We start from the raw sequence: 115,343 nt of genomic DNA, 5'->3' as shown, positions 1-115,343 counted from the left end.
TAAATTCAACTATTCTTTTATTTTGAATTTCCTTCTTTCTATATAAAAAAGCTAAATTGCCCAAAATAACTATTAAATCCTTCCCATCATTATCCCCTTTTATATAATTTTCTATATAATAAAGAGTATGCTTCTCTATTATGTCACAAGCAACCAAATTATTATATTCATTAGTAATTTGATTTAATTTTTTTATCACTTTCAAATTAGAATCTCCTTTCAAATAAACAGAACTCTAATTCTAATATAATCCTTCACCCCATGATTAGAGTCTATTATCTTCGGTTATAACCACCCTTACCCCAATACTAGGATGGCTATACCTAAGACAAAGTCTTATTAGTTATTATTTGAAATAAGATCCTTATTTATACATTTTATTTGTTTATATATGTTAATTTGCCCCCTATTTATACAATATCTACATCTTAACTAGAATCAACCCCCATTGAAACTAGCAAATATTCTTACTATCCTAAAATGCTGGTATTACAGTCCCATTATATTTCTCTTTAATATATTTTTTTATTTCTTCAGAATTAATAGCTTTATTTAATGCTTTTATATATTCTTTATCCTTATTTTCTTTCTTTACGGCTATAATATTAGCATATGGTGAATCCTTATCTTCAATTGCTAGAGAATCCTTGGTAGGATTTAATCCTGCTGAAATAGCATAATTAGTATTTATAACTGCAACATCTACATCCTGTAATACTCTTGGAAGTTGAGCTGCATCTAATTCTTTAATTTCTATATTCTTAGGATTCTCCTTAATATCTAATTTAGATATTAATTGCCCATCTTTAAATTTCATTATTCCTTCTCTTTCTAGTAGTTTAAGAGCTCTAGCCTCATTAGTTGGATCATTTGGCACAGCAATCACAGACCCATTTTTTAATTCCTTTAAATCTTTTATCTTTTTAGAATATATTGCCATAGGTTCTATATGCACTTTTACTGTATAAACTAAATCCGTTTTATTCTCCTTGTTAAACTGTTCTAAATAAGGTATGTGCTGAAAATAATTTGCATCTATTTCCCCGTCTTGTAAGACTTTATTGAGTGTAGTATATTCTGTGAACTCTTTTATTTCTAACGTATATCCTTCCTTTTCTAAAATAGGTTTAACTTTTTGTAATATCTCCGCATGAGGTGTTGGATTTGCCCCTATAACAATCTTCTTTTTTTCTTTAACTTCAGCTCCTTTTTTAGCTCCACAACCCGTTAAAGCTACTAAACTACAAATTAAAGTAGATGTTAAAACAATTGATAATATTTTCTTTTTCATATATATTTGCCCCCTTAAGTTTACATAATATTTATTTAAATTTACAATTATACCTTTTTAAGCCCCACTTTTGTATTAAACTATTTATTAAATCTATTGTATACAATCATTCCTATGCTTTGAAGAAGTTGTACTAATACTATTAAAACTATAACTGTATATATCATAATCTTTGTATCAAATCTATAATATCCATAATTAAGAGCTACCTGTCCAAGTCCGCCCCCACCAATTGCTCCTGCCATAGCTGAAAGCCCTACAACACTTATTATTGTAAGCGTTAAACCAGATATTATAGATGGAAGTGATTCTGGAAGCATTACTTTAAAAATAATCTGCCTAGTACTTGCTCCAAAAGATTTCGCAGCTTCAATTAGTCCTTTGTCGACTTCCTTTAATGATCCCTCTATTATCCTTGTAACAAAGGGTGCCGAACCTATTGTTAGTGGAACAATAGCTGCCGTAGTTCCAATTGTTTTTCCCACTATTAACTTAGTAAAAGGGAAAATAACAATCATGAGTATGATAAAAGGGAAAGATCTTAATATATTAACAACGACATCGAATATTTTATATATAGTTTTATTTGGATTTAATCCGTTTTCCTCTGTTATAACCATAATAATTGCAGGTATAAATCCAAGCAAAGTAGCTATAAAAGTAGCTATAAAAACCATATATAAAGTTTCCCCTAAAGCCTTAATAAGAATTTCATAAATCTCCATCTATAACACCTCCCAATTTACGCCCTTTTTATTTAAATAAGAACTCACATGCCCCTTTTGATCTTCTGATATGTTAATCACTAAACTTCCTAAAACATCTTCTCCAAATCTCTCTAGTTTGCCCCAAACAATAGAGAAATCAATATTAAGATCTCTAGCCATGCTAGTTATTATTGTTCCTTCACTAAATTCTTTTGGGAATAGTATTCTTATATTTATACCTTCATCTGGAAGAATCTCCTCTTCTCCTAGTAATTTTTTCATATTACTACTCTGATTTAAAAAAAGTTCTTCTACACTACCAATATCAGTAACTTTTCCACTATCCATTAAAGCTGCCTTTGCACAAGCTTCCTTTATAACCTCCATTTGATGCGTTACTATTATAATAGTTATTCCTAATTCTTTATTTATCTTTTTTAGAAGTTCTAATATAGATTTTGTAGTACTAGGGTCTAATGCTGAAGTAGCTTCATCACATAAAAGTATATCAGGTTCTAAAGTAAGAGCCCTTGCTATCGCTACTCTTTGCTTTTGTCCACCACTTAATTCTTTTGGCATACTCTTTTCCTTATCTTCAAGCCCTACAAGTTTTAGAAGTTTTTTAACTTTTTCATTTATTTCACTTTTGTCATAATTCCATGTCTCCATAGGTAACGCTACATTATGCCAAACATCTTTTCTAGTCAATAAGCTAAAGTTCTGAAATATCATACCTATATCTTTTCTAAATTCTCTTAATTCTCTTCCTTTTAATTTATTAACTTCTTTAGAATTGACCTTAACACTTCCTTCATCATAACTTTCTAAGCCATTTATACATCTTAAAAGAGTTGATTTTCCAGCCCCACTATGTCCTATAATTCCAAATATCTCTCCTTTTTCAATTTCTAAACTAACATTATCTAAAACTTTTTTATCTGAAAAATATTTATTTACATTTTTAATTTGTATCAATCTAGTCCCCCCCTCCAGACATGCTTTTAGATTTAGAAAGAAGGTATTAAAACACCTTTGTATTTATCTTCTATAAATTTCTTAAATTCCTTAGAAGTCAATACTTCTGATAGTGCTTTTACATAAGGTTTATCTTTATCTTCTTTTCTAACTGCTAAAATATTTGAATATGGTGAATCCTCTGCTTCTTTGTAAATAGAATCTTTTGCTGGATTCAATTTTGCTGCCAATGCGAAATTTGTATTTATTACCCCTATATCTAATTGATCTAATGTTCTAGGTATTTGCGCCGCATCTAACTCTTTTATGTTAAGTTTTTTGGGATTTTCAGTTATATCTACAATTGTTATAAAATCTCCATCTTTTACTTTTATAAGACCTGCACTAGCAAGCAATTTTAAAGCTCTTGCTTCATTAGTTGGATCGTTAGGAATTCCTATTTCTGAATTTTCTTTCAATTCCTTTATATCCTTAATTTTTTTTGAGTATATTCCTATAGGCGCTATAAACACCTTTGATGCATAAGTCAAATCTGCATGTTTATCATTGTTAAATTTGTTTAAAAACGGTATATGCTGATAAAAATTAACATCTAACTCCTTATCTACAAGAGCAGTATTTGGAGTCATATAATCTGTAAATTCTTTTACTTCTAACTCATATCCTTTTTCCTTAACCAAAGGTTTTATTTCTTCAACAATTTCCTTAAAAGGATTAGGAGTAATTCCTATTTTAATAACTTTTTTATCTTCTTGCTTTTCTCCGCTTACTTTACTACTACATCCTATTAAGCCAAAAATACAAATAATACTTATAAAACAGAAAACTGCCCTTTTCACTCTTCGTTTCCCCCTTTTTATTTAATTTTCATTTAAAATTCTTAAAGTATAGCCCTAATTGATAATTTATATCTCATTCCTCCTTTTGTCATTCCTATTAGGGTAAAAAAATAAAGACCTAAGGATAACCTTAGGTCTTAAAAGTCCCGTTTACCCTTATCTTCCAGCATAAAGCTGCAGGATTTAGCACCATTTTATAAACAATAAAGTTTATAACGGTTGCCGGGTTTCATCGGGCCAGTCCCTCCACCACTCTTGATAAGCTGTATTCATTTTTAACTATGCATATCATTATAGACTTGTATTTTTCAAATGTCAAGATAATTTTTCTAATTTTAGTTTTATTTCTCTGATTGATATATGATAATGGCTTAATATAACACATGTGATTATGTCCCAAATATAAATTTCAGTCTTATTTTTAAGTTTTTTGTGAATTATAAAAAATAAAAACTGCTAAACCACAACTTAGTTTAAAAACCACCGGCACCGCCTCCGCCGCCAGCACCACTTGCTCCTCCTCCGCTAAATCCTCCTCCACTTCCAGTTGAAGGTACAGCTGAATTAAATGCAGAATCTATACTTTTATTAAAGCTATTATTTTTAGAATCTGAATTTAAGAAATACCAATATAAATAACTATTACTATAAACTGAAGATGACATTATATAAGGTTTAAATTTATCTATTTCCTTTTGAGATAGCCCTAGAGACATTCCATAAATTAAACATTCATCAATATAATTTTCTGAAAATTCCTTCTGTATATTATATTCTTTAACTTTTTTAATCTCTTCTTTGAATTTTGCCCATTTTTTATATTGAACATAGCCATAATCACTCTTCCTGTACATTAAAGCTATACTCCATATTATAAATACTATTCCTATAATCAAAACAGCTATTCCATAATTACTTCCTAATGCAATAAACAAAATTCCCAGTAGTACTTGAAAAAAGCTAAATAAGATCAATAGAATTCCTGTTTGCTTTGCTTTATTATCATAATATTTATTTTCTTTAACATATTTTCTAACAAGTTCTTCCCACTTTTTATAATCACCAGTAAATTTCCCTGTGTTTTTTTTACTATATTCACGTATCATATTCAATGTTACAAAAAAACCATTTCCAATCTTATTTATAAGCCAGTCAATAAAGAACTTTTCATGTTCCAATAAGTTATCCCCTATATATCCACTATTTATTATCTTGTAGTTTTTATCCTTTTTTTGTTTTTTAACTTTGCTTTCTTTTTGGGTTATCAATTCCTCATTTTCTTCCACTTCTTCAAGATTTAAATAACCTTTTCTACTCAAATCTAATATAGTGGCAATTATATCTTTGCTTCCTAAATAATGTGAATATATAACACTTGCAACAGCTGGAGTACAATCTTCTGGTATCATTCCATAAATATTTTCAATATTACCGTTTTGTTTTCTTCTAAATTTTATACAAAGAATAAAAGTGATTAACAAGCTTATTCCTATAAAAGCAAAAGATCCATAATTTGCAGCACTCATTCTTTTTTTAGAATTCTCTATTTTTTTCTTAACACTACTTGCATAACTTAACTCCTCATCCATAATCCTAGAATAAGCATTTTCCTTAACTATATTTGTCGATCTATTTATATATTCCACTGGAAAGAGTATCCTTGGCGCAACAAATTTTTTAGAATTTACGTTATCTACTTGTAAATTTATAGATCCTTTTTCTGAAAAGTTTATTTGACCATTTAAAGGACCATGTGCAAAAATCTTTACTTTATCCTTTAAAGCTGGTTTTGGAAGACTTATATTTATATTCAATTTGTCTATTGGTGTTTTATTCTCTTCTCCTATAAACTTATAAAACAATTCTCCAGTATCTTTGTATTTAGTACTTTCATTTAATATTTTATATTTTAAAGTAAAAGTTTTAACTTGATTCCTTGATGGCGAAAATATTTTTATAGAGGCATAGTCTTTACTAGGATATTTAATTTCATAAACTCCATTATCCCCATTACTTCCTTTTTCTACTTGCTTAAACTCAATTTCTTTTCCATTAACTTTTTCATAGATTTTCATATCTGAAACCTTAGATGTATTCTTTATTTTTATATCTCTAAATACTCCATTAAATTTATCTGAAAATCTAAAACTTATATCTTCATTTATAACTAAATCTCCGTTTTCTAAAACATTAGATTTTATATCCCAACTATCAATTTTTAATTCCTCTTTAGCATAAACATTGCATACCAATACTAAACTTAAAACACACATTGAGATTAAAAACTTTATTATTTTTCTCATTTAAATCCCCCTAAAGCCATTGATTTTCCTTAATATATTACCACAATTATACCATTGTCATTTCCATTAATCATATTAATTTTACCTTAAAATAATAACTTTGTTTAGTTATTAGATAAAAATAAAGAAACAAATGGAAAAATCAAATCTTCCACTCGTTTCTTTAGCATTTAACTTAAATTAAATATTTTATCGTATTTATGCAAAAGCATGATAAATAGCATTTATTGCTTTTTCAAAATCCTTAGCTTCTACACCTATTATTATATTCATCTCGCTAGATCCTTGGTCTATCATTCTTACATTTACGTTATTCTTTGCAAGAGAAGTAAATATCTTTTGTGATGTACCTACAGTTCTAGCCATACCTCTACCTACTGTTGCTATAAGAGCCATATTAGGAATTATCTGTATAGCATCTGGATTACATTGTCTTTTTATCTCTTCTATTACTTTATCTAATTTACCTTCGATTTGAGAATCTTCAACGACTATAGATATAGTATCTATTCCTGAAGGCATATTTTCAAATGAAACTCCATAAGTCTCTAATACTGAAAGAACTTTTCTTCCAAATCCTATTTCTGCATTCATAAAAGCTTTTTCTATAGCTATTACAGTAAAATCTTTTCTTCCTGCTATCCCAGTAATATTTCCTAAATCCTTATCTCCATTATCTTTTACAATAATTGTTCCTCTATCTCGAGGAGCATTTGTATTCTTTATATTGATTGGAATACCTCCCTCTCTTGCAGGGAAAATTGCTTCTTCATGAAGAACTGTAGCTCCCATATAAGCAAGTTCTCTTAGCTCTTTATAAGAAATTTTTTCAATTGGTTTTGGATTATCAACTATTCTAGGATCTGCCATTAAAAATCCTGAAACATCTGTCCAATTTTCATAAAGACTAGCTTCCATATCACGAGCTATAAGTGATCCTGTAATATCAGAGCCTCCTCTTGAAAAAGTTTTTATCTCTCCATTAGGCATAGCTCCATAAAATCCAGGGATAACAGCCTTTTTAACATTTTTCAATTTATCTTTTATTGCTTTTTTAGTACCCTCTGAATCAAGATACCCATATCTGCTAAATAATATAGCCTCTGAAGCATCAATAAACTCTACTCCTAAAAAATCTGCTAGGATTAATCCATTTAAGTATTCTCCTCTACTAGCAGTATAGTCTGCTGTTGCCCCCTCGGCAATTTTTCTTTTTACTTCCCTTAAATACACCCCTATATCTAAGGTTACATTTAACTCACTTGCTATTTGTTTATATCTTTCTTCAATGATTTTAAATACTTCATCGAAAGAAATTCCTTGCTGAACATGAGCATGACATAAATAAAATAAATCTGTAATTTTATAATCTTTATCATGCCTTTTTCCAGGTGCTGATGGTACAATATACCTTCTTCTTTCATCACCTAAAACTATCTTTTTTACCTTTTGAAACTGGTTAGCATCAGCAAGCGAACTGCCACCAAATTTGGCTACAATAATGTCATTCATTTTTCTTCTCCCCCCATATATATGTTGCCCTATAAATAGATTTCTTGGCTTCAGATGGAATTTTAAACCCTAGTTGAAGCTTAGAAAACATTATCCAGAATCATGCCATTCTTTGTTCCCACTTTAGAGTATTAGGATGGTTAGACATCGGATAAATTTATATATTTATAAATATTATCACACCTACAAAATATTTCAAGACCCAAAAATGGAATTTTGCTTAGCAAAATTCCATTCTTACTTTTTTATTTATCCAATTTCTACTCATATTAATACTAATTAATTTTTAATATAAATAGCTTTTAATGCTGAAACTAGTACATTCGTACACTTTTCAATATCATCATCACTAGACTTATTATTTCCAACTTCAATAAGTAGAGAATGATTTGATAAATCTTGATTAAAATATAAGTTTCCTGTTTTAAATTCAAATATTTCAACCTTTATTTTATTAGAACTACTATTTTTAATTTCTTTTAGCAACAAATTTGCTATTTATTCCTTCTTTCACAAGTTTATTAATGTTCTTTGTATAAAATATTTCATGTGCATTTAAAATATTTAAGGGGGTCGCTGGTCCAAAAGGAATTATTAATTTTGCTAATAATATCATCCATTAACTGGATCACACCAGTTACCTAATAGACTTATTTACCTGTTACTATAAATACTCCCAAACTACCATTTAAATGCTCCTTTGCGATAGGTGGTTCATGAACGCATCCTATTCCTATTGATTTCATGTTAGGATTATATATATTTTCTTCTAACTTAATAAGCATATCAAATCTTTCTTTAGATATACATGAGGGAACCTCTTTTACTCTATCATAGTATTATTCTTTTATTACTTTAATTTCTATCCAAAATTTTATCACTTGAGATATCATAATTCTTTTAACCTTAATCTGATATTCCTTTCCATCTATCTTCATAATTCTTTTATCTATAACTTCTACTAACATCTCTCCATCAACATTTTTAACTTCTTTTCCTAGCATACATTTGAATTTATTCTTAATATGTTTTTCTAAAGTAATTTTAACTATGTCATCTTCTGTTTTATCATCTTCATATTTAATTTCTACCTGAATATCATTTACTATTATTTTCTTATTATTTATATTTTGCTGTAATTTTTCTAACCTAGTGTCCTTTTCTTCTATAACTTTTCTTAAACTTTTAATCTCCTTTATATAACTATCTATTCTATAGCTAACTAAAATATTTATAACTATTGTACCTATCATAGCCCCTATTAAAACTCCAAGAATAAAAAACAAAGAGTACTTATGCTTATTTCTCATCTTATCCATATGTCCCCACACTTTTGGATCAATTTAATAACCCTAACACCTAAATTTGCCCCTATTAGCGAAGCTAATATGTATATTATCTGTTTTAAAAGAGAAGTTATTTGCCCTCTAAAAAGCCCTTCTTCTATTAATTGAAATGATGAGAATGTCCCCCCTAATGCTGTTGCTACTGCCCATATTTTTATAGAATTTGCTAAATCTATCATAGTTTTAAGTGGTGGATGATTATTTATTAATGCTCCTATCCCTCCAAAAAAACTTCCTCCCAATATAACTCCAAAAGCAACTAAAAAACTATATATACTACTTGATATAAAATTAGACACTAACTTCACCTCTTTGTATGAATAAGTTTATCAATAATCATACCACCACTTATCTCTCCATTTATGATTGAAGTATTAATTCTGGTAGTGAGTGATCAGATAAAAATTCCTTTATACAAATTATGATATTAGTGTCCTCATTATTCTTAAATTACAAGCAATTGCACAATCTAGAACAAAACCAAAATAGTAACTTATATTTAAAATTTTGGTTTTGATAGGTAATCTATTTTAATATATAATCTTAAAAACTACTTTTAATTGAGAAAATTGCATGTAGCTATACAGTTCGCAAAGTATATAACATATCTAATTAGAATATATATCTGAAAATTCTATTTTAATCCTTTCTACCTTATTAGATGCTAAATAGCTATCTTTATTAGTATCCTCTTCTTTTTCTTTAACTTGTACATTTGGAAGTTCTATTATAAACTCAGTCCCTTTTCCGCATTCACTTAAAAGACTGATTTTGCCTCCATGCATCTCAACAAGAGATTTAACTATAGATAGACCTATACCACTTCCTTCTCTATTTCGTGATAACGACTTATCTACTTGGATAAATCTATCAAAAATTGTGTTTTGTTTTTCTTCAGGTATACCAATGCCATCATCTTTTACAGAGATTACTATTTTGTTTCCTTTGTCATACATGTTTACTTCTATATTTCCTCCCTTTTCTGTAAACTTTAATGCATTAGATAAAAGATTAAGCATTATTCTCTCTATTTTATCTGGATCACAAGCTATTAATTTCTCTTCTACATCAGTATCAAATACTAAGTTTATTCCATTATTCTCTATATATTCTGCTACAGATAAAGTTATAGATTCAACAATATCGACAATATTTCTATTTTTTAAGCTTACTTGAAAATAACCTGCATCTATTTTTGTGATATCAATTAAATTGTTTATCAGTCTAACAAGCCTATAGCAATTTTGCTTCATAGTACTCATATATTTTTCGATTTTATCACTGTTTTGCATAGGCATATTGTTCTTTATCAATAATTCAAGCATTTGTTGTCCTCCAAAAATTACATTAAGTGGAGTCCTTAATTCATGAGATATGTTAGCAAAGAATTCAGTTCTTAATTCTTCATATCTCATAGTTTCATTTAATGATTTTGTTCTTTCTTCGACTTTTCTTTCAAGCTGCTCATTAAATTCTTTTATAGTTTTATACATATATGCATTATCTATAGATATAGCTGCTTGAGAAGACAACATATTTACAGTATTTAACCTTTGTTTAGTAAATACATCTGTTGAAAAATTATTTTCTAAATATATAATTCCTATAAATTTACCTTTATTCATTATTGGAGAACACAAAACTGACTTTATATTATTTTTTAATATATATGAGTCATGCATGAACATATTATGCTTAGATGCATCTTCTAAAACCACGTTTTTCTTAGTTCTTGCAACGTAATTAATTACTAACTTAGGTATATTACTAAAAATATCTATATTAACATGTTTCGAGACCATCGAGTAAATCTTGTTAATATCTCCTTCTATTTCAATAAATAAGTCATTTTCTCTTCTCAAAATCAAACATCCTCTTTGAGCACCTGCATTTTGAATTAATATTTTCATTAATTTTTCCAAAAGTTCTTCAAGTACTATTTCTCCAGAAATAGCTTGAGAGGCTTTTACTATAGATAAAAAATCTATCTTTTCATTATCTATTTCAGTAGTAGTACAAGCGATTCTATCTTCAGCACTATTATTTAAAGAAGCATTATCTTTATTTTTTTCATCTTCTTCCCAAAAAGCATTAGGACATTTTTCTCTCAATTGTTTTAGCTTTTCAATTGCTCCCCATCTCTCATAACACTTATAGGCTTGAATAATATATACTTCAAATAATTTTTCATCCCCCATACTCTTGTAAAGATCACCAAGCTTCTCACAAATAATGCCTATATTTAGGAAAGATTCATTCTTAGCTGCGCTTCTCATAGACTTATAAAAAAACTGTTCCGCATCCGAATAGTTATGATTTATTGAATAAATCTGAGCTTTAATTAATAAATAATAACTTTTATAATCCATTGGAGAGACATCAGACCATTTTTTTATTTTTTGTAAATTCGAATTAATCTTTTTCCAAAATTTTTTCTTCTGACCTTTGTTAACTTCTTTGCATAACTCGATCATAGATAGAGTACTATAAATACATCCTAATCCTTCAATAAAACTTCCTTTGTAAAATTCCAACTCGCCTTCAACATTCTTTAAAAGAGTCTTAGTTTCTTTTACGTTATCATAAAAATAATTTATAAATAACTTATAAGTATAATAACCTCCGGTTCCAGTTAATGAACTTATATACATAGATTGCATATCTTCACTATAATCACCAGATATTAAACTATATCTATTACCTGTTTTACTTGTTAAATTATCTAATAGTTGATTTATTGTAACTATTCCATGACCTATGTGATTAAATTTTATATTTTGACTTAATTTTATATATTGTTCACAATTACTCTTTACACTTTCTAAAGTATCTCCTCTTAAAAATAAAAGTCCAACAAGTGAATTCAGCAAATGAATAACTTGAATCATCTCTCCTGAGTTCAAAAGGTTTTTATAACTTTTCTTCATGCACTCAATGCTAGAATCTATTCCCTCTATCCAAGGAGCAACAAAGATTGCAAATCTAGCTTCTGCCTTATAAAAATCAACACTTTTAACATCTTTATAAACTTCCAAAGCTTTTTTGCCAAACTTATATGCTTTTTCATATTCGTCAAAGTATAAATTAATAAACACAGCATAATCTATATATGCTCTTACATCACTTTCATATGCTCCATATTTTAAAATCAAATTAATTTCTTTTAAAGTAATTAGATAAAATAAATTTTTGTCAAAAATCATAGCTGGACACTTTAAGTGCATAAATATTTCTTTTATCTGTTTTTTTTCTTCATTTATATTATCTTTCTTATTAAATATTCTTTCCTCTTTACCCCTTGAACTTATTCTTATTTTCATAAATTGTAAATTTATATGTTTTTTACTAGGATGTATAGGAATATCTATACCATATAAATTTAAAGCAAAAATTCCATTTTCTATAGCTTGCTTATATTTTCCACAATAAGAATATAAGGTAATCCTCATGTCATATATAGTTGCCTTGTCTTTTTTCGTCTTTGCGTTATCTAAAATAACATTAAAAAGTTTTTCCCCTACTTTAAAGTCTCCATTAAGACATTGATATTTAGCAAATGTCAACCAAACTTTATAAGTTAAATTATAATGAGTTTCCCAACTTTCATCATTTAATAAGTTAGAGCTAATTTTTAAATATTTTAATGCTAAACTATAAGCCCCTGAAGCATATGCTTTTTTACCTGCAACTAGATTAAGTTTTACTAAATCATATATTTTATTTTCATATTTCACTAATTCATGAGCTTGATTAAGCTGATTTACAATATCAAAAATATTAATCTCCATTTGATTATCAGAAAAATTATTAAATAAAACATTTCCTATTTTAAAATGAAAAGTCTTTTTTTCTTCTTTTTTTATCATAGAATAAAATTGTTCATGAATATGATCATGACAAAACATATACTTATTTATAAATTTGTTTATATGACTTATAGTATTATCTTTAGAAAAACTACTAAAATCTTTACTAACTGGAGATATTATCCCCATTCTTATAGCAGCAAGTATATCGATAGTATTTTGATAAATTGGTCTGTCATTACAATAAGATACAATTTTTAAGTCAAATTCTACTCCTATACATGATGCTAATTTTAAAATTTCTATTGTATTCTGTGGAAGATTTTTTATTTTTTTTATAAGTAAATCTAGCGAATTTTCATCTACCTTTATCTTTAAAATTTTGTTTATATCCCATGTCCATTTTCCATTTTCATAATCAAACTCTAGAATATGTTCATTAAGCATATTTTCTAAAAATATTTTTATAAAAAATGGATTTCCACTTGTCTTATAAGTAATTAGTTTTGCTAAAAGCATAGATGAATATTTATCACAATTTAAAGTATCACAAATTAAATTATTTACCTCCCTTGTACCGAGGGGCTTCATACTTATATATGTTATATCATAATGACTATTTTCCAATTCTTTAGAAAGATTAATTATTGGGTAATTCTTGTAAATATCTTCACTTTCTCTGTAAGCACATATTAATAAAATTCTTTTGTTTACTATGTATTTTATAAACATCTTCATAAATTTTAAAGATGCTGAGTCAATCCACTGTAAATCATCTAAAAAGAAAACTATGTTGTAGTCTTTTTTTAATAAAATATTTACTAACCTTAAAAGTATTTCATTAAAACTATTTTCAAACTCTAAATTTCCATATCTCGGAGATTCAGTCTGCTTTCCTATAATATATTCTAGCTCAGGAATGAAATCAACAATTATTTGTCCATTATTACCAATGATATTTAAAATATCATCCTTTATATCTCTTATCTCTTCCTCACCTTTTACTAATATATGCCTAACTAATTTAGTGGCAACTTGTATTATGGGAGAATACGGATTAGAGTTATCATATTGCATACATTTTCCCGAAATAAATATACCACCTTCATCTACTACATTTCTTTTAACTTCTTTCATTAAAGTAGATTTTCCTATACCTGCTCCTCCACATATTAGAACGCAGCTACTATTTCCTGATCTAGTGCCTTCATATACCCTTAATATTTCCTTTAATTCTTTATCTCTACCATATATTTTTTCAGAAAAACTAAACTTATCATCTATATCTTTTTTACCTAATGGAAAGTTATCAACAAATCCTTTTTCTTCCAAGTCAACCATACATTTTAATAAGTCATTTCTAATCCCAAAACAGTTCTTATATCTGTCTTCTGGATCCTTAGATAAAAGTTTCATTACAATGTGGGATATCACATATGGAATTTCTTCATTTATAACATTAGGATAAATAGGTTCCTTTGCAATATGGCTATAAGTTAGCTCTATTTCATTTTTACCCTGCACAGGAAGCCTGCCTGTAAGCATTTCATAAAACGTTACACCTAAAGAATAAAAATCTGTTCTAAAATCTATCTTTTTCCCCATTCTTCCTGTTTGTTCTGGTGACATATAAGGAAGATTTTCAGTTCTATTTATTGATATATCTTTTGTATCTAAAAATTTAACCTCTTTGGTACTTACATCAATAATAATATTATGGGGATTTATATACTTATAGATTATATTATTTTTATGAAATTCGCCTATTATCTGTGTTATATTGATAGCTATTTGAAGAAATGTTTCTATTTCCATGGGTTTTTTAGAAGAAATAAACTCATTGAGGGAATCTCTATCCTTATGTTCAGGTAAATACATAATATCATTCTCCCCTTTTTAACTACTTTAGATTAAATGCTACATTTTTATACATATCCTATATTATACCAATTATTATTTTATATGTAAATGAGATTTAATTTTTGTCTAAATATATCTATTACATAAACATTATAATTATGGCATTAATAAACTTATTCACTTTATGTCGAATTTTTATTTTAACTTTACAAAAGATGGCAGTAACCCATGACGTAGGCATACCCTAAGATAATTCTATTGAATAAAAAGTAACATAAGTAAACAAAATAAATATACGTTGTTTTAAGGAGGTTTTAAAATGTACCCAAAAAATTTTCAGCCTCAACATCAAGACACTCAACCTGGACTTGAGGCTTTAATGAATCCTAAACCTATGTTTAGTAATACTAATTATAAAGGCAGTAATAAATTATTAAATAAAGTTGCTTTAATAACAGGCGGAGACAGTGGTATAGGTAAAGCAGTAGCTATTGCTTTTGCCATTGAAGGAGCAGACGTTGTTATATCTTACTTTAATGAACACTGTGATGCAGAAGAAACTAAATCTATTATTGAAGAAAAAGGTAGAAAGTGTGTCTTAATTCCTGGTGATATAGGCGATGAAGCTTTTTGTAATAAAGTAGTAACTGATACTGTAAACTCAATGGGATCTATAGATATATTAGTTAACAATGCAGGCGTACAATATCCTCAAAATAGCATTATGGATATTACGTCTGAACAACTTAATATTACTTTTAAAACCAATTTTTTTTCAATGTTTTATTTAACCAAAGCAGTAGTACCTCTTATGAAAAATGGAGGCAGTATAATAAATACAACTTCTATTACTGCCTATGAAGGAAATGAAACTTTAATTGACTATTCTTCTACTAAAGGGGCAATTGTATCTTTTACTCGTTCATTGTCTTTAAATTTAATTAACTCCGGAATCAGGGTAAATGGTGTTGCTCCAGGGCCTATTTGGACTCCACTTATTCCTTCTAGTTTTTCAAAAGAAAAAGTATCAGAATTTGGTCATAATACTCCTATGGGTAGAGCTGGTCAACCTTGTGAGTTAGCAGGAGCTTATGTTTTTTTAGCATCTGAAGATTCCTCTTATATTAACGGTCAGATTATACATGTAAATGGGGGACGTATTACTAGTAGTTAAATATATTTTCCTCCAAAAATAAATAGTATATAATCAATTATTCAATGTAATAAAGCATACTTAGTTTAATCCAAGTATGCTTTATTACATTAAAATTTGTTTTTTATTCAAAATGCCCAATAACCTCTTTACTTTCATTGTCTTGACCATATTTATGTTGTATATTATTTATCTTAGCATTATATTTTTTCGTCACATTAGGAACCTCATCTATTACATTTTCAAGTTCACATTCTCTTGCTATTTCTACTTCTTTAGATTCATATATTTTATTTCCTTCTTTTATATAAGGGTGTCTCATAAATTTAATCCTTTCTATAAGTATTAATAACCTATTTTTTTATAATGATTTTCTTTATAATTTTTAGTATTTATTTTATTTCTTGTTTATATACCTTTATAATAATTACAAAAGGCTACTTCTTTTTTATGTATACATAGAAGTAGCCTCTTTTACTATCTAGCCTTGGCTTAATTGTGATTTAACTTGTTGAATTTCTTGTTCAGTTGCTTGTGCTGCTGGTTTATAATAACCTTTTTGAGATGCTATTTTATATAAATCATATTGGAATTTTTCGTCTCCATCTCTTAATGTTTGAATTGTTTGTCTTAATTGTGGATTATCACATTGAGCTATAATAGATCCATATCCAGTAATACTGCTATTAACAGTTGACAATATATCATTTACCATTTCTTTTTCTTGCATAGTTTACCCTTCTTTCATTTTAATTTTATAGAAATCCCATTAATTTTTGTGTTGTATTTTGAGCTGATGTAGCTGCTTGTTGAAAAATCTGTTTAACTTGAGCATCCTGACATTGATTAGCATAATCATTTAATTTAGCAGCAACAGTTTGATGTCCTCCTACAAGGTGTCTTAGATTTTGTAACTCTAATTGATTTAATTGTGTCATGTTTTCTCCTCCTCATTTCTTGAAATCATTCTATAGTATTTTGTATCAAAATATAGTTTTATATTCTTCCAAATTATTGTTCATGCTTTTCATAAATTTCAAAGCACCTATTTTCATCTAGCTTTTTCAATACATCTCTATAGCCCTTTTTAGTAAATTTATTATCATATAATTCCTCATAAGTTGCCCTTTCAATGTCTATATCTAATATCTTATTATAATTTTCTCCATACAATTTTTTTAAAAACAACTCACAATCTTTTCTTATAAATTCATATTTATTTTTATCATAGTAATAATATTCCTTAATATGTTTATTCAAAGATTCTATGATTCCATATAATTGATATATATAACTCATTTCTTTTAAATCAAACCTATTAGTAAGTGAAGCAACTACTTTTGAATAATTAGGATTAATACATATAGGGTACTTATTTAAATAATCCTCATTTGAATACTTTAAGGTTCTTATACTCTGAAATAAAGCATTACATATATCCAATCGTATTATATTTACGTTTTCACATATTTTATTTATCTTATCTTTATATTCATACCTTCTATTATCTTCTACTATTTTATTTTCAGTTTCTATATTTTTTCTTGTTGCATAAGTTGTTGTAATCCAACTACATGAAGCTCCTATTAATGACCCAACTATAACAGAAGCAGCCGAAATTAATGGAGTAGGGAATCTTGTAGATATATTTTCTAAAAAAAACAACTACTTTTAACTCCTTTCTATGCGATTTTATAATACTATATTTTCCTTTCATATTTATTTTATTCTAATAACAAACCTTAATTTATCTCATAACTATCATTAATAACTCCCATTCTATTTTAATAAAGATAATTTTATATGAATTGTTTACTCACCTTAATATGTAAAATATGTTTTTTAATCTTTTACATGAAGTTATAAAGATAACTTACATGATACAATTTCCAATAATGGATTTTTTTTAAGATTTATGATATAATTATGGTTTAACGCTTTGTTATACTATAACTTTAGATGAAAGGAGAAATTCTTATGAGTAAATCAAATGAACTCGGCAATACGAAAATCTCAACATTACTATGGAAATTCTCTATACCTGCTATTGTAGGTATGATGGTTAATGCATTATATAATATAGTGGATAGAATTTTCATTGGACAAGGCGTAGGTCAAACAGCTTTAGCTGGCCTTGCTATAACTCTTCCAATTTCCACTACAATAATGGCTTTTGGAATGCTTGTAGGAATTGGTGCCTCCACTCTTATTTCTATAAAATTAGGAGAAAACAATAAAAAAGCTGCTGAAAATATTCTAGGTACAGCTGTTATACTAGATATATTGATTTCAGGTATTGTATGTGTTATAGGTATTATATTTATAAATCCAATTCTAAAAACCTTTGGTGCTAGTACAGAAAGTCTTCCTTACGCCAAAGAATATATTCTAATTATTCTAGCTGGAGCTATATTCCAAAATATAGGTTTTGGAATTAATAATATAATACGTTCAGAAGGAAATCCTAGAACAGCAATGCGAACAATGATAGTTGGTGGCCTTTTAAACATGGTATTAGATCCTATATTTATCTTTGTTTTTAAAATGGGCATTCAAGGAGCAGCTATAGCTACGGTTATATCTGAAACAGTGAATACAGTCTTAGTAATTTATTATTTTACTAATAAAAACAGTGGAAGTATTTTAAAAATAAAAAAATCCTGTCTAAACTTAAATTTTAAAACTTGCATTGATATATTTTCTATAGGACTCTCTCCTTTTTCAATGCAAATAGCTGCTAGTATAGTAACTGTATTATATAACAAAGGATTATATACTTATGGTGGAGATATAGCTGTTGCAGCTATGGGTATAATATCAAGTATATCTATGATTATTTTTATGCCTATTTTTGGTATAAATCAAGGAGTTCAACCAATATTAGGCTATAATTACGGTGCTAAATCCTATAAAAGAGTAAAAAAAGCTATGCAATTAGCTATAATATCTGGTGTTACTATTGCTTCAATTGGATATGTAGTAGTAGAACTTTTTCCTGAACTTCTTATATCTTTATTTAGTAAAAATGATATGGATCTTATAAAATTAACATCTCGTGGTCTTAGAATCGACTTATTAGTCTTACCTATTGTAGGATATCAGATAGTATCCTCTAATTACTTTCAAGCCATTGGGAAAGCAAAAATATCCATATTTTTAAGTTTTTTAAGACAAGTTATTATTTTAATACCAATAATAATTATTTTACCAAAATTTTTAAAGCTCGATGGACTTTGGCTATCTCAGCCTATTGCAGATATTGCTGCAGCTTTAATAACTGGCTATTTCTTATATAAAGATATAAAAGAATTAAATTACTTAGAAAAGTGCTCTGAATAATATTATATTTCACTAAAAAGCTACATCTATTACATTTTTGTTTTATAGATGTAGCTTTTTTATTTAATGAGGCAAATAATTAAAATTTTCTTAACTATTGAATAAAGTGCTATGAAACTAAAATTAATTTTAGTAAAATAAATATGCATATAATATATAAAAATCTATGTTTTAGAAATTGCTTGAATTGGCATAAAATGATTAAAAAATAGAAAGGATAATTGAAAAGTGAGTAGTTTTTTATTTAACCTTGCATTAAAATTTAAATCTGTGGGAATTTTAGTTAAATTAATAATAACTCTAATCACATTTATTATTTTTCATTTTATTAATAAAAATATATTTAAATTAATAGATAAAATTGATTTAACATCAAAAAAAACAATAAAGTATAAAAAAGTTATTTCTATAACAAGCAAAGTTATTTGTATAATTATTATAATTCCTGTATGGATATATGAATCTAAAGATATTCTCACTTTTCTAGGTTTATTTTCTGCTGGTTTAGCCTTTGCTTTTAAAGACTTAGTATCTAATTTCCTTGGATGGATAATTATAAGTTCTCGTAAACCCTTTGATGTAGGCGACAGAATAAATATTGGAGATAGCACTGGGGATGTTTTAGAAATAGATTGGTTCTATACCACAATTATAGAAGTCACTCAAACTAATAAAACTTATGGTCAAAGTACTGGAAGACTTGTATATATACCAAATATAAAATTAATTTCAACAGACGTAATAAATGAAACAAATACATTCCCATATACATGGAATGAGCTTGATATAGTACTAACTAATAATAGCAATTGGGAAAAAGCCAAAAGTTTAATTATGGATATTGCTCAAAAAAAATTGGGAGACATTGAAATAGAAGCTAAAGATTCTTTAGAAATAGCATCTAAAACCCATCCTATATATTACTCAAATCTTTCTCATACAGTTTACACTTCTATTGATGAAGGAAAAATAATTTTAACTTTAAGATTTATTTGTAGATCTAGAAATTTTAGAAATTTAGAACATGATATTGTAGAAAATATTCTTATTGAATTTAAAAAACATGATGACATTAAACTGTTTTAATAAAAAAAAATTGCGATAACGCAATTTTTTTTATTTATCAAAAAGTCCACCACCATTATTGCTTCTAATAGCTTTTCTTGAAGATCCCATAACTTTACTAGGTCTTCCTCCGCCTTTTTGGCTAGCACTTTTTTTATTCTTTTCCTCTATTATCTTTTTCATCATTTCAATATTCTTTTGTGACATTCTTAAAACTCCCTCTATAAAATTTTTATCACTATTATTAAGTTAATATTTCAACTCCATCTTCTGTAACTAATATAGTATGTTCCCACTGAGCTGTAAGCTTTCTATCCGCTGTTACCGCTGTCCATCCATCATCAAGAAGTTCACACTTATAAGTGCCTTCATTTATCATTGGTTCAATGGTAAAAATCATTCCTGGAACTAATATCATTCCTGTGTTTTTATTTCCACAATGATCTACAAAAGGTTCTTCATGAAATTCATTTCCAACTCCATGTCCACCGTATTCACGAACAACTGAATACCCTTTACCCTCAGCATAAGTTTGAATAGCATAGCCAATATCTCCAACAGTAGCAAAAGGCTTAACTTGTTCGATACCTTTATATAAACATTTGCTTGCAGTTTCTACTAATTTTATAGCTTTTTCAGAAGCATCTCCTATTATAAACATTCTACTAGCGTCACCATAATATCCATTTAAAATACTTGTAACGTCAACATTTACTATATCCCCTGACTTTAAAACTCTAGAATCAGGAATCCCATGGCAAACAACTTCATTTATTGATATGCAAACACTTTTAGGGTATCCCATATAATTTAATGGTGCTGGTACTGCCCCTAACTCCGAAGTATAGTCATGAACCCAAGTATTAATTTCATCAGTTGTAATTCCCTCTTTTATCCTTTCAGATACCATGTCTAAAACTTTTCTTGTTACCTCACAACTTTTTCTAATCCCTTCAATTTGCTCTGGTGTTTTTATTATATCTATTGGAGGAGCTATTAAACCCTTATCTTCTAAATCTGATAGTTTTTTATCTTGATCCATATGGCAATACTTATATTTCTTTCCACTCCCACACCAACACAAATCATTTCTTGATATCTTATTCATTCATTCACCTTCTAAATAATTTTATAGTCTCTAATAAACATTATATCATTTTTCTTGGATTATTGTTTTAATTAAATTTTATATTAAGTTTATCTTTAAAAAAATCACTAATTTTTTATACTAAATTATTTATATAACTGAATCTTTTCACAAATTCATCACAATTATAACACACTTTAATCAAAATTATATCTTATCATAAAAACATAACATAACAAATCATTTATTTTGAATATGTAGGAGGTAAAAATTATGAAAAGAAAAAATATTTTAGCAGGTACAGTTTTATCTATTTTAATTGGTGTAGGAGCAACTGCTTATGCCACTACTACAACTACACCATCACAAAACACTAATTCAGATAATAACAAACCAATTTCTAGTGGCATAGGACTTAGACGTATAACAGGATTAAGAGGATATGATTTTGCAACCTCTGTAATTAAATCTAAGCTTAAAGTTACTGATGAAGATATTAATAAAGCTAGAGAACAAGGTAAGACATTAAGCGATTTTGCAGAAGAAAAAGGACTTACACATGACGATTTAAGATCAGCTATGATAGAAAGCAAAAATAAGGCAATTGATGAGGCCGTTTCTAAAGGAACAATTTCAAAAGAAGAAGGAGAATCATATAAAAAATCAATAAAAGAAAACTCAGAAAACAACATTGGCGGACAAGGTAGACTAAATGCTCCTAGAGGAAATGGTAATGGTCAAGGCCAAGGTAGAGGTAATAGAATGAACTGTGTAACACAAACTACATCCTCTAAATAAGCAATAACTAGCATCACTCCCCGCAATTTATTTTAGAAATAAACTGTAAAAGAGTAAAATAAAAAAACAAAGAGTTTTAATAAAATTATCAAGACCTAAATTATTGAAACTCTTTGTCTTTAATTATTTTAGTGATATTATATTCTACTTTGTAGCTGTGCTTTCAATAATATTTTTAACTTGTTCAGCAGTCATCCCCACAGCATCAATAGTTGGAACAGATGTAACAGCATCCTCAAACCCCATCATATTTCTGCTTAAATCATTTAATACTACAGCATCATATTCATTTAAACAAGCAGGATTACCTTTCATTTTTTCATCGATTTTCTTTACTTCGTATCCAGCATTTTTAAGATAACTCTCAACATTAGTTAAACTATCTTCAATAGCTATTTTTTTCATGTTTATCACCTCAAATAATATTATTTATACATATTTAATCATAATTTATTTTTACCCAAATTTTTTAATTTATTAGTTGTTTAAAATAGAAAAAATGTTGCGTTACCGCAACATTTTTTGTTATACTGTTTTTCTATTTAATACTGCGTTTAATAAAACCCCAACTATCGCAGCAAGACTTAATCCTGTAATTTTAACTGTTGAAGTTACAGGTATTCCAATTGAAACTCCTAAGAATTTTTCTACATAACTTGTTCCAAGTCCTATTATTATTATAGTAACTATTACTAATAAATTTTTTGTATTAAATTCTACTTTTCCTTTACTTAAAGTCTTTACTCCTATAAAAGATATCATACTAAAAAGCATTATGCTTATTCCACCCATAACTGGTGCTGGAATTGTACTTAGTAATCTTCCTACTTTAGCTACAAATCCAAGTAATATGGCAAATACTGCCGCTATTCTTAATATTTGTGGATTATAATTTTTAGTTATTGCAAGTACTCCTGTATTTTCTCCGTAAGTTGTATTTGCAGGTCCTCCTATAAATCCGGCACATAATGTCGCAAGTCCATCACCTAGTAAAGTTCTATTTAAACCTGGATCTTCAATAAAATTCTTTCCAACTACTTCACCATTAGTAGTTATATCTCCTATGTGTTCCATAAATACTGCAAGTACTATTGGAGCAATTATTGCTATAGCCCCTAAATCGAATTTTGGTAATGTAAAGTTTGGCATAGCAAAGATTGGAGCTTGACTAACCACACTTGTATCTACAATTCCTACTTTAAATGCTGCTAAATATCCTACTACTACTGCTATTAAAATTGAAAGTTGTTTTATAAATCCTTTTGCTTTAAAAGTTATAGTTAATGCTGTACATAATGTTATAGCTGCTATTAAAAAGTTGTTAGAAGCCATATCAACAGCTACTGGTATTAAATTTAATCCTATTACTATTATCATTGGTCCAACTACTTGATTTGGAAGATATTTCTTAATGTTTTCAACACCTATTTTCTTTATTAATAAAGACATAGTTACATATATAAAACCTGCTACTATTATTCCACCTTGAGCATAAGCTAAATCTCCATTATAATTTTGTTTAACAGTAAGTATTCCTCCTATAAATGCAAAAGACGAACCTAAAAACACTGGGACTTTTCTTTTCGTTACAAAGTGAAATATCAATGTTCCCATACCTGCTGATAAAAGTGCTACTGATGGATCAAACCCTGTAAGGATTGGAACTAATACTGTCGCTCCAAACATAGCTATTAAATGTTGAAGTGCTAAAATCATTTTTTTAGCATTTTGTAATGCACTTGAGCTTTCTTTTACCTCTACATTTCCCTTTGATAATATGTTTTCTGACATAAAAAAACCTCCTTATTTTTAATCTAAGGAGAAAGCTACTATTCTCCTCTTTTCAGCCTCTCAGGACCGAATTAAAAAGCAACTATTATATTACTTCATAATTTTTCGTAATAAAAAAGCTTCTTGTTCGCTGACAAGAAGCTATAGTTATCTCAAAAATACTCATACTCATAACTCTAACTATGAATCTTGTCAGCCTCTCTGGACTGTATTTAAAGATTATTTCTTACTTTTAATAATTGTACCACTATTTTATTCACCATGCAAGTGATATTTAGTTTTTGTTATACCCATATTAAACTTTTATATCTCTAAAACCTATATCCATAATTTCAAAGTATATTATTAATTTAATATATTATATTAAATCCTTTTGCTTCTAAAATAATTCTAAGCTGATTTTTTAGCTTCTCATCTATATTAGAATTAGATTTAACTATATCATATCCATTAAGTATAATATTTTTACACACCATCTTATTAGGAATACTTATTTTTCTAATAAATTCTATATATCTTTCTGCCTTATCATTAGTTAAATTTTTTTCCAAATCCACAGTATTTGTGACTATCCTATCTATAGTTTTCTTTTCTTCTTCCTCTAATCTTATTCTTTTTATTCTATCTCTTACAACCAAAACAGGTATAGATAATAAGCTTACAACTGCAATAACTCCTTTTACAGTATCACTTTTACTATATCTCTCTCCCATTTTCTTTCCCCCATATAACATTAATTATATTCAATTATATGCACTATCAACTAATTGAATCCCACATCTTTAATTTTACTTCTGTTATAATAATATTTTTCAATCCTTACTTTTATTCCTCTTAATCTCTTGTTATAATACGCATTGACCTGACATTTGAACAATAACATCTCTTATTTGTGAAGCCTTATCCTCCTCAACTAACACTATAAGATAATCGCCTGGATATATAGTTGTGTTTCCTTTTGGGATTAACTCTTTATTTCCTCTTTTAATACCAACCAATAAACATTTCTCAGGCCACTTTAATTCTCTTATTTTTTTACCTTCTACCATAGATCCAACAATTACTGCACTTTCAAGAAGCACTTTTCTTTTACTATCTCCTACAAATTCATCCTCTTTATTGTTTTTTAAGAATCTTTCCAATAATATTTCATATATAGGTCCGGATTTTAAAATATCAGTTACAACGTATGCTGTAATTGATACTAAAGTTAATGAAAGCAAATGAGAAAAAGAACCTGTCATTTCTGTAATCAAAATACTTCCTGTCACGGGTGATTTTACAATTGCTGTAAAATATCCTGCCATAGCCAAAATCATAAAATTTGTAACGTATTTAGGATCTAAATTAATTGCCTTAGTTAAAGTTACCCCATATATATCTCCTATTAGAGCTCCTATAACTAATAGAGGTAAAAATATTCCTCCTGGTACACCCGAACCATAACTTATCATAGTAAACAAAAATTTAATTACCAAAATAATAACAAGCATATGAATTGTAAAATTACTTTTAGTTAATTCTTCTATAAGTTTATGCCCTCCTCCAAGAAGATTAGGTAAAGTTAAACCTAGTATACCTGCTAGTACAAAAGGAACAACTGGCCTAAATTCAGCAGGAAGCCATCTTTGACTATTATATATATCTTGAGTCTTAGTTATTGTATTGTTAAATATAACACCAAAAATTCCTATTATGATTCCTAATACTATTAAATAAAAGTAATATTTAAGTGGTAATGCAGTCACTTTACTAAATGAGAACACTGGCTTAAGTCCAAAAAATTGTTTTGATATAAAATCTGCTGTAAGAGATGCAGACATTGCCGATATTAATACTAAAGGTGAAAAATTCTTATGCACCTCTTCTAATGCAAACATGACCCCTGCTAAAGGAGCATTAAAAGCTGCTGCAAGCCCTGCACTAGCACCACTTGTAATTAAGAATTTTTCCTCTACTTTTATTCTCTTGAAAATTCTGCTATATCCTTGTCCTATAGCCGCTCCCATCTGAACAGATGGCCCCTCTCGTCCTACTGACAGACCTGCACCAAGAGCTAAAACACCACCTATAAATTTCTTAATTACAACACTAACCCAATTCATTTCTAGCTTTCTTAAGAGTACACCTTCTACTTGAGGTATTCCACTTCCACTAGCCATAGGTTCACTTTTTACCATTTTTCCTACCAAATAAGCAATTACCATTAATGCTACAAACATAAGAATTATATATCCTATATTTCCTTTTGCATTTAAGTATATTTCTTTTGTAAGTTCACCTGATTTTTCTGCCGCATATCTATAAGCCACTACAAGTAACCCAGATAAAAGTCCTATCACAACCCCTTCTACAACAAGTTTAAATCTGAAATTTTGCCAATGAAATAACGTGTTGTATATTCCATTTTTATTTTTTTCTTTCACACTTCTTCCCCCATTGTCAAACATATTATATTTTAAGTCAACTACATGTTAATTATAATCCTATAACGCAATACAAGCAACCATATTTTATATTGCATCATCTTATGTACAATGACATTCAAAATTAAAAGCTTTATTTAAAAATATATTTTGTATAATAACACACTTTTCAAAAATTTTAATAAACTATATTATAGAGTAATTGTTGGCAGGTGATATTGTGGTTAATCCAAAATATAGAAATCTAATAGTAGGAGTTAATACTAAAGTACCTCTTTTTAATGGAGAGTATGTACAAGCTGCAAATTTTGATAATGCAGCAACTACACCCTCTTTTATATCTGTAGCAAATAAAATTATGCGTTTTCTTCCATGGTATTCTTCTGTTCATAGAGGGTTTGGATATAAATCTCAAATTTCAACAAAAATCTATGAGGAAGCAAGAGATATAATTCTTAATTTTGTTAATGCAGATAGTAAAACAAACACAGTAATATTTGTTAAAAATACAACAGAAGCTATAAATAAGCTTTCAAATCTATTATATGAAGAATACAATGATGGAGTAATTCTTTGTACTGAAATGGAGCATCATTCAAATGATTTACCATGGAGAAAATATAATATAGATTATATTATGGTAGATGATTATGGACGACTTTCACTAGATGATTTAGAACAAAAACTAATAAGGTATAATGGTAAAGTAAAGCTTGTTACTCTTACTGGAGCTTCTAACGTTACAGGATACAAAAATGATATACACGAAGCAGCAAAGATAACTCATAAATATAATTCTAAAATACTGGTAGATGGCGCTCAATTAGTTCCTCATTCTGTTGTAAATATGAAAGAAGATAATTCACCTGAGCATATAGATTACCTTGCATTTTCTGGTCATAAGATGTACGCTCCTTTTGGTACAGGAGTTTTAATCGCTCCAAAAGAAGATTTTGAAAATATTGCTCCCGACTATTCTGGCGGAGGAACAGTAGAAACCGTTACTCAAGATTATGTAAAATGGACTCATACCCCTGAAAAAGATGAAGCAGGTTCTCCAAATGTACTTGGTGCTGTTGCCTTAGGAATAGCTATTGAAACTTTATCTTTAATTGGAATGAAAAATATAGAAGTATATGAAAGATATTTAACAGATTACACTCTTAAAAATTTGAGAAATATTCCTGATATTAAATTATACTATGATGCTGTTAATTCTGATGAAAGAATAAGTATAATATCTTTTAATATTAAAAACATTCCTCATGAAACTACTGCTAAAATTTTATCTTATGAAGCTGGAATAGCAGCACGTAATGGCTGTTTCTGTGCTCATCCTTATGTACAAAGATTACTTCATATGACAAAAGAAGAGGTAGAAGATAGAATTAGAACTGATAGCAAAAAACCTGGTCTTGTTAGAATAAGTTTTGGACTTTATAATACAGTAGAAGAGGTAGATAGATTAGTTTATATTCTTAACAAAGTAGTAAAAAACAAGCAGTACTATATTAATAAATATGAAAAAATAGAATAATGTTGCTTTGCAACATTATTCTATTCTTTTTAAATATCAAAACTTATAAAAAAGTATATATCTTCCCCTTTGCATTCCGCCCATATTTTACCATTTTGTGTTTCTACTATATTCTTAGCAATCGCAAGACCTAGCCCACTTCCTCCATTTTCTCCAGTCCTTGATTTATCTACTCTATAAAATCTTTCAAATAGATATTCTAGCTCTTCTTTGGGTATATTTTTACCTTTGTTATGAATACAGGTCATAATTTTATTATTTTCTTTGTATAATCTAATATTAACCACACTTGGTTTTAAACTATATTTTACTGAATTCATGAGCAAATTTTCAAAAGCTCTAACTGTCTTATTTGCATCTAATTTAAGTATAAACTTCTCTTTTGATATATCCTGCTCTAATTTAAGATCATTTTCTTCAAAAACTGGTACAAATTCTTCTATAAGCTGCATTAAAAGTTCATTTATAATCACTTCTTTTCTATCAAAATTCACTACTTTATTTGCAACCTTTGTATATTCAAAAAGGTCTTCAATCAAAACCTTTAATTTTTCTGATTTGTTAAATGCAATATTTATATACTCATTAAGCTGTTCTTCATTTTCGTATCTTTTTTCTTTTATCAATCCCAAATATCCCATTATGGAGGTAAGAGGTGTCCTTAAATCGTGAGACACATTAGTTATTAATTGGTTTTTAGTTTCCTCTGCTCTTCTTTCTTCCTCTATCTTTTTATTCAATTTAAAGCTCATATTATTTATATTATCTGCAAGACAAGCAAGCTGATCATCACCTTTTTTTTCAACTTTAAAATCCAAATTTCCTGATGATATTTCTATAAGTCCATTAGATATCTCTTCAATATACGCCATCTTTCTACGAGTAAAAAACAAAAATGCTAAAATAAACACTATAAGTGCAGTTATAAATGCCATAAACCTAGGGAAATCATCATCATGATTATATATTATTTCTCCTTCAGGAATTCCAGAATATATCAAATAAGCTCTACTATCTGCAAAGGTTATAGGATAAAAAGATGTATACTCTTTTCTCTCCTTTGAATTTCCTCTACTTTCTCTAGCCTCCATAGCATTTTTTATTATGCTATATACATCTACTTGAGTTTCTGATGCTCCTTTATTTTTATAGATGATTTTTCCATCTAAATCTGTAATTAATATTCTATTAGCTTGTCTATACGTTCCTATTATCTCTTCAATTTTTTCTTTTTCTTTAATAGAGATTTTTTCATCAGATATTCTTCTTATGAATCTTTCTGCATCACTATCAATATCTTTTATACCAGAATCATAACTTATCTCAGTATAAACATTCATATTTCTAAAAAAATTCCAACTAGTCGTAGCTGCCACCGCTGCTAATAAAAAACATATGAAAAAAGTAACTAAAAGCTCCATCCTTACACTTTTACTAGTTTTTTCTCTCATCAAGCTATAAATAGCATAAAATCTTCTAATCAATCTTTTTGTAAGTCTAAATTTAGGTTTATGAAACAATTTAAGCCTCAAATTTATATCCAACTCCCCAAACAGTTTTAATATATCTAGGTTTTCTAGAATTCTCTTCAATTTTTTCTCTAATTTTTCTTATATGTACCATAACAGTATTATCAGATCCAAAGAATTCCTCCCCCCAGACTGTTTCATAAATTTTTTCTGTACTAAAAACTATTCCCTTATTTTGTGCTAAAAGTTTCAGAATATCAAATTCCCTTGGGGTCAACTTCACCTCTTCATCATTAACTCTAACTTCATGAGTTTCAATATCCATAGTTAATCCATCCACCTCAATAAGAGAGGTATTTATAGATTTCTTATCGTTAAAAATTATATACCTCCTTAATTGCGATTTTATTCTAGCCACAAGTTCTAATGGATTAAAAGGCTTAGTTAAATAATCATCTGCTCCTGTTGTAAGCCCCATTATTTTATCCATATCTTCGCTTTTAGCAGAAAGCATTATAATAGGCATACTCCTATCTTCCCTTATCTTTAAACATGCTTCTATTCCGTCCATCTTAGGCATCATTATATCTAAAACAATTAAATGTACCTCATTATTCTCAAGAAGTTTCAAAGCTTCTTCTCCATTTTCAGCTAATAAAGTGTTATACCCTTCATTCTTTAAATAAATGTCAATTAATTTTCTAATTTCTTTTTCATCGTCAACGATAAGAATAGTTTCTTTAACCATACCTCTACCCCCTCATCAAATACAACATTTACAGTCTTTAAAATAATACCTCCTAACACTATAGCAAATATTACATCCATAATAACATGTTGTTTAATAAACAATGTAGATAATATTATTAATATTCCTGCTATATTTACAGTAATAGTGACTTTTTTATTACTCTCTACTTTACTAATTCCTTTCATAACAAAATAAGTAGTTAAAACATGTAAGCTTGGAAAGCAATTAAAAGGCTTATCATTTGAATAAACTATTCCAATTAATTTTGTCATTATATCCTGTTCTACAGGATAAGGTCTTGCCACTGTTGTTTGGAAAAAATAAAATATTACATAACTAATTATAAACCCTATATCTAAACAAAATAAGATTTTATAATAAACTTTTTTATTTTTAAAACATATATATACCATTACTAGAAAAATATAGGGGTACCATATTAAATAAGGCAATACAAAAGCTTTCAAAAAGGGAGTAGCTCTATCTATACTACAGACTAAACTATAAGCACCTCTGCTCTCATTATTTAATAGTCCATAAAAAATATTTAATATAGGTATAGAAATCATAAAACTTAAAGGCATTATATTGTTTTTTAACTTTTCCACACTGTTTCTCCTCTCTATCAACTAAAGTTCTCACTATAAATATTTTAAAGTAAATATCTTAAAAAAGTTTATTTTTAACCTTAAGATTTTCTTAAATTTACTAAAATTTTATATGTAGATTTTATTTTCTATAATTATCTATAAAAAAAAGCCTAAATGTATAACACTTTAGGCACTTAATCTCTTTCTCTTATAGGAATATATTTGCATTTTTCCTTAACATTTCTGTAAGCAGGCCTTATAATTTTAGGTTCGCTCGCCACTTGCTCTATTCTATGGGCGCACCACCCCGCCATCCTAGCTGCAGCAAATAAAGGCGTATATAATTCACAAGGAATATTAAGCATATCATACACAAATCCTGAATAAAAGTCTACATTAACACATATATTTTCTCTTCCTCTTAACTCTTTAAATATCTTAAGGGCCGTTTTTTCTACATTTTCATATAAAAGAAATTCATCTACTCTTCCTTTTTCTTTTGCTAATTCTAAAGCTTTTTCTTTAAGCATTACTGCTCTTGGATCAGATAAAGTGTAAATAGCATGACCAATACCATATATTAGACCAGCTTTATCAAACATTTCCTTGTTAAGTATTCTAATTAAATAGCTTTCAATCTCTTCAAGATCCTGCCAATTATTAATACTTTCTTTTATGTTACTCATCATATTGATTACTTTTATATTAGCTCCTCCATGTTTAGGTCCTTTAAGTGAACCTACTGCTGCAGCTATAGCTGAATAAGTATCTGTTCCTGTTGAAGACACCACATGAGTAGCAAAAGCTGAATTATTTCCTCCACCATGTTCAGCATGTAAAACTAACGATAAATCTAAGACTTCAGCTTCTGTTTTAGTGTAATGATTATCTGGCCTTATTAGGTGAAGTATGTTTTCTGCTACACCTAATTCTGCTTTAGGCGAGTGTATAAACAAGCTTTTTCCATCATAATAATGTGCTTTAGCTTGGTACCCATAAGCAATCATAACAGGAACCCTAGAAATAAGTTCTATACTTTGTCTTAAAATATTCCTTATACTAGTATCATCAGGATTATTATCAAAAGAATATGCTACAAGAATACTTCTTTCTAGTTTGTTCATTATATTATTACTAGGGAATTTCAAAATCATATCTTCAGTAAAACCATCTGGTAACTCTCTACATTTTCCTAACATAATTTTAAATTTTTTTAATTCTTGTTCAGTAGGGAATTCCCCCAAAAGTAGAAGATAACAAACTTCTTCAAATCCAAATCTCTTATCACTTTGAAACCCACTAACAATTTCTTTAACATCTATTCCTCTATATGTTAGCATACCTTGGTCAGGAATCTTTTTTCCATTTTCTATTGTATATCCATGAACATTACCTACTTCAGTAAGCCCTACTAAAACTCCTGTTCCATTTTCATTTCTCAATCCTCTTTTTACATCATATCTTTTATAGCACTCTGAACTAATTATATTATTTTTTTTTGCTTTTTCAGTTAATTTATTTAGACTAGATTTATATATTTCATTTTTTTCAAATAAATCACCCCTAGAATTACTTAGCATTTAGTATGCCCCCCCTATACACGATTACTTTAATATATTTTACCATATAATATGCTTTAATAAAATAACAATTTACACAAAATTGAATAATTATCATTCAATTATTTCATTTTTGATTGTTCTAGAATAAATTCACATTAAGTATTTAGTAAAAAAAATCTCTTAACCTCTTTAAAATACCCGTATTTATACTAATATTTTTTTACATTTTAATATAAGCCTAATTCTTTTTTCAAGTTTTGATTCATATAATTTCATTTATGAACTACCTTTCGTATTTAGCTATATTTTAAAGAATATTGATTTTATTATAGTAAAAACTATTATTGTTTCAGATAATCTATTATTTTATAAAATTTTAATTGTAATTTGAATTTTATTTGTTAAAATATACTATATATTAATTTCATTAAAATTTTTTCAGAAGATTGGATGTGTTTTTATGGCTACAACCATAAATTTTGATTCATTATTAATACTAACCATTTTTGCTTTCATTACACCTATTTTTGTAAACAGCATAAAAAAATTTAAAATTCCTTTTGTAGTTGGAGAAATTTTTGTTGGAATAATCATAGGAAAAAGTTTCTTTAACCTCGTCCATGAAGATGTTTGGATAAGTTTTTTATCTCACTTAGGTCTTGCATATCTAATGTTTTTAAGTGGATTAGAAATTGATATTGATAGGGTTAAATTTGCAAAAGAAAAAAAGAAAGCCTTTTCTCAAATACTTATGTGTTTTTTAATGTTTGGTATTTCTTTGATAATATCATACCTTTCAGCACTGTTTTTACATAAATTAGGAATAATAAACAATACACTTTTTATTAGCTTTTTATTTACTGCTTCCGCTCCAGGGCTTATTGTTCCTTTTTTAAAAGAAAGAAAAGTATTGAACACAGAATATGGTCAAGTTTTACTTATATATACATTAATTTGTGAATTTGTATGTTTAATCTCATTAACACTTATTTCTTCTACTATTACTCATGGATTAACATATAAAAACTTTTTATTTATTTTATTATTTGTATTAGCTTTTATCATCTTTAAAATAATAGATAGAACTTCTCATATTTTTGATTTTTCATCATCATTCTTTTCAAATTTACATATGGGAGTACGTGCTGCCTTTGCTTTAATGCTTATTTTGGTAACTGTTTCAGATAAAATAGGAACTGAAGTTATTTTAGGTTCTTTCTTAGCTGGAGTAATTTTCACCTTTATACTTGATAAACAGAAAGAAGAATTAAAGTATGAGTTAGATATATTAGGTTATGGTTTTTTAATTCCTATTTTTTTCATTATGGTGGGAGTTAATTTAGATTTATCTTCTATAATTCAAAACCCTAAAGCACTTTTAAAAATACCTATATTTTTAATTGTTATATTTATAGTAAAGGCTTTTCCTGCTATACTAATGTATTTTAAATATGGGTTTAATAAAGCTGTTTCCGCAGCTCTTATAACCTCAGGACAACTTAGTTTACTAATAGTTGGAGCACAGATGGCCTATAATTTAAAGATAATAAATAATTCCGATTATTCAGCTGTAATACTTACAACAGTTATATCTTGTATATTATTCCCTCTTTGCTTCGATGCTGTCTTTAAATCCAATGATATAACCTCATTAGAAAATTCATCTATAGATAAGATATCAGTCTTAGAAATAGTACCTATGAATGAAGACTTATTCGATAAATCATTAAAAGAAATTGATTTTCCACATAGATTTAGAGTATTTATAATAATAAGAAATGGTATTGAAATATTGCCTACAGGGGACACTAAAATCTTAAAAGGTGATAGATTAATTATTGGAGGATTAGCCGAAAAATCAGAAGATATATTAAAACTATTGAATGGATAAAACTCTTATTACAGAAAATTTATATAATTATAAAATCACCTCTAGTTTCTTTTTCTAATATAATATATTTTTTAATTTATTAAAATATTTTATATTTCTAGAAGAAATAACCTGTATTAAATAAATATTTTTGCAAAAAATATTATGGAATATAATTAAATACAAGTGAGGTATATATCATGGCAAAAAAAGGTATGAAGCGCCCTTCCCCTACAGAAAATGATAAAACACCAAGAAAAAAGAAAGAAAAAATAGATCACCCTAACTCAGTTCCTGAAACAAAACACTAAAATTTTCAAAGTCTGTATTATATAAATAAACTCAATATAATACAGACTTTTATTTTTACCCTTTTGTAGCATGTATAATATTATCCACATGAGTTTCGTCAATATAATAATTTATACATTGTCGTATATTATCAGCTCTCTTTTCTTTTAAACATGTTGAAAAATATTCTAAAGCACCTTCCTTTATATAAGTTATTGGCACTTCATATAATTTATTCAATTCATTTATTTCGTCTATAATAAAGTTTATAGATTCTCTAATATTATCAATTTTATCTTTAAATATTACACTTTTTAAAACTTGATATGATAACAGTATTACCGCAATTAAAGTCCATACCATTAATAGCATATTAGCTCCCATAATAACGTTGTGTTCGTTTATACTCTTATTTATAGTAAAGTTAATTACTGAAGTAATTCCTTTATATTCATTATTTAAAGTCATAATCACAGGATATATAAATATACAAATCAATACTATTGCTTTTATTATCTTTTTATTTGGATTTATATATTTAGAAAGCTTTTGCTCTTCTAAATTTCTCTTTTTAACTAAATCTCTTAACTCTTCTATCCCACAAAATAATTCTTTTCGAGACATACACCCTCCATATATTTTATTGGTAACAGTATATTTATATTTTACTCAGCTTATTTAAATTACCAATCAAAGAAATTGTATTATTAAAAATTCCAAATCTAAAAATCAACAGTGAAAAATATTATATAAATTTATAAATCTAATAGGATTTTCTATATAATCATACTCATATCTTCCTTTTTTCACATCTAATTCTTTTTTTATATTATCTATATAATTTTCTTTACCAATTTCATCTAAACAATAATATAAGTTATAAACTTCCTCTATTTTATCTATATATAAACATTTAGATATATCTTTAAATAGAAAATAGTTTTTTAAATCTAAAACCCATAAATAAAGATATGAACATATTATTCCCCACCCGTCAAAATCAAGTTTATCTTTAATACCCTGTTGAAGATAGTTTATTTGAAAATCTAAAAATCTTTTAGAATATCCTGTGAAATTTTCTTTTAAATCATATATAGATAAATAACACAACTCTTGTAATATATCTTCAAAGATTCTTTCTATACTAATATGATCTATTTTTTTGATTTTGAATTCCTCATTTATACTTTTCTTTAAGTACTGAGATATTGTAGGAAATAGTTCCTTATGATTATATTTCTTTATCAAATAAAACATATCATAAGCATTTTTATATAATTTATCTTTTTTAAAACTCTCTATACCTATAGAATTCACAGCAAAAGTAACTATTTTGGATGTAATTAAAGTATATATATCTATAGATATAGCATTATAATTTAAATCCATGGCCATAGTTTTACTTTTTTCCATGGTATATTTAGGAATCTTTTTCATACTAATGTGTAAAAAATCTATCTTTATGCTTTCTTCTCTGATTTTTCTACTTTTAGCGAATATAAAAGGTAATTTAACTATAAATGTTGTTATTGGTAATCTACTTTGAGATAGAATATCACTTTTAGGCACATACTCATATAACCTCATTGGAACTTTATTTGAATTAAATTGATTTTCTATTATCTTCATTTCTTTTCTTAATCTTTGTTTTGTTAAATTAGTATATAAATCTAAATCTTCAGTACATCTTTGAACTTTCAAGTCTAAGTATAATTGAGCACAAGCTCCTCCTTTTAACATAACATTATCTTTTAATCTATTCTGAATATGAGAATGAAGCTCATATATCCATATTTGTTTTTCTATCACACTTTTAGGTATACCATAATAATTAGCTTTACTTGCAATATATTCTTCTTGAAACTTATTATAATTATGGATAAAAAAATTTTTATTTATCTTTTTTATGTTTTTCAGCTCCTTTCTGTTTATCTCACCACTATCTATTCTAATACTCCTATCTTCTTTAAAATGAGAGTGAAGAATGACATAACCCTGGATAACACTATCTAAGGAATAAAACTCCTAAGAACCCTGTTTATATTTTAGCCATTAATTCCATTAATACTCTTACTCTAATACATAAGTACAATTAAGTATAAAAAAATATTTATTACAAAAAATATAAAATGAGATTATATATAAAAAATTGTTATTATATAATTCTAAAAATAAAGTTGCTACAAAAGCATTTTATAACAAAAGATATAATTTAAATATATTGTTTTATTGATAATTTTTATTATATAATATATAATATTAATAAAAGACAACTTTTATCGGAGGTATTCTATATGGAAACTAAAAAAACTAAAATATCAATAATTGGGGCAGGCTACGTAGGGGCAACTTGTGCATATTCACTTATGATAAGTGGACTTCCTTCCGAACTAGTTATCGTTGATATAAACAAAGATAAATCTCTTGGAGAAGCTATGGACTTATCTCATGGGGTTTCATTTGTAAATCCTGTAGATATACATGCTGGAGATTATAAAGACACAAAGGATTCAGATATAGTAATAATTACAGCAGGTGCTGCTCAAAAACAGGGTGAAACAAGATTAGATTTAATCAATAAAAACTTTAACATATTTAAAGTTATTATACCTGAGATAGTGAAATACAATCCTAATTCCATACTTCTTGTAGTGTCAAATCCTGTAGATATTTTAACTTATATAACTTATAAGTTATCAGGTTTTCCAAAAGAAAGAGTTATTGGATCTGGTACAGTTCTCGATACTTCTAGATTTAAATACCTACTAAGTAGACACTTTAAAATTGATTCAAGAAATATTCATGCTTATATAATGGGCGAGCACGGAGACTCTGAACTTGCAACTTGGAGTTTAACTTCTGTTGCTGGAATGAATGTAAATGAATACTGTTCTCACATCTGTAAAAAATGTGATGGTTTTTCTAAATATGAAATATTAGATGATGTAAGAAAAGCAGGCTATCGTATTATTGAGAAAAAAGGTGCAACTTATTTTGCAGTAGCTTTAGCTGTTAGAAGAATTGTAGAAGCCATTTTAAGAGATGAGAATTCAATTTTAACAGTATCTTCTCTTTTACAAGGTGAGTATGGAATTGATGACATATATCTTGGAATTCCTTCACTAGTAGGAGCTTCTGGTGTGAAAAAAGTTCTTGAAGTACCTTTAGACATAGAAGAAACAAAAGAATTAAGAAAATCTGCTGAAACTTTAAAAGAATATTCTAATAAATTGAAATTTTAATAGCCAAACTCTAAATAACATCTAAGAATGATTTTCTAATCATAACAAGAAAATCATTCTTATTTTGTTAATAGAATCCGGCTATTTAAACACACTTCATGTATTAATAAATTTATTCTTTGACTAAAATCTTACGAAGTAAACATTTACATAAAATCCAATATTTTTACTTAAAGTATAAAACCAACTACCAAATATAAAACTAATGCAACTGCAGCATTTGCTAAAGCATATGGAACTTGGGTTTTTACATGATCTATATGATCCGTAGCTGCTGCCATTGAAGAAATAATAGTTGTATCAGATATTGGTGAACAGTGGTCTCCCATAATAGCTCCTGAAATTACCGCTCCTACAGTTACATATAAATTAGCATCCATTGCAACTGCCATTTGAATTCCTATAGGCATCATAAGAGCAAACGTTCCCCAACTTGTTCCAGTAGAAAATGCAATAATACATCCCATTACGAATATAAGTGCTGGTCCATATGAACCATCTATATTTCCTCTTACTAAGTTTGCCATATATTCTCCTGTACCTAAATCACCAATAACATTTCCTATAGCAATAGAACATATTAAGATTATAACAACTGGCATCATTGAACCTATACCTGTATAAACATGTTCCATGAATTCATTTAATTTCATTATATTTTGTGCTCTATAATATATAGCTGAAAAAACTAAAGATGCTAATACTGCCCAAAATACTGAACTTGATCCTGAACCATTGAATATACTGCCTTTTCCAGTAATATATAGTCCTATAGGCATCATAAAAATAAGCACTGCTAGAGGTAAAAGCATATTTTTAGCATTTGGTTTAACGCCTTCTTTAGTTGGTATCTCTGTAGCTTCTAGATTTACAACAGGCATAGCCCCATCTCTCATTAATTTTCCTGTTTTCATAACTCTTTCTTCAGCTGCTTTCATAGGACCCCAATCTTTGCCTGTTAAAATATAAAATGGTACCGCTAAAACAGCTATTATTGAATAAAAATTGAAAGGTATACTTTTTATTAGTATTGAAGTAGCATTACCTGTAATTACCCCTTTAGATATTTGAACTGCTATCAATCCCATTAGTGTAGCACCCCATGCATTCAATGGTATTAAAGAACATACTGGTGCTGATGTAGAGTCACATATATATGCAAGTTTTTCTCTTGATACTTTAAATTTATCTGTAAGTGGTCTTGCTACAGTTCCTGAAGTAAGAATTGTTATTGAAGATTCTATAAAAACAACAATACCTATGAAAAATGCTAAAAATTGTGCTGCCTTCTTATTTTTTATTATTTTATTTTTTTCTGTTAAATAATCTACAAATCCCTCAACTCCACCTGATACTTGGATAAGAGCAATTATAGATCCTACTAACAATGAGAACATTATAGTTTTAGTAACCCATCCTTCTGCAAATACAGAAACAACTCTTTCTAAAGAAGCATTGAAAGCAGGGAAAAGAGCCCATCCCTTAAGAAGTAATTCCCCAACAAAAATACCTGCAAAAAGAGATAAAAAAACTTGTCTAGTAATAACTGCTAAAATAATTGCTAAAATTGGTGGGAACATACTAGCTAATCCAAATTCCATAATCATACCTCCTATTTTTTCATTAGAATATTAAAACTTTATACTAATGGAAAGTACTTATAAAAAACCTCCTCCACTATAAATTATATATAATACCTAAAAGTACTCTCCTAAGTAACTCATTTGATACAGCTTATTTACACTACATTTATAATTAATTATTTTAAATTTTTAACTGCATTCTCTATTCTTCTTAGTCCTTCTTCTAAAGTATTTCTAGGACATGCAATATTTATTCTAACAAAACCTTCTCCTTCTCCTCCAAACCAATATCCATCATCTAATGCAACTTTAGCTTCTTTAATCATAAATTCAGATAATTGTTCTTTATTCATTCCAAGTTCACGGCAATCTAACCAAACTAAATAAGTTCCTTCTATCTTATTAACTTTAACTTTAGGAATTCTTTCTTCTATATACTCTACTAAAAAGTCCAAATTGCCTTCCAAATACTCTAGTACTTGTTCAAGCCATTCTTCTCCACTAGTATAAGCTACTTCTGTAGCTACTGCTCCAAAACAATTGTCTCTACGAATATCTAGTATAGCTATCGCCTTACTAATCTTCTCATGATCTTCTTTATTTGGTACTGATAATAGTGCAGACTGTAATCCAGCTATATTAAATGTTTTACTTGGAGCAAAACATGTAATTGTATTTTGAGCAAATTCTTCCGATATTGATGCTAATGGTATATGCTTATGACCTTTATAAACAAGATCTGAATGGATTTCATCACTTATTATCTTAATATTATTTTTAATGCAAATTTCTCCAAGTTTAACTAATTCTTCTTTTGTCCACACTCTTCCAACAGGATTATGTGGGCTACAAAGTATCATCAATTTTACTTTATTGTCAATTTTATTTTCTAAATCCTCATAATCCATAATGTATTTTCCATCTACCTCTTTAAGAGAATTACATACTAGCTCACGTCCATTATCCTTTACTACATCAAAGAAAGGGTAATACACAGGAGATTGTATAATTATTTTATCTCCGGGTTCAGTAAATTCTCTAACAATTATACTAAGTGCTGGCACAACACCCGGGCTATGAATTAGCCAATCTTTTTCACTTTCCCAATTATGCCTTTTTTTCATCCAATTACATACAGCTTCTTTGTAACTATCAGACATTTTTGTATAACCAAATATACCATGTTCAGCCCTTTCTTTTAGTGCATCTATAATAGGTTGAGCCACTCTAAAGTCCATATCTGCTACCCACATAGGTAACACATCTTTTGTTCCAAACTTTTCTTCAATCTCATCCCATTTAGCTGTATTACTTCCAATTCTATTAATAGTTTTATCAAAATTGTATCTCATACTATAACCTCCATGATCATTTTTGAAATCGTTTAACTTGTCGTAATTTTATATAAGCAAATATCGTGCCAACATTTTTCGTCAATAAAACTGGTTTTTCGCGTTGTTTTTATAATGTTCATACAATAATCAAATGGTTGAATTGGGTGAATATTTAACCTATTTCTCCTTTTGTATTTCTCTCTTAATCAAATTAGCTAATACTCATATAAATTTATATAAAAATATTTTACCTAAATCTGAATACTTATTCACTAGAAATAAATGCCATATAGCCTTTCCAAATAACCTAGTACAAACTTTACACCAAAATAATATATATATTTTAAATAAACTAAATTTTAATTAAAAATTATCTTTATATTAGTAAAAAAACATCCTTATGTTATAGATAATAAATAACATAAGGATGTTTTTTAATATTAAGCTGGATTTTATTCTTCAAAGTTAAACATATCACTCTTAGGGAATATTCCAAATATTCCACCTGTGTGAACGAATAAAATTTTCTCTCCTTTTTTGAAAGTCCCCTTATTTATCTGGTCCACAAGACCAAACATAGCTTTTCCTGTATAAACCGGATCAAATACCACGCCTTCTAATCTTGCAACATCCGTAATAAATTTTAGCTCGTCTGGTTTACTTTGAGCATATCCAAGTCCTACATAACCATCTATAATATGAATATTTTCTTCTATAATTGGTATCTCTCTATCCATATAGATTGAGCTTTCCTTTGAAATTTTCTTTATCTTTTCCACAAAATATTCTTTATTATCAGAGACATTTATTCCTACTATTTTTGTTTTAGGTAAAAATAATTTTTGCCCTATAGATAGCCCTGTATATGTTCCCCCTGATCCCACAGCAGTTACGATATAATCAAAATCCAACTTTTCTTCTATACACTGCTCGCTTATCTCTTCTGCTGCCTTTATATACCCAAAGTTACCTATACCAAATGATGCTCCAGTAGGAATTATATATGCTTTTCTACCTTCTTGATCTAGTTTTTCTTTAAGGTTTTTTAATAAATTCTCAAGATCACTTTCATACTCTTCGCTAAGTATATAATGTGTATGTGCTCCTGCTAATTTATCTAAGAATAAATTAGCCTCCATTTTAGGCTCCTCTTTTTTATTTAAAACAAGATGACACTCAAGTCCTAGCTTAGAAGCTACAAAAGCAGTAGCTCTGCAGTGATTTGATTGAATTCCTCCACATGTAATTAAAGTATCATATCCATTATCTATTGCATGGGCAATAGTATATTCTAGCTTTCTAATCTTATTTCCACCTACTACACTCCCTGTAAGATCATCTCTTTTTAAATAAATTTCCGGACCATCAAGTAATTTACTTAATTTATCTAATTTATGTATTGGTGTTGGTAAAAAAGCTAATTTCTCTCTTCTTGGATATTTAAACATCATAACCCCTCCTATTTTTAATAGATATTTTTCTTATCATATATCGAAGCAAATACTATGCCAATTCTTCTAATACAGTTTATCTATTGCTTTAATCCCAAACTGAGTTATCTTTGATCCTCCTCTTCCCTTTGAGATTTCCACCATATTATAGTTCTCCAAGTCAACTAATATTCTTCTAATCTCCTGTTCTGACAAAAACACACCCTGTATTTCAGCACTCTTTGCAATACTTCTCCTTCCCACAGATTCTCTGTTTTTATATCCTTTCTCCAGTTCTTTTAAAACAAATATATACCTATCTACTTTATTTCTAACATATTGCTTAAATGTCTTTATAGTAATTATTTCTTCATCTCTTAAGTCATATAAATTAGATATTTTTGAAGGGTTAAAAGGTATATCTTCTAAATCAATATACTTTTTTTCTAAATGTGCAAGATACTCAACATAGTTTCTAAGTTCTCTTACATTTCCTTCCCAAATATGATTTAAAAATGCCTCTGACACACTTTCAGACAATACAAATTCCTTTTTAAGTTCTTTTTTTATTTTATCCACTAATAATAAAATATCTTCTTTCCTTTCCCTTAACGGAATAAGATTTAAGGGTAATACGTTCAACCTAAAATATAGATCTTGTCTAAACTTTCCTTCTTTTACCAAATTTTTTAGATCTCTATTTGTTGCTGCAATTATTCTAACATCTACATTAATCACCCTATCTCCACCAATTCTCATTACTTCTCTTTCTTGAATAACTCTCAATAATCTAGCCTGTAGTCCTAGTTCCATTTCCCCTATTTCATCAAGAAACAAAGTACCCATATGAGCTAATTCAAAAAGACCTAATTTTCCCCCTTTTCTCGCTCCAGTAAATGCTCCTTCCTCATATCCAAAAAGTTCACTTTCAAGCAAACTTTCAGGTAATGCTGCACAATTCACAGCAACAAATTGATATTTTTTTCTATTAGAAGCATTATGTATTGCTTGAGCAAATAACTCTTTTCCAGTTCCTGTTTCTCCTCTAATTAATATAGATGATTCTGATTTAGCCATTCTCTTTGCAATATCTTTTACCTTATTAATTTCCTTACTCTCCCCAATAATATCTTCAAAAGTATATTTAGCTATATGTCCTTTTCCTATAAGCTGTGATCTAAGTTTATGCTGCTCTTTCTCTGCATCACTAAATCTTTTAATAATTGCAGCAGCACCATAAAGAATTTTATTATTAGTTATAGGATCAATATTTACAGAAATTGCACAACCATTTATTTCTACTAATTTTTGCTTAATAGATTTTGCTCTATGAAGTACTTGTTCAAATGGCAATTCAGGTATTAGTTCCTTAACATATCTTCCTAAAATATTCTCCTTTTTTAAGCCTATTACTTTTTCAGCACTTTCATTATAAAAATATACACTTCCTTTTAAATCTACACCTATAATACCCTCTTCTAAACCTTGTAATAATATACTAAATTCACTTTCAAGTCTACTAGTTATTCCCATTAATTTTTGTACACCTGATCTATTAGTAACAATACTATTAAAATAATTTTGTATTTTCTCTTTTTTAATCAAGCTGTCTAAATCCAATTTTGCAGCTATGTCAATTATAGTATTTATGTCTAAAACCCTATGCCCTATATCTATAATTCGACTTACATTTTCAGGTACATATCTCATTTCTCCTGGTGTTACTGCAATATCTATATTGGGTATTTCTTTCATCATTGGATAAACAGGTACAAATTCTATATGATTTGCTCCTAACTGATAGATTAACGAAATAGTTTCTACAGCCATTTCTAAGCTTAAATTTACAAGCATAACCTTCTTACCTTTAGGTATTTCATTAACCTTATTAAATCCATCTTTAAATATAGTTATACTAGTTATAATTATTTCACAATCTTTTTTTATATAATTTTTTACTGTTCTATAAATATCATCTGTTGCTATTAACACTATATCAGCATCAATAATTCCCTCAACACTATTATCATCTAATGAATATCTTTCAGTGATTATATATTCACCAAACAATTCTTGTAATTGTTTACAATAAAAACTTGCTACAGCAGAAGAAAGAGTTATAACCGCTATCTTCTTTTTCATATGTATTCCTCCCACTAATTTTTGAAGCTATTTCTTCATACCTACTTAATAAAAACTATATTAAATAATTGTTCAACTCTAAATACTATTTACGTTTTAAAATTATGCAAACACTCTTCCTATACAATAACATTATTTTAGCCTAATTAAAACATAATCAAACCTAAAAAAGCCATTCATCCTGAATGGCTAAGAGTAGTTATATACGTTGTTCTGTATTTCTTTAGGTATTATCCTATCATACATTAATTTGTAACAATAGTTTATTATGTCACTTCTCTTTATTATCCCTATAAATATATCGTTATCATCTATTACAGGTATAAAATTTTGACTAACAGAAATTGATATTAAATCTTCTATCTCAGCATCTATGTGCACTGGTTTATTCTTCATATGGGTAGGTACATCCTTTAGCAAAATTTTCTCAGTATTCTTAAAATTTAAATCAGCAGTATTTTTTAACTTCCATAATAAATCACCTTCTGTTACAGTCCCAACATATCTCCCTTTTTCATCTACAAGTGGTATTGCTGTGTATCTATAGCGTTCCATTCTTTCTAAAGCTTGCCTCATAGTAGAACTAGGCTTTTCATATACAACCTCTTTTTTTGGTGTAATAAAAAATGCTATATTCATATGCCCTCTATTACCTCTCTATACAATTTTTTATATATTAGCTTAATAACTAAATATTATTGATAATTAAGCTTTTAAACCTTCTTAATGTAACATCTACTTAAAATGTATTATTCTATACTAAACTAACAACTAAAAAATGTAACCTAATTTAATTATAAAGCCTATATCAATTATAGTCAAAGCAATAGAAAAATATTAATCCTTTATTCAATATATATTAATACAAAGTTAAAAATTCAAGGTATAAACAAAGTTCTTGCCTTTAGATGGAGTTTACTTCCTCCAAAGCTTAGAAATCGTTATCCAGGGACTTAGCCATTCTTTATTCCCACTTTGAAGAAGATGGAGGTATTAGAGCAGGTAGTCATCTGATTAAATTTGTTTTGTTTTGTATTGTAAGGTATAATATTACTTAACATAATTATTGATGCTTAGGTGGTGTTTCTTTTGTTAACTCTATCGTTAATTACAAAAATACTTTTCTTATGTGTAGCTGCATTTTTAGCAGCTTTTGTTGATTCCATCGCTGGTGGTGGTGGACTTATTAGTTTACCTGCCTTTATAGCAGCAGGTGTATCCCCACATATTGCTCTAGGTACAAATAAATTTTGTGCCTCCTGTGGTTCTTTAACAAGCGTTCTAGAATTTATAAAGTCCAAAAAAATAGACTTTAATTTTCTAAAATATTTACTTCCCTTTTCTTTATTAGGTGCCATAGCTGGGGTAAACACGGTATTAAAAGTTGATGAAAAGTTTCTTGAGACTTTAGTATTAATTTTAATTTTATCCGTAGGAATATATAGCATATTTTCAAAATCCATCGGAAAAGAGAGTACATTTAAAGGCACAACAAAGCTAAATATATTTTTAGGAATTATCCTCGCCTTTTGTCTAGGATTTTATGATGGTTTTTTTGGTCCAGGCACTGGATCTTTATTAATATTTGGACTTATAAAAATATTTGGTTTTGATTTTGTACAGGCTGCTGGAAATGGAAAGTTACTAAATTTCATTAGTAACATTACATCTCTTATACTTTTTGCAATCCATGGACAAATAGATTATCTAATAGGTATACCTATGGCTATTTTTATGGTTTTAGGTGCTAAATTTGGAACTTCTCTAGCTATAAATAAAGGTTCTAAACTTATCAAACCAATTTTCATAACCATGTCTCTTTCTCTTGCTTGCAAAATACTCATACAAAATTTTCTATAATTTATATTAATATTCCTAAGGCTATGTTTTAAATTGTTGAGTTCATTATAATGAAACTTTACAATTGCTCTTAAAATTATATGAATTCAACAATTTATTAAAGCATAGTCTTATATTAAAAACTAAATAATTTACTCAAAAACAAGATTATTTTATCAAAATGAATTTATTTATACCTTTATTTTATCTCTAGTTTCACTCTATCATCTTCCATATAAACAATTGCTTTACCCCCATTTGAAAGCTTTCCAAATAGAACCTCATCCACAAAAATAGCTTTAATATCCTTTTGAACTACACGAATTATTTCTCTTGCACCATATGCTTTTGAAAATCCTTTTTCAGCAATCCATTTTAAGCATTCCTTTTTAACTTCAACTTCAATATTTTTCAATAAAAGTTTTTCTTTAAATTGGTTTATTGCTTTCTCAGCTATGCTAAATGCTATATCTTCATTTATACTGTTAAATACTATGATTTCGTCAAGTCTATTTCTAAATTCAGGGGAAAAAACTCTTTTTACTTCTTTTGTTACGCATTCTTCTTCTACTGTTCTTGAACCAAAACCAAGCATTTTCTTCCCCATATCCCCAGCACCAGCATTAGAGGTCATAATCAATATAACATTTTTAAAATCAGCTTTTCTTCCATTATTATCTGTTATAGTAGCATAATCCATAACCTGTAACAAAAGATTTAATACATCTGGATGAACCTTCTCAATTTCATCTAAAAGTAAAACACAATAGGGCGTTTTTCTTATTGTATCTACTAAAAGTCCCCCATCCTCATATCCCACATAACCTGGTGGAGAACCTATTAATCTTGCTACAGTATGTTTTTCTTGATATTCACTCATATCAAATCTAACTAAAGGAATGCCCATGTATTCTGCTAACTGCTTGCATAATTCAGTTTTTCCAACTCCCGTAGGTCCAACAAACAACAAACTTGCAATTGGCTTTTCTTCTTCATTAAAGCCAACTCTAGACCTCTTAATAGCTTTAACAATAGCATCAATAGCATTATCCTGTCCAAATATCTTATCTTTTAAATTTTTATCCAAATTCTTTAATTTTTGAATATCTCTTGTAGAAACATTTTTCTCCGGAATTTTAGCTATAGAAGCTACTATTTTTTCAATATGTTTATCTTCTACTATTATTTTTTCATCTTTATTTCCTATTTCTAATCTCAAATAGGCTCCAGCTTCATCTATTAAATCAATGGCCTTATCTGGCAAATATCTATCATTTATATATTTTGTAGATAATTCTACTGCAGCTTTTAGTGATTCATCTGTATAAATAGCATTGTGAAATTCTTCATAAGTATTTTTCAATCCTAGAAGAATTTTATATGTATCTTCCTTAGATGGCTCCGGCACTTCAATTTTCTGAAATCTTCTAGATAATGCCTTATCTTTTTCAAAAAATTTCTTGTACTCTTCATAAGTAGTAGAACCTATACACTTAAATTTACCATCAGTTAAAAAAGGTTTTAAAATATTAGAAGCATCCATGGCTCCTCCAGAAACTGCTCCAGCTCCGACTATTGTATGAATTTCATCAATATAAACAATAGCCTTATCTTCTTTCTTTATTTTATTTAATACATTTTTAATTCTCTCCTCAAAATCACCCCTGTATTTAGTTCCCGCTAAAAGAGCTCCCATATCTAAAGAATATATTTTACTTCCTTTCAGACTATAAGGAACTTTCTCCATTGTAATCAATTGAGCTAATCCCTCTATAATTGCAGTTTTACCTACTCCTGGATCTCCAACATGAACAGGATTATTCTTTGATCTTCTAGACAAAATCTGAACAGTTTTTTTCAATATTTCTTTTCTTCCAATTAAAGGATCCAACTTGCCTTTTCTTGCTTTTTCTGTTAACTCAGTAACATAATTACTTAATACTATTTTATTTTCCTTGCTTTTTTCATAAAACTCAAAAGAATCATCTTCATCATCATTATCATCTTCATATCCTATAGACATTTCAATTTCTAAATCATCTGTTACTGATATGCCATGAGTTATATAATTTAATATATCTAATCTAGATATACCTTGATTTCTCAAAAAATAACTTGCAAAATACTGTTCTTCATCATAAATGGCAACTATAATATTACCAAACTTAATTACATCCTTTCCTGCGGCAATAACATGTTCTGCAGCAGAAGAAAATACACTTTCAACCCCTAATGTTTGAATAGGATCATTCTCCTCTACTTTTGATATATACTTATCAAAATAATTTTCTAAATCCGATTTAATTTCTTCAAGATTTCCTCCACAACTTTTAACAAAGTCTTTTCCTTCATCAAAAAACAATGAAGCATATAAAATATGTTCTGGTGTAAAATATTCATGTTTTAAAATTTTAGCCTGATTATATGCAGCACTGAACATTTCATCCAATAAATTATCTAATTTCATCTCTACTCCTCTTCCATACTCAATTTTAAGGGAAACCCCTCTTTTTCTGACAGATTCATAACTCTGCAAATTTTAGTTGCCGCAATATCATATGGATAAACACCTGCAACTCCAATTCCGCTTTTATGTACATCATACATTATTTTAGATGCCTCTATAGGATTTTTGTTAAACACCTTAATCAAAACCTCTACTACAAAATCCATAGTTGTATAATCATCATTATGTAATATAACTTTGTACATTTTAGGTTTATTTATTTTAACCTTAGTATTCTCTTCAAAAACAACTTTTTCTTTCATTCATTAACAACTCCAACTTATAAATATATTTAATAATAAAACTATGTTTTAATGAAATATTTAATTTATTATTATAATACATTAAATATTTTGAAATAAATCTAATAATATTATATCGTATAATCTCTTATAAGTATTATATTATTTTAAATTTATCCTACTTTAAATTCTATTTTATAAACTAAATAATAATTAATATATTAAAAATTTAGTGATATAATATGCTTATATTCAACAGTACAAGGAGGCCATATATGCAAGTAGATATATACTTAAAGACTTCAAAAGAACCTATCACCTTTAAAGCTGATAGAATAGACATTAAAGACTTAGAGTTAGACGGAATTAAATATAAACAAATAAGATATTTCAGAAAATTGGTTAGCAAAAGCACTTATATAAAAGAAGATGATATATCTAAAATTAAAGAACACTCATAGAATATTCATGGAACATAAAATATATTTTACTATCAATATAATTTTTTAAATTTATATTGACAATAGATTAAAATAATTTTATAATCATAATAATTTATAAATGAGATTACAAAATTAAAGCTATGACGGAGAGAAAAATATTCTACATTAACTACAGAGAGCTAATGTTTGGTGGAAATTAGCGTTAAGGAATATGTAATAGTAGCTCCCGAGCTGCCAATTTGAAAGATTTTTCAAGTAAATGCGGACGGATGCCCCCGATACAGGGATATGGTTCGATTGACGCTTAATTTAAGCTTATATCCGACCTGAATATGAGGCAGTTTCTATAACAACTGCAAACTAGGGTGGTACCACGAAGACTAATCTTTCGTCCCTAAGAATATAACTATATTCTTAGGGACGAAAGATTTTTTTATTTTAAGGCTCTGTTTTGAAAAATACCATCTATAAAATTATATATTTAACAATTTCTCAAAACATAGTCTAATATAAAAATATATTTTAAAAGGGAGGCTAACAAAATGAATAAAAAAACAAAAGACACTTTAATACTTGGAACTGCGTTATTTGCTATGTTTTTTGGTGCCGGAAACTTAATTTTCCCACCATCCTTAGGTTTATTATCAGGTAAAAATTGGATTGTATGTGGTATAGGTTTCTTCTTAACAGCAGCAGGAATGCCACTTTTGGGTATTATTGCGGTATCTAAAGCTGGTGGAACTATAAGTCATATTAGCAATAAAATAAATCCTATTTTCGGTAAAATATTTGCCATTATTATAATATTATCTATAGGTCCTCTACTTGCAATTCCTAGAACTGGTGCTACAACTTATGAGATGGGGATAAAACCTATTTTCCCAGAAATTAATCCATTAATATCTTCTATAATATTTTTTGGTATAACTCTATATTTTGTTATAAAACCCTCTGAAATTGTGGATAAAATAGCAAAAATACTTACTCCTCTTCTATTAATTATGATCTTTCTCATAATTATTAAAGGAATCATATCACCACTAGGCTCTGCAGTAACTAAGATGGATGTAAATCCTTTTTCTAAAGGATTTACAGAAGGATATCAAACTATGGACGCCCTTGCTTCTTTATTGTTTGGCGGAGTAGTTTTAAATTCTATAATTTCTAAAGGATATGAATCAGAAAAAGATCATATTAATATGACAATAAAAGCAGGTATAATTGCCTCCTTGGGTCTTGGTCTTGTATATGGGGGATTAATATACCTTGGTGCTTCCACTAATTCAATTTTTCCTCCTAATAAAGAAAAAGCTGATTTATTAATTACAATAACCAATTCATTATTAGGAGACTTTGGGAAAATAGCACTAGGTATTGTCGTTTCACTAGCTTGTTTAACTACTTCTATAGGTCTAACGGCAACTGTTGGGAATTATTTTAGTGATTTAAGCAATAATAGAGTAAGTTATAAAATTATTGTAATAATAACCGTTATTATAAGTACCATATTTGCAAATATAGGTCTTGAAAAAATTGTTTTACTCTCCGTTCCTCTACTTGTTATGGTATATCCTATAGCTATAGTTCTTATATTGATGAATATTTTTAATAAATATATCCCTAAAAATGCTTATACAGGAGCTGTTATAGGAGCATTTATTATAAGTTTATATGATGGTGCTTCTGCTGCTAAAATAAACACTTCTTTTTTTAGTACCATAATTAATGTATTGCCTTTATCAAAATATGGATTTGCATGGATTACACCCGCTATTATCGGAGGATTTATTTCAACCTTTTTATTGAAACACTCTAATTTATCTAATGAACCTCATATATAATATTTCCATGTAAAGTATTCTTATAATCAGAATCACTCAAACCAACAGAAAAAGCATCTTATAATAAGATGCTTTTTCTGTGGAGCGGGTAAGGGGAATCGAACCCCTGTGTTCAGCTTGGAAGGCTGACGTTCTACCATTGAACCATACCCGCATATTATATTGGTGGGTCTAAATGGACTCGAACCATCGACCTCACGCTTATCAGGCGTGCGCTCTAACCAGCTGAGCTATAGACCCAATTTAATTTTTCGTACTTTGCTTAAATGACGAATTTTATTATATCATAAATTTTCATAAATTCATATAATATATTCCTATTTAAGATAAATTATATATAATATATTTAATTTTCCTTAAAATATCGTTTTAAATCACCCATGAATACGCCTGGATACGTTTCTTTAGTTGAATTTGTTATCTATAACAAATTACTTTATCACAAAAAAACGTTTTCACAATTATATGGATTTTAACATATTTTGTATTTACATTCATATATATATATGTTAACCTAAAATTAACATTTAATAACATTTAAGGGGGATGAATGACAATGTTAAAGTCCAATAAATTTAAAAAAATGACATCCTTTGTACTTACATTATTAATGGTTTTAGGTATAATATTTTCTAATAATGCCTTTGCTACTGAAAATAACACTAACACTTTAACACTCCAAATACTTGCTACTAGTGATACTCATGGAAAATTTATGCCTTATGACTATGCAACTAATAGCGAAGATAAAACTGGAAGTTTAGTTCAAATATCAACTTTAGTCAAATCTTTAAAAAGCTCCAATTCAAATACACTCTTATTAGACGCTGGAGACATAATTCAAGGTAATTCTCAAAACCTATTCTTAGACGAAAAAAATCCTATGATAACTGCTATGAACTATATGGGTTATGACACAATAACTCTTGGAAATCATGAATTTAATTATGGAATCCCTACCCTTGAGAAAATAATGAGCCAAGCCAAGGCAACTATTCTTTGTGGAAATGTTTATAAAAAAGATGGTTCTCTTCTTGGACAACCTTATAAAATAATAGAGAAATCAGGAGTTAAAATTGGTATTATTGGTATGACTAATCCTAATATAACTAAATGGGATGGTCCTAATTTAAAAGATTATAAAGTAACAAGTCCTATTGATGAGACAAAAAAAATTATATCTAAAATAAAAGACAAAGTAGATTTAATGATTGCTGTTAATCATACTAGTCATGGTAGAGAATATCAGCATTCTGATTCTGCTGAAAACTTAGCAAAAGCTTGTCCTGAACTTACAGCTATTATAGGTGCTCATGAACATAAAGCTGTAGATGGTAAATTACTCAACAACGTATTGTTTGTAGAAAATCAAAGTGGTGCAAATACTTTAGCCAAAATAGATATAAAATTAGTTAAAAAATATGGAAAATATACTATAGAAAATAAATCAAAAGACATTACTTCACAAGTACTATACATTAAAGATCCTAAAACTAAAAAAATAAATTATGAAGCAGATAATGAACTTGTAAAAGTTTTAAAACCATGTCATGATATGGCTATTAAAGATGCAAATACTATCATTGGCGAATTGAAAGATGCAGATTTAGTTGGTCCTGAAAAAATAAAAGGTATTCCTACAGCCCAAGTAGAAGATACTGCAATGATTGATTTAATCAACAAAGTTCAAATGCATTATAGTGGTGCAGATGTTGGCGCTGCTGCTGCTTTTAGATCTGATGCTAATATGAAAAAAGGTCCTATAAAAAGTTCTGATGCATCACTAATATATAAATATGACAACACTTTATATTTACTACAAGTTACAGGAAAACAATTAAAAGAATATATGGAATGGTCGGCTACATTCTATAATACATACAAACCTGGCGATTTAACTATATCTTTCAATGAAAATATAAGAGGATATAATTATGACATGTTCTCAGGAGTTAAATACGACATAGATATTAGTAAGACTCCAGGAAACAGAATAGCTAATTTAAGAAAGATGGACGGTACTCCAATAAAAGATAGCGACTTACTTAAATTAGCAGTTAATAACTATAGATATAATTCCCAATTATCAAAAACTGAAGGTGGAGTATTTAAAGATGGTACTCTTCCAAAACTTTTAGAAAAAGACGTTCATAATGGCACTCCTATAAGGGAACTAATAAAGGATTATATCAAAAACATAAAAAAAGGAGTCATAACTGCTGATTTAGATAAAAACTGGAAAATAATAGGTACAAATTGGAATGAAAAAGACAGATCTATTGCGGCTGCTTTAATAGATTCAGGTAAAATAGAAGTTCCAAAATCTGAAGATGGAAGAACTTCAAATGTTAAATCAATAACGAAAAAAGCTATAGAAGGATATAATTTAGTTACTATAGTTCATACAAATGATACTCATTCAAGAGTTAATGAAGGAAAATATGATGGTATGGGTTTTGCAAGAATAGCAACTAAAATAAAAAATTTAAGAAATACTAATAAAAATGTTTTAGTATTAGATGCTGGTGATACTTTACATGGTCAAACTATATCTACCTTAAATAAAGGAGAAAGCATAATTAAAATACTTAATAGTATTGGATACGATGCAATGGCACCTGGCAACCATGACTTTAACTATGGTCAAAATAGGCTTGTAGAACTTTCTAAAATGGCTAAATTCCCTATTATTTCTGCAAATATTTTCAAGAAAGATGGAACTTCTCTTCTTAAACCTTATATAATCAAGGAAATAGATGGCGTTAAATTCGGAATATTCGGTCTTTCAACACCTGATACTACATACATGACTAATCCTAAAAATGTTGAAGGATTAACTTTTGAAGATCCTGTTAAAACATCAGAAAAAATGGTTTCTGAATTAAAAGGTAAATGTGATGTTATTATTGCTTTATCTCACCTAGGTGTTCAAGGAGATTATTCAAGCATAAAGGTTGCAGAAAAAGTTAAAGGTATAGATATTATAGTGGATGGGCACACTCATACTACATTACCTGAAGGAAAATTAGTGAATAAAACTTTAATAGTTCAAACAGGAGATTATGACAAAAATCTAGGTGAAGTAAATCTACTGTTTAAAAATGGAAAAGTAGACTCTGTAAAAGCTTCCTTATTTAATAAAGAACAAGGAATGCAGCTAAAAGAAGACAAAGATATAAAAGCTATAATAGAAAAAATTGAAAATGAAAACAAAAAAATAACCTCTGTAGTTATAGGTAAAACAAATGTTAAATTAGATGGTGAAAGAGGAAATGTTAGAACAAAAGAAACAAATCTAGCTAACCTTATAACTAATGCAATACTAGATGCAACTAAAGCAGATCTAGTAATTACAAATGGAGGAGGAATTAGGGCTTCTATAGATAAAGGTGAAATTACAAAAGGTCATGTAATTACTGTATTACCTTTTGGAAATTATGTTGTATCAAAAGAAGTAAAGGGTTCTGATATACTTGCAGCTTTAGAACATGGCGTACGCCTTTATCCAAAAGAAAATGGTGGTTTCCCTCAAGTAGCTGGCATAACATTCAAATTTGATCCTAAACAACCAGTAGGTAAACGAGTATTTGATGTTAAAGTTAATGGTAAAAATTTAGATTTAAATAAAATTTATAAATTAGCAACAAACGATTTTATGGCAGTAGGCGGTGATGACTATTCTATGCTTGCAAAAGGTAAAACTTTAGCTGAAATGCCTGGTTTAGATGAAATAGTCATGAATTATATTCAAAAACATGGAGTAACTACAGTTAATGTAGAAAATAGGGTTCAAATTGCAAATAAAGTTTCACCACAACCTAAACCAGACCCTAAACCACAACCTCCTAAAAATAAAATTTACACTGTTACACGTGGAGATACCTTATATAAAATAGGAAAGAAATTTGGTATTAAATATACTGACATTGCTAAAGTAAATAAAATTAAAAATGTTAATTTAATCTATGTTGGTCAACAATTAATAATACCTTCAATTTAATAATAATTATAATAAAATGTAAGAGCAGATACAATGCTGTACCTGCTCTTACATTTTATTTAAAAAAATTGTAAAATTTCAAAATAACGTAGATACATTAATTTTTCTTAATCTATAAAAATTTAATTTCAAATTCTTTTGGTGGAACTGGTTTACTAAAATAATATCCTTGTATTTCATCACATTTATATTCCTGTAAAATTTTTAACTGCTCTTTACTTTCAACACCTTCTGCTATAACTTTCAAATCAACACCATGAGATAAATTAATTATAGTTGACACAATAAATCTTTCTTTTGAATCCATAGTTAAATTGTCAACAAAAGATTTATCTAATTTTATAGAATCAATAGGTAAATTTTTAAGATAATTTAGCGATGAATAACCTGTGCCAAAATCATCAAGAGATACTTTAACTCCTATTTCTCTAAGCCTATTTAACGTATTTACTGATTGCTTAAAATTATTCATTATAACACTTTCAGTTATTTCAACCTCAAAAAATTCCGGCGATAATCCTGTATCTTTTAGTATTGATTGAATTTTTTCAAATAATTCTTTATCCTGAAGTTGAAAAGCAGAAAGATTTACAGCTGTTCTAAATTTAATATCTTTAGCTTGCTGCCACATCCTATTTTGAATACAAGCCTTTCTCGTAACCTTTTCACTTATATTTCCTATTAATCCTGTCTTTTCTGTAAAACTAATAAATTTGTTTGGTGGAATAATTTTTCCATCTTGCCTTATCCACCTTACTAAAGCTTCAACCCCCGAAATATTTCCACTAACAATATCTATTTTAGGCTGATAATAAACCTTAAATTCATCATTGTTTAAAGCCATCTTTAAATCATTCTTAAATTTCGTTTCACAATATAAAGTAGAGTGCATATTAGATGTATATATCTTATATCTATCTTTCCCTTCTTTTTTAGCATAATGCAGTGCATCATCTGCATAATTAAAAAGTTCCTGAAAACCATCCTTCTTAGAAGTCAACATCGCAATCCCCATGCTAGCAGTAATATAATAAATTTCATGATTTTCTATATAGAAAGGTTCCTTAAATGTATTTAATAACTTCTGTCCCATATCTTCAATTACCTTTTTATCTGTTACAGATTTTATTAAAAATAAAAATTCATCTCCTCCAATATGATATATTTCATCTGTTAAACCTAAAACCTTTTTTAATCTTACAGATACTTCCTTCAAAAATTTATCTCCTATAAAATGACCGAAAGTATCATTAATAGCTTTAAAGTTGTCTACATCTAAAATACATAAAGCTACTGTGGACTTGTCTTTTTTTATGTTATTTATTACCGCTGGAAGTTTTCTAACTACATAAGCTCTATTTCTTAACTCTGTTATAGGATTATAATAAGCTAGTTTTTTTGTTGCTTTTTCAGTTTTCACTCTAATTTCATAATTATCGTTTAATTTTTCGTTTAATTGTAAAAGTTTTAGTTGGTTGTGTCCCATTTCTCCAACCCATTCTGAAAATTTTACTAAACAATCTATTATGTATTTTAATTTTTCTACACTAACTACTTCAATTTTTTTAGTGTCATTTTTGTATTCGGTTTCATCAGTTTTTGATTCTTCAAATTTCTTTCTAGAAATTTCAAGCTCATGTCCTTCTAAATAGAATTGACTATAGACAATTGTTGCTAAGTGGCATTCCTCTACTAAAATAGGTGTACCTATATAATACATTCCATTATCATGTTGTGAAATTATATACTTTTTCTTATTATTACACTCCTTAAAAAAATTTTTATAATTTTGTGCATATTTAGGAGCAGCTACTGCACTTGTTCTATAAAAATCTCTTATTCCCCTATTCCACTTAGAACTAGTCAATATATTACCTTTCAAATCTAAAATACTAGTTCTGATACCTGATGCTTTATAAAAAGCATCCATAAGGGATTGAAGCTTTGTAATATCTATAAGTTGAGAAAAATCATATTTTACCATAACACACCTTTTACCTTTACTTTTATTCATCCTTATTAAGATTATTAATTACAAATTTATCTTAATCTATCTTCTATCCATTTGTGAATCTCTTCTACAATTAAATCCTTCTCTTCTTTCTCATTTAAAATTTCATGATAACATTCATCATAAATCTTTAACATTTTATCTGTTGAAGATATATTTGAATACATCCATTTAGATGCTTCATTTATAACAATTTGATCTTTTTCTCCATGTAATATTAAACAAGGATAAGTATAATTTTTTATGTTACTATTTAACCAATTAACTCCATTAACAAAAACTTCTCCTAAAAGTTTAAAAGTAGTTTCTTTAAGAACCAATGGATCATTTTCATATTCTTTAACAACCACAGGATCTCTACATATTAAGTTTGATAAAGCATTAGGACTTTTTCCTCTAGGGTTTGTTTCAAAAAGTCTTTCTTCTTTTAATTGTTGAAAGATAGGTAATTCTATTACAGCCGCACCTGACAGAATTTGTCCTTCTAATTTCTCTTTATATTTACTTCCATAAGCAGCAGTTATATATCCACCCATACTGTGTCCTAACATAAATAAAGGAATTTTTGGATTCTCTTTAGAACATAAATTAACTATACTATCAGTATCTTCAATAAAATTCATGAAATTTTCTACATATCCTTTTTCTCCACCAGACCTTCCATGTCCTCTATTATCAAATCTATAAACTCCATATCCAAATGCATTAAATTTTTTTGTAATATAATCATATCTTCCCAAATGTTCACACAATCCATGAACTATTATTACAATGGCTTTCATTTTATCTGGTAGGTCTTCCCTATAGTACAATTCAGTTTCATCAAAGGATTTTAGTTTCTCTTCCATCAATTTTCCCATAAAGTCCCCTCCTATCTATGTATATTTTTTGTTTTAAATTATTGATTTCAATATAACAATAATGCTAAACTACTATTATAAATTATACAAAGTGAAGAATACTTAACTTTCAAGTAGATTAAAAAATCCATCTAAAAGTTAAAATCCTGTTTATATAAATAATTATTCTTTATTTATAAGAAAATTCCTTTAATTAAAAATGTTTTAATCTTTTATGTATTTAGTTTAAATAATAAAAAATTAAAAACTTTGTATCATTTAACTATATATAAAAAGCAAATATTGTTGTATATTTATATATGTCCAAGTTAATAATACTTAATAAATTTACCTAGGAGGTTTTTTAATGGATAACATCGTACATATTACTATACCCATGAAAATAGAGGATATTAATAAACATGAAATTGCAGAATTGGCACAACGCCTCTTTTTAATAGGGGCTATAGATAAAAATATTTATACTCAAATTCAACAATCCATTGGTTGTATATAATATATTTAATTATTAGTGTTTACACTATATAATGGTTAATATCTTTATAAAAATTTCATACTAATTTAAATATATATTTTTTAGATAGCCACTAGCATGTTAAATTATAAATCTAGTGGCTCTTTATTATTTTTATAAAAATAATAAAATATTATTATAGTACTTATTAAGTTTTACTTGCCATAAACAGTTTTCTAATCATATAATTTAATTAATTTAATTTTGGGGGCTTTTAAATATGAAAATATCTAATAGAGTATTAAATATGAATTTTTCACCTATACGTAAACTTGTTCCTCTAGCAGATGATGCAAGAGCTAGAGGCCTCAAAGTATATAGTCTTAATATAGGTCAACCTAATGTAGTTACACCAGATTCTTTTTTTCAAGGTGTTACTAACTACGATGAAAAAATAGTAAAATATTCAGATTCTAGAGGTATTCCTGATTTAATAAATAGTTTTATAGAGGCTTATAAAAGATGGAATATTGATTTAGCTAAAGAAGAAATATTAATAACTCATGGTGGTAGTGAAGCTATCTTATTCGCTTTAATGGCTATTTGTGATCCAGGTGATGAAGTGCTTGTACCAGAACCATTCTATTCAAATTACAATAGTTTTGCTAAAATTGCTGGTGCTAAAATAGTACCATTCATAACAAAAATAGAGAATAAATTTCATCTTCCACCAAAAGAAGAAATAATAAGCAAGATAACTGACAGAACTAAGTGTATTTTATTTTCAAACCCAGTTAACCCAACTGGAACTATATACACTTATGACGAATTAAAGATGCTTGCAGATATAGCAAAAGAATATAATCTATATCTTATTTCAGATGAAGTTTATAGACAATTCGTTTATGACGACATTCAATATGTTTCTGCTATGTATATGGAAGATATTCTTGATAGAGTTATTTTAGTAGATAGTATTTCTAAACACTATAGTGCGTGTGGGGCAAGAATAGGATTAGTAGCTTCAAAAAACAAAGAACTAATTAATCAAATGCTAAAATTATGTCAGTCAAGACTTTGTGTATCAACTATTGAACAATATGCAGCTTCTAATTTGATAAATACTTTAGACTCATATATCGAAGATGTAAGATCTAAATATAACTCAAGAAGAAACTTAATGTTTGATTATTTAAGTAAAATACCTGGAGTTATATGTGATAAACCTTGTGGAGCCTTTTATATCCTTGCTAAACTACCTGTAGATGATACTGAAGAATTTGCAAAATGGCTTCTAACAGACTATAATTACGAAGGCAGAACTGTTATGATAGCTCCTGGCTCAGGTTTCTATGGGACAGAGGGTCTAGGTAAAAACGAAGCTAGATTTTCATTCTGTACTAGCGTTGATGACATAGAAAACGCAATGATTATCTTAACTCATGCTATAGAAGCTTATAATAATTTAAAAACTAAATAAAAATAAGCCCTTAATAAAAAATCTATTTTTCATTAAGGGCTTTATCGTTTTAATTTAAGGCTCTGTTTTAAATTATTGTTGATAATGAAATATAAATTGAAAGGACAAGTTCAGACTTGTCCTTTCAATTTATATTTCATTAAGATTGTTTAATAGCCTTATTAAGGGCTATTATGGTTTCCTATATTTATCAAATGGTTTTTCTGAATCAATATGAACATCTTTTAAAAAAATACTTAACCAAATAATAATTGCTATAATTGCACAATACTTACTAGCAAAATGTCCTAAAATTGTTCCCAAAAATAAAATTATAGACCAAAGCAAAAGAGAATTTCTCATATCTATGCTCATTTTCTTTTTATCATACTTTTCTCTTTCCTTTTTGGAAATAGTATTAAATCCACTAATTAATATTGTACCTTTTTCTTTTAATAAAGCAAAAACAATTGAGATTATTCCAAAGAATACTGCAAGTATTAAACATATTATTGCCCATATATTCATGATACCCATCTCCTTTCATAAACATAATAACTAACTCACAATAGATTACAATTATTCATTATATTATAACCTAATTTTTTAAAATTCAATTATTTATCAACATTTATTTAAAACATAGCCTAATTTAAAGATTTTCTGACCTAAGAAACAAATCATCCTTTGTTTCTTCTATCCCTCAATATACACAATACATTTAATTTACTTACAAAAAACTAAGGCATAAGAATAAGGTTTTCTTATAAATGTAGTTAGTGAATTAAACTTTGAAGTAACAATTAGAAGTACTTAAGGTGTAGAATTCTAATATTACACCGTAATATTAGAATAAGAAATAGTAGAGGATGATTTTGTTTTGGACAAAATCTTTAACTATATTATAGAAATTTATTGATAAAATAAATTTCAACCTATACTATTCACTATGCATTATTGCTTATTCTCTAAACAAATAGTACTTCTTTGCGTACTGAAGGTTTAATGGATAATTACATATATTTAGGAAAACCTATTCCTATGCCGTTACTCATTACTTCATAATATTATTCTATTTTACTTTGATCTTAAATAATGGTTGATTATATTCTACCATTGCTTCATTTTCAATGAACACTTCTACTATTTCTCCATCATAAGGGGATTCAATCTCATTCATAAGTTTCATTGCTTCAACTATACAAACCGTATCTCCTTTTTTCACTTTAGAACCTACACTTACGTAAGCTTCTTTATCTGGAGCTGGCGAAATATAAAAAGTTCCAACTAAAGGTGAATTTATTGTTTCAAATGCCTTTTTCTCTTCAACACTATTAGCTGTTTCTTTGTTAATTTCTTTAGCACTTTCTTTACTATGTTGAATCTCACTTATCTCTTCCATTTTTGATGAATTATCTAATTCATTAATTGTTCTATTACTTGAATTATTTCCACCCTTTTCAAGTTTGATATACATATCTTTTGATTTTATCTCAGCAAATGTTAAATTAGAATTACTAATCTCCTTAATTATTTCGCATATTTCTCTAGTATCCATATAAAATCACCTCTCTTTAATTAAAACAATTTAGGTATTTCATTTATCATAGTATCAATACCCAAATAAGTCATTATAACTACAACTAAAACTCCAAAAATAGTCATCCATATTGGATGTTTATAGTTACCTACAATATTCTTCCTATAAGCTGCAATAAGCATAGTTCCTAAAGTTATAGGTAATATTAATCCATTTAGTGCTCCAACCAAAATTAAAACTTTTACTGGTTTACCTATAAAAGTAAACACAATTGTAGATACAACTATAAAAACGATTATTAATAACTTTTCATTTTTTTGTAAAGAAGGACTAAATGTTTTAATAAAAGATACTGATGTATATGCAGCTCCTATAACAGAAGTTATTGCTGCTGACCACATTACTATACCAAATATTTTATATCCTATATTACCAGCAGCAAGTTTAAATACTGAAGCTGGTGGGTTTGCTGGATCTAATTTTAATCCCTTTGAAACAACAGCAAGAGTTGCAAGAAATAATAATATTCTCATCAAAGATGCTATTCCAACCCCTGAAAAACAACTTCTTGTCATTTTAGGTATATCTTCTTCTCCTTGAACCCCTGCATCCAATAGCCTATGCCCTCCAGCAAAAGTTATATATCCTCCTACAGTTCCACCCACTAAAGTAACTATAGACATCATATCTATAGTGTCTGGAGCAAAAGTCTTGGCTACAGCAGTAGCTAAAGGTGGATTTGCAGTAGTTACTACATATATAGTAACTAATATCATTATGAATCCCATAATTTGTGCAAATCTATCCATAGCCTTTCCAGCTTCTTTAATAAGAAATATTGTAATCGCTATAACTGCACTTAATACAGCTCCTACTTTAGGATCTATGTTAAATAAAACATTTAAACCCAATCCAGCTCCAGCTATATTACCAATATTGAAAGCCAAACCTCCCATAACTACAAGAGCAGCTACAAAATAACCAAGTCCTGGTATTACTAAATTAGCAATATCTTGCCCTCTTTTCTTAGATACAACGATAATTCTCCAAATATTAAGTTGCGCTCCTACATCTAAAACTATAGATATTAAAATTACAAACCCAAAGCTTGCCCCAAGTTTTCCTGTAAATACAGTACTTTGAGTTAAAAATCCTGGTCCTATGGCAGAAGTGGCCATTAAGAATGCCGCGCCTAAAATAACACTCCAATTCATTTTACTTTTTCTATTTTCCAAAAAATATCCCCCTCTTTATTAAGTACTTTTTAACTTATCTATTGCATCGTAAATAATTTTTTATTTTGTTATAATTAATTTTGAAACAAATTTAAATGCTTTTAATAGTTATATTGTTTATCATAAGTTCACTTCTTATTTTTTTTGCAAACTCTAATGCTTTTTCCCCATCCCCATGTATGCATACAGTATCTGCTTTAATATTAATCTCTTTCCCAGTAGTTGAATTTACTTTTCCTGTCTTTATCATTTTCACTACTTGTCTTACAGATTCTTCCTCATTTTTTATTAAAGCATTTTCTTCTTTTCTTGGGGTAAGTGTTCCTCTATCTGTATAAGTTCTATCTGCAAAAACCTCATTTGCAACTCTTAAGCCTATATTCTCTGCTGCTTTTATTAATCTACTTCTGGAAAGTCCAAATAATATAATTTCTGGATCTATCTTATATACTGCTTCTGAAATAGCTCTTGATAATTCTTCATCTTGTGCTGCCATATTGTACAATGCTCCATGAGGTTTTACGTGATTCATTTTTCCACCGTAAGACTTAACAAAACCATTTAACGCTCCAATTTGGTACATAGTTATCTCATAGGCTTCTTTTGGTGTAATATTCATATTTCTTCTACCAAAACCAATTAAATCTTGAAATCCTACATGAGCTCCTATTGACACACTTTTTTCTAAACAAAGTTTTACTGTTTTATTCATGATAGTTGGATCTCCTGCATGGAATCCACAAGCAATATTAGCCGAAGAAATAAATTCCATAATTTTCTCATCATTACCTATCTTATAGGTTCCAAAACTCTCTCCCATATCACAATTTATATCTACAGAATACATAAAACTCACCTCAACCTACATAATTTTCAAATTCAACCCTCGTCTTAAATCTTGTATATCTTTTTCTCTTTGTATATATAATTCTTGAGCTTCCTTTAAAGTAATTTTACTAAAAGAAATCCTATCTCCAGGCTTCATTTGAGATACAATTGGAATATCTATAGATGATACCTGTCCAATTTTGGGATATCCACCTGTAGTCTGCCTATCTGCAAGAAGAATTATAGGATTTCCATCTGCTGGAACTTGTATTGTTCCCAGTGCTACAGCTTCTGATATCATCTCTAAAGGCTCTTCTAACTGTAAGTTCTCTCCTTTAAGTCTATAGCCCATCCTATCTGATTGAGGAGTTATTAAATAACTATTTTTAAATAAAGCTTTTTTACTATCTTCACAAAAATAATCAAACTCTCCTCCTTTAACTACTCTTACGTTAAAATTATTAATATAATTGGGAATAATTTTTGAAGATACAAACCATTTAGGATATGAAAAACCATCATCATTAACATTTAATGATAATGTGTAAATTATCTTTTTCCCGATTTCAGAACAATCTTTTAAACTTAAAATGTCTCCTTTTTTAATTTGTCTACCTTCATATCCTCCAATCTCAGCCCTAAGATAAGTACTCTTACTTCCCATGACTCCTTCTATATTAAAAGAACCAGCAAAAGCTAAATATGCTCTTGCTCCATAATTATTCTTTCCAAAACTCAATACACTTCCTTTTTTTACATATACAGGTCTCCACATAGGCATAAAAACATCATTTATTTTTGGAGACAAATCAGCACCACAAATAGAAATTAAAGTATCCTCATTCATTAAAATTTTAGGTCCTAATAATGTTATCTCTAGTGTAGCTTCTCCTTCTTCATTTCCTACTAGTATATTAGCAACTCTATGTGCAAAAGAATCCATTGCTCCACTTACAATTACCCCATATTTTCTAAATCCATATCTACCCAAATCCTGTATTGTTGTTAAAAGTCCTGGACTTATTACCTCTATGCCCACTTTAATTCTCCTTGTTCTCCGTACTTCAATTCATAATATTCTTCTTTAGAAATAGCCCTAAATTTAACTACATCACCAGCTTGAAGTAAGCTTGGAACTTCGTTTTCAGGTCTAAAAAGGTTTAATGGGGTTTTCCCTATAAGTTGCCATCCTCCTGGGGTAGAAATAGGATATACACCTGTTTGACTACCAGCTATTCCTACAGAACCTGCTGGTATAGATACTCTTGGAGTCTTTCTTCTAGGAGTTGCAATTTTTTCTGACATTCCTGCAAGATAAGGAAATCCTGGTGCAAAACCAATCATATAAACTCTATTCTCACAACTAGAATGAATATCTATAACCTCTTCTATTGAAATCTTATTATAGTCTGCAACAAATTTTAAATCTGGACCAAATTCTTCTCCATAACAAACAGGAATTTCAACTATTCTTGGATTATCCTGGATCCTATCCTCAAGCTTATAAACTATTTTCTCTATCTTTGAGGATATTAATTCATAAGGACTTTTATTTTTTAATTGTTCATATCCTTGTGCCTCTTTAATTACCTCTAATGGGTTATAGAATATCGTAATAGTCACAAATGCTGGAACATATTCTATCATTCCTTTAACAGGATTTTTATCTAAATATTGAGATAAAGCCTTTATTTTTAAATGAGTATTTATATTAATTTTATTATTAAATTTTACAATAAGAGCACATTCTCCCATTGGATTTATTTCTAATAATTTATCTTGCTTCACTTTAATTTCCTCCCCACTAATTATCAATCTAAATTCCACTAATACCATATAAATATATTTTAACTCCAAATCATTACTTTTTGCAAGTTTTTTTTACAATATTTCATGTTTAATTATTCATTTCTGTGAATTGAATAATTTTCAATACATATATTCTCTATTTACTCTTTTCCATGCTTATTTTCATGCTATTCACAAGCATTATTGAATTTTATGATTTTTTTTATTCATTTATATAATATTACATTCATGTATATGCAATAAATACACTACTATATTTCATTCATTTTTTAAGCACGCACTTCTAACTGTTAATATTTTGACTTGCGTTAAAAAAAACACTAGTTTAAAGTAATAATTTTATATGTATGAATTAAAAATAGTAAAAATTGCACAATCTAAATATGAGGAAATTTATATTTTTATAAAGTAAATTTTATATTTAAAAACAATTAGAAAGGATTATAATTATGAAAAAATATAGAGATATTACTAAAAAAATTTTAAACCGCTATCTTATCAAAGCATTAAGTTTTATGGCATTAGGACTTTTTTCTTCATTGATAATAGGACTCATTTTATCACAAATTTCTAAAATACCAGGATTTGAATTTATTAAAATGTTTACAGATATTATTTCTGCAAAATCTCCAGTGGTAGGTTCTTCTATAGGAGTTGCTATAGCTTACGGATTAGAATGCTCTCCACTTACAATATTCTCATCTGCTGCAACAGGAGCCTTTGGATATACTTTGGGAGGGCCAGTAGGTGCCTATATAGCTTCAACCTTTGGAGCTGAAATAGGTGAATTAATAGCTGGTAAAACTAAAATCGATATTATCTTAGTTCCTTCAATAACTATAATTTCAGGAAGTCTAAGTGGTAAATTTGTTGGTCCATACATTTCTTCTTTTATGACAAACTTAGGTAATACAATAACCATAGCCACTAATCTTCATCCAATACCTATGGGTGTTATAGTTGCAACTCTTATGGGAATTGCCTTAACTGCACCTATAAGCAGTGCAGCTATTGCAATATCGTTAAACATGTCTGGTCTCGCAGCCGGTGCTGCTACAGTAGGTTGTTGTGCTCAAATGATTGGATTTGCTGTATCTAGCTACAGAGAAAATAAATTCTCAGGTTTAATATCACAAGGTATAGGTACTTCCATGCTTCAAGTACCTAATATTTTTAAAAACCCTCTAATATTAATTCCACCAACACTCACTGGAGCAATTTTAGGTCCTGTTTCTACTACTATATTAAAATTAGAAAATATTCCTATAGGTGCTGGTATGGGTACAAGTGGCTTAGTTGGTCCACTATGCACATTTAAAGCAATGGAATATTCTTTAGACTTTAAATCATTATTGTTTAGGATTGCTTTACTTGAATTTATTGCTCCAGCATTTTTATCTATAATTTTTTCTGAATTTATGCGAAAGAAAGGATGGATTAAATTTGAAGATATGAAATTGAATATTTAAACCAAAAAATGCTATATCTGAACAAAAAAACAACATAATATGTTGATTGATTACCCTATAAATCAATCAACATATTATGTATAAAATTTATTTTGCTATAATCTTTTTTTCATTTATACTGTTTTATTATATTTTATATTCTTACTATCAAAATACTTTGTAGCCACTAATAATACAGTAGCACTAGTAATTAACCCTACGTATATAGAACTTATTTTAGGTAATCCTAAAATTATCCATAATCCACTCATAACTGGAGCTAATATAATTGCATATATTCCTGCTTTAGGATTTATCTTATCTTTAAATAGCATTGCTACCAATGTAGGAACAAATATCGGGGTAGCTCTGAATACCATAGATATAAATCCCCATTCCAATATCATAGAATTTTTATTTTTTATTACAATGAAAAAAGTAGCAATACCTATAATTATTATACTTACTTTTAATACAGCCAATTGTTTTTTATCACTACATGATGGATTTATTATAGTTTTATATATATCTCGAGCAAACATAGTTGCAATTCCTAATGACAATCCTGCCCCAGCAGCTATAGATGAAATTAAAATTGTTGCTATAGAAATTCCAGCTATAACTGGATGCAAATGTTTAATCAAAAACAAAGGGAAAGCCTCCTTAGCTTGAATACCTGGATAATGTATTCTCATATACATTCCTATAAAAGTACATATTATTCCTACAGGTAATACAAAGAAAGCTGTCAAAAAAGCACTTTTTCTAGATACCTTACTATTTTTCCCTGCTATTATAGTCTGAAAGAAAGTTTGAGTAGATAAAATTCCTACTATAGTAGATAAAACAGAAGCTATATCTTCTGAAATACTTCCACTAAACAAATTAAGCCAAGGATCTTTTGGGAAAAAGGTTATAATTTCTTTTGGAGCATTAAGCTTAAAGATTAATATACCTCCACATATTAAACTTGTAACATATAAAAGTACTGTTTTTATTCCTCCGACCACAGCACTTCCCCAAAACCCTCCAAAAACTACATATGTAACAAGCAATAAAACCACTATACCAGTAGTTTTATTCATACCAATTCCAAATATAGCCGTAAATAAAGCACTACAAGCAATTACTTGCCCATTTACATGTATGAACATTCCCATAGATAATAATAAACTGGAGCAAGTCCTAGATTTTTTTCCATATGTACTTCCAATAATCTGTGGTATAGTTTCAAAATTCTTTCTATCTGCCTGCTTTGAATAAAATAATCCTAATATTATACTAGCTATAGATAGTCCTGTTATAAACCATATAGCTACAACTCCATGATTATAAGCCATCTGAACAGTTCCTACTGTGGCTGCACCACCAATTATAGTACCCATTAACATACTAGTAAGTCCTAATACACCTAGCTTACTTCCTCCTGTTATAAAATCCTTAGTTGTTTTAACTCTTAAATTTCCTAAATATCCTGCTATGCCAGTAAATATTAGAGTAATAATTGCGCTAACTACTATAATCTTCATATTAATCTCCCACTTTATATTATTTAAAATTTGTCTATATATATTTAGATTGAGGGAAATATTTTTAAATACAATCCATCTAAATCTAAAAGAACTTTATCCGATGACTACCCGCTTTAATACTTCTATCTTCTACAAAATAGGAGTAAAGAGCGTTTGCATCCCTGGATAACGATTTCTAAGCTTTAGATGGGATAAAACTCCCTCTAAAGACAAGAACCCTGTTTATAATCATATCTTTTTTACATATATTTATATTATCAAAAATTCCTAAACAACACAAAATATTCTCAAATTTAATATATAAAGTTTAATAAAAAACTCATAAACATGTTTCTAAATTTGAATACTAACATTAGGAGGTGTTCTTATGAAGAGATGTAGAATTATGAACAATCATCATTTCAATTGTTTAAATAAGCATGAGAAAATGTTCCTTGCAAGTATTATTGGCTGTAGTTTTATGCGTGGAATATTAGTAGGTATGTACTTAAATAATAAATAATTTACTAGTAAAAAACATTAAACAACACTTTCATTATTTTAATATTTCATGTAATTGTAAATCCTATGTAAGTGAAAACTCTAAGAATTATAAATTTTTATAAATTCTTAGAGTTTTCTATAAGTAACTAATGTAACTTTGTCACTTATAACTATCTTTTCATTTTGGAATCCTATAAAAGCTATGAATAATCCAATTCCCGCACTAACAGCTATAGTGATCTCAGCATTTTTACTCAAAAATCACCCCTTATTATACTATTGAGTTCAATTAGGTAATATTCCATATGTGTGTTATCTATATTTTTTTTAATTCATGTCATATATACTATCCTTAAATCTTTTTTACTGTCTTGTTTTATCTTTTGTCCTTAAAAAAGAAGGTCTTTTTTTGTTTAATTTTATATCACTAAAAATATATTCTTTCAAATCTCCTAAATTTGATGGAGCTAGTGGAGCAGTAAAAGGTACTTCTAGACTTTCATTAGAAGCTATACTAATTACAATAAAAGTAATTCCTATTGTATAACCAAATATTCCAAATACTCCTGTTAAAAAAATCAACATAAATTTTAGTATTATAATTGGTTTTAAAAGTAATTGATCTGGAGCTATAAAAGAAGTCATTGTAGATAAAGCAATAATAATTACTGTAAGTGGACTTACTATTCTGGCTGTAACAGCCGCTTGACCAATTACGATAGTTCCAACAATACCTATAGCAGCACCTATTTGTTTTGGAAGCCTCAGACTTGCTTCTTTAAGTATTTCTGATACTATTTCCATAATTGTAATTTCTACTATATTACTTATAGGTACAGTAGATCTTGCTTCTGCTAAAGTCAATATATAATTAGCCGGAAGAATATCTGGATGAAAGCTCATAACAGCAATATAAAATGGTGATAACATTAAGGTTATCATTAACGAAAGAACTCTCAAAAACTTTAAAGATATAGATATATAAGTATTTTCATAATGATCATCACTAGCATCTAAAAATTCTATAAATGTCTTTGGTAAAATTAGTGTTAAATTGCTTCCTTCAACAAGAATACATATTTTACCTTTTAACATTTCTGCACACGCTTTATCAGGCCTTTCACATATGCCAACTTCTGGAAATAAGCCCCATGTTTTTTTCTTTATAAATTTCTCAATATATGAGGAGTCGATTATCCCATCAACATCTATTTTTTTTAACTTACTCTTTACTTCATTAACATATTTAGTATTAGCTATATCTTCAATATAAATTACAGCAGTACTTGTTTTTGTTCTCTTCCCCACACTAAATTTTTCTATTCTAAGTGCTTCATCTTTTAGCCTATAATGTATTAATGATAAGTTTGTATCAAAACTTTCAGTAAACGAGTCTCTTGGTCCCTTTAAAGACGATTGTATAGCTGGAGCTTCTACATTTCTTTTATCAACTTTATAAGTATTAGCTATTATATATCTTTCCTCTGTAGGCAAGATTATTACACATCTTCCTTTTATAACATAATCTATAATTTTATTTTCATCACTATCATTATCAACATCATCCATGTAAACAATAGATTTTAAAATCAAATCTATTGTAATCTCTTGCTTATCATATTGTAATATAGGTTTTATTATATCTTCTGAAATTCTTTTTCTATCTGTAATTTCTGGTATATATAATATAAATATTTCTTTATTTGCATTATATATCTCTCTTATATTAATCCCCAAATTCTGTATCATATTATTTTTTATAATTTTTTCATATTTAGTGTTCTTCATGCTTTCACCACATCATTCTAATTATTTATGTTTAACTTTATAATCAGATAAATTCATACTTACAATTTTTGTTTTCACATTAACTATGACATCTGCTTTGTCATAATTTTCTCTCCAATTTATATTTTTATAGTTTTTAGGGTCATCAGCTCTAAAATACCTTGCAAATCCAAACATATCACATTTGTTGTCTTGTGACCTTTTTACACTTAATTCTATATCCTTTTTTATTTTATCTGATATAAGATGTTCGAATTCTTTCAATTCCTTGTTATTTAAAGGATCTAAATAATACTGATATGAAAGCTTAGCATCTAAATCCAAATCTATATTTATAACAATTTTTTTATCTTTATATTTCACTTTAATATCTCTTTTATTTATTTTAGTATCGAAGCTTAACTTGTTTTTAGGGTCTTTAAGACTGTTTATTGTCTCTTCTCTACTAATATTTTTTCCCTGAATATATAAAATTCCATCAGTATCCTTTATATCAATAATATCTATTAGCTTAGAATCTCTCATAACAGCTAATCCTAAGTATCTAACATTCTGCTGCTCTATTCCCACATACGGAAGCATATATCCTACATCACCCATTGCTATATCAGAAAGAATTTCCCCAATATTTTTATTTATAGCCATTCCCTTATTAGTGAGAAAATTTATATTATCTTCTAAAAAAAATCCTACTGATAGATGATTCTGTATGTCTTTACTAAAAAGCTGTGATGGTGGTTCACGACTAACAAATGCAAGAACAGCTTTTCTATAGTCATATGTTTTATTAATTCTATTTATATATGGTTCAATTCCTTCCCTAGCATATTTTCTTCCAAAAACCACAACTCTTGTTGCTCCTAAAAAAGTTTCATATGGACGTTTACTACTAAAATCCACTCTAGCCTCTTCTAACGTTTTTCCATAAGACAAATCTGTATAAACACTTGTTACATTCGTTTTTCCTTTTTCTTCTAATTTAGAAAAAAGTTTAGATACTTCTCCTGAGATTTCTAGCATATCTCCCATGCGATCAATACCTATTGAAATTACAATATTTTTTTTATTAATATCCCCATAATCCCAACATCCTATTAAAAATATAGAAAATAACATAATAATACATATACTAAAAATCTTATTAAATTTTTTCATCATACTTTTTCACCTTTGTAATAATAAATAATATTATTGGTACAATAACTGTACAAAACACTCCTAGATATTTGATGATTTTAACAATCATAGGCATTTGAATATAATTTCTTTTTGGCAAAATAGTTATAACAAAAGATATCATGAGAATAACTCCCGTTAAAAAATTTATATTAGTTTTTTTAAAATAATTACTTAATAAATAAGACGTACCATATGAATAAATAACCAACGTAGAAAATATACCCATAATCCAAGAAATTATAAATATCCCGTCTAATCTCTTAAATAATTCTAAATAAGAAATATCTATTCTTCTAATCACAGCTAACAATGCATCATTATAATGTACTATATCATCTACTCCCATTACTGAAATGCATGACTCTACTATTAAGACATACATACCTCCTATAAGCGCTACCATAAAAACATTCTGTTTCCATACTCCTTCGTTTTTTTCATTCATAGGTATAATACTTAATAATTCCATTCCTAAAAACGGAAAAACCATTTCAATAATTCCTTTAATATATGATTTAACTTCTAATGGATAAAAAAAAGGTCTTATATTTATTAACTTTCCTTCTGTAAACATAAGTAAGTGAGTAATAATAATAGAAACAATTATTACTATTCCATATAATTCGCATATTCTTGCAATAACTCTTATTCCTTTTGTTACTGCATAATATGTAATTAAATAGTAAATTAAACATATTACCCAAAGCGGCGTTTTCAGAAGTATTGTAAGTTTTATAACTAAACTTGAATTTTCAACTATATAAGTTACACTAACAAAGAAAAAAACTATATATATAACTACAATTATTGTTCTTAAGGTTTTTCCTAACAATAATTCTCCATATTCATATAGTGTCTGCTCTTTATAGATATATGAAACATATGTATTTATCCAAACCATTACACAAGCTATACATGTTGCAATCAATATAGCAATCCATGCTCCCGTACCTACTTTTTCAGCTATATTCTTAGGAAGTTCTAAATTTCCAAACCCCATAATAACTCCCAAAAGTATGAAAGCAATTTGTCTATTTGTAAGAAAATCTTTCATTAATATATACCTCCCTAAGTATATATAATAGTTTGCCAAAATATACTGTATATTATTCTCAGATATCAATCATAAATTTGGTACTAGAATAAAATTTATACTACCTACATTCTTTAAAAGAGAGGTTTAATTTTAAAAAACTAAGTTAAAATTAGCTTTAAGTCAATTATTGACACTAGTACATATCCTCTTAGATATAAAAATAGGTTACCACATAATATGTAAGCTAAATAGCTTATGTGGTAACCTACTTTCTTCAAAATAAAGACAAGTCCAAAATGACTTGTCCAATTTATTTAAATAACTGCCTTTTTATAAAAATTATCTATATCTTCTTTTGAATACCCTATAGCTGTAAATATCTCTTCATTATTTTCTCCCAACTCAGGGAAAATATATTTTGCTTGTCCAGGAGTATCAGATAACTTTATTGGAACTCCTGTTAAAACCATATCTTTCCCTGAATTTTTAAAATTAGATATTTTATTTACCATATTCCTTGCCATTACTTGAGGATGTGAGCACATTTCTTCCATATTCAAAACAGGAGTAAAACATATATTACTGGTAGACAAAAATTCCACCCACTCATCTCTAGTCTTTTCACTAATAATATTGCTTATATCTTCTATTATATTTTCTTGTTTTACTTTATCCCATTGAGTATCTATATATTCTTTTCTATCTATTCTTTGGCAAAATTCCCTCCAAAACTTATCTTCCACTGCTCCAAGACTAACATATTTTTCGTCTTTAGTCTTATATACATGATAACATGCGTATCCACCTGTTAGAGTTTCATTTCCTCTCTGTGGAAGACTTCCTGACCCAGACCATTCTCCTAATGCATAGGCTAATAAAGATATAGATCCATCCATCATAGCTACATCACAAAGTTGACCCTTACCTGTTTTTTCCCTACTTAATAATGCTAATAAAATAGCTATAACAGAATATAAAGATCCTGCTGCTGTATCTGCTATTTGAACTCCACTTATAGCTGGATTTTCATTGTTATTTCCTATTTGGTCAGTAACTCCTGCTAAACTTAAATAGTTAAGATCATGTCCAGCAGCATCTCTTAAAGGTCCATCTAATCCATATCCAGTTAATGAGCAATATATTAATTCCTCATTTATATTTTTTAAAACTTCATATCCTAATCCCATCTTATCCATAACACCTGGTCTAAATTGATCTAATACAACATCACAATCTGCTACTAATTTTTTAAATATTTCCTTTCCCTCTTCTTTTTTTAAATCGAGAGTTATACTTTTTTTATTACGATTTACAGAAAAAAACCTAGAACTTTCCCCTTCTATGAGCGGAGCTAATTTTCTTCCAAGTTCTCCTGTATTAGGTTGTTCTATTTTAATAACTTCCCCTCCAAAATCAGCTAATATTTGTGTACAAAGTGGCCCTGGAAGATATCTTGATAAATCTAAAATTCTAATTCCTTCTAACGGCAAACTCATACTTCTTCCCCCTATCCCAATATATTAAATACAAGTATAATTATAGCAAATACTTCAATCAATTCAAACCTATAGGTCTAAATACTACCTAAAACTACTTTCCAACTTGAAAAAATGACTTCAATTTCTAATATTATTCAGTTAATTGAATATTTTCAATAATAAAAAAATTTATATACGTCATATTTTCTGATAAAATATATATTAAAAGACACTAAAAAATAAAAGGAGTGCTATTTAATGCTGAGTTTTATTCAAAATGTAATTTCTCAATGTAATTCTATACTATGGTCATATGTATTAATTGGTTTACTAATTGTACTGGGTCTTTATTTTACGATTAAATCTAATTTTGTTCAATTTAAATATTTCGGACATATGTTTAGACTATTAGGCGAAGGAGCAAGCAACTCTATTTCTTCAAATAACGAAGAACATAAAGGCGTTTCATCTTTCCAAGCCTTCTGTATAAGTACAGCTTCTAGAGTAGGAACTGGTAACTTAGCTGGAGTAGCTATAGCTATATCTTTAGGCGGCCCAGGTGCAGTCTTTTGGATGTGGCTAATAGCTTTAATTGGTGCTGGCTCAAGTTTTGTTGAAAGCACATTAGCTCAAATTTATAAAGTTAAAGATAAACACGGTTTTAGAGGTGGTCCTGCTTACTATATGGAAAAAGGACTAAATAAAAAATGGATGGGAGTATTTTTCTCTATTTTAATTACTTTATCTTATGGATTTGTATTCAATGCTGTTCAAGCAAATACAATTACTTTTGCATTTGAACAAGCTTTTGGTACAAAAAGACTTTTTGTTGGTATTGCAATAACAGTATGTACAGCATTAATTATTTTTGGTGGAGTAAAAAGAATAGCCAGAATTGTTGAATTAATAGTACCAATAATGGCTATTGGATACGTTACCGTTGCCTTGTTTGTTGTAGGGAAAAATTTTTCTCAGATTCCAAGCATATTCGCCCTTATTATCAAAAGCGCTTTCGGATTTGAACAAGCTATTGGTGGAAGTATTGGCGCAACTATAATGATGGGTATTAAAAGAGGTCTTTTCTCAAATGAAGCAGGAATGGGAAGTGCACCAAACGCTGCAGCAACAGCTGATGTAACTCATCCTGTAAAGCAAGGATTTATTCAAACCTTAGGTGTATTTACTGATACTATTTTAATTTGTAGTGCTACTTCTTTTATAATTCTTCTTTCAGGATCACATTTAACTAAAGGGTTGGAAGGAATTCAACTTACTCAAGCTGCCCTTAGTTCTCAGGTTGGTTCTTGGGGAAATACGTTCATAGCAATTTGTATATTACTTTTTGCTTTCAGTTCCATAATAGGTAATTACTATTATGGAGAAACAAATATAGAATTTTTGAACGGAAATATAGCTTGGTTAACCATTTATAGATTCCTAGTACTGGCTATGGTTATATTTGGATCAATTTCAAAAATCCAAATAGTTTGGGATGCAGCCGACTTATTTATGGGATTAATGGCTGTTACTAACTTAATTGCTATTGCAAAACTTTCTAACATTGCTTTTAAAGCGTTAAAAGATTATACCAAACAAAGAAAAGATGGTAAGAGTCCCGTGTTCTATGCAGATAATATTAATGGATTAAATAATTTAGAGTGCTGGCAAAGAGAAAAATCAGAGATTTTAGACGCATAAAAGTAAGTAATGGCCAATTGTAAAATATTAACAAATTTCAATTGGCCATTTTTTATTGTACTATTTTTATTTTTAATTATAATTAAAGTAGTATAATGTATATATCTTTTTCAATACTAAGTATATATGTATTTATATTTATCTTTATTAAAGTGGTGGGAGATATTAAATGAAACTATATGAACGAGTATTCAGTGCATCTATATTCGTATTTTTAACTTCAATTTTAATTTTATTTATTGCATCACATAATATATTTCTAAAAAGAGCAACCAATTTAGAAGTAACTGAGGTATCAAAAAATGCTAATTCTATATTGAATTTCATAGATAAAGAAATCCAGACTATGTCTTTAACTAACCTTGAATATTCTAATTGGAATGAAACATATGAATTTATGAAAAACCATAATAAAGATTATATTAAATCAAATTTTTCTACTATGGAAACTTTCAAACATCAACAAATATGTTTTTTTGCTTTTATAGATAATTCTAAAAATATAGTTTATAGTGGAACTCCATATGAAAATTTTAATGTGACAAGTAATTCGAACATAAACATTAATAAACAAATTATAACTAAAGTGACTTCTCTTAATCTTTCTAAAAGCATTACAGGAATACTAGTTATTGATAATACTCCTTTTTTAATAAATTGCCATCCTGTAATTAAAGAAAATTCTAATTTATCTAACGGAGCTTTTCTTTTAGTTAAACCTTTAGAAAGCACTAACATTGAATATTTATATAAAAATTTGAGATTACATACACAAGTAGTAAAACCAGAAAAATTCGACTATAACATAGACAATAATATTTTTATAAATATTAAAAATAAGAATACACTGCATGAATATATTTTTCTTAAAGACATATTTGGAGAAAACGCACTTTTTATGGAATTGTCTGTAAACAGAGAGATTTATAATACTGTTGAAAATAGTGTATACATGTACATGATTTTATTATTTTTTGTTATTTTTTTCTCTACATGTATGTTTTTTACATTTATGAATGAAATCATACTGAAAAGAGTTATAAACATAAGAAATGTTGTTATAAAAATAAAAAACTCTGGAGATTTCTCATTAAGAATAAGAGATTCTTCACAAAATGAGGATGAAATAACAGAACTAAATAGAGACTTTAATAGTTTACTTAATGCACTAGAAAATTCTCAAAACCAATTACTATATATGGCATATCATGATCCCTTAACAGAAATACCTAACAGAAAAAAAATAATGCAAATATTAAATGACTTATCTAAAGACACTAAAAATAAGTTTGCTTTGTTTTATATGGACCTAAATAATTTTAAAGGAATTAACGATAAATTTGGACACCATTGTGGAGATTTTGTATTAAAAAAAATGGCAAACATCGTTAAAAATGTACTAGATGAAAATTGTATATTAGGGAGACTTGGTGGAGATGAGTTTGTAATTATACAAAAGAACATTTCTTCTTTAAAAGATATAGAATTATTAGCTATAAAAGTTTGTACTGCCTTAGAAGAGCCTATGAAATACAATGATTGTACTATTTACTCTACTATTAGTATTGGTATTAGCATTTACCCTGAACATACTTATGATATTCGTACTTTAATAGATTATGCTGATTCTACAATGTATATTGCAAAAAAAGAGAATGGAAACTCCTATAAAATTTATTCTAATGAATAAACATTAAACATAACTTCATAAAAATCTAAGCAGCTTTAAGTATATTTTAAAACTGCTTAGATTTTTATATTGATATATTATTCTGTATTATTGTTAATATTTCTAACGCTTTTAAGTCTATCTCACTTTCACATTCTTCAACTACTTCTTTAAAACTACTATCTTTATCTTCTTCAATTTCATTTGTATTTATTAACCTATCTAAAAGCCTGTCTAATATCTTCATACTTACCACCTCACGAAATTATGTCTTAATATAAATACTTTAATGTCAACTATTATTCTAGATAAAAATATATATTACCTTATAATGGTAATATATATTTTATCACAGGGTTTGTGCTAAAAAAAGTAATTTTTGTAAATTTTATTTATCACTTATAAGATTTTAATTCAGCTTATATTTTACAAACAAATATATATACTTATTAATACGATAAAAATTTCTTAATCTATAGTATAATTTATACATATTTCAAATATCTTGTTTTTTACATTATATATAATTATTTAAAATAAGGTGGTATTGAAAATTTTATATTTAAAATATCCATTACATATATAATCAAATCCATTTTATCTAAATAAATCCTATTCTACTTCATAATACAAACTTTCTAATAAGTTAACTCTAAAACTACTATACATTACTATGAGTTATACATGAGAAAAGTTCATATCTATTTTTTCATACCTATAAATATACTTATTTTTGTTCCTACATTAAGAGTACTTTTAACTTCTATACTTCCTTCGTGTTGTGATATAATCCATTTTGCTATAGCCAATCCTAGACCCGTTCCACCTTCACTCTTTGTTCTAGACTTATCAACCCTATAAAATCTATCGAAAATATAAGGTATATCCTCATTTGGAATTCCTCCACCTGTATCTTCAACTACAATAACAACTTTATTTTTATTTATATGTGCTCCTACAGTTATCTTCCCATTTTCTGGTGTGAATTTTAAGCTATTATCTATAAATATTCTTAGTGCTTGTTTCATCAACTTATAATCTGCAAAAATTAAAATTTTTTTATTGGTTTTATTATAAACGCTATGTTTTAAATCTATTAACTTTGTTTCTTTTACAACCTCTTCTAATAATTCGTTTATATAAAATTCCTCTTTGTGTATCTCTTGAGTTTTTTTATCAACCCTAGCTAAGAATAATAATTTTTCAACTAACTCTTTCATGTTTTCTGACTCATCTTTGATAGCAGTGATACTTTCCTCTAATACTTCTTTATCATCTTTTCCCCACCTATGAAGCATATTTGCATATCCTTGAATAACAGCAATAGGCGTTCTAAGTTCATGTGAAGCATCCGATACAAATCGATTCTGCTTTTCATAAGAATCTTGAATTCTATCAAACATATCATTAACAGTTTGTGCAAGTTCTCTTAACTCATCATGTGAACCTTTAACATTAAGACGAGTATCTAAATTCTGCACATTTATATCTTTGACAGTATGGGTCATTTCATTTATAGGTTCTATAACTTTTTGACTTATTCTTGATCCAAATCTTGTGGTTATAATTACGATAACAATATTCAAAAATACTAAAACAACCCAAAATACCGAAAAATATTTATTTTCTTTTTTTAAGTTACTAATGATTTGTATATAATATGTTTCATTGTTCAAATTGAAATTTTTATTTAAAATTAATATCTCTACATTATCTGTTCCCTTTACTAAATATGGTGAATCTATTTGAAAATCTTCATAATATTCTCCATTATTTTTGTCTGTCTCATAAATAACATTCTTATTGTTTTTTAAAATGTTTATTGATACATTACCTTTCTTAGAAATACTCTCAATTAATTCATTCGGAACCGCTGAAACACTTTTTATATTATCTAATGCAATTTCTCCATACATATTTATATTACTCTTAGCTTCCTCTATTAAAAAAAACTTAAATCCAAATAAAATTGTCAAGCTAAACAAAAATAAAAGTATAGATAGTACAAGTGTATATATAAAATTCAACTTAAAAGTAATAGAAAATTTTAATCTTATTTTAAATTTATTTAATAAAGCTGTAATTACTCTTTCTAATGTTTTAATAATCCTTGGAGTTATCATTATTGTCTGCTTTATTAAAATATAACTATACCTTAAGATAACTCTAAATATTTTTATAAACTTCGTCTTTTTATTCATCTTTTAAAAGGTATCCCACTCCTCTAATCGTATATATAAATCTCACGTCATACTTATTATCAATTTTCGTCCTTAGATATCTGACATAAACATCAACTACATTAGTATCCCCTAAATAATCAAATCCCCATACTTTGTCTAATATTTGTTCTCTAGTTAAAGCAATATTTTTATTTTCCATAAAAAATTTTAATAAATCAAATTCAGTCTTTGTAAGTTCAATATTTTCTTCATTATAGGAGACAATATGCTTATTTAAATCTAATTTCAATTCTTTTATACAGATACTATTAGAATCTTTTACTTCTAATTTCTTTCTCTTCAATGCTACCCTTATTCTGGCTAAAAGTTCTTCTATTGCAAAAGGTTTAGTTATATAATCGTCAGCTCCAGTATCTAATCCCATTACAATATCCGTCGTTTCATCCTTAGCTGTTAACATTATTATAGGTATCTCTGATATTTGACGTATTCTTCTACAAACCTCCATGCCATTTAACTTAGGAATCATAACATCTAATACTATTAAATCAAATTCTTCATTTAAAGCTTTATCAAACCCTTCTCTACCATCATATGCTTGTTCCGTAGCATATCCTTCATATTGTAATTCTAACTGAAGGAAGCGAGAAATTTTAACCTCATCTTCTACTATAAGAACTTTTTTCTTATCAAGCTTACCCATCTTAATTCCTCCTCAATAAACACTTGCCTTGCTATGCTAATCAAAATAAACTTTGAAATTTTCTATATAATAAATTCTCACATATATAAATTATAACTTAATCGCTATCCTTAAGTAATTGAATTTAAGATATTTTTAAAATTCGACTCTATTAGGTAATGTTATCCTTATGATATATAATCATAATATTGATATATACTTCATTTTAAGAGATTATTATTGCAAATTTGACTATGTAGAAAACTTTATCTGACCTTGATTTATATTAGGGCAATATAACCTGCTTTAGTATAAGATTTCCACAAAGAAGCCTTTTATGTTATAATTAGTAAATAATCATTAATACTGGTATTTGTAAATCCTTTATTTACATAACCAGTAAGAGTAATTGGGGGTATTTTAAATGTTTAAAAAAATTAGAAAAATCAGTATTTTTGTTCTTATGTTTCTGTTATTTACAAGCATAAATGTTTTTGCAGGAGATATACCAGAGTCAATAATGTCTGGTAAACAGAAGGCACTCTTTATAGGGAAAATAACTGATATTAGTACTGACACATATAATATAGTTCCTTCTACTGTAATGATGGGGAATATTGAGAAACCAGAAATTAAAATTAAAAAATTTGATAAATATTACGGAACAAGTACTAAGCCCAAAACTGGAGATTTTGTTGTAGCAGTTTTGTTAGAGGAAAACAAAATTGACGATACTTGGATATTTAAAAGCACGTCTGAAGACTATAAAACCTTAAAACTTGTAAGCGAGCAATATGCAATGGTAGCTCGTTATCAAAAATATATAAATGAAGGAGAATACTTTAAAGCGCAAAAAAAGATAAATGATAATTCAAAAGTATCAGCAACTCCTACCAATACCAGTGTACAAAGCACTCAATCAAAAGGAAATAATCTTAAAATACAATCTTATATAACTAATTGTAAATTTATAACAATATTAGTTATTTTTATTGCTTGTATAATATTTTTTACTGTAAATACATTAAAAAAGCGCCGCAGGAACTAAGAACAGATAATATAGGGCTTATTATAAGTAATAAGCCCTATATTATAAATTAGTATAAATAATTTTATATAATAGAGGCTTAAATTTATATGATAAATAAATCTCTAAAAAAATCTATTAAAAAGTTAACTTTTTAATAGATTTTTCAAGTTAATCGAAACAATTATTTATTTAAACTAAGTCTTCTTTTTCTTCAGACAAATTATCAACTATATTATTAACTTTATTTGATACTTTATTTAAAATATCGTTAACTTTTAAATTTTCTTCTTTGTCTCTTTCTATTCTAATAGTATGTTTTGTAACTAATGCAAGTATAGTAGCTACTATAGTAACAGGACAAGCTAAAACAGTACATAATATAACTAGGTTAACTGATGTCTTTAATACAGTTTCATCTTCTTTTCTAACTACCACTTTAGTTTTATTGCCTTTTTTAATTAATTTCTCTAACTTTCTTAAAAATTTGCTTTCACATGAGCAATCCTTATTAATTTTTTTATTTTTCTCAAGATATATTAGCGCTTCTACAATATCCCCATCAAATTTTTCTAAAGTCTCTTTTGCCTCTTCATAACTTATATTTGCTCTCTCTTTTAATAATTCTATTTGCTCTAAAGATACAGCCATTACAAATCCCTCCATTTTTTTATTACATATAGTTTATAAATTGTATTAATCAATAATTTATAAACCATATAGTTAATTTATATTTTTATTATATTTAGTAAAAATTAGAGGGAACTTAATAAAAGATTAGAATTTGATTAGAAAAGTTATATAGTTATAATATCATGGATTTTCCTCACCCTATAAAAGTTAAAAGCTATGTTATAAAAATTATTAACATAGCTTTTGCTTAAATATTCTATACTTTCTTTACTTTTTATCTTGTTTAATATCTTTAGGTGCATCCTCTAAAATTCTTTTACTTGATTTTAGTGAATTACACTTTCTACAAAAATAATTTCTAGCACCACAACCAGAATATTCTTCTAATTTTTCTCCACAATCAGGACAATAATATACTTTACTCATCTAAAATGTTCTCCTTTAATGTCCACAACAGCAACAGCCACCATTTCCTATACTTTCAATCTTTACAACATCATACCCAGCATCTTCTACTGCGTCTTTTAATATACTATCCTCTAATGATTTTTCCATATCTACTAAAGCAGACTTTTTTTCTAAATCAACAGCTACATTAGTTACCCCTTCTAATTCCATTAAAGCATCTTTAACATGTTTAACACAATGTTGACAGCTCATTCCTTCTACTAATAATTTCTTTTTCATTTTTAACTCTCCTCCTTGTAAATTTAATTTATTATATAATATTAATTTTTTCATCAATAATCAATATTTGCAATTATTCAAATTAAATAGCTACCTATTTACTGTTATTTGGTTTAAATCCTCTAAGCCTAAGAGCATTTGTAACAACTGAAACTGAACTTAAACTCATTGCCGCAGCTCCTATCATAGGATTTAAAAGGGGTCCACCAAATATATGAAGTATACCCATAGCTACAGGTATTCCTACAGTATTATATCCAAATGCCCAAAACAAATTCTGTTTTATATTTCTTATAGTTTTATTACTTAATTCTATAGCCGTTACTACATCCATAATATCATTCTTTATAAGAACAATATCAGCAGACTCCATAGCCACATCTGTGCCTGAACCTATAGCCATTCCTACATCTGCTTGTGCAAGAGCTGGTGCATCATTTATACCATCTCCTACCATTGCAACTTTCTTGCCACTTTGTTGAAGTTTTTTAACTTGCAAGGCCTTATCTTCTGGAAGAACCTCAGCTATTACTCTGTCTATTCCTACTTGTTTTGCAATAGCTTCCGCTGTTTTTTTATTATCTCCTGTTATCATTGTTACTTCTATTCCAATGTCATGTAATTTTTTTATAGCCTTCTTGCTATTTTCCTTAACAGTATCTGCTACTGCAATTATACCTTTTATATTATCGTCCCATGATATAAACATAGGTGTTTTGCCTTCATCCGCTAGTCTAACAGCTTCCTTATCCAATTTTTCTAATAATACATTACTTTCACTCATAAGCTTTTTATTACCTAATAGAATTTTCTTTCCTTCTATTTTTACTTCTATTCCATGACCAGGTATTGCATTAAAAAATTCTACATCTTTTAAAATCAGTTCTTTATCTTTTGCAGATTGTACTATAGCTTCTCCAAGTGGGTGTTCTGAAGCCTTTTCTGCACTAGCTGCAATTATAAGTAATTCTTCCTTGCTTACTTCGGGTACAGTTAATATATCTGTTACTTTAGGATTTCCCTCTGTTATTGTACCTGTTTTGTCAAATACAATTGTTTGAATTTGATGAGCAATCTCTAAAGCTTCTCCACTCTTTATCAATACACCATATTCAGCTCCTTTTCCTGTACCAACCATTATTGCAGTTGGAGTTGCCAAGCCTAATGCACATGGGCAAGCTATTACAAGAACAGAAATAAATATTGTTAAAACAAATGTCCAACTTTCACCAGATACTCTCCACGCCAAAGATGATATTATTGCTAATATTATAACTATTGGAACAAAATATCCTGATATTATATCTGCCATTTTAGCAATTGGCGCTTTTGATCCTTGAGCATCCTCAACTAATTTGATAATTTGAGATAAAGCTGTATCTTTACCAATTTTTGTGGCTTCATATCTTATTGACCCATTTTTATTTATACTTCCTCCAAATACATTACTACCTTTTGTCTTTTCTACAGGTATACTCTCTCCTGTGAGCATTGATTCATCAATAGATGTTATACCATCTATGACCATACCATCTACAGGTATTTTTTCACCTGGCTTGACTAAAATCACATCTCCAACTTCTACATCATCTATAGAAATAACATTTTCTTTACCATCTTTAATCATAACTGCTGTCTTAGGAGCTAACCCCATAAGTTTTTTTATGGCTTCTGAAGTTTTTCCTTTAGATACACTTTCTAAATATTTACCAAAGGTTATTAATGTCAAGATGGTACCTGCTGATTCAAAATATAGTTTCATAACATACTCATTATATCCGTTTAATATCTTATAGATAGCAAATAACCCATAAATATATGCAGCACTTGAGCCTATTGCAATAAGAGAATCCATGTTAGGATTTCTTTTAATTAGTGTTTTAAATCCAACTGTATAAAATTTTCTTCCAACTATTATAACTGGTGTTACTAATATTAATTGAATTAAAGCAAAATTGAGTGGATTCATGTGAGGATCAATTATCATAGGAAGTTTTAATCCTACCATATGTCCCATAGTTATAATAAGTAAAGGAACAGTAAAAAATAAAGAAATAACCAATCTGTTTTTCATTTCTTTTAATTGTTTTTCTTTTATATCCTTATCCTTGCCTACAGTTTCTGCTTCTTCTATTGCCTTATATCCAGCCTTGTCTACAGCCTTTTTTATATCTGAAATTCCTACAACTCCAGGTTCAAACTTTATGTTTAATTTTTCAGTAGCTAAATTAACATTAGACTCAATTACTCCATCTAACTTTCTAGTAACCCTTTCAACCGCCTTTGAACATGCTGCACAAGTCATCCCTTCTATCTTTAATACCTTACTAACTTCTTCCCCTTTTGCTATATATCCTGCCTTACCAATTGCTTTTTTAATATCTTCCAAAGAAGCTTTTGTTTCATCAAATGTTATATTTAATTTCTCAGTAGCCAAATTAACATTAGCTTCACTAACTCCTTCTATTTTGTTTGATACCCTTTCAACAGCTCTAGAACACGCTGCACAAGTCATCCCTTCTATCTTTAATGTTTTTTTCATGTAATTCACCTACCTATAATATGCCCTATATTCACAACAAATAAATTTTATTTATCTAAGAAAGTTTTCTTATTTAGTTTTTTATTTGAGCTTTTATTGATGCTTTTAGAGTTATTTAATCCACAACAGTCCAATTTCTTATTACCAAAACTTTTTTGATTTTCTTTTGCTATTTTCTTTATAAAATTTTCAAACCATTTTTTCATAATATTAATCTCCTTTGTAAGGCTTGACTTTTATTTTAAGTTAAGATCATAAATTATAAAGATAAAATTATTTTGTGTACATTCTATTTTAATAATACATGTTTTATATATACATAAACACAAGGCCTATACCCCCTCCTATATGGGGGTGGTTTAAATTTATTATACATCTCTTTTATAAGCTTTGCAATATTTTCTTAATAATTTTATGTATATTCAATATTTTTCAGTTATTAGTTACCATTAAATAAATATTAACCTTACCTATATAAAAACGTCTCAATTAAGTAGAAAATAGGCTCTCAATTAAAAATTACTTTTTAATTAAGAGCCTTGTTTCTTATATTATTTATATATCATAAGATTATTCTATTATGTTAATAAATTTTTCCACAAATTCATCTGCTATTTTATATTCTTTATCATCTGGAACAAATTTAAATCTAAATCCTTCATCTATAATCTTAAATTTCATGGATTTAAGTCTTTCCATCATCATTGGAACTCCCTCACCGCTCCATCCATAAGATCCAAACGCCGCAGCAGCTTTTCCTCTATTCGGAATTAAAGATATAGAGGTAAGTAATCTCCATGCTGGTTCAACAGCATCTTGATTAATAGTTGGTGAACCTATAAGAATTCCTGATGCTTTATTTACAAGGTTTAAAGCTTTATCCAAATCCATAGAAGTTATTTCATGAACCTCTGTTTTTATTCCTTTTTCATTTATCTTCTTGCATAAATATTCTGCCATCTTCTCCGTATTATGATAAGCAGATATATAAAATATTTGTACATTTTTTTCTACAGGCTGTTCTTTTGAAAATTCTTTATATAAATCAATGACTTCTTTCACATATTTTCCTGTATGAATTAATCCATGACTTGGAGCAATAATTTCTATATCTAAATCTCGTATTTTTTCTAGTGCAACTAAAACAAACTTCTTAAATGGACCCATTATTACATCAAAATAATATTTAAATTCCTTTAAATATTCATTGCCATGAGGATCATTTAATATATCTTCTGGACAATAATGAGCTCCTGTAACATCACAAGTAAACAAAATATTTTTTTCATTAATATAAGTAAACATAGTGTCAGGCCAATGTAAATTTGGAGCGGAAATAAACTTTAGAGTATGTTCACCTAAGCTTAGCTCTCCTAAAGAAAGTGCATTTTTAAATTTAAAATCTGTATTTAATATTTCTTTTAAATAATTTATAGCTGCTTGTGATGCAACTATAACCGCCTCCGGATAAATTTCAAGCATTCTCTTTAATGCTCCACTATGATCTAATTCTGTATGCTGTACTATTATGTAATCGACTTTTCTATCACCTATTATTTCTTTAATATTACCAATTGACTCCTCTAAAAAACCATCTTTTACACTATCAATAATAGCTACTTTGTCGTCATCAATAAGATATGAGTTATATGTAGTTCCTCTTTCTGTTTTCATTATAATATCAAAAACTTCAAGCTCATAGTCTTTTACTCCTACCCAATAAACATTGTCCTTTAGTTCAATTGCGCTCATCATTATCTCCTCCATTTATTTATTTCAAATAACTCGCTATATATTTTTAGCAATATAGTTTTCATAAAATATCTTTTGTTATTTTTTGTAAATATTTATCTAAAATTTTTTAAAATAAACTTCACTTAATAAATCTATTATTTCCTTAGTATAGATTTATTATGATACTAGAAAGTTTAGTTACAAATAGGAGATATCTAACTTCTTTAATTGTTTGTATTTTCTCTAGTAAATCATATCATCATAAGGATACATTTGAATATATATTTCAAATAGTTGATTTGCATCTTCTTCAGAAGTTTTTCCATCAGATAAACTTCTATACAACATATATAATTTTGTATTCAATTCAGGATTTTTTCCTTCTGCTTCTTTCATTTTGTCATATATTATATCAACTAAGGCTTTATTTTCAATACTACAATTAGTAGCTTTACTTATAGTATGCATTACATTGTCTATTTTTACTTTTAGAGTATCTTCTGGAAAAAAATCTCTTATTTCTTTTAACTCTAATAAAATTTTTTCTATTACCTCACTATCTACGCTTATCTTCTTTCTGTCTATTTTTTCGTTTTTCAACTTAACCCCTCCTAATATAAAGTATAATTATAATCTATATTCATAATCATTAAAACATATTATTCCTTTTAATGTAATTATATCATATAAAAATTTTACTCTAAAAACATTATATCACATGAACTTGTAAAATATGAGAATATACATTATTATAATATTTAATAAATTGATCTTACTAAACATTATTCAATAAATTAAATAAAAACATTTCATACAACTCTTAAAGTATTTTTTAAATAAATAATGGGTTGTATCAAAATAAACTTTGATACAACCCATTATTACTCTAAATTTATATTTAAAACTTTTAATAATTTTATTTTACCATAAATATAACCATACTACTTATAATCATTTATAATACCCTTCATATAATCTATTTTTCTAAATAACTCTTCTTAACAAAATTAACTTGACCACTTTTTTCTAAGGCTTGAACAAGTACTCCTGAGATTGTCCCATCCACTATATGGTGAATTACTGTACCTACCCCTACCGTTAATATTACATAGCTAATTGTAAACCCTTTTACTCCCATAAATGGTATAGTTGAAATTCCCTCTAATAATCCATGTATAGGTGCTGTTATAACTACAATCTTGCCAAAGCTAATATCTTTTTTAAGTAAATACGCCCCTATAATTCCTACAAACACATGCATAAAAGCTCTTGCTGCAACGTATGGTCCAAGAGCAATTAAAAAACCAAAAGCAGATCCTACTCCCACAGCTATAGCAGCTCCTGGTCCTAAAAACATTGCCAAAAATACTGGCACATGTGATGCAATAGTTGCTGAAAATACTGGTGGTATTACTATTCTTAAAAAACCAAAATAAAGTGGTATTATAATTGCAAAAGCAGTTAGCAAAGCTGTAAATGTAAGTTTTTTCACATTTTCTCTCAAAAACGACACCTCCATATACTAATGTATATACATCAGTATACATTAATGCTTTAACATTGTAAATATTATTATAAAAAATTTTAAACAAATATGAAAAAACCTTGCAGTAATTTTAACTACTACAAGGCTTCCGTCTCATATTTATTTTATTATTTATTCTTCCAATTTGTACATCCTTTTTGACTTATCCATATAAAGTATTCCTTCTAAATGATCTGTTTCATGACATATAGCTCTAGCCATTAGCCCTTCAGCTTCAACCTGTATGTTTTCTCCTTTTTCATTCATACCTGTAGCAATAACTTTTCTAGGTCTCACTACTATTCCCTCATATCCTGGATAACTTAAACACCCTTCAGCACCTTCACTTCTACCTATCTTTTTTGTTATCTTAGGATTTAAAAGAATCAAAGGCTCACTTCCATCTCTTAGATCTATTAAAAATACTTTCTTTAAAACACCTATCTGTGGTGCCGCAAGTCCTACACCATCAACTGAATATAAAGTATCCTTTAAATCTTGAATTAATTCTAAAACTTCATCATTAATTTCTGTAACTCTTCTGCTTTTCCTTATTAAAACATCATTTCCAACCTTGACTATCTCTCTAACTGACATTTAAAGCTTCCTCCTACGAATAAAAATAATAGTATTAAGTCAATAACCTAATACTATTATATATCCTCATTTATTCTTTAGCTACCCGTTTTATCTACTATCTACTTATTATGAGAACTCTGTCTATGGCATTTTACCAAGACTCATCTCTGCTACTGATTTTTTTACAGCCTCTAAACTACTATTTAAACTACTCTCAACAGCTGCTGTAACAGCTCCTTCTACTAAAGCAGTATCAACTATTGCTATATTCTTTTGCATATCTTCAGGCAAACATTCTATTGCCATTTCTGAATTCATATATGCACTGCCTAAATCAAATAATACTACTACCCCATCTTCAGAATAAACTTCTTGTATAGCATTCATTATTTTTTCAACATCTGTTCCAAGTCTTCCATCTGAAGTTCCTCCAGCAGCAACTATTGGGACACTTTGAGCCATTTGTCCTGCAAGCTCCTTTATTCCTTCAGCTACTTTACTACTATGAGACACTATTACAATTCCTACCATATTTTATTCTCCTTTTAAGTTAATCATTTTACATTATCATAAATAGTTTTAAATATTAAATAGCTTGATGTTGCACCTGGATCTTGATGTCCTATACTTCGCTCTCCTAAATAACTTGCTCTACCCTTTGTAGCCACTATTTCTTTAGTGTGCTCAACACCATTTTCAGCTGCCTTAACAGCATTTTCTAAGGCTTCTACACTATTCATTCCCTTGTCTATTGATTCTTTCAAAGCATTTAATGCAGGTTGTATAGCATCAATCATTGTTTTTTCTTCAGCATCACTTTTTCCTCTCATTTTGATTCCATTTAAAGCTTCTTCTACCATTAATACAAAATCATTTATATCCACTTCTTCTTTTCCATTAACTTTCATTCCAGCCTTCATAAAAGCTGTCCCATATAATGGTCCTGAAGCTCCACCTACATTTGAAACTAATGCCATCCCAGCAGTTTTTAATAAATTTCCTATATTTTTTTCTTCACTACCTTCAAGCTTTTCTACTACAGCATTAAAACCTTTATTCATATTTAATCCATGATCACCATCTCCAATAGCTCCATCTAATTCACTTAAAAATAGCTTATTTTCCTCCATTACACTACTTATATTTTTTAATATCTTTATTATATCTGCTACATTCACTGCCATACTTATCATCCCTTTCATATTTCTGTTTATACATTTATCATAAAAAATCTTAATTTCTATATATTAATTAACCAAACACTTTAAATGCTGGTGTATCTGTTTTAGCATCTAATAATGTTTTTAATTCGCTATCTAATTTTAATATTGAAACTGAGAATCCTGCCATTTCAAGTGAAGTCATATATTCTCCAACAAAAGTTTTATGAACCTTTATTCCTTTTTCTTCTAAAATTTCACTAACTTTTTTATTAATAATATATAACTCCATATAAGGTGTGGATGCTAATCCATTAATCATTACGGCTACTTCTTCTCCCTCTTTAACTTTTATATCTTCTAATATTTTTGAAACTAAGTGATTAGTTATTTCGTCTGCAGTCCTTAATTCTTCTCTATGGGTTCCAGGTTCTCCATGAATCCCCATACCTATTTCCATTTCATTTTCTCCTAATGTAAAATTAGGTTTACCAGCTGCTGGTACAGTACATGGACTTATAGCCATTCCCATACTTCTAACATTAGCAATAACTTTTTCTGCTACTTTTTTTACTTCTTCAAGTGAAGCACCAGTTTCTGCTTTTGAACCTGCTATTTTATGAACAAATACAGTTCCTGCAATACCTCTTCTTCCTGTAGTATAAGTACTGTTTTCAACGGCAACATCATCATTTACAATAACAGTCTCTACATTTAACCCTTCCATTTCAGCCATATCTTTAGCCATTTCAAAATTCATAACGTCTCCACTATAATTCTTTATTACAAGTAATGTTCCTTTTCCTGAATCTACAGCTTTTATTGCTTCATACACCTGATCTGGTGTAGGTGATGTAAAAACTTCCCCTGCAACGGCCGCATCAAGCATTCCATAGCCTACATATCCACCATGTGCAGGTTCATGTCCACTTCCACCACCACTTACTAAAGCTACTTTACCTTCAACTGGCGTATTAACACGTGTAACAACATTTGCATTTTCTAATTTCTTTAAATATTCAGGGTGTGCTGAGCACATTCCTTTTAACATATCATTTAATACTTCATTTGGATTGTTAATTATTTTTTTCATATTACATTCCTCCAATTTAAAATATATTTATATAAATATTTTTATCCCATCTTCTATAAAACTTTCCAATTAAATATTTATCAGTTAAATTACTATATTAACTACTGATACATCAATACCTAGGAGCATTTTTAAAAAGATTATTCCCAATATTCTCAAAACTAATGCTATTACTTAAAACATAATGTATTTATTTACTGTATTTTATTTTTTTACAAATATATTTAGCAAGTACCATGCCATTAGTAAACATTTACATAAATACTCTTTATATCCCCTCATTTTAATGAATTCACTACTTCTTTCACTGTAGTTATTTAAATTAATACTAAAAAACCATTGGTAAAAAGTATCAAATAAAAATATCTATTTGATACTTTTTACCAACCTGTTCATTTTTCCCAATTTATAACCTTTTGTATACCATATTTTCTAGCTTTAGCTGCTACTGTTTTATGAGTAACTCCTAAAACCTTGGCAGCTGAATTATAGCTTCCAAATTGCTTTAAAGCCTTTTCAATAATTATTTTTTCGTACTCACTTAGTTTTAGTATTTCTTCATTATTTTCAATTTGACTTTTTATATCATAATTTGTATGTTTTATTTTATTTAAACCTTGCAATTTGTCATTGCTATTATCTTGCTTAATGTACATAGGGAAATCTTTGTTTTCTATATATTCATCTTCTGATAATGCAACAACTCTCTCTATTAAATTTTCAAGTTCTCTAACATTACCAGGCCATTTATACTTTATCAGTGTATCTATAGCTTCATTACTTATTCCTTTAATTTCTTTTTTCATTTCTTTACTTATTTTCTTTATGAAGTATTCTACTAAAATAGGTATATCATGTTTTCTTTCCCTTAAAGCTGGTAAAAATATAGGGATTACATTTAATCTATAATATAAATCTTCCCTAAATTCTCCCTTCTTAAGCATATCTTCAAGATTTCTATTGGTAGCAGCAATAATTCTAACATTTATTTTTATTGTTTCTTCTCCACCAACTCTTTGAAATTCTTTTTCTTGAAGTACTCTTAAAAGTTTTACCTGCATACTTTTATCTGTTTCCCCTATTTCATCTAAAAATATAGTTCCTTTATTAGCTAATTCAAATTTTCCCAATTTTCTTTTAATAGCCCCAGTAAAAGCTCCTTTTTCATGACCAAACAGTTCACTTTCCAGCAAATTAGATGGAATTGCTGCACAATTTACTCTTACAAAAGGCCCCTGTGCACAATCACTTGCAAAGTGTATCCCTTCCGCAATGAGTTCTTTTCCAGTTCCACTTTCTCCTCTTATTAGAACGGTAGAATAACTTTTAGCAGCCTTTGATGCAATAGCTAAAGCATCTCTTACATTTCCACTATTTCCTATAAATTTGCTAAAAGCTTCATCAGGTTTTTTAGTTCTTAAAAGTTCTTGTTCAAGATACTCAGCCTTTGCAGTAATCTCATTTAAATTTTTATATAATTTTTTTAGCTGTGTACGATCCTTTACTACAGAAACAACACCTCTTATTTCTCCATAAACCTTAATTGCACTTACATCTCCAGCCATTACAATACCATTTGGCTTTTTTATAATAACCCCTCTTACACTTTCACCTGATACTAACACTTGATGTCTTAGTCCCTTTGGAGAAATTTTTTCTATGTTAAGCCCTATTACTTTTTCCGGTTCTTCATGAAGTATTTTAAAATAAGCTTCATTAGCATAGGTTACATATCCATCTTTATCTAAAACACATATCCCATCTTGCACCGAATCCAATACAAGTTGTAGCCTTTCTTTTAATTCCTTTACTTCTTTTAACTCTCCCGTTAATTTTTCCATATTGGAAATATCCTGAAAAGATATAACAGCACCTTTCCTATTTTCTTCTAATAATATTGGTGTTTCATTTAAAAGTACAATAGTATTATTAATTTCTCTTCTTAAACCTATTTTTACTTTCCCACTATTGCATATTGTTCCTATTGCAGATTTAGGAATAACATCATATATATTTTTACCTATAGCTTCATTTATCTTTATATCTAATACTCTTTCAGCCATTGGATTAAAAACCGTTATTACATCATTTTCATCTAAAACTATAAGACCATTGGCCAAACTTTCAACTATTTGCTCCCATGCTATAGTATTGTTATGAATAATATTATCTACTTGGCTTATAGTACTTTCATCCGAAATACTAAAATCGCTTTGAAGAAATCTCCCCATTTTTTCTAAAGCTTCTTTCACTTCATCTCCAACTGCTTCAAGTAAAATCTCTTCATTTTGTTTAATTTTAAGTAACACTAATGGCATTAAACTCTTAGCTGGTACTTTTTTCCCACTTTTATTAATAAAAAATTGCACATTATATTTTTTCTCTAGTTCATCTACTTTATGTACTACTATAGCTGCAACTCTTGCATGAAGTCCTTTTTTATTATTTATTGTAATTTTAATACAATCCTTCAATTAAAGTTCACTCCTATGTTATATTTTATTACACAATATAAATAAAATATAACATAAAAATGCATATTAATCATACTTAAGTATAATTAATATGCATTTTATATTTATCATATTATTTTAAACCTTCTATGCCTCTGCTGCAGCGGATTTCTCCATCATATCCTTAACTTTCATTAATCTAGTCAATGCTGCTCTTTCATTTTCATCAAGCTTCATCTGAATATATTTTATCGTTTCTTGAAGCTGAGGAATTGTCATATATTCAAGAGCATTAACTCTTCTTCTTGTTTTTTCAATTTCATCAGCCATAAGCTGACAAGACTTTTCAACTTCAGCAAGTTCTAAAAGTTTGGGAAGTATTCCATAAAGCTTTTCTATAGCTCCATCAAGTTCTGCAGAAGTATTAGCAAATCCATAAGGATATATACTTCCCTCATCGTCTCCTAATTCTCTTTTAAACTCCATTTCAGGAACATTTACACTCATTATATTTTTAGTCTTTATGCCAACAGTAATATGCTCTTTTGGATAAGCAATTGCCTCTTCTAAAATTTCAGATGACATTAACGCTCTAGCCATAACAAAATCTTTAAAAGAACCGCTCAATTCTTCCTCAACACTGCTTCTAAGTTGATTATTGTATTTTACCAAATCAATAAATCTTCTCATAAGTTCATCTTGCTTATCTTTTAAAAGCTTATGTCCTCTTACTGCTGTAACCAATCTTTTCTTCAGCTTTGTGAGTTCCATTCTTGTAGGATTGACGTTAAGCCTAGCCATGGTTACTCACCTTCTTTTTCATCTAAATATTTATCTAAATATTCATCTCTAATTCTCTTAAGCTCAGTTTTTGGAAGAATCTTTAGAAGTTTCCATCCTAAGCTTAAAGTCTCTTCTATAGATCTATTTGCCTCAAAACCTTGTGCTACATATTCTTTTTCAAAAGCATCTGCAAAGTTAGCATAAGCTTTATCTACATCAGATAATGCAGATTCTCCAAGAATAACAGCTAATTCTTTTGCTTGTTTTCCTTGCGCATATGCTGAAAATAGTTGGTTCATAGTATCTGCATGATCTTCTCTAGTTTTACCTTTACCAATACCTTTATCCTTAAGTCTTGAAAGAGACGGAAGTACATCAATTGGAGGCATAACACCTTTTTTATAAAGCTCTCTTGATAATATAATCTGTCCCTCTGTTATATAACCCGTTAAGTCAGGTATTGGGTGAGTTTTATCATCTTCAGGCATTGTAAGTATAGGTATTTGTGTTATTGATCCTTCTTTTCCTTTTATTCTTCCCGCTCTTTCATATAAAGTTGAAAGGTCAGTATATAAGTATCCAGGATATCCACGTCTTCCTGGAACTTCTTTTCTTGCAGCTGAAACTTCACGAAGGGCTTCAGCATAATTTGTTATATCTGTCATTATAACAAGTACGTGCATACCTCTTTCATAAGCCAAATATTCTGCTGTAGTAAGTGCCATTCTAGGAGTTGCTATACGTTCAACAGCAGGATCTGAAGCTAGATTCATGAATAAAACTGTTCTATCTATAGCCCCAGTTCTTGTAAAATCTTCTACGAAGAACTGTGCTTCTTCAAAAGTAATACCAATAGCTGCAAACACAACAGCAAATTTAGAATCTGAGTTTAAAACTTTTGCTTGTCTTGCTATCTGAGCAGCTAATTCAGCATGTGGAAGACCTGAACCAGAAAACACAGGTAGTTTTTGTCCTCTAACCAAAGTATTAAGACCATCTATAGCTGATACTCCTGTTTGAATAAACTCTGAAGGATAGTCTCTTGCAAAAGGATTTAAGGGTTCTCCATTAATATCAAGTTTTTCATCAGGAATTATTTTTGGTCCTCCATCTTTAGGACCTCCAAGTCCATCAAAGACTCTTCCAAGCATATCTTCTGAAACTCCTATTTCAAGAGGTTTGCCAAGAAACCTAGCTTTTGTTCCCTTTAAGTTAATTCCTGAAGATCCTTCAAATATCTGAACTACAGCCTTATCTTGAGTAATTTCGAGTACTTTTCCATGTCTTATTTCACCATCCTGAAGCTCTATCTCAACAAGCTCGTCATAAGTTACTCCCTTAACTCCATCAACTATCATTAAAGGTCCAACAACCTCAGTAACTGTCTTATATTCTTTAAGCATTTGTAACACCTTCTTCCGCTATCAACTCATCCATAGCCTTAGTTAGTTCTTCTCTTATGTCATCTATTTTGCTTATTTCATCTTCTGAAATATATTTTGCTCTTGCTATTTTATCTCTTACTTCTTCCATTCCTATGATTTTATTTAGATAAACCCCTGCTTCTAACGCACGATTTGCTTCTTCTCCAAAAGCAAGTACAAGCTTTAACATTTTATATTGTTTATCTAATGATGCATATGTATCAATGTCATGGAATGCATTTTGCATCAAATAATCTTCTCTTATAGATTTAGATACTTCTAGTTTTAATCTATCTTTTTCTGAAAGAGCATCTATACCTACAAGTCTTACTATTTCTTGAAGATTTGCCTCTTCTTGAAGCAAAGTCATAGCACTAGTTCTAAGTTCAACCCAATCCTCAGAAATATTTTCATTCATCCAACTTCCGATTTTTTCAAGATAAAGAGAATAAGAATTTAACCAGTTAATTGCAGGGAAATGTCTTCTATATGCAAGTTGTGCATCAAGTCCCCAGAAAACCTTAACTATTCTTAAAGTTGATTGTGTTACTGGTTCTGATAAGTCTCCGCCTGGAGGAGATACCGCTCCTATAGCTGTTAATGCACCTTCTCTTCCATCTTCACCAAGACAAATAACTTTTCCTGCTCTTTCATAGAAATCTGCAAGTCTAGATCCTAAATATGCTGGATAACCTTCATCACCAGGCATTTCTTCAAGTCTTCCTGACATTTCTCTAAGAGCTTCTGCCCAACGTGATGTTGAGTCTGCCATTAAAGCTACAGAGTATCCCATATCTCTAAAATACTCTGCTATTGTTATACCAGTATAAATTGAAGCCTCACGAGCAGCAACTGGCATATTCGAAGTATTCGCTATAAGCACTGTTCTTTTCATAAGAGTTTCGCCTGTTTTAGGGTCTTTTAGTTCTGGGAATTCATTAAGAACGTCAGTCATTTCATTTCCACGTTCTCCGCATCCTATATAAACAACTATCTCTGCATCTCCCCATTTAGCAAGCTGATGCTGAACTACTGTTTTTCCACTTCCAAAAGGTCCTGGTACACAAGCACTTCCTCCTTTTGCTACAGGGAAAAATGTATCTATTATTCTCTGTCCTGTAACAAGAGGTGATATAGGATTTAGTTTTTCCGCATATGGCCTACCACGTCTAACAGGCCATTTTTGCATTAACGTAACATTTTTTATTCCTTTATCTGTTTCAACTTCTACAACAGTTTCCTCTACTGTATAATCTCCTTCTGCAATAGCTTTTATTTTTCCCTCTACTCCATATGGAATCATTATTTTATGATTTACTACAGTAGTTTCTTGTACTTCTCCTATAATATATCCAGCTTTAACTTCATCTCCTACTTTAACTTTAGGTACAAAGTGCCATTTCTTTTCCCTATCTAGAGGTAATACTTCAACTCCTTTAGTTAAAAAACTTCCTGCCTTCTCAGCAATAGCATCAAGAGGTCTCTGTATTCCATCAAACATTGATTCAATAAGACCGGGTCCAAGTTCTACACTAAGAGGTTCCCCTGTAGTAACAACAGGATCTCCAGGTCCAAGACCTGATGTTTCTTCGTAAACCTGAATAGAAGCCTTATCTCCTCTCATTTCTATTATTTCACCTATAAGTCGTTTATTTCCGACTTTAACAACATCATATATATTAGCTTCATCCATACCTTCGGCTACAACCAAAGGTCCAGATACTTTAATTATTCTTCCCCTCTTCAAGTTACCTACCTACCTTCCTTATAAAATATTAACTCCTACGGCCTTTTCTACATTATCTCTAATTTTCTGCATACCTATGTTCAATGTTCCTTGATTGCTTGGAATCAATATAATAGCCGGAATTATTTCTCTATTATATCTTTGTATTGTTTCTTCTATATCTTTTGCCACATGTTCAGTAACAAATATAACTGCATATTTATCCATTGCCATTCTATCAATAGTCTTTTGAGCTTCTTCTGCTTCCACAACTGGATAAACATCTATACCAATTGCCTTAAATGAAAGAACAGAATCTTTATCTCCAACAACACCTATCTTATACATAAATATCACGCAGCCTTTCTCTTATAACATCTCCGGCGATATTATTAAGTTTTCCAACCATTATAATCCTTACTATTTTTATTTCATTTTCTTTAGCGAAGATATAGGCAAGTAAAGGTTCTATTCCAAAACTAACATATTTTGAATCTTTTATAAAATCCATAATGAAATTATCACTTAATTTTTCTAACACATTCAATTTACCACTTTGAAGGTATTCATCCATTCCAGCCTTTATAATTTCATTATAGTCACTATATTGTAACCTACTTACAATATTTTCATTAGATCCATTTAGCATATCAATTAAAACTTCTTTTTCCAACTTACCGCCTTCTATTAAAACTTCCTCTAAGAATTTTCTAGATTTGTTTTGCTTTTTAACTCTAAGTAAAGTCTTCAAATTTATAAGATCCACATTCTTATTTAAAAATTCTAATAGATATGATTCCTGTAATTTTTCTGCCCTAGAAAACATATCCTTATACATGTATTTATCAAGGATTATATCTATCTGTTGAGGATCTTTAGTTTCCTCAAAGGCTGCTTCTGTTTCTTCAATAGCATCTCTCATTAAAGGAGCTAAATCCTTATTCTCATCTGTTAAAACATAATCCTTCATTTCATCAACAGGTATTGTTCCAACAGGGATTAAAAGATAGCTTAATTCTTTATTTAAAGCTTTTTCTTTTAAAAGAACTTTTATATTATGATAATCATATCTGATACTCATTATGTCTATTAAATTTTTATCAGGAGCTATTTCATACATAAATGAATAAAGTTTTTTTAATTCCTCACTTAAAATTATTTCATAATCCTCTGGTCTTTTAATATTATTCATCAATGTACCATACTCTGTTTCTTGAAGTATCTTGAAAGTTTCTTCTGCAGAATTACCTTCTATCATTCTTTCTATTTTAGCTCTGTCAAGGAGTCTATTCTCTATAGACCTTATTCTCGGTACAGCTCTCACATATTCCATATTACTCATTAAGTAATCCTCCTTTAGCTAAACAAAGCACCCATAACTTCGGCCTCAAGCTCATCTCTAGAAGACATAATTAAAGTATCAAAGGTACTATTGATTTCAATACCTCCTTTAGATAAAATATATCCTCCTTCTATGTCTCTTTTTTCCGAGCTTAACTTTAACTCTCCTCTTTTACCCTTAACTATCAAGGCTTTATTTAGTTCGCTTATAAAATCAGGAGTTACTGCATCATTATCTTTTCCAACTATTATATCTTCATCTCCGTCTATATCCATTGATAAAATACTATTCTTTATAAACTTCAAGTGATCTTCTTTAGAAATTTTCTTTAACTCTTCTAACGCCTTTTCAAATACGCTATTTAACATTTCTCCCTTAACTTGAAGTTTCATATTTCTTACTTGAAGCTGAGCATTAGATATAATTCTTTCTCCTCTAGATTTCGCTTCTGATTGAGCTTTTGAAATAATTATCTCTTTTTCTTTTTCAGCTTCAAATATTTTCTTCTCGATTAGTTTTTTTTCTTTATTCCTAGCTTCTTCTATTAAATTTTTTGCAGCGTTATTAGCATCTTCTATTATTTTAGATGTCAAATTATTTATATTAGACATTCCTATTCACATCCTAACCTTTTTTATTTTATGTTAAAGATCATTAATAGTGATGCAACGAATGCTAACAATGCATATGTTTCAACCATTACAGCAAATAATACACCTTTCATAACATGCTCTGGTTTTTTTGCAAGAATTGTCATTCCTGATGCTGCAGTTTTAGCTTGAGATATTGCTGATTTCCAACCTGCAAATGCTATTGGAAGTGCTGCTAAGAAATAATAAAATCCTTTTCCAAGATCTGGTGCAGATCCACCTATCATTCCTATTCTTGTTAAAATAAGAATTGCTGTAACGAATCCATATAAACCTTGAGTACCTGGTAATAATTGAAGAATAAGTGCTTTACCGAATTTATCTGGATCTTCTGTAACAACTCCTGTAGCTGCTTCACCAACTATTCCTATACCTTTTGCTGAACCTATTCCTGGTAAAAAAGTTGCAAGTCCTGCTCCTAATAAAGCAAATAGCAACCCCCCATTTTGTACCATAAAATCCATAAAAGTTTTCATTTTAATTCCTCCCATTTCTTATTAGTTATTGTTAGAATAATGTTTATTTTTTTATTCAAAATTTTCACAATCTTGAAATTATCAAGCATTAACCTTTTTATTTGTAACATTAACAAACTTGCTTTGTGATTTAAATGGAGTAAATTTCTTTCCTCCACCTTCATAAAACTTATTGAAAAATTCAAGGTATTGTAATCTACTCGAGTGCACATATGAACCTAAAGCGTTAATACCTAAATTAAATAAATGTCCTACGATAAAAATAATTGGTCCTACAATAAATTTAGCAGCTCCTGGAATCAAGTTTATCATGAGATTGAATGCGTTTGCTATAAATCCTGTAGCAAGTCCTAATGCTAAAAGCCTTGAATAAGAAACAAAATCTCCAATATAACTTGTTATTCCATAAAGTCCATATATTCCTCCACCTATTTTACCACCTATAGTTGGAGCATCTCTTCCTTGTGTTAAAACAAGTCCAACAAAACCAATTATAGTAAGTATCTTACCTGTTGAACTTAAACTTTCTACAAACATCATAAATATTCCACCAAGAGATATATACCAAAATCCTACATCAAACAATGCATCTAAATATTTTTTATCCCTTATTAATATATAGGCTTTCATTGCAAGTCCCACAATTATATGGACTACTCCAAAAGCTATTGCCATTCCAAAAACTTTCATTATCTCATCTGATACACTTATTAAATAAGGTGCAGGTTTACCTAAGAACTGAGCTGGAGCATCTCCAAACCATCCTCCATATATAGCACCCCATATAACTGTAGATATTCCAAGATATAGGAATAGTTTCATAAAGTTTTTTGTAGCTTTTTCAAGCTTTAATAATTTCAATGCTAGTGCAGTTGCAATTACCATAACTACACCATATCCTGCATCTGAAAGCATCATTCCAAAGAATACAAAATAAAATAGTGACATTACAGGTGTAGGATCAATTTCCTTATACTTTGGCATTGAATACATCTCAGTTATACTTTCAAAAGGTTCAACAAATCCATTATTTTTTAATAATATTGGAACTTTGTCATTTTCCTCAACTTCTTTAAATTCTAGATAATAATTTTCTTTTGCAATATTCTTTATAACTTCCTCTAATTCAGAATTTGAAGATAGAGTATTCCATCCCTCTATTACAACAATTTCTTTTGTCTTTAAGAAATTTTCAGTAACCTTAGCTCTTTCAAGATAGTTAGAATAGTATTCATAAACTAACTTCATTTTTTCATAATAGTCATTCATTTCTTTTAAAGATTTTATGTTAGTTTCTCTTTCATTGTTTATTTTACTAATTCTATCTTCACAAGCTTTTATTATATCTTTAGGACTTTCATCATAATTAAAATTTGCCTTGCTAAATCCATACTTTTTCAATATTTCAAAAGCATTTTCTTCTAATTCCTTAATTACTAAAGCTAAAATATAAACCTCTTCTTTTCCCTCATTTATTAATTCTACATAGGAAAAGCCAACCTCATTATTAAACTCTTCTACAAAAGAATCTTTTAAATTATTTGGTATTGTTCCAATAAAGTAAGAAGTATATTTTAAACTTCTAAGGTCTTTAAAAGGACAATTGAAACTAACCCAAGGCAAAAGCGCTTCAATTTCTGATTCTAACTTAGTTTTCTCATTAGAAAGGGCATTTTGATTTTCTTCTTTATTCTTTAAATCTTCGTAAATAGATATCCAGTCTATTCCCTTTATTGAATTTTCAAGTTCCTCAAAAGTAATACTTTTTTTGCCTTTTTTAAGTGCTTGGAGTCCTTTCTCCTCATCTATATAATTATTTAAAAAATCCAATGAAAACTTTATCTTAGATAATTCATTCTCTCTTTGAAGGATATCCTTTTCCTCCACAGCACTTTTTAAGAAACTAAACTCATCGTTTTCCAATTTACTTTGAAGATTTACAAACTCCACACCTTCAAATTTCTGTAAATTTTTAAGTAAAGTTTCTTTTTCATTTTGAAAGGCAAATAATGTGAATTTATTCATCTTAACTATTGCCATTTACATTCACTATCCTCTCAATTACTAAATTCACTGCCTTATTGAATCTTTCCTCAAGGACATTTTTTATACTATCAGTTTCTTTTCCTCCTTTTTCCAATATTGGAACTGTTTTCTTTTGTGCTTCTTCTACAGCATCATCCATAATTTTCTTTCCCTGCAATTTAGCTTCAGCTAAAACCTTTTTATATTCATCTAATGCTTTAGCTTCCGCCTCTTTAATGATTGCATTACTTTCACTTTGCGCATTTTTTATTGTCTCATACGCCTTTTCCTCTGCTGATTTAATTTCATTAATTGCTTCAATTGCCAAATTATCACCACCTTTTTATTTTAAAGAGTTATTTAATTTTATATAATGCATTTAATGTAGATAATATTACATTAAATGCATTATCATTTACACTTTATATGGTATTTATAACAATTTACTTATAATGATTATAATACTGTTATATAACAAAATTCAATTTTCAAAATTATTATTTTTTTGAAAATTAAATAAGTTTTCGATAAGTATCGCCAATTTTCTTACCAATACACAATTGATTAAATTTTTATAATCTTCATAAATTGTCTGACTAAATACATAAATATTCAATCTACATATTGGATTTTTTGGAAATCATTATGATTGTATACTAAATATGTTTCCTTTTTTAAAATATTACTATTATTAATAAAGTTTAACACATCAATGTTAAATTTTTCAATATGATAACCATTTTTTTCGAAATTGAATCCTCTTTGTAAAATCTTGTCTTTAATCAACTTAATTTCTGCTTTACTAATTTGGTCTTTTAAAAAACTTGGTATTCCTCGTTTTTTATTAAACATTAGATAGTCATATTTTATTAATTCTCTTAAAATAAAATTATTCTCCTTTAGTTTTTCACAATTGAATTCTAGAAATACATTATAATAGTCAGAAGCTGAAATATTTCTATCAAAATACCCTTTTTCTTGAAAAAACATTCCCAAAGAATAGTAAAAATCAAAAGGAGTACTAAATTTAGGTATAAAATATTTTAAAATTGTACTAAATTTACCTGAATTATAATATTTATCTACAACAGCCTCTACTTTTTTTAACTCTATTAATTCTAAATAGCTTATTTTATTTGTCTTTAATATTTCATAAGGAGGATATGGTGAATACTTCATGCCCCATTTTGAAGCTTCTTTAGACATAGGTGAACCTTTTAGTATTTTTAAAAACCCTAGCTGTATCTCTTCTGGCTCCATTATATATATATTGTTAAAAGAATTTTTAAAAGACTGAAAATCCTCTCCTGGAAGTCCTGCTATAAGGTCTAAATGTTGACTTATATTTTTTAGCTTTTTAACTTCCTCTACTTTTTCTTTTATCTTACTAAAATTTACATGTCTATCTATGTTCTTTAATATCTCATTATTTGTAGTTTGAACACCTACTTCAAATTGTATCCTACCTTTTGGAGCCTTTGATAAAAGATTAATCTCATCTTCTGTTAAAAGATCTGCAGATATTTCAAAATGAAATTTAGTCTCTGTATTCTGTTCTATTATAAATTTCCATATGTCCATAGCAAAACTTTCCTTACAATTAAAAGTTCTATCTACAAATTTTATGAGCCTAACTTTTTTGTCTATTAAAAATTTCAACTCAGACTTTACTTTTTCTATATCCCTAAATCTAACCTTCCTGTCTACAGAAGAAAGACAATATTTGCATCCAAAAGGGCATCCCCTCGAAGCTTCATAATATACAATTTTATTATCTAATTCTTCTTCCTTAGTGTAAGAAAACACTACATCATTTATATCCATGTTAGGCCTTATTCCACCATAATAAACTTTATTTCGTTCCTTATAATATAAGCCTTTAATGCCTTTCAATAACACTCCTAAATTTGAGCCTTTTTCTCTATTTGAATCTTTCTTAAACTCAAGCTTATACAAAATTAATTCTCTAAAAGTATTTTCCCCTTCCCCTTCTATTAAGTATTCTCCTGGATTATTTTCTAGAAAATCTTTTCCATTAAAACTCACTTCTGGTCCACCATATATTATTTCAATATCTTTATTTATAATCTTAATAATATTAGCTACAGCTTTAATGAATTCGATATTCCATATGTAGCATGAGAATGCAATAATATCAGACTCTTCTTTTATAAGTTCTTCTACTACCCTCTCAATTCTATCATTTATTGAAAATTCTCTTATGCTGCATTGATAATCCAAATCCTTAGTATAGGCTTTTAAATATCTTACTGCTAAATTAGAATGAATAAATTTTGCGTTAATGCCAACTACTGTCACCTTCATTTTCTATTCTCCTTTTCTTTCGTGCCTTTATGCAATATACTTTACTAAATTTTTTTGCATATATTATGTCAAAATATTTATTTACTAAATCAAAAATACTTTTTTCAGAACTATCCTTAAGTATATTATAGTCTTTTATAGTAAATTCTTTAACCTTATTATTATCCATCAGAACTTTTACATTACCATCTAAAATTTCCCCAAACTTTTTATCTATATCCCAAATGTATATATAACCATCTTCCTTTAAATATGAATAAATCTCTTGTAATAATGTCCTTTTACTTTTTTTAAACATTATGTTGCTGAAAGCTAAAAATAAAGTACATATATCATAGCACCCTTTACTTATAGGAATCTTATTTTTTTTGCTATCTACATACTCTACCTTAAAATCTTTATTATTAGATTTATATATATTATAAATAATACCATAATTTAAAGTTCCTATATCTAATAAATTTCCATTGAGTTTTTCATCTTTAATGCTTATTATAATTTCCTCCTTCACATTTTATGTCCCCCTTTTAACAATGTAATAATTGTATTATTCCAATTACTATAATATAGATTTCTACACAAAAGAAACATCTCCTCCATTAAATGGAAGAAATGTTTCTAGTTTTACATCTTGGTTTCATTTTCTACTTTTTCATAAAAGTCCAACATAATTCCCGCTGTGGTAATTTGAGCTTCTTGTATTATAGCTTGAGCAACTTTTGAATATCTATCGTCTACATTCTTAATATTTATATTTTTTAGGTATATCTGATTAGCCATTAAAGCATTCCCTTTTATATATTCAGCTATTTCTTTGTATCTTTTTATACTGTTTTTTGCCTCAAAATGATATCCCATTGCAATCCTACTTATTATCCATAATTCAAATTTTCTATGTTCTTTCAATAATTTTTTATTAGCATGTTGAGGAACGGTTGCATCTTGTATTAAATGACAAGCTGCTCCAAAATAAAACACTGATTTTTTTATATCTCCAGCCTCTAAATAATTATTAGCTTTTTTATAGTATTTTTCGCATTCCTCTAGAGCATTAGAAAATCCATATAGCCCTCTTCCACTACTAAAATGATAGAAATGATTAGAGCTTTTAAAATCTTGATCTGCCCAAGTAACTCCTTCATTAAAATCATATTTGTATCTAGTGAAAAAATCATATTCCTTAATGTATCCTTCTTTTTTTACAAGTTCAATAGACTTATTATTTATATATTTATGAGCCATGCAATGAGTATTTACAATTATTTTCTTAATAGGGTTAACTGCAAACATAACTCCTCTCATTGTTTTTCCAAAAGTATTTTCTATTCTCATCTTCATAGAGATTCCCCATTTCATTCCTAGTCAAACCTAGTTTATTAATTTAGATTACTATTTCTATTATCATGCCTCATCTTTACAAGCATTATCAACAAGCTTATTATAGTTATTAAAATACTTATAATTAAAAAATATATTACAGGTTTATTATTAGTTATTATATTACCTTTGTTTAATAATCCTAATTTAAACAAATTTCCTTTTGACGAATCTAATATTATGATTTGATTTTTTACATATTTAATGCTTGAAATTTTACTATAAGTATTAAATTTTATTTTTTCTTTTAATACACCCTTATCATTAAGATAGCATATTTTTTTGTCTACATCATCATAAAAATAAATGCCATCTATCTCACCTAAAGCACCTATCTTATCTACTGCAACACCTTTTAATGAATCTAATTTTTTATGGACATATACTGGAGCTCCTGGGTTAGTTGTAGGATGGTTGTCTAGTATAAAAGATATGTTTTTATTATTTCTTCCTTTAAATCTAGGTGAATTTAAAGGATCTCCTCCACTATAATCAGGCCATCCATACCAAGATTTTTGTTTAATAACATAAAGATAATCTGTATCACCTTTTACAGGTCTTAAACCTCTATCTTCCATACCACCTACTGACGCTATAATTCTACCTCTACTATCAAAATCCATACCCTTAACATTTCTTATCCCCCAAGCATAAGTTCCAGAAACACCATTATCTAAATTATACATAATTATAGAAGCATTTCCTGGGAAATGGCCTGGTATTATTTGACCTTGAATAGTCTTACTCCCATAATTTACAAAAGCTCCTGTCTTACCATTTTCAAAATTAATTCCATTAAGTACTATCTTATATGGGGAAATATCATGATTATATGGATTATTCTTAATCCATTCATTATCTTTTCCTACTATTCCTGAATTAGTAGCTGCTCCTATTGTTATATACAAATATCCACCATTAACTTTTATAAGGCTTTTATTATAATCCCCAAAATTAGGGAGATCATCTATTATAGCTTTACACTCTCTATTATATAAATCATAAGAATACACTGAACTTAGACTTGTAAAATACAATTTGTTTTTATAGTATTCTATACTGTTAATATCCATATTATTATCCGCAAATAGAATATAGCTTTTCCCATGACTATCTATATATTGTATTTTATTTTTAAAAACCACATAATAATTTCCATTATCATCTAATGTAAAATCAACAGCATCTTTTAAGCCTTTGTATTCAAGTTTACATTCCATATTTTTATCAACTACTTCTATATTATAATCTTTAAAATAATATTTATTAAAAAGTATTACTAAAAAGCTAAAAATTGCAATTACTAATAATGATTTCAAAAATTTACCCATAATTCCTCCAAAAAAATTCCTCTTGTCTAAAATATATTTTTTAGATTAAGAGGATATGTATAATATTATTTAGTATTTACAAGAATTATGTGTTCTTTCTCTACTTTTGATAGAGCTTTTAATACTTTCTCTACTATTGTACTACTTACTTGCTTTGAATATTTATTGTAAAAGGCTACAGCATGTTCTTCTCTTTGTTTGGCAACTTTTAAAAATTCTTTATCTGTAACGTATCTTGTATAATCAGGCTTATTAAGATGTGGTAACTCCTTAAAGCTACCTAATCTTTTGTGTATATTAGCATGCATATATTCTATTTTACTTAAATCCCAAAATCTTTTTTTTAATGCTGTATCTTTCACTAACTTTGAGGCTTCTACATAAAAATCTCCATTAAACACTTCAAGTTTCATAGCATGATCAAGTATTTTTATTGTATTATCATTAAGCAAAGATAGTTCTACATTATAAGTTTCCCCATTTTCTTTAAGATAAACCTCATTTACTCCACAAAAAGGGCAATATCTTATATACTCATTCTTATTTCCATCTATAAATGCACTATTATTAAACTTATAATTATTATCATTTATATTCATTCCACAAATAATACATTTTAGTGTTTCCACATTTTCACCCCATTTTATCATCATCTATCTTAAATAATATTTTATCCTAAAAAATATTTATTTACTAATACTTAATTTTATTAATTTGTTATTTTTTTTATCAAATAGATAATACTTTCATTAATATTTTATTGATTTAATTTCAATCTTACATTAAAATGTACCTATGTTTTAAAGTTTATTTGTTGTCTATCTTACCCATTTATAGGTTAAGACGTTAAAATCTTCAGCTTTGATTATAGTCCCTATACTATTATGAGTATAGTATACTTATTTTTAAACTTTAAGTAACGTCAAAATTTCTAACTAAAGCTTCAAAACATACTTATTATTTAATATTTTAAGGAGGAACTAATATTGCAAAAAAAAGATAAAGGTATTTTTTATAATTTAGGATTTTGGATTATTATATCAATGCTATTAGGTATCATGGTTGGTGCCTTTATGGGCAAAAAAGCTTCTATATTTGCTCCAATTGGAGATATATTTATGCAGCTTATAAAAATGGTAGTAATTCCTTTAGTCGCAGCTTCTATAATAACTGGAGCAGCTTCAATAGGTGACTCTAAATCTGCCGGTAAAATGGGAATAATAACTTTTATTTATTATTTATCTACTACTGCAGTAGCAGTATCTCTTGGCTTATTATTAGGAGAACTATTTAAACCAGGACTTGGAGTAGACAAAACTACTATTTCATCTATGTTTTCTTTAGAGTATGCAAATAAAGGTTCTCTACCTGGCTTTTGGGAAACTATTAAAGGAATAATACCAGTAAACCCTTTTGGAGCTTTAGCTGAAGGAAATAATATTCTTGCAATATTATTTTTTAGTTTATTTTTCGGCTTTGGTATTTCATCTTTAAAAGGAGAAAACAAAAAAATTGTAATTGGATTTTTTGCTGGTGTGACTGATGCACTTGTCTTTGTAATTACTAAAGTTATGTATGTAGCTCCAATAGGTGTATTTGCTTTAATGGCCGATGCTACAGGAAATTTTGGATATAAAGTTCTTGCATTACTTATTAAACTTTTAATTGTTTATATTATAGCTCTACTTATTCATGCTTATGGAGTATATGGATCTTTAATTAAATTATTCGCTAAAACTTCTCCAGTTAACTTCTTTAAAAAAATTTATAAAGCTCAACTTTTTGCATTTTCAACAGCATCTTCAATTGGAACTCTTCCAATTAATAAAGAAATATGTGAAGAAGAACTTGGAGTTTCAAATGAAATAACTTCCTTTGTACTCCCTTTGGGTGCAACCATTAATATGGATGGAAATGCTATATATTATGCATTAGCTGCATGTTTTTTTGCACAATTATTTGGTATTGATTTAGGTATTCATCAGTATATAGCAATAATTTTTACAGCTACTATAGGTTCTATAGGACAAGCAGGTGTTCCAGGGCCTTCTTTATTAATTGTAGCAGTATTAATAGCAGCAGGTATTCCAGTTGAAGGACTTCCATTATTGTTTGGAGTAGATAGAATCTTTGATATGCTTAGAACTGCTGTCAATATAACAGGAGATGCATCTTGCGCTGTTATAATAGACGGATTGTTAAAAAATGATTCTTCCAATAAAAATATTCAAGCTGTTAATTAAAATTCAAGATAAATCTAATATTTAAATAAAAGGAACTATTGAGAATTTAGAATTTCATTAGTTCCTTTTATTTTTATTTTCATTTTGATTTAGAATTTTATTCATATTATTACAAAGCATTCATCTAAGCCCATACATCTACTAATGATAAAGTTTTCAATTCCTACGATAATATATTTAAGATTAAGAAGATCAAAAGGGGGACTTTATTGCATGAAAAAAAACAAACTATGTGCCATTTTCATAGCATTATTTTTATTAGGTACAACTTATACAGCAAAGGCTGCTGTAATAAATTACACAGTTAAAAGCGGAGATACTCTTTGGAAAATTTCTCAGTCTTATAATACTACTATATCTAAAATAACATCTTTAAACAACCTAAACTCATCAGATTACATTTACCCTGGACAAGTTTTAAAAATTGAAGACAGTAACAGCACAAACTACATACCCTATAAAGTAGTTTCCGGGGATACTCTTTGGAAAATCTCTATTAAATACAACATCACAGTAAACGATATCATGAAATTAAATAATTTAACTAGTTCATGCATTTATATTGGACAAGTATTAAATATACCTATAAAAAACTCACAACCAGCTCCAACTCCATCTGTTCAAACCACTAATTACAAAGTCGTTGTTGGTGATACAGTTTGGGGAGTTGCTCAAAAATTCAACACTTCTATGGATGCAATAGTTAAAAATAACATGCTTGCTTTAGATATATTAATGCCTGGACAAATTTTAACTGTTCCTGTAAATTCTACACAAATAGTAAAACCTATTGGTATAACTATGATGAAATCCAGAACAAATAATAATTATGGTGACATATATACTTGGGAAAATGCTAGAAGATTATTTACTGTTGGTCAAAAAGGAACTTTAAGAGACTTATCTAGTGGAATCAGTTTTAATATAAAATATTATGGTGGTTCTAACCATGCTGATATAGTTCCTTTAACAATGGATGATAGTTCAAAAATGAAGCAATTATTCCCTACTTGGTCATGGAGTTATATGCGTCCTGTGATACTTACTTTTAACCAAGGAGGAACCAACTACCAACTTGCTGCAAGTTTAACAGGAATGCCTCACTCCACAACAGATATGTATGAAGCTAATGGAATAAATGGACATTTTGATTTGTATTTCTATAATAGTACAAGCCATGTTTCTAATGAACTTTCTCCAACTCACCAAAAAAATATCTTAATAGCAAATGGCCAATAAAGAATATAGTTAAGAATATGCATTTTAGATAGATCACTAAATAATAATAGAACAATGACAAATCCCTCAACACAAAATTAATTTTTCGTTGAGGGATTTATTTTACTGACTACTAGAAACTAGATAAGTTATTCTACACTTAATATGATAATTATAATTTAAAATGTAAAATAAACTTGACTTTTAATGTAAAGCACACTATACTTTTAATTGTAAAGTGCATTTTACATTAGTCATTAAGGAGGTGATCTTTAGTAAGAGATTAATATAGAAAAATACTCTTTCTAAAGGAAATTATGAATAATGTCATAAAAGAGTTGAGAAAAGAAAAAAACATAACTCAAGAAGAATTAGGAAAATTATGTGGGGTAAGTAGGCAAACAATAATATCACTAGAAAATGGTAAATACAATCCATCTATAAATCTTGCTCACAAAGTAGCAGTTATATTTAATAGAAAAATTGAAGATGTATTTATATTCGAGGAGGAATAAGTTATGAAAACTCTTAAAAGAAACCTAATTTCATATGTAGTATTTTTAATTTTTGCAATTGGATGTTTTGTATACGGAAAATATGTTTCATCACTAAATGAATATATTTATGGAATATTATTTGGATTTGGAATTACAGGATTCTTGGGATTGTTACTATGTCTAAAACTTATGAGAAATCCTGAAAAATGTGAACAAATGGATTTATGTGAAAATGAAGAAAGATCAGTATTCATAAGAGAAAAAACTTCTAGTAAAGTTTATTCAATATTTATATTTATTGAAAGTATAGCTATAATTATATTAGGCCTTTTAGGATATAAATTTACTTCTATAATAATATCATCGCTTTTACTCGGCAAGCTAATAATGTGGTTTATCTTAGGCACTTACTATGGAAAAAAATATTAAGTCAATAAAACATTGTTAGGCGTAAACCTATATAAAAAGTTTACGCCTAATATTACGTATAAACTTATATTGTTTCGTAAATATTATACAATAAGTTTAAATAATAATTTATTAGTAAAAAATATATAAGAGGAGATATTGATTCATGACAAAAAAAGAATACTTCTTGTGTATTATTCCAATTTTACCTCTAATAATCTTATGTGCATTAGGAAATGTAAATTTGTTTTTTGCAGGCTTTTCTTTAGTATGGTTAGTATTAACAAGTGTATTATTAGCTATTTATTTAATAAATTCATCCAACAAGAACAAGACTAAATAGTTTTCATTATTTAGATTAGCAATTAAGTAGCAATTTTTAAAAGTGTCATCTTGCCTTTAATTACATATGCTGTTTCTCTAGGTATATAAATAGTATCTTCATAATTTAACTCTACAACATTTTCTGCACATTTTATAATTCCGCTTCCCTGTACAACTATATATGAATGGAATCCATTTTTTGAAACATCCTTATATTTCTCCTTTACATTAATTTTCTTTATTTTAAAATAAGGAGTTTCTATGAATTTAAATTTTTCTATTTTTCCACCTTTATTTTTTCCTTCATAGTCTATTACATCTAGTGCCTTTTTCAAGTGCTCTTTTCTCCCCCTTCCCCAATCATATAAACGATAAGTAATATCACTGTTTTGTTGCACTTCTACTAATTTTATTCCTCCCTTTATAGAATGAATAGTACCTGATGGAATATATATAAAATCTCCCTTACTTACATTTATTTCTTGAAGATAATTTTCAATATCGCCTTTTTTTACAATTTTATAAAGTTCTTCTTTATTTAATCCTTTTTTTATTCCTAAAATCAGTGAAGCATTCTCCTTGGCTTCTAATATATACCAACATTCCGTTTTTCCGCTACTGTTTTCATGCTTTTGGGAATAAGCATCATCAGGATGCACTTGTACTGATAATACTGAATCTGCTTTTATTACCTTAATTAATATAGGAAATTTATTTTTATCTTCTATAACATCTATTATTTTTTTACCATTATCCTCTCCATTTTCAATAAATGAATATCCATTCTCATGACATGAAAGGGCCCATTTTTCCCATCCCCAAATGGTTTCTTTAAAAAAAGGTGATAATTTATAAATATACTTTTTCATATATCTCCCTCTAACAAACTTACTATTTTATAAAATTAAATAACTAAAAATTTAATTGTTTATATAACAAAAATAAGTGAACACTATATTTATATAGTATCCACTCATTTTTAAAAGTGTGATTAATTTACATTTGCTAATTTATAATTGATTCTATGATTCTCCTTAAGCCTACAAACTCTTATTATACTATTGATTTTCGATTTTTTCTGCTAGTTCAGTTAAATATGTCCATCTATCCATAAGATATTCTAGTTTTCCCTCTATTTCTTTTTGATTTTTTAAAAGCTCTTGAAGTAAAACATAATCACTTTGTGAAGAATCGATTTTTTGTTGAATTTCTTCTAACTCAATCTCAGCTTCTTCTATCCATTCTTCAATGTTTTCATATTCTCTCTTTTCTTTATATGAAAATTTTAAAGGTCTATTAGCCTTTTCCTTTTTACCTTCTTTATTCGATTTTTCTTTTTTTTCTACTTTCTTATTTTCATCTTCATTTATAGAGCACATGTTTACATATTCAATATAATCTGTATAATTTCCAGTGAATTTTTCTATAACTCCATTTCCTTTAAAAGCTATTATTTCATTAGATACCTTATCTAAAAAATATCTATCATGTGAAACAACTATTACAGTTCCATTAAATTCTTCTAAATATTCTTCTAAAACATTTAATGTTTCTATGTCCAAATCATTAGTAGGCTCATCTAATATAAGCACATTGGGTGCTTCCATAAGAACTCTTAAAAGATGTAATCTTCTCTTTTCTCCACCTGATAACCTAGCAATTTGTGTCCATTGAAGTTCTGGAATAAACAAAAATCTTTCCATCATCTTAGAAGCACTTACAGATACCCCTTCTTGATTTTTTATAAATTCTGCCCCTTCTCTTATATATTCTATAGCTCTCATATTCTCATCTATATGATTATATTCTTGAGAAAAATATCCTATTTTTACAGTTTCGCCTATGTCAACTATTCCTGAATCCGGGCTTATCTTATTGGTAATTATATTTAAAAGTGTAGATTTACCAATTCCATTTGAACCTATAATTCCAACTCTATCTTCCTTCTTAAATATGAAACTAAAATCACTTATTATATTTTTGCCCTCAAACGTTTTACTTATATTGTTTAAATTTATAACCTTCTTACCTAGTCTACTACTACTGACCGATATATCTACTTTCTCACTTTTTCTTTCAACTTTTTCAGATGATAATTCATTAAATCTGTCTATTCTTGCTTTCTGTTTTGTACTTCTAGCTTTTGCTCCTCTTCTTATCCAAGCAAGTTCACGTCTTAATAAATTTTGTCTTTTTATTTCTGAAGCTTCATTTTGAATTTCTCTCTCAGCCTTAGCTTCTAAAAACATACTGTAATTTCCCTTGTAACTATATATACTACCATTATGAAGCTCTAATATTCTATTTGTCACCCTATCCAAAAAATATCTATCATGGGTAATCATAATTAAAGCTCCTTTTCTATTATTTAAATATTCTTCAAGCCACTTTACACTTTCATTATCTAAATGGTTAGTAGGTTCATCTAATATTAAAAGGTCACATTCAGTTATGAGTGCACCTACTAATGCAATCCTCTTTTTTTGCCCTCCCGATAACTCTCCAATCTTAGCATTAAAATTCTTTATACCAAGTTGAGTAAGAATTGTTTTTGCTTGTCTTTCTGCTTCCCATGCATTCAGTGCATCCATTTTTTCATTTATCTTTAAAAGCTCTCTTTGAAGATTTATATCATCAGAGTTATCTTCTATCTTTTTTGTTATAATTTCATAATCTCTAAGAACACTCATTACTTTTGAATTTCCCTTAAATATCTGATCAATAACCTCGCTATCCTCATCAAATTCTACATTTTGAGGGAGATATTCTACTCTAAAGTTACTTATTTTAGCTATATTACCACTATCATAACCTTCTATACCTGCTAAAATCCTTAAAAGTGTGGATTTTCCTGTTCCATTGATACCTATAAAACCTATCTTTTCATTATCATTAATAATAAATGATACCTCTTTTATAAGTACCTTTTCACCATAACTTTTACTTATATTTTCTAACGTAATTAAATTCACAATTATCTTCCTCTCTTACTAGTCAATAATCTACATGCTTAGATATAACTATACTTCATACATAACTTATTATATGCTATAGGTAAATAATACTGCAAGAGTTATTCAGTAGCTAGTAATAGATACTAAGTAATCAATATTAAGTTAAAGTATTTATGACTAAAATAAAAAAGCCGTATAATAAATATACGACTTTTTATCCATTTAAGAATCTATTTATCCAATGACTACTTCCACTAATTATCCAATTTTTACAATTTGGATAAATTGGGAGTACAACCCTGGATAATGGTTTCTAACCCTCATTAGGGATTAACATACCTTATGAGACTAAGAATCCTATTTATATGATTTAACTTGAGCTACTAATTCAGGAATTACTTTAGTTACATCGCCAACTATTCCTAAATCAGCAACTTTCATTATAGCTGCATCAGCATCTCTGTT

The 115,343-nt window shown here is 28.2% G+C and carries 104 protein-coding genes, 2 tRNA genes, 1 pseudogene, 1 riboswitch and 1 other annotated feature (1 of these 109 running past the window's edge); of the genes and pseudogenes, 23 read left to right on the top strand and 84 right to left on the bottom strand.

Annotated features, from left to right (window positions below):
- The 12 genes from OW729_RS10945 to OW729_RS10890 all read right to left on the bottom strand — a co-directional run.
- Window positions 1–205, bottom strand: the beginning of a protein-coding gene (locus tag OW729_RS10945; RefSeq protein ID WP_268061545.1) for a hypothetical protein. It extends 440 nt beyond the left edge of the window; only the first 205 of its 645 coding nucleotides appear in the window; it begins with the start codon at window positions 203–205; its stop codon lies beyond the left edge, outside the window.
- Window positions 206–475: 270 nt separating this feature from the next.
- On the bottom strand, window positions 476–1,291 hold the full coding sequence (locus tag OW729_RS10940) for a MetQ/NlpA family ABC transporter substrate-binding protein (protein ID WP_268061544.1): 816 nt from the start codon (window positions 1,289–1,291) through the stop codon (window positions 476–478).
- 80 nt (window positions 1,292–1,371) lie between these two features.
- Window positions 1,372–2,016 carry a methionine ABC transporter permease gene (locus OW729_RS10935; RefSeq protein ID WP_268061543.1) on the bottom strand — a complete coding sequence of 215 codons (645 nt, stop codon included), beginning with the start codon at window positions 2,014–2,016 and terminating at the stop codon, window positions 1,372–1,374.
- Entirely contained in the window at window positions 2,017–2,973 is a 957-nt protein-coding gene (locus tag OW729_RS10930) for a methionine ABC transporter ATP-binding protein (protein ID WP_268061542.1), read from the bottom strand.
- Window positions 2,974–3,005: 32 nt separating this feature from the next.
- Window positions 3,006–3,812 carry a MetQ/NlpA family ABC transporter substrate-binding protein gene (locus OW729_RS10925; RefSeq protein WP_268061541.1) on the bottom strand — a complete coding sequence of 269 codons (807 nt, stop codon included), beginning with the start codon at window positions 3,810–3,812 and terminating at the stop codon, window positions 3,006–3,008.
- A 153-nt stretch (window positions 3,813–3,965) separates the two neighbouring features.
- Window positions 3,966–4,077, bottom strand: a riboswitch (SAM riboswitch).
- Between the two features lie 208 nt (window positions 4,078–4,285).
- On the bottom strand, window positions 4,286–6,115 hold the full coding sequence (locus OW729_RS10920; RefSeq protein WP_268061540.1) for a DUF2207 domain-containing protein: 1,830 nt from the start codon (window positions 6,113–6,115) through the stop codon (window positions 4,286–4,288).
- A 198-nt stretch (window positions 6,116–6,313) separates the two neighbouring features.
- Window positions 6,314–7,627, bottom strand: a complete 1,314-nt coding sequence (locus OW729_RS10915; RefSeq protein ID WP_268061539.1) for an aspartate kinase — start codon at window positions 7,625–7,627, stop codon at window positions 6,314–6,316.
- A 279-nt stretch (window positions 7,628–7,906) separates the two neighbouring features.
- Entirely contained in the window at window positions 7,907–8,116 is a 210-nt protein-coding gene (locus OW729_RS10910; RefSeq protein ID WP_268061538.1) for a stage II sporulation protein P, read from the bottom strand.
- Window positions 8,117–8,277: 161 nt separating this feature from the next.
- Window positions 8,278–8,412, bottom strand: coding sequence for a hypothetical protein (locus OW729_RS10905; protein WP_268061537.1), 135 nt, complete (start codon window positions 8,410–8,412; stop codon window positions 8,278–8,280).
- Between the two features lie 54 nt (window positions 8,413–8,466).
- Entirely contained in the window at window positions 8,467–8,946 is a 480-nt protein-coding gene (locus OW729_RS10900) for a hypothetical protein (protein WP_268061536.1), read from the bottom strand.
- Window positions 8,934–9,272, bottom strand: coding sequence for a YtrH family sporulation protein (locus OW729_RS10895; RefSeq protein ID WP_268061535.1), 339 nt, complete (start codon window positions 9,270–9,272; stop codon window positions 8,934–8,936). The genes OW729_RS10900 and OW729_RS10895 overlap by 13 nt, the downstream gene beginning before the upstream one ends.
- A 309-nt stretch (window positions 9,273–9,581) precedes the next feature.
- Window positions 9,582–14,657 carry an ATP-binding protein gene (locus OW729_RS10890; RefSeq protein WP_268061534.1) on the bottom strand — a complete coding sequence of 1,692 codons (5,076 nt, stop codon included), beginning with the start codon at window positions 14,655–14,657 and terminating at the stop codon, window positions 9,582–9,584.
- 301 nt (window positions 14,658–14,958) lie between these two features.
- On the opposite strand from OW729_RS10890, the gene OW729_RS10885 reads away from it, so the two are divergent.
- Window positions 14,959–15,813 carry an SDR family oxidoreductase gene (locus OW729_RS10885; RefSeq protein ID WP_268061533.1) on the top strand — a complete coding sequence of 285 codons (855 nt, stop codon included), beginning with the start codon at window positions 14,959–14,961 and terminating at the stop codon, window positions 15,811–15,813.
- Between the two features lie 103 nt (window positions 15,814–15,916).
- Here OW729_RS10885 and OW729_RS10880 read toward each other — a convergent pair whose 3' ends face one another.
- The 4 genes from OW729_RS10880 to OW729_RS10865 all read right to left on the bottom strand — a co-directional run bounded on the left by OW729_RS10880 (window position 15,917) and on the right by OW729_RS10865 (window position 17,457).
- Window positions 15,917–16,114 carry a hypothetical protein gene (locus OW729_RS10880; protein WP_268061532.1) on the bottom strand — a complete coding sequence of 66 codons (198 nt, stop codon included), beginning with the start codon at window positions 16,112–16,114 and terminating at the stop codon, window positions 15,917–15,919.
- A 159-nt stretch (window positions 16,115–16,273) separates the two neighbouring features.
- Window positions 16,274–16,522: a spore coat protein gene (locus OW729_RS10875; protein ID WP_268061531.1), complete on the bottom strand. Its 249-nt coding sequence runs from the start codon at window positions 16,520–16,522 to the stop codon at window positions 16,274–16,276.
- Between the two features lie 25 nt (window positions 16,523–16,547).
- Window positions 16,548–16,730, bottom strand: a complete 183-nt coding sequence (locus OW729_RS10870; protein ID WP_268061530.1) for a hypothetical protein — start codon at window positions 16,728–16,730, stop codon at window positions 16,548–16,550.
- Window positions 16,731–16,803: 73 nt separating this feature from the next.
- Window positions 16,804–17,457 (bottom strand): hypothetical protein, encoded by a 654-nt coding sequence (locus OW729_RS10865; RefSeq protein WP_268061529.1) that lies wholly within the window; start codon window positions 17,455–17,457, stop codon window positions 16,804–16,806.
- A gap of 312 nt (window positions 17,458–17,769) precedes the next feature.
- Here OW729_RS10865 and OW729_RS10860 point away from each other — a divergent pair, with 312 nt between their 5' ends.
- Both OW729_RS10860 and OW729_RS10855 read left to right on the top strand, forming a co-directional pair.
- The gene (locus OW729_RS10860; protein WP_268061528.1) at window positions 17,770–19,131 is read left to right on the top strand and encodes an MATE family efflux transporter; all 1,362 of its coding nucleotides are present in this window, start codon (window positions 17,770–17,772) and stop codon (window positions 19,129–19,131) included.
- A 228-nt stretch (window positions 19,132–19,359) separates the two neighbouring features.
- Window positions 19,360–20,217, top strand: a complete 858-nt coding sequence (locus OW729_RS10855; RefSeq protein ID WP_268061527.1) for a mechanosensitive ion channel family protein — start codon at window positions 19,360–19,362, stop codon at window positions 20,215–20,217.
- Window positions 20,218–20,247: 30 nt separating this feature from the next.
- On the opposite strand, the gene OW729_RS10850 is transcribed toward OW729_RS10855, so the two are convergent.
- Together OW729_RS10850 and OW729_RS10845 are read right to left on the bottom strand one after the other, a co-directional pair.
- Window positions 20,248–20,403: a hypothetical protein gene (locus OW729_RS10850; RefSeq protein ID WP_268061526.1), complete on the bottom strand. Its 156-nt coding sequence runs from the start codon at window positions 20,401–20,403 to the stop codon at window positions 20,248–20,250.
- 37 nt (window positions 20,404–20,440) lie between these two features.
- Window positions 20,441–21,304, bottom strand: coding sequence for a methionyl aminopeptidase (locus tag OW729_RS10845; protein WP_268061525.1), 864 nt, complete (start codon window positions 21,302–21,304; stop codon window positions 20,441–20,443).
- A gap of 252 nt (window positions 21,305–21,556) precedes the next feature.
- Here OW729_RS10845 and OW729_RS10840 point away from each other — a divergent pair, with 252 nt between their 5' ends.
- Window positions 21,557–22,081, top strand: a complete 525-nt coding sequence (locus OW729_RS10840; protein ID WP_268061524.1) for a hypothetical protein — start codon at window positions 21,557–21,559, stop codon at window positions 22,079–22,081.
- A 144-nt stretch (window positions 22,082–22,225) separates the two neighbouring features.
- Here the strand turns inward: OW729_RS10840 and OW729_RS10835 are convergent, their stop codons facing one another.
- The 4 genes from OW729_RS10835 to OW729_RS10820 all read right to left on the bottom strand — a co-directional run bounded on the left by OW729_RS10835 (window position 22,226) and on the right by OW729_RS10820 (window position 26,298).
- Window positions 22,226–22,486 (bottom strand): YkuS family protein, encoded by a 261-nt coding sequence (locus OW729_RS10835; RefSeq protein WP_268061523.1) that lies wholly within the window; start codon window positions 22,484–22,486, stop codon window positions 22,226–22,228.
- 120 nt (window positions 22,487–22,606) lie between these two features.
- The gene (locus OW729_RS10830) at window positions 22,607–23,872 is read right to left on the bottom strand and encodes a uracil-xanthine permease family protein (protein ID WP_268061522.1); all 1,266 of its coding nucleotides are present in this window, start codon (window positions 23,870–23,872) and stop codon (window positions 22,607–22,609) included.
- A 350-nt stretch (window positions 23,873–24,222) separates the two neighbouring features.
- Entirely contained in the window at window positions 24,223–24,585 is a 363-nt protein-coding gene (locus OW729_RS10825) for a hypothetical protein (protein ID WP_268061521.1), read from the bottom strand.
- A 132-nt stretch (window positions 24,586–24,717) separates the two neighbouring features.
- Entirely contained in the window at window positions 24,718–26,298 is a 1,581-nt protein-coding gene (locus OW729_RS10820) for a ClC family H(+)/Cl(-) exchange transporter (RefSeq protein ID WP_268061520.1), read from the bottom strand.
- A 220-nt stretch (window positions 26,299–26,518) separates the two neighbouring features.
- Here OW729_RS10820 and OW729_RS10815 point away from each other — a divergent pair, with 220 nt between their 5' ends.
- The gene (locus OW729_RS10815; protein ID WP_268061519.1) at window positions 26,519–27,835 is read left to right on the top strand and encodes an aminotransferase class V-fold PLP-dependent enzyme; all 1,317 of its coding nucleotides are present in this window, start codon (window positions 26,519–26,521) and stop codon (window positions 27,833–27,835) included.
- A gap of 29 nt (window positions 27,836–27,864) precedes the next feature.
- On the opposite strand, the gene OW729_RS10810 is transcribed toward OW729_RS10815, so the two are convergent.
- The 4 genes from OW729_RS10810 to OW729_RS10795 form a co-directional block, all read right to left on the bottom strand.
- Complete coding sequence (locus tag OW729_RS10810; protein WP_268061518.1) at window positions 27,865–29,355, bottom strand: sensor histidine kinase; 1,491 nt, start codon at window positions 29,353–29,355, stop codon at window positions 27,865–27,867.
- A 1-nt stretch (window position 29,356) separates the two neighbouring features.
- A complete protein-coding gene (locus OW729_RS10805; protein WP_268061517.1) occupies window positions 29,357–30,052 on the bottom strand; it encodes a response regulator transcription factor in 696 nt (231 codons plus the stop codon).
- Entirely contained in the window at window positions 29,998–30,663 is a 666-nt protein-coding gene (locus tag OW729_RS10800; RefSeq protein WP_268061516.1) for a phosphatase PAP2 family protein, read from the bottom strand. The genes OW729_RS10805 and OW729_RS10800 overlap by 55 nt, the downstream gene beginning before the upstream one ends.
- 176 nt (window positions 30,664–30,839) lie before the next feature.
- Entirely contained in the window at window positions 30,840–32,225 is a 1,386-nt protein-coding gene (locus tag OW729_RS10795; protein ID WP_268061515.1) for a citrate/2-methylcitrate synthase, read from the bottom strand.
- 442 nt (window positions 32,226–32,667) lie between these two features.
- Here OW729_RS10795 and OW729_RS10790 point away from each other — a divergent pair, with 442 nt between their 5' ends.
- Window positions 32,668–34,098: a cation:proton antiporter gene (locus OW729_RS10790; RefSeq protein ID WP_268061514.1), complete on the top strand. Its 1,431-nt coding sequence runs from the start codon at window positions 32,668–32,670 to the stop codon at window positions 34,096–34,098.
- Window positions 34,099–34,443: 345 nt separating this feature from the next.
- On the opposite strand, the gene OW729_RS10785 is transcribed toward OW729_RS10790, so the two are convergent.
- The gene (locus tag OW729_RS10785; RefSeq protein WP_268061513.1) at window positions 34,444–34,992 is read right to left on the bottom strand and encodes a hypothetical protein; all 549 of its coding nucleotides are present in this window, start codon (window positions 34,990–34,992) and stop codon (window positions 34,444–34,446) included.
- A gap of 105 nt (window positions 34,993–35,097) precedes the next feature.
- A complete protein-coding gene (locus tag OW729_RS10780; RefSeq protein WP_268061512.1) occupies window positions 35,098–36,177 on the bottom strand; it encodes a hypothetical protein in 1,080 nt (359 codons plus the stop codon).
- A gap of 485 nt (window positions 36,178–36,662) precedes the next feature.
- Here OW729_RS10780 and OW729_RS10775 point away from each other — a divergent pair, with 485 nt between their 5' ends.
- Window positions 36,663–37,610, top strand: coding sequence for an L-lactate dehydrogenase (locus OW729_RS10775; RefSeq protein ID WP_268061511.1), 948 nt, complete (start codon window positions 36,663–36,665; stop codon window positions 37,608–37,610).
- A gap of 170 nt (window positions 37,611–37,780) precedes the next feature.
- Here OW729_RS10775 and OW729_RS10770 read toward each other — a convergent pair whose 3' ends face one another.
- From OW729_RS10770 to OW729_RS10750, 5 genes are all read right to left on the bottom strand, one after another.
- Window positions 37,781–39,211 carry a Na+/H+ antiporter NhaC family protein gene (locus OW729_RS10770; RefSeq protein WP_268061510.1) on the bottom strand — a complete coding sequence of 477 codons (1,431 nt, stop codon included), beginning with the start codon at window positions 39,209–39,211 and terminating at the stop codon, window positions 37,781–37,783.
- A gap of 158 nt (window positions 39,212–39,369) precedes the next feature.
- Window positions 39,370–40,545: a MalY/PatB family protein gene (locus OW729_RS10765; RefSeq protein WP_268061509.1), complete on the bottom strand. Its 1,176-nt coding sequence runs from the start codon at window positions 40,543–40,545 to the stop codon at window positions 39,370–39,372.
- Between the two features lie 434 nt (window positions 40,546–40,979).
- Window positions 40,980–41,975 (bottom strand): D-cysteine desulfhydrase family protein, encoded by a 996-nt coding sequence (locus OW729_RS10760; protein ID WP_268061508.1) that lies wholly within the window; start codon window positions 41,973–41,975, stop codon window positions 40,980–40,982.
- A 69-nt stretch (window positions 41,976–42,044) separates the two neighbouring features.
- On the bottom strand, window positions 42,045–44,099 hold the full coding sequence (locus OW729_RS10755) for a sigma-54 interaction domain-containing protein (protein WP_268061507.1): 2,055 nt from the start codon (window positions 44,097–44,099) through the stop codon (window positions 42,045–42,047).
- Window positions 44,100–44,288: 189 nt separating this feature from the next.
- On the bottom strand, window positions 44,289–44,738 hold the full coding sequence (locus OW729_RS10750) for a CBS domain-containing protein (protein ID WP_268061506.1): 450 nt from the start codon (window positions 44,736–44,738) through the stop codon (window positions 44,289–44,291).
- Window positions 44,739–45,188: 450 nt separating this feature from the next.
- On the opposite strand from OW729_RS10750, the gene OW729_RS10745 reads away from it, so the two are divergent.
- On the top strand, window positions 45,189–45,959 hold the full coding sequence (locus OW729_RS10745; protein ID WP_268061505.1) for a TSUP family transporter: 771 nt from the start codon (window positions 45,189–45,191) through the stop codon (window positions 45,957–45,959).
- A gap of 178 nt (window positions 45,960–46,137) precedes the next feature.
- Here OW729_RS10745 and clpA read toward each other — a convergent pair whose 3' ends face one another.
- Both clpA and OW729_RS10735 read right to left on the bottom strand, forming a co-directional pair.
- Window positions 46,138–48,405, bottom strand: coding sequence for an ATP-dependent Clp protease ATP-binding subunit ClpA (clpA, locus tag OW729_RS10740; protein ID WP_268061504.1), 2,268 nt, complete (start codon window positions 48,403–48,405; stop codon window positions 46,138–46,140).
- Between the two features lie 2 nt (window positions 48,406–48,407).
- Window positions 48,408–48,707, bottom strand: coding sequence for an ATP-dependent Clp protease adaptor ClpS (locus OW729_RS10735; RefSeq protein WP_268061503.1), 300 nt, complete (start codon window positions 48,705–48,707; stop codon window positions 48,408–48,410).
- Window positions 48,708–48,961: 254 nt separating this feature from the next.
- Here OW729_RS10735 and OW729_RS10730 point away from each other — a divergent pair, with 254 nt between their 5' ends.
- On the top strand, window positions 48,962–49,147 hold the full coding sequence (locus OW729_RS10730; RefSeq protein ID WP_268061502.1) for a hypothetical protein: 186 nt from the start codon (window positions 48,962–48,964) through the stop codon (window positions 49,145–49,147).
- A 113-nt stretch (window positions 49,148–49,260) separates the two neighbouring features.
- Window positions 49,261–49,528 (top strand) — a binding site (T-box leader).
- Between the two features lie 143 nt (window positions 49,529–49,671).
- Window positions 49,672–50,970, top strand: coding sequence for a branched-chain amino acid transport system II carrier protein (gene brnQ, locus OW729_RS10725; RefSeq protein WP_268061501.1), 1,299 nt, complete (start codon window positions 49,672–49,674; stop codon window positions 50,968–50,970).
- 80 nt (window positions 50,971–51,050) lie between these two features.
- On the opposite strand, the gene OW729_RS10720 is transcribed toward brnQ, so the two are convergent.
- Together OW729_RS10720 and OW729_RS10715 are read right to left on the bottom strand one after the other, a co-directional pair.
- Window positions 51,051–51,124 (bottom strand) — tRNA-Gly (locus tag OW729_RS10720).
- A 9-nt stretch (window positions 51,125–51,133) separates the two neighbouring features.
- A tRNA-Ile gene (locus OW729_RS10715) sits at window positions 51,134–51,210 on the bottom strand.
- 310 nt (window positions 51,211–51,520) lie between these two features.
- Here OW729_RS10715 and OW729_RS10710 point away from each other — a divergent pair.
- A complete protein-coding gene (locus OW729_RS10710; RefSeq protein ID WP_268061500.1) occupies window positions 51,521–54,970 on the top strand; it encodes a 5'-nucleotidase C-terminal domain-containing protein in 3,450 nt (1,149 codons plus the stop codon).
- A gap of 112 nt (window positions 54,971–55,082) precedes the next feature.
- Here the strand turns inward: OW729_RS10710 and OW729_RS10705 are convergent, their stop codons facing one another.
- Both OW729_RS10705 and OW729_RS10700 read right to left on the bottom strand, forming a co-directional pair.
- Window positions 55,083–56,954 carry an EAL domain-containing protein gene (locus tag OW729_RS10705; RefSeq protein WP_268061499.1) on the bottom strand — a complete coding sequence of 624 codons (1,872 nt, stop codon included), beginning with the start codon at window positions 56,952–56,954 and terminating at the stop codon, window positions 55,083–55,085.
- A gap of 56 nt (window positions 56,955–57,010) precedes the next feature.
- Entirely contained in the window at window positions 57,011–57,841 is an 831-nt protein-coding gene (locus OW729_RS10700; RefSeq protein WP_268061498.1) for an alpha/beta hydrolase, read from the bottom strand.
- Between the two features lie 346 nt (window positions 57,842–58,187).
- Here OW729_RS10700 and OW729_RS10695 point away from each other — a divergent pair, with 346 nt between their 5' ends.
- Both OW729_RS10695 and OW729_RS10690 read left to right on the top strand, forming a co-directional pair.
- Entirely contained in the window at window positions 58,188–58,337 is a 150-nt protein-coding gene (locus OW729_RS10695) for a hypothetical protein (protein ID WP_268061497.1), read from the top strand.
- Between the two features lie 238 nt (window positions 58,338–58,575).
- Window positions 58,576–59,775, top strand: a complete 1,200-nt coding sequence (locus tag OW729_RS10690) for a pyridoxal phosphate-dependent aminotransferase (protein WP_268061496.1) — start codon at window positions 58,576–58,578, stop codon at window positions 59,773–59,775.
- A 171-nt stretch (window positions 59,776–59,946) separates the two neighbouring features.
- Here the strand turns inward: OW729_RS10690 and OW729_RS10685 are convergent, their stop codons facing one another.
- The 6 genes from OW729_RS10685 to pxpB all read right to left on the bottom strand — a co-directional run bounded on the left by OW729_RS10685 (window position 59,947) and on the right by pxpB (window position 65,145).
- The gene (locus tag OW729_RS10685; protein ID WP_268061495.1) at window positions 59,947–60,282 is read right to left on the bottom strand and encodes a DUF3784 domain-containing protein; all 336 of its coding nucleotides are present in this window, start codon (window positions 60,280–60,282) and stop codon (window positions 59,947–59,949) included.
- A gap of 544 nt (window positions 60,283–60,826) precedes the next feature.
- Complete coding sequence (gene accB / locus OW729_RS10680; RefSeq protein WP_268061494.1) at window positions 60,827–61,312, bottom strand: acetyl-CoA carboxylase biotin carboxyl carrier protein; 486 nt, start codon at window positions 61,310–61,312, stop codon at window positions 60,827–60,829.
- 20 nt (window positions 61,313–61,332) lie between these two features.
- The gene (locus OW729_RS10675) at window positions 61,333–62,529 is read right to left on the bottom strand and encodes an NRAMP family divalent metal transporter (RefSeq protein WP_407647661.1); all 1,197 of its coding nucleotides are present in this window, start codon (window positions 62,527–62,529) and stop codon (window positions 61,333–61,335) included.
- Between the two features lie 91 nt (window positions 62,530–62,620).
- Entirely contained in the window at window positions 62,621–63,376 is a 756-nt protein-coding gene (locus OW729_RS10670; RefSeq protein WP_268061493.1) for a LamB/YcsF family protein, read from the bottom strand.
- A 15-nt stretch (window positions 63,377–63,391) separates the two neighbouring features.
- Window positions 63,392–64,396 (bottom strand): 5-oxoprolinase subunit C family protein, encoded by a 1,005-nt coding sequence (locus OW729_RS10665; RefSeq protein WP_268061492.1) that lies wholly within the window; start codon window positions 64,394–64,396, stop codon window positions 63,392–63,394.
- Window positions 64,387–65,145, bottom strand: coding sequence for a 5-oxoprolinase subunit PxpB (gene pxpB, locus OW729_RS10660; protein ID WP_326498372.1), 759 nt, complete (start codon window positions 65,143–65,145; stop codon window positions 64,387–64,389). Before pxpB ends, OW729_RS10665 begins: the two co-directional genes overlap by 10 nt.
- 470 nt (window positions 65,146–65,615) lie before the next feature.
- Here pxpB and OW729_RS10655 point away from each other — a divergent pair, with 470 nt between their 5' ends.
- Window positions 65,616–66,635, top strand: coding sequence for a PTS transporter subunit IIC (locus OW729_RS10655; protein WP_268061491.1), 1,020 nt, complete (start codon window positions 65,616–65,618; stop codon window positions 66,633–66,635).
- Window positions 66,636–66,748: 113 nt separating this feature from the next.
- Here OW729_RS10655 and OW729_RS10650 read toward each other — a convergent pair whose 3' ends face one another.
- Complete coding sequence (locus OW729_RS10650; protein WP_268061490.1) at window positions 66,749–68,143, bottom strand: sodium:solute symporter family protein; 1,395 nt, start codon at window positions 68,141–68,143, stop codon at window positions 66,749–66,751.
- 370 nt (window positions 68,144–68,513) lie between these two features.
- Between OW729_RS10650 and OW729_RS10645 the strand changes: the two genes are divergently transcribed.
- On the top strand, window positions 68,514–68,648 hold the full coding sequence (locus OW729_RS10645) for a hypothetical protein (protein ID WP_268061488.1): 135 nt from the start codon (window positions 68,514–68,516) through the stop codon (window positions 68,646–68,648).
- Between the two features lie 107 nt (window positions 68,649–68,755).
- On the opposite strand, the gene OW729_RS10640 is transcribed toward OW729_RS10645, so the two are convergent.
- The 5 genes from OW729_RS10640 to OW729_RS10620 form a co-directional block, all read right to left on the bottom strand.
- Window positions 68,756–68,887: a hypothetical protein gene (locus tag OW729_RS10640; RefSeq protein ID WP_268061487.1), complete on the bottom strand. Its 132-nt coding sequence runs from the start codon at window positions 68,885–68,887 to the stop codon at window positions 68,756–68,758.
- 105 nt (window positions 68,888–68,992) lie between these two features.
- Window positions 68,993–70,417, bottom strand: a complete 1,425-nt coding sequence (locus OW729_RS10635; protein WP_268061486.1) for a spore germination protein — start codon at window positions 70,415–70,417, stop codon at window positions 68,993–68,995.
- A 21-nt stretch (window positions 70,418–70,438) separates the two neighbouring features.
- Window positions 70,439–71,575, bottom strand: a complete 1,137-nt coding sequence (locus OW729_RS10630) for a Ger(x)C family spore germination protein (RefSeq protein WP_268061485.1) — start codon at window positions 71,573–71,575, stop codon at window positions 70,439–70,441.
- On the bottom strand, window positions 71,559–72,650 hold the full coding sequence (locus OW729_RS10625) for a GerAB/ArcD/ProY family transporter (RefSeq protein ID WP_268061484.1): 1,092 nt from the start codon (window positions 72,648–72,650) through the stop codon (window positions 71,559–71,561). The genes OW729_RS10630 and OW729_RS10625 overlap by 17 nt, the downstream gene beginning before the upstream one ends.
- A gap of 296 nt (window positions 72,651–72,946) precedes the next feature.
- Window positions 72,947–74,128 (bottom strand): CaiB/BaiF CoA transferase family protein, encoded by a 1,182-nt coding sequence (locus tag OW729_RS10620; protein ID WP_268061483.1) that lies wholly within the window; start codon window positions 74,126–74,128, stop codon window positions 72,947–72,949.
- A gap of 243 nt (window positions 74,129–74,371) precedes the next feature.
- On the opposite strand from OW729_RS10620, the gene OW729_RS10615 reads away from it, so the two are divergent.
- Both OW729_RS10615 and OW729_RS10610 read left to right on the top strand, forming a co-directional pair.
- On the top strand, window positions 74,372–75,808 hold the full coding sequence (locus tag OW729_RS10615; RefSeq protein ID WP_407647666.1) for an alanine/glycine:cation symporter family protein: 1,437 nt from the start codon (window positions 74,372–74,374) through the stop codon (window positions 75,806–75,808).
- A 169-nt stretch (window positions 75,809–75,977) separates the two neighbouring features.
- The gene (locus tag OW729_RS10610; RefSeq protein WP_268061481.1) at window positions 75,978–77,498 is read left to right on the top strand and encodes a sensor domain-containing diguanylate cyclase; all 1,521 of its coding nucleotides are present in this window, start codon (window positions 75,978–75,980) and stop codon (window positions 77,496–77,498) included.
- A 64-nt stretch (window positions 77,499–77,562) separates the two neighbouring features.
- Here the strand turns inward: OW729_RS10610 and OW729_RS10605 are convergent, their stop codons facing one another.
- The 3 genes from OW729_RS10605 to OW729_RS10595 all read right to left on the bottom strand — a co-directional run bounded on the left by OW729_RS10605 (window position 77,563) and on the right by OW729_RS10595 (window position 80,363).
- On the bottom strand, window positions 77,563–77,724 hold the full coding sequence (locus OW729_RS10605) for a hypothetical protein (protein WP_268061480.1): 162 nt from the start codon (window positions 77,722–77,724) through the stop codon (window positions 77,563–77,565).
- 454 nt (window positions 77,725–78,178) lie between these two features.
- Window positions 78,179–79,678: a sensor histidine kinase gene (locus OW729_RS10600; RefSeq protein ID WP_268061479.1), complete on the bottom strand. Its 1,500-nt coding sequence runs from the start codon at window positions 79,676–79,678 to the stop codon at window positions 78,179–78,181.
- A complete protein-coding gene (locus tag OW729_RS10595; protein WP_268061478.1) occupies window positions 79,671–80,363 on the bottom strand; it encodes a response regulator transcription factor in 693 nt (230 codons plus the stop codon). Before OW729_RS10595 ends, OW729_RS10600 begins: the two co-directional genes overlap by 8 nt.
- Before the next feature lie 403 nt (window positions 80,364–80,766).
- On the opposite strand from OW729_RS10595, the gene OW729_RS10590 reads away from it, so the two are divergent.
- Window positions 80,767–81,390: a hypothetical protein gene (locus OW729_RS10590; protein WP_268061477.1), complete on the top strand. Its 624-nt coding sequence runs from the start codon at window positions 80,767–80,769 to the stop codon at window positions 81,388–81,390.
- A gap of 171 nt (window positions 81,391–81,561) precedes the next feature.
- Here the strand turns inward: OW729_RS10590 and OW729_RS10585 are convergent, their stop codons facing one another.
- From OW729_RS10585 to OW729_RS10455, 27 genes are all read right to left on the bottom strand, one after another.
- Window positions 81,562–82,020, bottom strand: coding sequence for a DUF4342 domain-containing protein (locus OW729_RS10585; protein ID WP_268061476.1), 459 nt, complete (start codon window positions 82,018–82,020; stop codon window positions 81,562–81,564).
- 249 nt (window positions 82,021–82,269) lie between these two features.
- A complete protein-coding gene (locus tag OW729_RS10580) occupies window positions 82,270–82,428 on the bottom strand; it encodes a YfgJ family double zinc ribbon protein (protein ID WP_268061475.1) in 159 nt (52 codons plus the stop codon).
- A 15-nt stretch (window positions 82,429–82,443) separates the two neighbouring features.
- A complete protein-coding gene (locus tag OW729_RS10575; protein ID WP_268061474.1) occupies window positions 82,444–82,689 on the bottom strand; it encodes a heavy-metal-associated domain-containing protein in 246 nt (81 codons plus the stop codon).
- A 94-nt stretch (window positions 82,690–82,783) separates the two neighbouring features.
- Window positions 82,784–85,231 carry a heavy metal translocating P-type ATPase gene (locus tag OW729_RS10570; protein ID WP_268061473.1) on the bottom strand — a complete coding sequence of 816 codons (2,448 nt, stop codon included), beginning with the start codon at window positions 85,229–85,231 and terminating at the stop codon, window positions 82,784–82,786.
- Between the two features lie 47 nt (window positions 85,232–85,278).
- Complete coding sequence (locus tag OW729_RS10565) at window positions 85,279–85,437, bottom strand: LDCC motif putative metal-binding protein (protein WP_268061472.1); 159 nt, start codon at window positions 85,435–85,437, stop codon at window positions 85,279–85,281.
- Window positions 85,438–85,801: 364 nt separating this feature from the next.
- Window positions 85,802–86,983 carry an FprA family A-type flavoprotein gene (locus tag OW729_RS10560; protein WP_268061471.1) on the bottom strand — a complete coding sequence of 394 codons (1,182 nt, stop codon included), beginning with the start codon at window positions 86,981–86,983 and terminating at the stop codon, window positions 85,802–85,804.
- Between the two features lie 225 nt (window positions 86,984–87,208).
- Window positions 87,209–87,565 (bottom strand): hypothetical protein, encoded by a 357-nt coding sequence (locus tag OW729_RS10555; RefSeq protein ID WP_268061470.1) that lies wholly within the window; start codon window positions 87,563–87,565, stop codon window positions 87,209–87,211.
- A 376-nt stretch (window positions 87,566–87,941) separates the two neighbouring features.
- Window positions 87,942–88,469, bottom strand: a complete 528-nt coding sequence (locus OW729_RS10550; RefSeq protein WP_268061469.1) for an ECF transporter S component — start codon at window positions 88,467–88,469, stop codon at window positions 87,942–87,944.
- A 153-nt stretch (window positions 88,470–88,622) separates the two neighbouring features.
- Window positions 88,623–89,087, bottom strand: a complete 465-nt coding sequence (gene def, locus OW729_RS10545; RefSeq protein WP_268061468.1) for a peptide deformylase — start codon at window positions 89,085–89,087, stop codon at window positions 88,623–88,625.
- 123 nt (window positions 89,088–89,210) lie between these two features.
- The gene (dhaM, locus tag OW729_RS10540) at window positions 89,211–89,600 is read right to left on the bottom strand and encodes a dihydroxyacetone kinase phosphoryl donor subunit DhaM (RefSeq protein WP_268061467.1); all 390 of its coding nucleotides are present in this window, start codon (window positions 89,598–89,600) and stop codon (window positions 89,211–89,213) included.
- Between the two features lie 23 nt (window positions 89,601–89,623).
- On the bottom strand, window positions 89,624–90,253 hold the full coding sequence (dhaL, locus tag OW729_RS10535; RefSeq protein WP_268061466.1) for a dihydroxyacetone kinase subunit DhaL: 630 nt from the start codon (window positions 90,251–90,253) through the stop codon (window positions 89,624–89,626).
- A gap of 67 nt (window positions 90,254–90,320) precedes the next feature.
- Window positions 90,321–91,322, bottom strand: a complete 1,002-nt coding sequence (gene dhaK, locus OW729_RS10530) for a dihydroxyacetone kinase subunit DhaK (RefSeq protein WP_268061465.1) — start codon at window positions 91,320–91,322, stop codon at window positions 90,321–90,323.
- Between the two features lie 392 nt (window positions 91,323–91,714).
- A complete protein-coding gene (locus tag OW729_RS10525; RefSeq protein ID WP_268061464.1) occupies window positions 91,715–93,796 on the bottom strand; it encodes an HPr family phosphocarrier protein in 2,082 nt (693 codons plus the stop codon).
- A 126-nt stretch (window positions 93,797–93,922) separates the two neighbouring features.
- On the bottom strand, window positions 93,923–94,576 hold the full coding sequence (locus tag OW729_RS10520; protein ID WP_268061463.1) for a V-type ATP synthase subunit D: 654 nt from the start codon (window positions 94,574–94,576) through the stop codon (window positions 93,923–93,925).
- 2 nt (window positions 94,577–94,578) lie between these two features.
- Window positions 94,579–95,961 carry a V-type ATP synthase subunit B gene (locus OW729_RS10515; protein ID WP_268061462.1) on the bottom strand — a complete coding sequence of 461 codons (1,383 nt, stop codon included), beginning with the start codon at window positions 95,959–95,961 and terminating at the stop codon, window positions 94,579–94,581.
- Window positions 95,954–97,729 carry a V-type ATP synthase subunit A gene (locus OW729_RS10510; protein WP_268061461.1) on the bottom strand — a complete coding sequence of 592 codons (1,776 nt, stop codon included), beginning with the start codon at window positions 97,727–97,729 and terminating at the stop codon, window positions 95,954–95,956. The genes OW729_RS10515 and OW729_RS10510 overlap by 8 nt, the downstream gene beginning before the upstream one ends.
- Before the next feature lie 18 nt (window positions 97,730–97,747).
- A complete protein-coding gene (locus OW729_RS10505) occupies window positions 97,748–98,056 on the bottom strand; it encodes a V-type ATP synthase subunit F (RefSeq protein ID WP_268061460.1) in 309 nt (102 codons plus the stop codon).
- On the bottom strand, window positions 98,049–99,050 hold the full coding sequence (locus OW729_RS10500) for a V-type ATP synthase subunit C (protein ID WP_268061459.1): 1,002 nt from the start codon (window positions 99,048–99,050) through the stop codon (window positions 98,049–98,051). The genes OW729_RS10505 and OW729_RS10500 overlap by 8 nt, the downstream gene beginning before the upstream one ends.
- A gap of 14 nt (window positions 99,051–99,064) precedes the next feature.
- Window positions 99,065–99,661 (bottom strand): V-type ATP synthase subunit E, encoded by a 597-nt coding sequence (locus OW729_RS10495; protein ID WP_268061458.1) that lies wholly within the window; start codon window positions 99,659–99,661, stop codon window positions 99,065–99,067.
- A 23-nt stretch (window positions 99,662–99,684) separates the two neighbouring features.
- Window positions 99,685–100,176 carry a V-type ATP synthase subunit K gene (locus tag OW729_RS10490; RefSeq protein WP_268061457.1) on the bottom strand — a complete coding sequence of 164 codons (492 nt, stop codon included), beginning with the start codon at window positions 100,174–100,176 and terminating at the stop codon, window positions 99,685–99,687.
- An 81-nt stretch (window positions 100,177–100,257) separates the two neighbouring features.
- Window positions 100,258–102,216, bottom strand: a complete 1,959-nt coding sequence (locus tag OW729_RS10485; protein WP_268061456.1) for a V-type ATP synthase subunit I — start codon at window positions 102,214–102,216, stop codon at window positions 100,258–100,260.
- Window positions 102,203–102,529, bottom strand: coding sequence for an ATPase (locus OW729_RS10480; RefSeq protein WP_268061455.1), 327 nt, complete (start codon window positions 102,527–102,529; stop codon window positions 102,203–102,205). The genes OW729_RS10485 and OW729_RS10480 overlap by 14 nt, the downstream gene beginning before the upstream one ends.
- Before the next feature lie 284 nt (window positions 102,530–102,813).
- Window positions 102,814–104,526, bottom strand: coding sequence for a B12-binding domain-containing radical SAM protein (locus OW729_RS10475; protein ID WP_268061454.1), 1,713 nt, complete (start codon window positions 104,524–104,526; stop codon window positions 102,814–102,816).
- Complete coding sequence (locus OW729_RS10470) at window positions 104,501–105,037, bottom strand: methyltransferase domain-containing protein (RefSeq protein ID WP_268061453.1); 537 nt, start codon at window positions 105,035–105,037, stop codon at window positions 104,501–104,503. The genes OW729_RS10475 and OW729_RS10470 overlap by 26 nt, the downstream gene beginning before the upstream one ends.
- Window positions 105,038–105,150: 113 nt before the next feature.
- On the bottom strand, window positions 105,151–105,864 hold the full coding sequence (locus tag OW729_RS10465; RefSeq protein WP_268061452.1) for a zinc dependent phospholipase C family protein: 714 nt from the start codon (window positions 105,862–105,864) through the stop codon (window positions 105,151–105,153).
- Window positions 105,865–105,902: 38 nt separating this feature from the next.
- Window positions 105,903–107,234, bottom strand: a complete 1,332-nt coding sequence (locus OW729_RS10460; protein ID WP_268061451.1) for a PQQ-dependent sugar dehydrogenase — start codon at window positions 107,232–107,234, stop codon at window positions 105,903–105,905.
- A 65-nt stretch (window positions 107,235–107,299) separates the two neighbouring features.
- Window positions 107,300–107,863: a ferritin family protein gene (locus tag OW729_RS10455; RefSeq protein ID WP_268061450.1), complete on the bottom strand. Its 564-nt coding sequence runs from the start codon at window positions 107,861–107,863 to the stop codon at window positions 107,300–107,302.
- A gap of 357 nt (window positions 107,864–108,220) precedes the next feature.
- Between OW729_RS10455 and OW729_RS10450 the strand changes: the two genes are divergently transcribed.
- The 5 genes from OW729_RS10450 (at window position 108,221) to OW729_RS10430 (ending at window position 111,943) form a co-directional block, all read left to right on the top strand.
- Window positions 108,221–109,477: a dicarboxylate/amino acid:cation symporter gene (locus OW729_RS10450; protein WP_268061449.1), complete on the top strand. Its 1,257-nt coding sequence runs from the start codon at window positions 108,221–108,223 to the stop codon at window positions 109,475–109,477.
- A 213-nt stretch (window positions 109,478–109,690) separates the two neighbouring features.
- Window positions 109,691–110,716, top strand: coding sequence for a LysM peptidoglycan-binding domain-containing protein (locus OW729_RS10445; protein ID WP_268061448.1), 1,026 nt, complete (start codon window positions 109,691–109,693; stop codon window positions 110,714–110,716).
- A 296-nt stretch (window positions 110,717–111,012) separates the two neighbouring features.
- On the top strand, window positions 111,013–111,210 hold the full coding sequence (locus OW729_RS10440) for a helix-turn-helix transcriptional regulator (protein ID WP_268061447.1): 198 nt from the start codon (window positions 111,013–111,015) through the stop codon (window positions 111,208–111,210).
- Between the two features lie 3 nt (window positions 111,211–111,213).
- Window positions 111,214–111,621 carry a hypothetical protein gene (locus tag OW729_RS10435; protein WP_268061446.1) on the top strand — a complete coding sequence of 136 codons (408 nt, stop codon included), beginning with the start codon at window positions 111,214–111,216 and terminating at the stop codon, window positions 111,619–111,621.
- Between the two features lie 145 nt (window positions 111,622–111,766).
- Entirely contained in the window at window positions 111,767–111,943 is a 177-nt protein-coding gene (locus OW729_RS10430) for a hypothetical protein (protein WP_268061445.1), read from the top strand.
- Between the two features lie 22 nt (window positions 111,944–111,965).
- Here the strand turns inward: OW729_RS10430 and OW729_RS10425 are convergent, their stop codons facing one another.
- The 3 genes and pseudogenes from OW729_RS10425 to OW729_RS10415 form a co-directional block, all read right to left on the bottom strand.
- Window positions 111,966–112,793 carry a type I phosphomannose isomerase catalytic subunit gene (locus tag OW729_RS10425; protein ID WP_268061444.1) on the bottom strand — a complete coding sequence of 276 codons (828 nt, stop codon included), beginning with the start codon at window positions 112,791–112,793 and terminating at the stop codon, window positions 111,966–111,968.
- Between the two features lie 189 nt (window positions 112,794–112,982).
- On the bottom strand, window positions 112,983–114,896 hold the full coding sequence (locus tag OW729_RS10420) for an ABC-F family ATP-binding cassette domain-containing protein (RefSeq protein WP_268061443.1): 1,914 nt from the start codon (window positions 114,894–114,896) through the stop codon (window positions 112,983–112,985).
- 339 nt (window positions 114,897–115,235) lie between these two features.
- Window positions 115,236–115,343, bottom strand: a pseudogene (locus OW729_RS10415) (electron transfer flavoprotein subunit alpha); the annotation flags it as partial.

It is taken from the genome of Clostridium brassicae (genome assembly GCF_026738875.1).
Classification (GTDB): Bacteria; Bacillota; Clostridia; order Clostridiales; family Clostridiaceae; genus Clostridium_H; species Clostridium_H brassicae.
This window is presented reverse-complemented; position numbering and strand designations above follow the sequence as displayed.

What these genes read in the sequence shown, in the direction of transcription:
- OW729_RS10940 (WP_268061544.1), bottom strand. Translation starts at nt 1,291, where the DNA reads ATGAAAAAGAAAATATTATCAATTGTTTTAACATCTACTTTAATTTGT.
- OW729_RS10935 (WP_268061543.1), bottom strand. Translation starts at nt 2,016, where the DNA reads ATGGAGATTTATGAAATTCTTATTAAGGCTTTAGGGGAAACTTTATAT.
- OW729_RS10920 (WP_268061540.1), bottom strand. Translation starts at nt 6,115, where the DNA reads ATGAGAAAAATAATAAAGTTTTTAATCTCAATGTGTGTTTTAAGTTTA.
- OW729_RS10915 (WP_268061539.1), bottom strand. Translation starts at nt 7,627, where the DNA reads ATGAATGACATTATTGTAGCCAAATTTGGTGGCAGTTCGCTTGCTGAT.
- OW729_RS10905 (WP_268061537.1), bottom strand. Translation starts at nt 8,412, where the DNA reads ATGCTTATTAAGTTAGAAGAAAATATATATAATCCTAACATGAAATCA.
- OW729_RS10900 (WP_268061536.1), bottom strand. Translation starts at nt 8,946, where the DNA reads ATGGATAAGATGAGAAATAAGCATAAGTACTCTTTGTTTTTTATTCTT.
- OW729_RS10890 (WP_268061534.1), bottom strand. Translation starts at nt 14,657, where the DNA reads ATGTATTTACCTGAACATAAGGATAGAGATTCCCTCAATGAGTTTATT.
- OW729_RS10885 (WP_268061533.1), top strand. Translation starts at nt 14,959, where the DNA reads ATGTACCCAAAAAATTTTCAGCCTCAACATCAAGACACTCAACCTGGA.
- OW729_RS10880 (WP_268061532.1), bottom strand. Translation starts at nt 16,114, where the DNA reads ATGAGACACCCTTATATAAAAGAAGGAAATAAAATATATGAATCTAAA.
- OW729_RS10875 (WP_268061531.1), bottom strand. Translation starts at nt 16,522, where the DNA reads ATGCAAGAAAAAGAAATGGTAAATGATATATTGTCAACTGTTAATAGC.
- OW729_RS10870 (WP_268061530.1), bottom strand. Translation starts at nt 16,730, where the DNA reads ATGACACAATTAAATCAATTAGAGTTACAAAATCTAAGACACCTTGTA.
- OW729_RS10860 (WP_268061528.1), top strand. Translation starts at nt 17,770, where the DNA reads ATGAGTAAATCAAATGAACTCGGCAATACGAAAATCTCAACATTACTA.
- OW729_RS10850 (WP_268061526.1), bottom strand. Translation starts at nt 20,403, where the DNA reads ATGTCACAAAAGAATATTGAAATGATGAAAAAGATAATAGAGGAAAAG.
- OW729_RS10845 (WP_268061525.1), bottom strand. Translation starts at nt 21,304, where the DNA reads ATGAATAAGATATCAAGAAATGATTTGTGTTGGTGTGGGAGTGGAAAG.
- OW729_RS10840 (WP_268061524.1), top strand. Translation starts at nt 21,557, where the DNA reads ATGAAAAGAAAAAATATTTTAGCAGGTACAGTTTTATCTATTTTAATT.
- OW729_RS10835 (WP_268061523.1), bottom strand. Translation starts at nt 22,486, where the DNA reads ATGAAAAAAATAGCTATTGAAGATAGTTTAACTAATGTTGAGAGTTAT.
- OW729_RS10830 (WP_268061522.1), bottom strand. Translation starts at nt 23,872, where the DNA reads ATGTCAGAAAACATATTATCAAAGGGAAATGTAGAGGTAAAAGAAAGC.
- OW729_RS10825 (WP_268061521.1), bottom strand. Translation starts at nt 24,585, where the DNA reads ATGGGAGAGAGATATAGTAAAAGTGATACTGTAAAAGGAGTTATTGCA.
- OW729_RS10805 (WP_268061517.1), bottom strand. Translation starts at nt 30,052, where the DNA reads ATGGTTAAAGAAACTATTCTTATCGTTGACGATGAAAAAGAAATTAGA.
- OW729_RS10795 (WP_268061515.1), bottom strand. Translation starts at nt 32,225, where the DNA reads ATGCTAAGTAATTCTAGGGGTGATTTATTTGAAAAAAATGAAATATAT.
- OW729_RS10790 (WP_268061514.1), top strand. Translation starts at nt 32,668, where the DNA reads ATGGCTACAACCATAAATTTTGATTCATTATTAATACTAACCATTTTT.
- OW729_RS10785 (WP_268061513.1), bottom strand. Translation starts at nt 34,992, where the DNA reads ATGTCTCGAAAAGAATTATTTTGTGGGATAGAAGAGTTAAGAGATTTA.
- OW729_RS10775 (WP_268061511.1), top strand. Translation starts at nt 36,663, where the DNA reads ATGGAAACTAAAAAAACTAAAATATCAATAATTGGGGCAGGCTACGTA.
- OW729_RS10770 (WP_268061510.1), bottom strand. Translation starts at nt 39,211, where the DNA reads ATGGAATTTGGATTAGCTAGTATGTTCCCACCAATTTTAGCAATTATT.
- OW729_RS10765 (WP_268061509.1), bottom strand. Translation starts at nt 40,545, where the DNA reads ATGAGATACAATTTTGATAAAACTATTAATAGAATTGGAAGTAATACA.
- OW729_RS10760 (WP_268061508.1), bottom strand. Translation starts at nt 41,975, where the DNA reads ATGTTTAAATATCCAAGAAGAGAGAAATTAGCTTTTTTACCAACACCA.
- OW729_RS10755 (WP_268061507.1), bottom strand. Translation starts at nt 44,099, where the DNA reads ATGAAAAAGAAGATAGCGGTTATAACTCTTTCTTCTGCTGTAGCAAGT.
- OW729_RS10750 (WP_268061506.1), bottom strand. Translation starts at nt 44,738, where the DNA reads ATGAATATAGCATTTTTTATTACACCAAAAAAAGAGGTTGTATATGAA.
- clpA (WP_268061504.1), bottom strand. Translation starts at nt 48,405, where the DNA reads ATGAAATTAGATAATTTATTGGATGAAATGTTCAGTGCTGCATATAAT.
- OW729_RS10735 (WP_268061503.1), bottom strand. Translation starts at nt 48,707, where the DNA reads ATGAAAGAAAAAGTTGTTTTTGAAGAGAATACTAAGGTTAAAATAAAT.
- OW729_RS10730 (WP_268061502.1), top strand. Translation starts at nt 48,962, where the DNA reads ATGCAAGTAGATATATACTTAAAGACTTCAAAAGAACCTATCACCTTT.
- brnQ (WP_268061501.1), top strand. Translation starts at nt 49,672, where the DNA reads ATGAATAAAAAAACAAAAGACACTTTAATACTTGGAACTGCGTTATTT.
- OW729_RS10710 (WP_268061500.1), top strand. Translation starts at nt 51,521, where the DNA reads ATGACAATGTTAAAGTCCAATAAATTTAAAAAAATGACATCCTTTGTA.
- OW729_RS10705 (WP_268061499.1), bottom strand. Translation starts at nt 56,954, where the DNA reads ATGGTAAAATATGATTTTTCTCAACTTATAGATATTACAAAGCTTCAA.
- OW729_RS10700 (WP_268061498.1), bottom strand. Translation starts at nt 57,841, where the DNA reads ATGGGAAAATTGATGGAAGAGAAACTAAAATCCTTTGATGAAACTGAA.
- OW729_RS10695 (WP_268061497.1), top strand. Translation starts at nt 58,188, where the DNA reads ATGGATAACATCGTACATATTACTATACCCATGAAAATAGAGGATATT.
- OW729_RS10690 (WP_268061496.1), top strand. Translation starts at nt 58,576, where the DNA reads ATGAAAATATCTAATAGAGTATTAAATATGAATTTTTCACCTATACGT.
- OW729_RS10685 (WP_268061495.1), bottom strand. Translation starts at nt 60,282, where the DNA reads ATGAATATATGGGCAATAATATGTTTAATACTTGCAGTATTCTTTGGA.
- accB (WP_268061494.1), bottom strand. Translation starts at nt 61,312, where the DNA reads ATGGATACTAGAGAAATATGCGAAATAATTAAGGAGATTAGTAATTCT.
- OW729_RS10670 (WP_268061493.1), bottom strand. Translation starts at nt 63,376, where the DNA reads ATGTATTCTGTAGATATAAATTGTGATATGGGAGAGAGTTTTGGAACC.
- OW729_RS10655 (WP_268061491.1), top strand. Translation starts at nt 65,616, where the DNA reads ATGAAAAAATATAGAGATATTACTAAAAAAATTTTAAACCGCTATCTT.
- OW729_RS10650 (WP_268061490.1), bottom strand. Translation starts at nt 68,143, where the DNA reads ATGAAGATTATAGTAGTTAGCGCAATTATTACTCTAATATTTACTGGC.
- OW729_RS10645 (WP_268061488.1), top strand. Translation starts at nt 68,514, where the DNA reads ATGAAGAGATGTAGAATTATGAACAATCATCATTTCAATTGTTTAAAT.
- OW729_RS10635 (WP_268061486.1), bottom strand. Translation starts at nt 70,417, where the DNA reads ATGAAGAACACTAAATATGAAAAAATTATAAAAAATAATATGATACAG.
- OW729_RS10630 (WP_268061485.1), bottom strand. Translation starts at nt 71,575, where the DNA reads ATGATGAAAAAATTTAATAAGATTTTTAGTATATGTATTATTATGTTA.
- OW729_RS10625 (WP_268061484.1), bottom strand. Translation starts at nt 72,650, where the DNA reads ATGAAAGATTTTCTTACAAATAGACAAATTGCTTTCATACTTTTGGGA.
- OW729_RS10620 (WP_268061483.1), bottom strand. Translation starts at nt 74,128, where the DNA reads ATGAGTTTGCCGTTAGAAGGAATTAGAATTTTAGATTTATCAAGATAT.
- OW729_RS10610 (WP_268061481.1), top strand. Translation starts at nt 75,978, where the DNA reads ATGAAACTATATGAACGAGTATTCAGTGCATCTATATTCGTATTTTTA.
- OW729_RS10605 (WP_268061480.1), bottom strand. Translation starts at nt 77,724, where the DNA reads ATGAAGATATTAGACAGGCTTTTAGATAGGTTAATAAATACAAATGAA.
- OW729_RS10600 (WP_268061479.1), bottom strand. Translation starts at nt 79,678, where the DNA reads ATGAATAAAAAGACGAAGTTTATAAAAATATTTAGAGTTATCTTAAGG.
- OW729_RS10595 (WP_268061478.1), bottom strand. Translation starts at nt 80,363, where the DNA reads ATGGGTAAGCTTGATAAGAAAAAAGTTCTTATAGTAGAAGATGAGGTT.
- OW729_RS10590 (WP_268061477.1), top strand. Translation starts at nt 80,767, where the DNA reads ATGTTTAAAAAAATTAGAAAAATCAGTATTTTTGTTCTTATGTTTCTG.
- OW729_RS10585 (WP_268061476.1), bottom strand. Translation starts at nt 82,020, where the DNA reads ATGGCTGTATCTTTAGAGCAAATAGAATTATTAAAAGAGAGAGCAAAT.
- OW729_RS10580 (WP_268061475.1), bottom strand. Translation starts at nt 82,428, where the DNA reads ATGAGTAAAGTATATTATTGTCCTGATTGTGGAGAAAAATTAGAAGAA.
- OW729_RS10575 (WP_268061474.1), bottom strand. Translation starts at nt 82,689, where the DNA reads ATGAAAAAGAAATTATTAGTAGAAGGAATGAGCTGTCAACATTGTGTT.
- OW729_RS10570 (WP_268061473.1), bottom strand. Translation starts at nt 85,231, where the DNA reads ATGAAAAAAACATTAAAGATAGAAGGGATGACTTGTGCAGCGTGTTCT.
- OW729_RS10565 (WP_268061472.1), bottom strand. Translation starts at nt 85,437, where the DNA reads ATGAAAAAATGGTTTGAAAATTTTATAAAGAAAATAGCAAAAGAAAAT.
- OW729_RS10560 (WP_268061471.1), bottom strand. Translation starts at nt 86,983, where the DNA reads ATGAGCGCAATTGAACTAAAGGACAATGTTTATTGGGTAGGAGTAAAA.
- def (WP_268061468.1), bottom strand. Translation starts at nt 89,087, where the DNA reads ATGTCAGTTAGAGAGATAGTCAAGGTTGGAAATGATGTTTTAATAAGG.
- dhaM (WP_268061467.1), bottom strand. Translation starts at nt 89,600, where the DNA reads ATGGTAGGAATTGTAATAGTGTCTCATAGTAGTAAAGTAGCTGAAGGA.
- dhaL (WP_268061466.1), bottom strand. Translation starts at nt 90,253, where the DNA reads ATGGCAGTGAATGTAGCAGATATAATAAAGATATTAAAAAATATAAGT.
- dhaK (WP_268061465.1), bottom strand. Translation starts at nt 91,322, where the DNA reads ATGAAAAAAATAATTAACAATCCAAATGAAGTATTAAATGATATGTTA.
- OW729_RS10520 (WP_268061463.1), bottom strand. Translation starts at nt 94,576, where the DNA reads ATGGCTAGGCTTAACGTCAATCCTACAAGAATGGAACTCACAAAGCTG.
- OW729_RS10515 (WP_268061462.1), bottom strand. Translation starts at nt 95,961, where the DNA reads ATGCTTAAAGAATATAAGACAGTTACTGAGGTTGTTGGACCTTTAATG.
- OW729_RS10505 (WP_268061460.1), bottom strand. Translation starts at nt 98,056, where the DNA reads ATGTATAAGATAGGTGTTGTTGGAGATAAAGATTCTGTTCTTTCATTT.
- OW729_RS10500 (WP_268061459.1), bottom strand. Translation starts at nt 99,050, where the DNA reads ATGAGTAATATGGAATATGTGAGAGCTGTACCGAGAATAAGGTCTATA.
- OW729_RS10495 (WP_268061458.1), bottom strand. Translation starts at nt 99,661, where the DNA reads ATGTCTAATATAAATAATTTGACATCTAAAATAATAGAAGATGCTAAT.
- OW729_RS10490 (WP_268061457.1), bottom strand. Translation starts at nt 100,176, where the DNA reads ATGAAAACTTTTATGGATTTTATGGTACAAAATGGGGGGTTGCTATTT.
- OW729_RS10485 (WP_268061456.1), bottom strand. Translation starts at nt 102,216, where the DNA reads ATGGCAATAGTTAAGATGAATAAATTCACATTATTTGCCTTTCAAAAT.
- OW729_RS10475 (WP_268061454.1), bottom strand. Translation starts at nt 104,526, where the DNA reads ATGAAGGTGACAGTAGTTGGCATTAACGCAAAATTTATTCATTCTAAT.
- OW729_RS10465 (WP_268061452.1), bottom strand. Translation starts at nt 105,864, where the DNA reads ATGAAGATGAGAATAGAAAATACTTTTGGAAAAACAATGAGAGGAGTT.
- OW729_RS10460 (WP_268061451.1), bottom strand. Translation starts at nt 107,234, where the DNA reads ATGGGTAAATTTTTGAAATCATTATTAGTAATTGCAATTTTTAGCTTT.
- OW729_RS10445 (WP_268061448.1), top strand. Translation starts at nt 109,691, where the DNA reads ATGAAAAAAAACAAACTATGTGCCATTTTCATAGCATTATTTTTATTA.
- OW729_RS10440 (WP_268061447.1), top strand. Translation starts at nt 111,013, where the DNA reads ATGAATAATGTCATAAAAGAGTTGAGAAAAGAAAAAAACATAACTCAA.
- OW729_RS10435 (WP_268061446.1), top strand. Translation starts at nt 111,214, where the DNA reads ATGAAAACTCTTAAAAGAAACCTAATTTCATATGTAGTATTTTTAATT.
- OW729_RS10430 (WP_268061445.1), top strand. Translation starts at nt 111,767, where the DNA reads ATGACAAAAAAAGAATACTTCTTGTGTATTATTCCAATTTTACCTCTA.
- OW729_RS10425 (WP_268061444.1), bottom strand. Translation starts at nt 112,793, where the DNA reads ATGAAAAAGTATATTTATAAATTATCACCTTTTTTTAAAGAAACCATT.